This window comes from Streptomyces lucensis JCM 4490 (genome assembly GCF_014650035.1).
Taxonomy (GTDB): domain Bacteria; phylum Actinomycetota; class Actinomycetes; order Streptomycetales; family Streptomycetaceae; genus Streptomyces; species Streptomyces lucensis.
The window spans coordinates 342048-455071 of sequence record NZ_BMUE01000003.1 but is presented as its reverse complement, the minus strand read 5'-3'; the positions used below and the strand labels follow the sequence as shown (position 1 = coordinate 455071).

The window sequence follows — 113024 nt, the reverse complement described above, 5'->3', positions numbered from 1 at the left end:
GGGAACTGCCCGCGCTGGAAGCCGCCGCGTCCCGCTCGGCGACCGCGCGCACCCGCGAGGGCGCCGTGGAGGCGCTGCTCCGCCGCGCGGTGGAGCGGCTCGACGCGGGCACGCTGCGCACGGCCGCCGAGTACACGCTGGGCCTGGCCCAGGGCACCCGGGACTGGCCGGCGTCCTCCCGCCGGGCCCGTGCGGCCGAGGTGTACCGGGTGAGCGAGGAGCGCTTCCGCAAGCACCACGAGGTGATGGTGCTCGGGCAGGTGGCCGAGCACATCGTGGAACTGGCGGAGGGCGGCGGCGCGGAGCCGGGCGAGAGCGACGGGGAGGGCGGCACCCACCGGACCGTGGACGTCCTGGCGGGCGACCGGGCCGTACGCGTCACCGTGCACCTCCACCCCATCGACCTGCTGCGGGACGTGGACGTCGTGGTCTCCCCGGCGAACACGTACTTCGCGCTGCCGGAGCCGTACAAGTCGTCCGTCTCCGCCTCGCTGCGGCGCGCCGCATCGTCGCGCGGGGTGACCGGCGACCTGCTGGACGACCCGGTCCACGACGAGTTGCACAAGTGGACGGCCCGGCACGGCACTTCGGGGCGCCCGGTGGTACCGGGCACGGTCGTGGCGACCGGATCGGGAGCGCTGGCCGCCGGCGGCGTGCGGCGGATCTACCACGCGGCGGTGGCCGTGCCCCGGGCCGGCACCAACGACTACGACGTGCTGCCCGCCGACGTCACCCGCGCCACGTCGCGCGTGCTGGCGCTGCTGGCCGAGGAGCACCACCTGCACAACCCGCCGCTGCGCTCGGTCTGCTTCCCGCTGCTCGGTTCCGGGCGCGGCGGGCTCTCGTACCGGGCGAGCGCGGCAGCCGTGTGGTGCGCCGTCGAGGCGGAGCTGGCGCGCGGGGCGCGCTGGGACGTGCACTTCGTGGTGCGGGCCCCGGAGGCGGCCCGCACGGTGGAGCGGATCGCGGCCAGGACCCGCCCGGCGCGCGACCGGTCGGCGCCCGGCCGGTCCGGTTGACTTGAGGGGCGGGCCGCCCGGACGGGGTGCGCCGCGGGGGAGCCTTCCCCCCGGGCGGCTCGCACCCACCCGGAGTCACTGAACCGACGGGGTGTCAATTTACGCAAGGAGCGGGCGTGTTGGCGTCGATTTCACATACCGTGGCCGTATGACCAGGGGGATGGCTGAGTGGGCGCACGGCTGTGCGGGTCGCACAGTGACCTGGCCCGCCCCGGATACGTACGTACTCGTCGACGGTGTCCTGCTGCGCATGGTCCCCGAGCCGCCCGGCCTGCCGCCGGGAACGGCCGTCACCGTGCGCCACGACCCCGGACGGCAGCGGCTCGTGGCCCACGCCGACGATCCCCCGGCGGCCGCCGGATGAGCGTGCGGGGAATCGAGTTCGGAGCCGGGTACGAGGAACGGCAGCCCGTCGTCCTCCTCCTCGACACCTCCGCGTCCATGGGCCGCCCCGCGGAACACCCGCGCATCGACGAGCTGAACGGGGCCCTGACCCGCTGGTTCGACGGGGTCCGCGCGCAGGAGCGGCTGCGCACCCGGGTGGAGGTCTGCCTCATCACCTTCGCCTCGGCGGTACGCGTCTACGACCCCGGTCCGGGCCGCCTGGTCCACGCCGAACAGGCCGACCCCGACCGGCTCTTCGTGCCGGTGGACAGCATGCACCCGCCCACGCTGCGCGCCGAAGGCCTCACCCGGCTCACGGAAGCCGTGGACACGGCCCTCGAACTGGCCCGCACCCGCTACCGCACCCTGCAGCGCAGGCGGGTACCGGTCCGGCGCCCCTTCCTGTGGGTCCTGACGGACGGCGCACCGAGCGACGCACAGGGCCGCCCCCTGGACGCGACGGCCCTGGCGGGCACGGCGGGGCGGGTGCGCGAGGGCGAGAAGAAGGGGGAGTGGGTCTTCCAGGTGATCGGGGTGCGCGGCGCCGACCTGCCGATGCTCCGGGTGCTGGCCCCGAAGGCCACGTCCCCGCTGGAGAACCTCGACTTCGGCCGGATCCTCGACCTGCTCTTCCAGAGCACGGACGACAGCAGCCCGGACCAGGACGCGGATCTCATCCACCAGCAGGTCAACGACCGTGCCGCCCGGCTCGCGCGCATGGACAGACTGGAGAGGGACCTCCGATGATCATCGCGGGCGCCTCCGTCCAGGGCACCGCTCATCTGGCCACCGGGCAGGACTGCCAGGACGCGTTCAAGGCGGTCGACCTGGGCGACACGGCGGTACTCGCGGTGTCCGACGGCGCGGGCAGCCGCGACCGCAGCGCACTGGGCGCCCACATAGCGGTCGACGCGGCCTGCCGGCTGCTGGCGCACGACATACCGGACACCGGCGATGCCCCGGAGACGTGGACCCGGTGGACCGCCGGGCGGGGGAAGCGCGTGGTCGAGGAGTACCTGAGGGCGGCGGCAGGGGTCTTGGGGGCACCGGGTTCGCCGGATCCCGGCCCCCTGGCGGCCACCGTCGCCGCGGCGGTCGTACGCCCACCGTGGGTGGCCCTCGTCTCGCTGGGCGACTGCTTCGGCACGCTGCTGACCCGCGACGACCGCTGCCACCTGGTCCTTCCACCGCCCGCCACCACCTCCCCGGTCTTCCTGTCCTCGCCCGGCGCGGCGTTACGCGTCCGCACCTTCGTCGTCTGGGAACCGGAGTGCAGCGCAGTGGTCCTGGCCACCGACGGCTGCGCCGCCCTCACACTCGACCACCCCTCCGTCCGCCACCTTCCGCCGGAGGCGGGTCCCTTACCGGCGGAGCGCTTCTTCCTCGGCCTGGCCGCCACGCTCCGCGGGAACCAGGGGGACGCCGAGCCCCTCCGACGCCGGCTCGCCGGGCCGGAGGCCGCCCGTACCGGTGACGATCTGACCGTCCTGTGCGCTCTCGTCGAAGGGGGGTGACCGTGGGACTGACGGTGGTGTCCCGCAGCGGACACACATGGCGGCTCACCGAGCAGATCGGCAGTGGCTCGGAAGGGTTCGTGTACGGCGTCGACGACGCCCGCCCCCTGGTCGCGAAACTCGTCCCTGACCCACCCGACCCCGAGACCTACCGGCGCCGCGTGGCCCGCCTGGTGCGCCAGCGTCGCGAACCCCGCACCGTCGGTCTCCTCTCCGGCACACCCGTCCGGCTTGCCTGGCCGCTGGTGCCGGTACGCACGGCCGGCGGAACCGACGCGGACCGCGTCGACGGTTACGTGATGACCGACATGCGGCACGCCTACCAGCCGTTCGCCCACCTCCTCACCACCTCCGCCCGCCACGCCTTCCTGCCCCGGGCGACCTGGGCGACGGCCCTGCGCGCCGCCCTGGCCCTCGCCCGGCTGCTGGGCGACCTGCACGCCGAGGGCTATGTGGTCGGCGACCTCACGCCCGACAACCTCTGGGCCGACGAGACCGGCCGGGTCGGCATGGCGGACGTCGACTCCTGGCAGTTCACGGACGGCCGCGAGACCTTCCCGGGCCGGATGCGCACCCCGGGCTACACGGCACCCGAGCGGATCGGCGCCCCCGCCGGCACGCCACCGGACACCGCGTCCGACGACTTCGCCCTGGCCGTCCTGGTCCACCAGCTCCTCATGGCCGGCCTGCACCCCTTCGCCGGCCACCCGGCGGACGGCGGCGACTACCTGTCGTACGACGACAACGTGCTGCACGGCCGCTGCCGGCTCGCCGACCCCGCGTCGGTGCTGCTGCCCCGCTCCGTGCCCCCCGCCGACCTGCTGCCCAGGCGGCTCACGGAGCTGTTCCGCAGGGCGCTGGCGAACGCGCGCCGGCGTCCGACGGCGGCCGAGTGGGCGCAGGCGCTCGCGGCCGAACTGGCTCCCGGCCGGCTGAAGGTGTGCGCGACCGGCCCCCGCCACGTCCACACCGTGGAACGGCCGTGGTGCCCGTGGTGCGACCTGGCCGAGCAGGGAACGGACAGCTACCCCGGCCATCCGCAGGAGGAGCAGTGACGACCCACGTCTCCGTCGCCCGGACACTGGACCGCTGCACGGTCCTCGGCCCCGGCACCCGCGCGGTCATATGGGTACAGGGCTGCCCGCTGCGCTGCCAGGACTGCGTGGCCGCCGAGACCCTGCCCTTCGAGGGCGGCACCAGCCGGACGGTCGCCGGACTCGCCGACTGGCTGTGCCGGCTGGACGGCATCGAGGGCGTCACGTTCTCCGGCGGCGAGCCGTTCAGCCAGGCCGGGGCACTGGCCGAGCTGCTCGACGCGGTACGGGAGCGGCGCCCGGACTTCGGCGCGATGGCGTACTCCGGCTTCCGCCACGAGGCGCTGCGGCGCGGCACCCCGGACCGGCTCGCCCTGCTCGAGCGGCTCGACCTGCTGGTCGACGGGCCGTACCTCGCGGCCCGGCACGCCGTCCTGCGCTGGCGCGGTTCGGACAACCAGCGGCTGATCCCGCTCACCGACCGCTACCTGCGGGCCCTTGCCGAGCCGGACACGACCGCCGGGATCGAACTGTCGCTGGACTCCGACGGATCCCTCTCCTGGGCCGGCGTGCCACCGACCGCCGGATTCCGGAGAACGCTTGAGGACCGGCTCGCGGCGCGGGGGTTCGTGCTGCACACCGAGGCACGGAGGGAACGATGAGCGGATCACCGAAGTACAGCAGCGTCCGCGTCGGCGCGTTGTACGCCCAGCGGGAGGCGGCGGAGCGCCGGCGCCGGGAGGAGGAGCGCCGGGCCAGGGAACGCAGGCGGGCCGCCGAACGGGCCCGGCTGGCGCGGCAAGCGGCCGAGCGACGGGAGCGCGCCCGGGCCGAGGCGGAGCGGCGCCGGGCCCAAGTGGCTCGCAGGGAGGCCGAGTTGCAGGCCGGGCGGGCGGCCGAGCGCGACGCCCGGACGGTGAGTGCCCGGGCGGAGCAGGCCCGGGCCGACGAGCGCGGTCTGGACGAGGTGCGGGAGCTGATCGCCGAGGCCCAGCGGTCCGGGGCCGGGGCCGGCATCGGGTCACTGGAACGGCGGCTGGGCGAACTGCGGGAGCGCGCCGCCCGCGGTGAACGGCTCGGCGACGCGGTGGAGGAGCTGCGCGGCCGGGTGGTGGGCCTGCACCGGGAGGGGACCGGGAACCGTACGGAGGACTCCGCCACCGTTCTGGCCGGCCTGGAGCGCCGGTTCTCCGCCACCGGCCCGGACGGCGCCGCCCTCGACGCGGACGGCCACCGGCGCTGCTCCGACCTGCTCGACCAGCTGCGCGCGGCGGCCGGCCCGGGCGGTGAGGTCCGTTTCGAAGCCCTGCTCGGCACGGTCGAACACACACTCGTCCGGCATGCGGCGACGGTCGCCGGGGAGAGGGAGGCCGCCGAGCGGCGGGTCCTCGCTGAACAGGAGCGGCAGGCGGCGGAGGCGGCCGAGCTGGAGGCGGCCGAGGCGGCGGAGCTGGAGGCGGCCGAGGCGGCTCGGGCAGCCCTGGAACAGGACCTCGCCGAGGCCGCCGAGCGGCTCGACGTGGTCCGCCCGGCGGCCGAGGGGGTGAGGGACACCGCCGCCGATCTCGGCGATCCCGTCCTCGCCGACGAGATCGGGGACGCCCTGCGCGCCGTCACGGAGGCGCTGGCAGCGCGGACGGCGACCGAGGCCCTGCGGACGGTGGCCGAGCTGGAGGACCGGCTCCCCGACGCCGAACGACGGCTGGACGAACTGGAGCTGGCCTACCAGCGGCGCCGCGATCTGGTGGAGGCGCTTCAGGACGCCATGACCGGCGAGGGGTTCGCCTTCGAGGGCGGTGAGGACCAGGGCGGCAGTTTCCGGCTGCACTTCACACGGCCGGCCGGGGCGACGTACGAGACCACGGTGGGCACCGGGGACGACGGCGCACCCGTCCTCGTCTACCACGTGCAGGGCGAGCCGGACGTGATCCTGTCCGACCCCCGGGACGAGGCGGTGTGCGACACCACCGAGGCGCTGCTGGAGCGGGTGCACGAGGCGCTGGGCGGCGACGACGGCTTCGTACCGGGGGAGCTCACCTGGGACGGCAAGCCGCCGGGCCGGCGTGCCGAACCGCTGCCCCGCGAGACCTCCTGGAGGTGGACGGCTCCGTGAGCACCGCCGGCTTCACCAAGGGCGAGGACGGTGCGGGGCCCGTCACCGCCGACGGAATGATGCCCCTGTGGGCGGTGTCGCTCGGCTGGGAGCTGCGCCGCGGCCGTCAGGTGATCGTCAACGGGCAGATCCGGGACCGCTGGTGGTTCGAGGACCGGCCCGCCTCCTTCCGGGAGCTGGTCGCCGGGGTGCTGGAAGTGCGCGGCGCCGACGTGGTGGGCTGGTGGGACCCGGTGGCCGGGCTCACCTTCCCGTTGCCGGGCCACGCGGAGCGCTTCGCCCGGCTGGAGGCGAACCGGCCCCGTCCGGCCGACGGCGGCGCCGGCCGGGGCGCACCGGGCGACGACCGAGGGCAGGACGCCCCGCAGCAGGACGCCCGGCAGCAGGACGGCCGCGGGCAGGACGGCCGGCAGCAGGACGGCCGCGGGCAGGACGGCCGGCAGCAGGACACCTCGCGTGTCCGGCGCAGCACGGAGCGAGAGCGGGACCGGTCGCGCCTGCTCTCCCCGCGTGCCGCCGGCCCCCCGCGTGCCTTCGCCGACGTCGTCGCCACCGTGCACCGGCTCGTCGCCTCCCCCGACGCGGCCACTGCTTTCGTCTTCGAGGACGTCGACCACCAACTCCCGCCCGGCCAACCTGAGTCGAATGCGGGCTGGTTACGGCTGCGGGCCGCGATGACGGACGCCGTGACTCCCCGGCCGACCCTGGCGGGCCCTCGCCCGCACGCCCGCAACGCCGTTCTGTGCGCGGTGGGCGACATCGGCCGGCTGCCCGGCTGGTTCCATCTGGAGGACCCCCGGATCGCAACCCTGCACATCGGCCCGCCCGACCCGAGCGAGCGCCGTCTGTGGCTGACCTGGCTCCGTCGTGACTTCAACGGAGCCCCGGACGCCGCACGCCACGACATCGAGGCCCTGGTCGGTGCGACCGACGGCATGTCCGGCTGGGACATCGAAGCCCTCGCCCGGACATCGTGGCTGCGCGACGCGCCCCTGCGGAAACCGGACAAGCTGCTGGAACTGCACCGGCTCAACGTGAGTGTCGACCCGTGGACCCAGCTGGACCGGGAGACCGTCGCCCGCGCGGCCGGCGTCCTGGGCGCCCGGGTGGTCGGCCAGTCCAAGGCCGTCGACGCCGTGGCCGCCGCCCTCCAGGCGGCCTTCGTCGGCGTCGACTTCGGCGGCTCCGGCACCGCCCGCCCCCGGGGCGCGTTCTTCTTCGTCGGCCCCACAGGTGTCGGCAAGACGGAACTCGCCAAGGCCGTCGCCGAGTTGATGTTCGGCGATCAGAGCGCGTACGCGCGCTTCGACATGAGCGAGTACCAGCAGGAACACGCGGCCGAGCGGCTGGCGGGCGCGCCTCCCGGCTACATCGGCCATGAGCAGGGAGGCGAGCTGACCCGCCGGGTCCAGGAACGGCCTTTCAGCGTCCTGCTGTTCGACGAGATCGAGAAGGCGCACCCCCGGGTCCTGGACAAGTTCCTGCAGATCCTCGAGGACGGCCGCCTCACCGACGGCCGCGGCCAGACCGCGTACTTCTCCCAGTGCCTGATCATCTTCACCTCCAACACGGGCGCGGAGGCGGTCCAGGACCTCCTTGCCGCAAGCGGCGAGGAAGTGCCGCCCTCCGTCCTCGAAGCGCACTTCACCCGGGCCGTGGAGGAGAAGTTCCGCGCGATCGGGCGGCCGGAGATCTACGGCCGGCTCAAGCCGGGCGTCGTCGTCTTCGACATGCTGCGCCGCGAACACATCGTGAAGATCGCCGATCGGCTGCTGAGCCAGCTGACCGAGTCCGTCCGCGAACGCCACCAGGTCGAGCTGGTCCCCGACACGGACACCCTGCATCCCTGGATCACCGGACGGATGAGCGACCCGGAGCACCAGGCGTACGGGGGCCGGCAGATCCGCAACGAGCTGGAGCTGCCGCGGGCGGCCGTGGTCGCCCACTTCCTGGCCCACCGCCCCACCCCGGGCAGCCGGTTGCGGCTCGGTATCGACGCCGGCGGCACGCCCTGGGTCAGAACCGAGGAAGGGAACGGCTGAGCACATGCTCGGTATCGCCATCGGTGAACGTATCGCCCGCGTCGGCCGCTTCGGCCCGGAGGGCCGCCCGACCATGACGGTGACGAACCTGACCGGAGCGGACACGGCCGCCGACCCCGCGGCCGCGCTGACCGCGCTCCTCGCCGGAGCCGCGGGTGAGGAGGCGGTGCTCGGCCTGCCCGCGTCCACCGGCCGTGAGGCCGAGGCCGGTCTGCGCCGCGCCGCCGAGGACGCCGGCCTGCGCGTCGTCCGGGTCGTCCCGGAACCGGTCGCGGTGGCCCTGCACTACGGCGCGATCGCCGAGGGGGTGCACCGCACGGTCCTGGTGGTCGACCAGGCCGCGACCACCGTGGACCTGACCGTTCTCGCCATCACCCCGGACCTGACGGTGCGCGTGGTGACCACGCGCACCGAAGAACTGGCCGGCGACCACGCCCTCGCGGCGATGGCCCGGGTACTGACGGAGGCGGCCCCGGACGCCGTGCTTCTCTCCGGGGACCTGTACACCACGCCCGCCCGCCGCGCGGACGTCGAGAACCTGCCCGGGGCCCGGAGCCTGACGGTCCGCTGCACGGCACCGGAGCTGGCCGTCGTGCACGGCCTCCTGCTCCTGGAGGACTTCGGTCTCCTGCGCGTCGCCACGGGCCCCGCGGCGGCGACGCGGTTCCCGCTTCCCCTGGAGGACCCGGAACCGCGTACCTGGCCCACTCCTGTGGCGGATCCCGAACCGGGGTACTCGGCAGACGGCGACGGTCCGGAGGGGAGCGGGGCCGCGACGGACGAGGTCGGGTCGCGGGGGCATGAACACCCCCCGCCGTCCCGCGTCGGACCACCCACCGCGACCACCCGTCCCCTCCGCGCAACCACACCGGACCATGAAGCGGCACCGCGGCCGGATCACGATTTGCCACCGGCACCGGACCACGGACCGGCACCGCGGCCGGACCACGAACCGCCACCCGCACCGGACCACGGACCGGCACCACGGACCGATCACGGGCCGGCACCGCAGCGGGGCCGCGGACCGGCACCGCGGCCGGACCGCGCATCAGACCGCCGGCCGGCGCCCGAACCGGGCCACGATCCGGCCCCGCCCCCGGCTCCCCCGTCCGCCCCCGCCCTCCGCTCCGTCCCCGTGACGCAGCTCCAGGCCATCCGCCGGGACGACCACCTGCTCGTGCTCTGGGCCTGGCCCGACTCGGCCCTCACCGCGCGCGTCCGCTGGCGCCGCGAGGGCACCACCGCCGGCGGCGACGGCCCTCGCGACGGCGACATCCGCTGTCAGCGCCGGGTCTACGAACACGACGGCGGTCTCGACCTCCCGGTCGGCCGGTGCGCGGTCACACTCACCGTCGAGGCCCTGGTCCCCGACGCCGCCCTCGACACCGAGGGCGCCGCCTCCCTGCGCATCCCGGCCGAGCCGCCCATCGTCGAGTACGAACCGTCCCTGCGCCGCCGGCTCACCGGTGCCCGGACAGCGACCGTCACCTTCACCGCCCGGACCGGCTGCGACCTCCCCGCCCTCCGGATCGTCCACGGCCTCGGCCGCTACCGCCCCACCAGCACGGCCGACGGCACCGTGCTCCACGAGGTCCCCGCCCAGCGCCTCACCGCCGGGACCCCCCTCACCGTGACGTTCCCCCTGCCCGGCACCAGGGGCCCGTCCTGGCTCGTCTGCTTCCCCGTGGACGGCCCCGACCCCGAGCAGAACCCAGACATCGACATCCGCCCCACGGCGCTGCACCGGCTGCGAGTGACCTGAATGGCCAGACGACTCACCTGCCCCTACTGCTACGAGACCTTCGCCCCGCGAGAGATCCGCTTCCGCTGCAACAGCCGGCTCAGCCGCACCCGCAAACAGTGCGAGCGCCGCCGCGACCCGGTCCTCGACGAACGCTTCGGCCGGCGCCCCAGCCACGACGTGGGCCCGGACTTCGAGGCCGACGGGCGAAGGTCGACAGCGGTGTGCCCGGACTGCGACGGCGAGACCACCTACCGCATCTGCCCGGTCTGTCACGTCGAACTGCCGGTGCAGTTCGGGATGGTGGAGAACCGGCTGATCGCGATGGTGGGCGCGAGATCCTCCGGCAAGACGATCTACATGACCGTGCTGCTGCACGAGATGCGCAACCGGGTCGGCGAGGCCTACGGCGCCTCGCTGATGGGCCTGGACGACACCACCATGCGCCGCTACAGCTCGGAGTACGAAGACCGGCTCTACCGTGACCGGCAGATGTTCCCGCCCACGCAGACCGCGACGACCAACGCCAACCGGGTGGAACCGCTGGTGTTCCGGTTCGGTCTGCGCCGCAAGGGGCTGTTCGGGGAGCGGCCGCAGCACAGCGTGCTGTCGTTCTTCGACACGGCGGGGGAGGACTTCAACAGCCGGGAGAGCGTGGAGCTCAACACCCGCTACCTGACCAACGCGGACGGCATCATTCTGCTGCTCGACCCGCTGCAGATGCCGGGCGCCCGGGACAGCGCGGCACCCGGTACGGCGCTGCCCGGCACGGACGGCATCGACCCGCCGATCAACGTCCTGAGCCGGGTGAGCGGCATGCTGCTGGCCGCGAAGGGCGGCAAGGCGGCGAAGGCCGACACCCCGATAGCGGTCGTCTTCTCCAAGATGGACGCTTTCTGGCATCTGATGGACAAGGGCAGTCCACTGCGGTCGCACGCACCCGCGCGCGGCCGGTTCGACGTCGGCGACAGCCTCAGCGTCCACGAGGAGGTGCGCCAGCTGCTCAAGGAGTGGGACGGCGTGCCCATCGACCAGTCCCTGGAGAACACCTTCACCCGGTACCGCTACTTCGGTGTCTCCGCGCTGGGCCGCAGCGCCACACCCGAGGCCCGGGTCGCCGACACCGGCATCCAGCCCTACCGGGTCGCGGAACCGCTGCTGTGGCTGCTGAGCGAGTTCGGTGCGGTGCCGAAGGCGGGGCGCGGATGAGCGGCTTCCAGCAGCTCTACTACACCTCCTGCGAGCACGGCCTCAGCGGTTCCTCCGGCTTCCAGTTCAACGCCGTGAGCGAGCGGGTCTCGGCCGGGATCCGGCACCAGGTGGAGGGCCTGGCCGGGTACGAACCACCGCGCTCCCTGGTCGAGTCGGACACCCCCGAGCTGCTGGCCCGCTGCCCGGTGAACCTCTGCCACGCCCCGGGCGGGCGAAGCGGCGCCACCACGCTGTGCGTACGGTACGTGGGCCGGGACTCGGCACGCCGCTTCGGCAACTACTTCGCCCACGCGCTCCACACCGAGGGCGAGTTCACGCCGGACAGCGGCGGCCTGCTCGCGATCGAGCTGTGGGACTCCCCGCTGTGGACCGCGCGAGTCGCCGACACGACCGGCATCCCGGAGCTGCCCGCACCCCTGCCGCGCGGCCCGCTGTCCCCGCGCTCGGCACGCGCCTTCCTGCGCGCGCACCCGCACGCCGAGCAGCTGCCCGCCCTGCTCGCGGCGGTGTTCACGGCGCTCGCTCAGGACGGGTCGGTCGTGGTGATCGACGACACGACCGAGCGGATCGCCCACTGGTTCGCGACCGTCTGCTACCTCCTGCCACCCCCGCTGGCCCGCACCCTCTCCTTCGCCACCTACCTCTTCCGCCCCACCCGCAGCCGGCTGCACCTCATCGGCACGGTCCCCGAGGCGCACCCGGAGTTCGGCCCCGACGACGAGGAGTCGTACACCGTCTTCGACTTCTCCGCGGGCCGCTTCCCCGAGGTGGTGCCCACCCACCATCTGGTACGGCTGCTGACCCGGATCGGGGTCGGGTCGATCCGCTCGGTGTGGTCCTGGACGGCCGAGTACGCCCACGGCCAGGAGCGGACGCCGGGCGACTGGCACGCCCCGGTGGCGGCGGCCGCGGCGGCGGGCGGCACGGAGCTGACCGACGCCGACGTCCGCGCGGTGCTCGACTGGCTGTCCGGCGCCGAACACCTCGGAGCGCGCCGGGCGGCGGTGGCGGCGGACATCCACCACAAGCACCGGGACCTGGACGACGACCAGCTCTCGGTGCTGAGCGCGGCCGCCCGGGCGGGCGGCGACGCGGCGCTGCACCAGGAACTGGAGGGAGAACTCCACCAGTCACGGATCCGCGCCTACGTGACCGGCGTCGCGAACGCCCCGGGCCCCGTGCCGATCACCCGCCCCGCCGAGCGGGAGCGGGCCACCGCGCTGTGGCGGCGGCTGCTCGGCGAGGCCGCCGACAGCCGTCAGCGGGTACGTCTGCTGCTGTGGATGGCGGGCGCGCGGCTCACCCCGCCGCCGGAGCTGCTCGCGGCCCAGTGCCTGGACCTGGCCCGCACCCTCCTGGGCGCCTCCGGCGCGGGCCAGGGCCTGCGCGAGGAGGTCGCCCGCCTCGTCCACGGCCTCCCGGAGTTCAGAGCCGGGCTGGCCACGGCGGTACAGGAGGTGCTGAACGAGCGCGGCGGTCAGGAACAGCTGTTCGCCCAGTTCCCGGCCGAGTTGCTGGGCGAGCGGGACCTCGGTGGGCGGCCCCGGCTCCTCGAGTACTACTGGCGGGCGCAGGCCGAGCGGCAGCCCGGCCGCACGGTCGAGCTGCTGTTCAGGATCCTGGAGGTCCGCGGCCAGGACTCACCGGACGCGGAGCTGCTGCGGGGGCTGTGGCGGCAGCCGTCACCCGCCTGGACGTACCAGGACGCGACCGAGATCGCCCGCCGGCTGCCGCCCGGCCGGCCGGTCGACGAGGCGGTCGCCGAGTGGTTCGACCGCGCGGTCAAACAGGAGGTCAGGGACGAGCAGGGCCTACGGGACTGCCTGGTGCTGTGCGACGCGCTCACCGCGCCCGGCCGCTCCGCCTGGCTGAGGGCGGTCACCCGGGAGTGCGTGGAGACCGTTCTGCGGCTTGACGCGGCCCTGCGCGAGGCCACCGAGGCCACCGCGCTCGCCCGCGCGTTCCGCATCCCGCAGATCGGCGCCTGGTCGGCGCCCCGCGCACTGAAACGCTACCGGCTGCTCCCCGCCATGCTCCGGCTGCCCGCCGACCCGGCCCGGCTGCGCACCGAGATCGCGGAGTTCGGCTTCTCGCTGGCCGACGGCTACCTGCGTGCCGTGCAACGGGCCGCGGTGACCTCGGCCCGCGTCGACGAGGTGCTGCTGAGCCATGTCACCGGGGTGATCGCGGTCAACGCCGAACGGGTCGCACTGCCGCAGTCGCACCTGGAGATCGTCGGGACGCTGCGCCTGCACACCTCCCAGCACTGGCGGTCCGAGGATCTGGACCGCCTGGCCCGCGCGCTCCGCCCCTACGACGCACGGCTCGCCGACACCTATCAGGAGTGTGCCGAGAACCGCCTGGGCCGCGTGCAGAAGTGGAGCCGCAAGATCGGCCGGCGGCGGTCCCCGAACGACCCACGGCCGGAAGAGGCGTGAGCCCGCGATGGCCGACATCCTGATCTTCGTCCTCGTCCCCGCGGTCTACCTGGCCCTGCTCCTGCTCTACCTGGTCATCGCCCCGGCGATCGCGGCCCTGCGCGGGCTCGCCCTGGTCAGTGAACTGCTATGGCGTTACTTCCAGTTGCTCAACGGCGTGCTGCGCCTGCGCACCCCCGAGTTCGTCACCGTCCCGCCGTACCGCCCTGCCGACGAACTCGCACACCGCAACTACTTCTTCGGCCCAGCCACCCGGGATCTCCGCCAACTCCAGTCCCAGGGAAGGCGGTTGTACATCCGCACGGTCACCGACGCCTTCCGGCGGGTGACCGCACGCCAGTTCACCGCGCCCACCGTGCACCGCTCCGTGTCGGTCCCGTACGGCCTGACCCTCCACCTGGGCCTCGGCCTCGGCGCCGCCGCCGCGGTACCGGTACTCGGCCTGCTCCTCGGCGTGCAGGCCCTGGGCGTGGGGCTGCTGACGGCCGGCGCCCGGCTCACGGCGCTCGCGCTGCGGGCCACCGACCGCGCGGTGATGATCCTGCGCGGACTGCCCCGCGGCATGCTGTGCCCGAGCTGCTTCGAACGCGTCCCCTATCCCGCGTACGACTGCCCCCGCGCGACCTGCCGGCGACGGCACGCCGACATCCGCCCGGGCACGTTCGGCCTGTTCCGGCGCCGGTGCGCCTGCGGCGAGCGGATACCGACCCTGCTGATGCTGATGAGCCGCGACGCCCGACTGAGCGGCTACTGCGTGCACGAACACTGCGGCAGGCCGATGAACCCGGACGCCGGTCACATGCCCGAGCTGATCCTGCCGCTGATCGGCGGCCGGGCCGCGGGCAAGACACAGCTGATGGCCGCGATGGTGAAGATGCTGGAGGACTCGGCGGAGAACGGCGGGCCGCCGATCCGGCTCGCGGACCCCGAGTCGACCGCCAACCAGCGGGTGCTGAACGAGGTCCTGGAGATCCAGGGCCACACCCGACCCACCCAGAAGACGCTGCCCCGGGCCCATTCGTTCGTGCTCGGCAGTGGCCGCGCCGAGCGGCTGGTGCACGTCTTCGACACGGCCGGCGAGCGGTTCGTCAACCGGGAGGAGACCGACGCGCTGCGCTACGCACGGGAGGCCCGCACCTTCGTCTTCGTCCTGGACCCCATGGCCGTCGACGCGTTCTGGACCCGCCTGGACCCGCGGGGCCCGCAGGTCGACCGCACGCTGGGCTCGACGGTCGACCCGGAGGACGTCTTCTCGCGCTCCGTCCAGACCGTACGCACCATGGGCACCCGCCTCGCCAGGGCCCGGCTCGCCGTCGCCGTCACCAAGAGGGACCTGCTGGCGGGGCAGCCGGCACTGCTGCCCGACCGCCCGGAGGACGGTGACGCTGTCCGGGAGTGGCTGTGCGAGCGGCTGGGACTGCGCAACCTGGTGAAGACGATGGACCTGGAGTTCGGTGAGGTCCGGTTCTTCTGCACGTCGGCCGTCGCGGACCAGGAGGGGCGGGTGGACCCGAGCATCGGGGTGTTCGTCGAGTGGTGTCTGCGCGAGTGAGGTTCGCGGACACGTCCTACGCCGGCTCGCCGCCCGTTTCGCCGCCCGCCTGGCCGGGCGGCGCCACCAGGCCCAGCTGCTGGGCCCGCAGCACCGTGCCGACACGGTCGCGGGTGCCCAGCTTGCGGTAGATGTTCTCGACGTGCTTGTGCACGGTGCGCGCCGAGATGCCGAGACGGCGGCCGACGGCGTCGGCGGTGAGCGCCTCCGCGAGCAGCAGCAGGACGGTCGTCTCGCGCGGCGTCAGCGTGCTCTGGGCCGCCCGCTGGTCCGCCGCCGGGTCCGGGCCGAGCGTGCGCCGCCACTCCTCGAGCAGCCGCCGCTGCCGCTCCACCGCGGTCAGCAGCGGCTGGGTGCGCTCGGCCATGGCGAGCTGGTCGTCGGTGAAGTCGGTACCGGAGCGGTACACGAGGCACCCGGTGATGACAGGGGTCGTGCCGTCCGGCAGCGGTACCCCCAGCACGTGGTCGACGTCCAGGGCCTCGCCGAGGAGCCGCGCCGTCCGGCTGCCGGGCCATGCGCGACCCGCCGCCCGGCGGGCGGTGACCGGGGAGCGGCCGGACCTCGCCGTGTAGTGGCCGGCGAAGGGGAATCCCGCGCGCAGCAGCCGCAGATCCGCGTCCGTCAGCCGGTCCAGTGCCAGGGCGGCGGCGTCGGGCGCCGCGCCGATGCTTCCCCGGTGCTCGCTCCAGTCGTCCAGCTTGTGGATGACCGCGTCGCCCCCGCACAGCTCGGCCAGGGCGCCGGCGAGCATCGGCCACAGGCGCCCGGGCTCCCGTTCGTGCAGCGCCGCCACGGCGACGGCCGCCATGCGCTCGTAGGCCTTCTCCAGCCCCACGTCCCTCCCCGGTGCCTCGCGTCCCCGGTCCTCCCGGCCGGCGGCGTACGTACTTCTGCGCATACCCCCGGCGCCCCCGGCTGTCGCACACTTCAACCCGGCGATACCGGCCTGCCCGGACGATCGTCCGGTGGGCCGCCGGCACGGGGGAGCGGCGGCCCGCCTCCCTGTCCTGAAGGGTCCGGCACGACGACGCCCCCACGGCCTCGTGAGTCGGCGGCGGGGGCGTCGCGGTGCGGGGGCGCGAGGGGCGCCCGGTGTCAGGAACCGGCGCGGTCGGTGCGCTCGGCGTTCCTCTTCTTGATCCGCACCGCTTCCTTGCGGACCTCGGCCTGGGTGGCGCGCTCCTTCTCCAGCCACTCCGGCCGTTCCTGCTTGAGCGCCTCGATCTGCTCGGTGGTCAGCGGCTCGGTGACCCCGCCGCGCGCGAGACCGGCGATGGACACGCCGAGCTTCGCGGCGACCACCGGGCGCGGGTGGGGACCGTTCTGCCGCAGCTCGCGCAGCCACTCGGGCGGATCGGCCTGCAGCTCGTTCAGCTCGGCGCGCGAGACCACACCCTCCTGGAAGGAGGCGGGAGTGGCGGGGAGGTACACGCCCAGCTTCTTCGCCGCCGTCGCGGGCTTCATCGTCTGGGCGCTCTGCTGCGAACTCATGACGTCAAGGGTATCGGCCGCCTGCGGGCCGGCCGACCACGGCCGGTAACCTGGCCTGGTGACAGGCTCGGAGGAATCACCGTCGTTCCGGCTCGCGTACGTTCCCGGAGTGACGCCCGCCAAATGGGTGAAGGTCTGGAAGGAGCGCCTGCCCGGCGTCCCGCTCACCCTCGTCCAGGCACCCACCGCCGAGGCGGCCGGGCTGCTGCGCGCCGGGGAGGCCGACGCGGGCCTGGTACGGCTGCCCGTGGACCGCTCGTTCTTCAGCGCGATCCCCCTCTACACGGAGACCACGGTGGTGGTGGTCCCCAAGGACCACGTGATCACTGCGGCGGACGAGATCACCGTCGCCGACCTCGCCGACGAGGTGCTCCTCCACCCCCTCGACGACGTCTTCGACTGGGACAGCCCGCCCGGTGAGCCGGCCTTCGAGCGGCCCGCGACGACAGCCGACGCGATCGAACTCGTGGCGGCGAGCATCGGCCTCCTGGTCGTCCCGCAGTCCCTGGCCCGCCTGCACCACCGCCGGGACCTCACCTACCGCCCGGTCGTCGACGCCCCGCAGTCGGGAGTCGCCCTGTCCTGGCCGGAGGAGGCCACCACCGACCTGGTGGAGGAGTTCATCGGCATCGTCCGGGGCCGCACGGTCAACAGCACGCGGGGCCGTGCGCGGGCGACTGCCGGGGCCGAGCAGCAGGGCAAGCGGGCCGAGCAGGGTGGTGACCGGCCGAAGAAGCAGTCCGGGGCGAAGTCGGCGGGCTCGAAGTCGGCAGGACGGCCCGCGCGCGGCCGCTCGGGCTCGGGAGGCGCCAAGCCGGCCAAGCGGGGGAAACCGCGCAGGAGGTCGTGAGGCGCACGGCCCCGCTCAGGCGCCCGGCCGGACCTTGTCCCCGGCGCCGTCCTCCCCGGAGCTTCGCCGTACCGCGTCCACGGCCCTCTCCGGTTCCGGATGCGAGTGGCGTTCCCGCAGGTCGGCGACCGCCAGCAGCAGCGCGACCAGAATGATGCCCACAGCGGTGAGCAGCCCCAGCTGGATCGCCGTACCGGCGCGGCCGTGGTTGGCCAGGTGCGCGAAGTACACCGCGCCGACCACCGCGATACCGGCCGCCGAGCCGACGCGCTGACCCGTCTGCAGGACGCCGCCCGCCGCACCGGCACGGTGCACGGGGACCCGGGTGAGGGTCAGGGTCGTGTTCGGGGAGACCGTCAGACCGGAGCCGATGCCCCCGATGAGGAGTGGGAGCGCCGACGCCCACCCCACGCTCCGCCCGGGTGCCAGCTGGACCGCCGCGACCACCCCGAGCAGCCCCAGTGCCACCCCGCTCAGTCCGATGACGACCAGCTTGCGGCCGAAGCGCACCACCAGCCGGCCTCCCGCCGCCGCTCCGACCGCCGAGGCCGCCGCGAAGGGCAGGACCGTGAGGCCCGCCGCGAGCGCGCTGTATCCCACGCTGTTCTGCAGGTAGAGGGTGTATACGAAGAAGACCGTGGTGAAACCCGCGAAGTAGCTCAGGCTGATCAGGGCACCGAGGGTGAAGGAGCGCAGGGAGAACAGCGCCAGATCGACCAGCGGAGCGCCCCCGACCCGTCCCTGCCGTCTCTCCCAGGCCCAGAACGCGCCCAGCAGCAGCGCGGCCACCGGGAACAGCGCCCACTTCTCGCGCCCCGGCCACTGCTGCTCCTGCACCAGGGGAAGCATGAGCGCGAGCACCCCCGAGCCGAGGAGCAGCACCCCGAACAGGTCGAACTCCTCGCGCCTTCCCGCCGGTGCCGGGACGCGGGGCAGCAGCCGGAGCCCCGCCGCGAAGGCGGCCACGCCGATCGGCAGGTTGACGAAGAACACCCAGCGCCAGCCCTCGTCGGTCCCGACGGCGTCGATCAGCAGACCGCCCGCCAGCGGGCCCACCGCCGTCGACACGCCGATGACGCTGCCGAGCAGACCGAAGGCCTTGGCCCGCTCGGCACCCTGGAACATCTGCTGGATCAGGCCCGAGGTCTGCGGCGCGACCATGCCCGCCGCCGTGCCCTGGACCAGCCGGAACACCACCAGCCAGGAGGCACTGGGCGCCAGCCCGCACGCCGCCGAGGCCACCGTGAAGACGGCCAGCCCGAACAGGAAGGCCTGGCGCCGTCCCCGAATGTCGCCCAGCCGGCCCGCCGGGACAAGCGCGAGCCCGAAGGTGAGGGCGTACCCGGAGACCGCCCAGGACTGGGCCGCCTCCGAAGCCCCCAGCCCGCGCTCCATCGAGGGCAGCGCCACGTTCACGATCGAGGTGTCGAGCAGTGAGATGAAGCCCGCCGCCAGACAGACCCCGAGCGCCTTCCACCGCCGGTCGCCGGAGGCGGGCCGGGCTCGTTCTGTGGTCATGGGGTCACGCTAAGCAGCGGGGGCCGTAGGCGCACGGCGAAAACACCGCCCAGGTCACCCGGCGCCCACGCCACTCACGGTGTCCGCCGGGCCCGGGGTCAGGCGCGGGCCGCCCGGCCGACCGACTCCACCAGCGGCAGCAGCCGGAAGGGGACGCGTTCGCGCAGCGCCACCTCGGTACGGGTGCGCACCACGCCCGGGAGGCTGATCAGCTTCTGGATCACGTCCTCCAGATGGGCGTTGTCCCGGCCCACCACCCGGGCCAGCAGGTCACCGCCGCCCGTGATCGAGAAGGCCTCGACGATCTCCGGCACGGCGGCCAGCGCGTCCCCCACGTCGTCGAGGTGTCCCTGGGTGACCTCGATGTGCACGAACGCCAGCACGGGATGGCCCAGGGCGGAGGGGGAGAGGGACGGGCCCGTGCCGGTGATCACGCCCTCCCGCTCCAAGCGGTCCAGGCGGGCCTGGAGGGTGCCGCGCGCGACACCGAGGATGCGGGCGTACTCGCGCACGCTGGTGCGCGGCTGCTCCAGGAGCAGCCGCAGGATGCGGGTGTCGAGTTCGTCCACGGTCATGACGTACGACTGTACCAATGGCTCAGCGGTCCATCGGAGGGCTCACCCGCCCGACCTGGTCCGTTGGTATTCCGCCGGGCGGCGGCGGATGATCGCGACTGAGCCAATGGCACTGTGATGCGAGCGACGCTTGAGCCAGTGACCCCGGTGATGCTCTCATGGACGAGTCGATGGCGCTGCGGTCCTCCGCGGCGCCTTTTCCATGCCGGTCGTCCTTCGCGCGCCGGTCGTCCCAGGGGAGGACAAGCAGTGCTGAAGAGGGTGTTCGCGGCTCCGGACCCGGGACGGGCGCGGTTGCGCTTCGCCGCGCGGGCCGTCCTCGGCATCGGGCTGGCGGTCGCCGCCTGCCTTCTCGCCGGACACTCCCTCGTCGGCGCGGTCACCGGCGGCCTCGCCGCGCTGCTCGCGCTGTTCACCGTCACCGACCCCACCGTGCGCGGCCAGGCGGTCACCACCGCGCTGCTGCCCGCCGTGGGCATGCCGGTGCTGGCGGTCGCCGCCGAACTGCACGGCAGGCCGGTGGCGCGTGATCTCGTCTTCCTCGCCGTGGTCGGCGCCGGCGTGTACGCGCGCCGCTGGGGCCCGCGCGGACACAGCCTCGGCGTCTTCGCGTTCATGACCTTCTTCGTCGCCCAGTTCCTGCACGCCACGCCGGACCGGCTGCCCGAGCTGTACGCCGCCGTCCTGCTGTCCGTGCTCAGCGCCGCCGCGGTCCGCTTCGGCGCGTGGTGCTACGAACGCCGGCTGCCCCCGGCCGCCGCACCCGCCCCGCCCGCGGGGACCGGGCTCGCCCGGGTCACCACCCGGCAGGCGCTCCAGGCGACCGCGGGCGCCGGCTTCGCGCTGGTCGCCGGCCAGCTGGTGTCCGGGCAGCGCTGGTACTGGGCCGTCGGCGCCACCTGGTGGATCTTCGTCAACACCGCCTCGCGCGGCGAGACGCTGGTGCGCGGCTTCCGCCGGGTCCTCGGCACGGTGATCGGCATCGGCCTGGGCCTCGTCGTCGCCGTGCCCGTGCACGGCGCGCCCGTCCCGACGGCCGTCCTCGTCGCGGTCGCCGTCTTCGGGATCTTCTACACGGCGGCCGTCTCCTACACCTGGATGATGCTCTGGGTCACCCTGCTCGCCGAGCTGCTCTACGGCCTCCTCGGCGTCCTCAGCCCCGGCCTGCTCGCCCTGCGCCTGGCCGAGACCGGCGTGGGCGCGCTCGGCGCCGCGCTGGCCGTGCTCTTCGTGCTGCCGGTCACCACGCACGCCGTCACCGACGCCTGGATCCAGCGTGCCCTGCGCTGCGTCCACATCTGCACCGCCGAGGCCGCGGCGCGGCTCGCCGGGTCCGCCACGGCCGACCCCGCGCCGCGGGTGGCCGAACTGGAGCAGCTGCTCGGCCGGGTCCGGCTGTCGGTGGCACCGCTGGTGCACCCGCTGAACCCGATGCCGGCCCGCAAGCGCCGCGCCCGCCGGGTCCTCGCCCTCCTCGACGACTGCGCCCGCGAGGTCCGGGGCCTGGTGACGGTCGCGGCCGACCCGGAGGCCTCGCACGACGCCCGCCTGGCCGCCGCGTGCTGGCGTGTCGAGAACGCCGTGGAGGCCCTGACCGCCGGCGGCGGCGAGCCTTTCCACCGCCCCGCAGCGCCACCCGCCGAACCCGCCCTCGCCCATCTGCACGGACTGGAGCACGCCCTCGCCGAGCTGGCCGAACCGCTGCGCACGCCCTCCGGCTCGCGACTGGTGGGGGCGTGACGGCGGGGCGGGGCGACGGTGCGCGAAGAAGTACCCGCACACCCTCCGTTCTGGTCTAGACCGAGGCCGCCCGGCTGCTACCGTCGGCCCCGGACCGGCTCGACCGGCTCGACCGTCGAGCGGGCGGGCACGAGGGACGAGAGGGGACAGTGGTGGCACTGGACGGCAGGGCGGGCGGCCGCCGCGCGTTCATCGGCTCGTTCACGGCGGCGGGCGGCCCCGGCCTGGTGACCGCGGCGGTCTCCCGGGCCGGCGGGGCGCTGACCCTGGTGGCCGCCGTGAAGGACGTACCCGACCCCTCCTACCTGGCCGTGGCGCCGTCCGGCAGCACCCTCTACGCGGTCAGCGAGACGGCGGAGGGCGCCGTCGCCGCCTACCGCGTCGACGGTGACCTGCCCGAACTCGCCGGGCCGCCCGTGCCGGTGAACGGCAGCGGACCCACCCACCTCAGCCTGCACGACGGGCACGTACTGACCGCCAACTACGGCTCCGGCAGCGTCACCGCCGTACCCGTGCGCCCGGACGGCACGCTCGCCGCCAAGCCGTCCGGCCTCCTGCGGCACACCGGTTCCGGCCCGCACGACAGGCGCCAGCGCGGCCCCCACGCCCACCAGGTGCAGCCGGACCCCAGTGGCCGGTGGGCGGTCAGCGTCGACCTCGGCACCGACTCGGTACGCGTGTGCGCCCTCGACCAGGGAGTCCCCGTCCTGCACCGCGAGTTCGCCCTGCGCCCCGGCTCCGGCCCCCGCCACCTGGCCTTCCACCCCGACGGCGAGCACGCCTACGTGGTCAACGAACTCACCCCGACGGTGACGGTGTGCCGCTGGGAGGCGGCGGGCGGCTCCCTGAAGCCCCTGGCCGAGGTTCCCGTGCTGCCGGGCGCCCCGGCCGGCGACGCCCACCCGTCGGGCATCGCGGTCTCGCCCGACGGCCGCTTCGTGTGGACCGCGACCCGGGGCGAGGACGTCCTGTCCGTCCTCGCCGTCGAGGGGGACGGACTGCGCCTGACCGCCGCGGTGCCCTGCGGCGGGCACTGGCCGCGCGCGCTGGCCGAACACGACGGCTTCCTCTACGCCGCCAACGAGCGCTCGGGAGACGTCAGCTGGTTCGCCGTCGACGGCCCCACGGGCCTGCCCCGCTACGACGGCTCGGTGCGGGTCGCCGCGGCCTCCTGCGTCGTCTTCGGCTGAGCGGGCCCGGCCGGGCACGGCGACAGGGCCCGCTCCGAAAGACCGGAGCGGGCCCTGTTGCCGTACAGCCGGGCGGCGTCAGCGGACCTGCGCGCCCTGCGGCTGCTGCGGCGCGATGCCCAGCGCCGTCGTGTACTTGGCGAGCGCGAGCTTGCCGATCGCCGGGTAGGCGCCGAGCGCCTCGGCCGTGGAGCAGCCGGCCTCCTCGGCGGCCGCCGCCGTCAGCGCCGGGTCGATCTCCGGACCGATCAGGTAAGGCGCCAGGGCCAGCTGCTGCGAGCCGGAGGAGCGCAGCTGCTCGGCGACGGCGGAGATGGAGCCCTCCTGGTCCAGGGCCGCCGCCATCACCGGCACGGCCAGCCGCGCGGCGAGCAGCATGCCGGTGATACCGGCCGCCTGCACGGCCTCCTCGCCGCCCACGGAGGCCAGGACGATGCCGTCCGCGGCCGTGGCCACGGTGAACAGCCGGGCGCGGTCGGCGCGGGCCAGGCCGGCCTCGGACAGCCGCACGTGCAGGGCTTCGGCGAGCAGCGGGTGCGGGCCGAGGACGTCGGTCAGCTCGGCGGCGACCCGGCTGTCCATCACGGACTGACGGATGTGGCGCAGCAGGGCGCTGTCCGGGCCGGCCAGCAGCGGGACGACGACGGCGACCGGGCCGTCCGGCTCCCTGACCTCGACACCCGCGGCGACGGCCTGCTCGTAGCGGGCGGTGCGCTCCTCGGCGGCGTGCGCCAGCACGGACCGCAGGGTGGGGAACTCGGCGTCGTCCCCGTCCACGAAACCGATCCGGGCATCCAGACCGGGCAGCTCGGAGCGGGCGATGCTCACGACCTCCTCGGCGAGGCCCCGTGTGGCGGTGCTGGGCGCACCGGGCACCGCGAGGACGAGCGCGGGCGCGCCCTCGGGAGCCACCAGGGGTTCCGGACGGCGGTGCCGTCCGGGCTGGCGGGGTCGCGGCATTCGTACTGGCAGGCCGGACGCGGGTCCAGTGGGGGAGCTCATGGCGCCGCATGTTACTGGCTTCCCGGGCTCCCCTGTTCGGGGAGGGTGCAGGTGAGCGGTATCCGTCCCCTTTTGTCTGATGAGTTACCCGCCCAAGGCGCATCTTGTGGGCACGTGCGGTGCAGAGGGGGTGAAACGTGGCCGATCAGGTGCGCGGGCCTCGGCCCTCCCGCGCGCGGACCACGTGGAGCATCGCCGGTTCACCGGGCAGCGTGAGCCGCCCCGCGGTCAGGTCGGTGGCGATCAGGACGGCCCCGTGCAGCGGGTCGCCCCCGGCCGGGACCGGCCGGGCGTGCGGCAGCCTGTCGGCCAGCTCCTCGCGCAGCGGTACGAGGAGGGGGTCGCCCAGCTTGAGCAGGCCGCCGGTGAGGGCGACTTCGGGGGCTCCTTCCGCCGGGCACACGGCCGCGACGGACTCGGCCATGTGCCGGGCGGCCGTGCGCAGGATGCCGGCGGCGACCGCGTCGTGCTCGGCGCATCCGGCCACCCGGGGCGCGAAGGAGGCCAGCACGGAGGGCCGGTCGGAGCGGGGGTAGAGCTTGCCGGGCAGCCCGCGCACCGGGCCGAACTGCTCCTGCGCCCGAGCCAGCAGCGCGGCGGACCCGCCGTCCCGGCCGTCGTACGCGCGCAGTGCCGCCTCCAGGCCGGCCCGGCCGATCCAGGCGCCGCTGCCGCAGTCGCCCAGCAGATGCCCCCAGCCGTCGGCCCGCCGCCAGCCCCGCAGGTCGGTGCCGACCGCGATCAGCCCGGTGCCCGCGGCCAGCACGGCGCCCGCGCGCGGCCCGAGAGCGCCGACGTAGGCGGTGACGGCGTCGGCGGCGAGCGCCACGTCGCGCACGCCCAGCTCGCGGGCGAGCGCGCCGGGCAGTTCGGCGCGCAGCGCGTCGCCCAGGGTGGCGAACCCGGCGGCGCCGACGACGGCGCAGCCCAGCTCACCGACCCCGGCCTGGGTGGCCAGAGCGCGTGCCAGCGGCACGAGTTGGTCCATCAGGTGGGCGGGGTCGATGCCCCGCGCGCCCGTGCGCACCGGCTCCCGGGTCACCCGCGGGGCCGAGGGCTCGCCCCCCGGGCGGCCGACGACGACCCGGAGGCCGGAACCGCCCGAGTCCACGGCGAGATAGCCGGAGGTGGTCACGGCAGACGCCAGTCCACCGGCTGTCCTCCCTGCTCCATCAGCAGGTCGTTGGCCCGGCTGAACGGACGCGAGCCGAAGAAGCCGCGGTCGGCGGACATCGGTGAGGGATGCGCGGACTCCACCGCCGGCAGCCGCCCCAGCAGGGGGCGCAGGTTGCGGGCGTCACGGCCCCACAGGATGGACACCAGGGGCTTGCCACGCGCGGCCAGGGCCCGGATCGCCTGCTCGGTGACCTCTTCCCAGCCCTTGCCGCGGTGCGCGGCCGGGCTGCGCGGTGCGGTGGTGAGCGCCCTGTTCAGCAGGAGCACGCCCTGCTGCGTCCAGGGCGTGAGGTCGCCGTTGGAGGGCTGGGGCAGGCCCAGGTCGCCGGTCAGCTCGCGGAAGATGTTGATCAGGCTCGGCGGCAGCGGGCGCACGTCCGGCGCGACCGAGAAGGACAGGCCCACCGCGTGTCCCGGGGTGGGATACGGGTCCTGACCGACGATCAGGACGCGTACCTCGTCGAAGGGCTGCTGGAAGGCCCGCAGGACGTTGGGGCCGGCGGGGAGGTAGGTGCGCCCCGCGGCGATCTCCGCGCGCAGGAAGTCGCCCATCCCGGCGATCCGTCCGGCAACGGGTTCGAGGGCCTTCGCCCAGCCCGGTTCGACGATCTCATGCAAGGGTCGTGGTGCCACGGGCGTCACCCTACTGCCGGACGCGGGCCGGCGATCCACCAACGCCGAAGCCCGGCCGGGCGGCCCGCGGCGTCTGATCGCCCGGTGGGCGCCGGTGTCCGCCCCCGCCGTCCGCCGTTCGCCGCGCGGCCGCGCCCACCTGGCGTCCCCACCGCCCCGTCAGGAGACCACCGCCGCCCGTACGCACAGCACGTCCGGCAGGTGCGCCGCCAGTTGCCGCCAGCTGTCGCCGTCGTCGGCCGAGGCGAACACCTCGCCGTTGCGGTTGCCGAAGTAGACGCCCGCGGGGTCGGCGTCGTCGGTGCACAGGGCGTCCCGCAGGACCGTGCCGTAGTGCTCCTCCCGCGGCAGCCCGTCGGACAGCGGCTCCCACGTGCCGCCCGCGTCCGCGGTACGGAAGACCCGGCAGCGGCGCCCGGCGGGCACCCGGTCGGCGTCGGCGTTGATCGGGAAGACGTACGCGGTGCCGCCCCGGCGCGGATGGGCGGCCACCGCGAACCCGAACGTGGACGGCAGGCCCTCGCCGATGTCCGTCCAGTGCGCGCCCGCGTCGTCGCTGCGGTACACACCCCAGTGGTTCTGCAGGTACAGCCGGTCCGGATCGCCCGCGTCCCTGGCGACCTTGTGCACGCACTGCCCGAACTCGGGATCCGGGTCGGGCAGGAACACCGCGGACACACCGGAGTTGGACGGCGACCAGCTCGCGCCTCCGTCGGTGGTGCGGAACACGCCGGCCGTCGAGACGGCCACGGTGACCGCCCGGGGATCACGTCCGTCGGTGAGCACGGTGTGCAGGCCCTCGCCGCCGCCGCCCGGCACCCACCGGGAGCGGGTCGGGTGCTCCCAGAGCGGCCGGACGAGCTCGAAGCTCTCGCCGCGGTCCTCCGAACGGTACAGCGCGGCGGGTTCCGTGCCCGCGTACACCACGTCGGGCTCGGCGGCGGCCGGGTGCAGCTGCCAGACCCGCTCCAGGGAGGCGCCGGTGTCCTTGGGGAACCGGACAGCGGGACGCGGCGGTTCGGTCCAGGTGCGGCCGAGGTCGTCGGAGTGGAACACCGACGGACCCCAGTGCGAGCTGTCGCCGCCCGCCAGCAGCCGCGGCCGGGCCCCCCGGGTGTCGATCGCCACCGAGTAGACCGCCTGTGCGTTGAAATACGGGCTTTCGTCGAACTCCCAGGCCCCGCCGCCCCGCCGCCGCCCGATGAACAGGCCTTTTCGGGTGCCCACCGCCAGCAGTACCTCGGTCATGCCGATCACCTCCGGAACGTCTTCGTCCAGGCCGCCGTCAGTTATCGGCCAGTCTGCACCCGACCACTGACACTCTTCCGGGGAGCACGCGTTCGCGCAGGTCACAGCTGTGTCGTCGGTCCGTGGCGGAGATCGGCCGGATCCGTTGCCCGATGCGCCTGCGCGAGGGGCGCGTCCCGTGCGACCGTCGGGGTGACGGCTCGTCGTGAGCAACGGAGCGGTCCCTCCCGTATGGGAGGGCGGTCCGGCCGGTCGGTGCGCTCGTGAGGAGGATGCCTTTGAAGGCGTTCCGTGGTCCGAAGGTGTGGCTGTGGCGCTGGCGGCGCAACCCGCTCAAGCGCCGGGCCGACGTGGCGGAGGCCTGGGTGGTGCTCGGGGCCTGGCTGCTGACCGTGCTGGCAGGGGTGTCGGTGGGGCTCGCGGCGGCCCGTTCCGTGGAGCACGGGCTCGCCCGCGAGCGTGCCGCCTCGCGCCCCGTCACGGCGCGCGTCGAGGACACGGTCCCGGGGTCGACGCCCATGGACAGCCATGTCTCCTCCGGCGAACGGGTCTGGGCCGAGGTGCGCTGGACGGCGGCCGACGGCACCGCCCGCACCGGCCGGGTCCGCGTGGAACCCGGAAGCGGGGCCGGTACCCCGGTCACCGTCTGGACCGACGCCCAGGGCCGTCTCGTGGACCGGCCCACCTCCGCCTCCGAGAGCGCGTTGCGCGCCGCCCTCCTGGGCGTCCTGGCCGGAGTGAGCGCGGCTGCCGTGCCGTTCACCGGCGGCCTGGCCCTTCGCCGGCGTCTCGAGTCCCGCCGCATGGACGCCTGGGACACGGAGTGGGCCCGACTGGGACCGCAGTGGGGGCGCATGGTCTGACCGCCGGCCCGCCCGCGGGCCCCGTGCCGGCCGGCGGTCCGAGGAGCCGGCGGGCCGGGCGCCCGGTCAGGTCCCGCGGCCGTCGCGCCCTCACCGGCGCCGCCGTGGGACGACCCGAACGCGCGGACGCGTCCGACGCGACGCCGAGTCGCCCTGCACGGCCCACCGCCCTGCACCCGCCGCTGCCACGGGCCACCGCCTGCACGGGCCGCTGCCCTGGAGGGTCCACCGCTACGGGCCACCGCCCTGCACGGGTCGCCCTGCCCGGGTCGTTGCCCTGCCCGGGCCAATGCCCTGCACGGGTCGCCCTGCCCGGGTCGTTGCCCTGCCCGGCCCAATGCCCTGCACGGCCCATCGCCCTGTACGGGCCGGGGCCTTGCGCGGGGCGCCAGGCCGCGATGGCCGAAGCCCTCCGGTGGATGCCCCGCAGCACGTCGTGGGAGGCCGTGCCGGATCCTTACGGCCCCGCGGGCAGTGCTCTGCACAGGCGCAGCAGCGCCTCGTCCTCCGGGATGGCGCCGACGGCGGGGAAGGCGCCCTCGGGGGCCCTGTGCCGTCGGACGGCGGCCAGTTCCGACGCCGGCAGGTCCCGTAACGGCGCGGCGTCCGGACCCATCGCCGTCAGGCAGCGGGCGATCGGGACGCGGGTGCGCGGGTCCTCCGACCAGGCGGCGCGGAGCACCGGCAGGACGGGCCCGGGGTCCCGGCCGACGTGCCAGAGCGCGCACGCGGCCGTCGCCCGGTCCCGGGCCGGCCCCGACCGGACGGCCCGGCGCAGCTCGGGCAGGGCGGCACGCGCGTCCGGCCCCATCCTGGCCAGCTGCCCGGCTGCGCGGCGGCGGCGCGGCGCGTCACCCTCTCGCATCTCCCGCAGCAGGACGGGCAGTACGGCGCGGAAGTCCCCGTCCGCCGACCACAGCGCGCCCGCCGCGGCGGCCGCGTGCCGGGTGCGCAGCAGGGTGCGCAGGACCGGTAACGCCCGCGCGGTGGCGCCGAGCGACTCCAGTGTGCCGATGGCGTGGCCGGCGACCGCCTCGCGTGCCCCCGGGACGTCGGGGGCGCCGGACAGCAGCCGCAGCACCTCGGGCACCGCGTCCTCGTCCCCCACGGCCCCGACCGCCGACAGCAGCGGGGCGGCGAGCCGGGCGGCTGAGGACGAGCCGGGCGCGATCAGGCCGAGCCGGTGCCGCAGGGCGGGGGCGAGCGGGGCCGCGGCCCGGCCCAGATGCACGATCTCGTAGCCCAGGTCGGCGGGTGCCGCCGGGCCGGCCAGCAGCTGGGCGAGGACCGGGACCGCGCGCGGGTCACCGGCCCTGGCCAGAGCCTTGAGAGCGGGGCCCAGTGTCGGGGGACAGCGCTCCCAGCGGTGCGTCCACTGATCGGGCCGCGCACTGACGAGCTCGTGCAGGTCGTCCGCGGCGGGCACGGCCAGGGCGAACAGCTCCGCCAGGACCGAGGCCGCCGCCTCGCGTAATCGGTCGTGGTCGGTGTGGAGCTGGACGCCGAGCAGCCCGACGGGGCCGGTGTGGTCGCCGCGCCAGCCGCGGAAGAGCCCCGCCGACATCCACACCCCGTTGCACCGGTCCACCGGGTCCGGACTGGTCAACTGCCCCACGAGCAGGGCCGTCCGCTCCGCCACCCGGTCGCCGAGGGCGGTGTGGAGGGTGCGCAGCAGGCGGGAGCCCTCCTCGTCGGAGGGCCGCAGTCGCCGCAGCCGGCCCACGAGGGTGTCCGCACCAGGGGGCCGGGGGTCATGGCCGCGGCGCGCGGACCGCTCGCGCAGCAGCCGGACCGCCGTCGGCACCAGGTCGGCGGGGAGCCGGCCGGGCGCACCGAGCGCCAGCTGCCCGAGGGCGGCGAGCCGGAGCCCAGGGGCGTACGGTGGCGCGCTCCGCTCGCCCAGCAGGTCCGCCGCGGCGCCGGCGTGCGCGGGGTGCCGGCGGACGAACAGGCCGAGCGCCTCGGTGAGGGCGACCTGGACCCGCTCGTCGTGCTCGGCCCGGCCGCGGTGCCGCAGCAGGGCCAGGGCGCGGGCGGGCTCGTCCAGGAAGCGGACGAGGGCGCCGGCCGCCGCCGCGCGCACCGCCGGGTCCGGGTCCCCGGCGAGGGGCACGAAGTCCTCGGCGCCCGCGCAGACCGCCTGCCGGGCGCGCGCCTCCCGGTCCGTGCTCTGCGCGCCGATGCTGACGAGCAGTTCCACGATGCCGCCGCGGTCCGGCACCTCCTCGCGGGCCGCGAGCGCGAAGAGGAACGGCACGCACGCCAGCGTCGAGTCGTACACCTTGCCCTGGTGGTGCACCGCGCCGTACATCCCGTCGAGCGCGGTCGCACGCTCGGCGGTGTCGGCGGACGCCAGCGCCCGCAACCAGCCGGGCACGTCCTCGGCGCTGCCGTACGCGTGCCGCAGCGAGGCCCAGTCGACCTCGTCGATCCCCGTGAACACGTTGTCCTCCCCAGGTGAGTGCCACCTGATCGCGAGTGTGCACCACGGCACCGACAACGGTCCGGAGCCGCACGCTGACTGTGTGCGATCCGTCGGCTGTCATCGGCCAGCGTTGCGGCCGGGTGCCGCTCACCGGCGGGGTGCCCGGGAGGGGGCCCTGGGGACCGGCGGGGACGATCAGTTCCGGTCGGGCAGGGCGCGCTCCAGGATCGCGTCCAGGTCGGTGCCGGCGGGCAGGGTGCCGAACGCGAGCCCCCAGTCGCCGCCCAGCCGGGTCGCGCAGAAGGCGTCCGCGACCGGGTGCGGGGCGTGCCGGACCAGCAGTGAGGCCTGGAGGGCGAGGGCCATCCGCTCGACCAGCCGGCGGGCGCCCACCTGATCGGTCTCGGCCAACTGGTCCTTCAGACCGGCCACGGCCGTGTCCAGCCGGGCGTCGGCCCCGCGCGCGAGGGCGAGTTCGCCGAACAGGGCGTCGGCACTGTCCGGTTCCCGTCCAAGCGCCCGCAGCACGTCGAGCGCGTTGACGTTCCCGGAGCCCTCCCAGATCGACAGCAGCGGGGCCTCCCGGTAGTGCCGGGGCATGCCGGAGTCCTCGACGTACCCGTTGCCGCCCAGGCACTCCAGCGCCTCCGCGGTGAACGCCGGACCCCGCTTGGTGACCCAGTACTTGCCCACCGCGGTGGCGAGGCGCCTGAAGTCCCGCTCGCCGGCGTCCCCGCGCACGGCCCGGTCGGCCGCCCCGGCCAGGCGCAGCGTCAGAGTCGTGGCCGCCTCCGACTCCAGAGCCAGGTCGGCCAGCACGTTGCGCATCAGCGGCTGGTCGGCGAGCCGGGCGCCGAACGCGCTGCGGTGCCGGGCGTGGTGGCCCGCCTCGACGAGCGTCTTGCGCATCAGCGTCGCCGTGGACATCACGCAGTCGAGCCGCGTGCAGTTGACCATCTCGATGATGGTCTTCACGCCCCGCCCCTCCGGGCCCACCAGCCAGGCCACGGTGCGGTCGAACTCCGGCTCGGAGGAGGCGTTGGACCGGTTGCCGAGCTTGTCCTTCAGCCGCTGGATGCGGAAGCTGTTGCGGCTGCCGTCCGGCAGGACGCGCGGCACGAGGAAGCACGACAGTCCGCCCGGCGCCTGCGCGAGCACCAGGAAGACGTCGCACATCGGCGCCGACGTGAACCACTTGTGGCCGCGCAGCGTGTACACGCCGGGCTCCCCGGTGGGCGTGGCCGTGGTGGTGTTGGTGCGCACGTCGGAGCCGCCCTGCTTCTCGGTCATGCCCATCCCGGCGAGCAGCCCGGGCTTCTCGGCCGGGACGCGCAGCGCGGGGTCGTACTCGCGGCTGGTGAGCAGCGGCTCGTAGAGCTTGGCCAGTTCCGGCTGTGCGCGCAGTGCGGGCACGGCGGCGTACGTCATCGACGTCGGGCAGCCGTGTCCCGCCTCGGTGTGCCCCCACACCAGCCCGCCCGCCGTGCGCGCCACGTGCGCGCCGGGCCGCTCGTCCGCCCACGGGGCGCCGGCCAGACCCTCGGCGACCGCCGTGCGCATCAGGTGGTGCCAGCTGGGGTGGAACTCCACCTCGTCGACACGGTGGCCGTAGCGGTCGTGGGTGCGCAGGACGGGCTCGTACCGGTTCGCCTGCTCGCCCCACTCCTGCGCCTGCGCGCTGCCGGCGCGGATCCCGAGCCGCCGGACGTCGTCCTCGGCCCACCCGGCGCCCTCCCGGCGCAACCCCTCGAGCAGGGCCCGGTCGTCGGAGGCGTCGTACGGGGCGAGCGGCGGGGCCTGGTTGGTGACGTCGTGCGTGGCGGACTGCGGCTGGGGCGGCGACTGCGGCGCGGGTATCGAGACCATGGCAAGCATGTTGCACTCCCGCTGCGGCTGTAGCAATGATGCAACAGGGAATCGCCCGTAGAGTACGTGCCCATGCGCGTGAACGTGTCGGCCGAGCCGGACGCGGCGGGCCTGCGGCCGCTGTCGGCGCGGTCGGTCGTGCTGAGCCTGCTGCTCGGCGTCCATCCGCCGGAGCTGCCCGTGAAGGACCTGCTCCGGCTCGTCGAGCCCTTCGGGGTCGGCGGCTCCGCCCTGCGTGCCGCGCTGAGCCGGATGGTGGCCGCAGGCGACCTGCGGCGCTCCGACGCCGTCTACCGGCTCAGCGACCGCCTTCTGGCCCGCCAGCGCCGGCAGGACGACGCCGTGCACCCCAGCACGCGCGCGTGGAGCGGCGACTGGGAGATGGTGGTGATCACGGCGACGGGCCGGGAGCCCGCCGACCGCGCCGGCCTGCGCACCCGGCTGACCGCCCTGCGCCTGGCCGAACTCCGCGAGGGCGTCTGGCTGCGCCCCGCCAACCTGGGCCGGCCCCTGCCCGGCGACCTCGCGCGCGTGGCCCTCACGTACTCCGCCCGCCCCGAGGCCTCCCCGCACGACCTGGCCGCCCGGCTGTGGCCGCTGGACGCCTGGGCCGCCACCGCGCGCACCCTGCTCGCCCGCGCGGCCGACGCCCGCGACCCGGCCGCGCGGCTCACCGTCTTCGCCGCGGCCGTGCGTCATCTGCTCACCGACCCCGTCCTCCCGCCCGCACTCCTGCCGTCCGGCTGGCCGGGGGAGGCCCTCCGCGACGCCTACGCGGGCTACCAGGAGGAACTGGCCGCGACGACGGGGCTGCGGCGGAGCGGGGGATGACGGCCCGGGCGCGCCGGAGGGCCGCCGCCCCGGCGGGACGGCGGCCCCGTAAGCCCGGCCGGTCCTACTCGTAGGTGATGTCCGAGGACGCGTACTTGCAGTAGGTCCCGTCCGGACCCGAGCCGTTCGTGCCCGGTTCCCTGCCGGTGTTGTTGCCCGGGTACTTCTGGCAGGGGATGACCTTCTTGCTGCTGTCGCCGACGATCGCACAGAGCCCGTCACGCCCGGGGCGGTCGCCGCCGCGAGCACCTGCGGGGGCCCGCGTCACCTCGCGTCCACCCGGGCGGGTGGCGGCCTGGCGGCCGACGGCGTTCCCTGTAAGGAGCGGGCGTTCCCCGTGCGGAGGAGGGGGTGACCCGTGCGCGCGTGGGCACTCGGCGGGGGCGGGGCAAGGATCTCACCCGAGGAGAGTCATGGCTGATCAGAAGTCGTCGTCGGCCCTCATGGCGCCCGTGCGCGGCGCGGCCTCGGCTCTGCGCAAGGTGCCCGGCGCCGGACTGGTGGGCAGGGCCGCGGAGGGAACCCTGGACAAGGTCGGCGCGGTCTCCCCGCGCGGCCGGCGCATGGCCGTGTACGCCGGGGCCGGGCTGCTCGGCGCGGCGGGCGTGGTGGAGTGGCCCGTCGCCGTGACCGGTGCCGCGGTGGCCTGGCTCACCCAGCCGCGGCCCGCGCATCCGGTGCAGGGCGAGTCCACGCACCGTCCCGAACCCGCGCAGGACATCGGCACCGCGGCGCTCAGGTCGGGCCACGCCGGCGAGGGCCGGGACACCGCCACGGCCGGGGGGTCCGGCCCGGCGCACGCGCCGGCAGGCGCGAGGTCGCCCGGCCGCCCCGACGCGGCGCATGCCGGCACGCCGCCGGGCACCAGGGCGTCCGAGCCGAAGCCGTCCACCGGCCCGCTCGGCCCGACGGCGCGGCCCGATCGCACCACGATCTGAGGACAGTCATGGCGCTCGGTCTGCTGACGGCACCCGCTGCCGCCGTACGCCTGCTGCCCGCGGCACCACGGCTCCTGGCGCGAGCGGCGGCGCCGGCCGCCGGGCTGGCCGCGGGAGCCGCCGCTAGTGCGGCACGCGCCGGGGTGCGCGGTGCCGACGCCGCTGTGCGGGTGGCACGCGTCGCCCGCAACGCCCGGCCCGGCGCCGGCGACCACTGGCGGGCCGGTGCCCGCGCCCACCTGTCCCTGCGGCCCCTGGAGCACGAGGCGGTACGGCGCGCGGGCGGCACGGCACACCTCGCCCGACGGGTGGCCGAGAGCCTCGCCGAACGACCCGACGTCCTCCTCGCCTACTGGGACGAGGGACTGGCCCGCCTGGTCGTGACCGCGACCGAGGCGGAGGCCGCCGACCACGTCCTCGACCACGCCGCGGAGCTGGCCGAGCGGCACGGACTGGCCCTGGCCGCGGACGACGTGGAGGAGACCACGCACCCCGCCGACCCGGCCGGAGTGCGCGCCGCCGTGGCAGCCCTCGCCGCCGACGGCGCCGGCATCGGCGCCGGACTCGCCGCGTACGCGCTGCGGCTGCCGCCCTCGCCCCGCATGGTGACCGCCGCGGTGACGCTGCTCCGGGAGAACCCGCGCTTCCGCGCCCGGCTGCGGGGCCGGCTGGGCCCCGACCGCATGGACCTCGTACTCGCCTGGGCGAACGCCGCCGCTCACGGCGCCGGTCAGACCCCCACCTCCCTGGTGCTCGACGGCGCCCTGCGGGCCTGCCAGCTGACCGAGACGGTGGCCCGCGCCGCCGCCTTCGACACGCTGCACGACGAGCTGTGCGCACCGGGGCGTTCCAGCCTCCCCCCGGCGGGCACGCCGCGTCCACCGCTGCGCGAGTCCCCGGCCCAGGAGTACGCCTCCCACGCCTCCGCCGGCAGCGTGCTCGGCGCGGCGGCCACCCTGCTGGTCAAGCACGACGCCGCGGAGGCGGCCGAGGCGGTGCTCGCCGGGTCGCCGAAGGCGGCCCGCTACGGCCCCGCCGCCTTCCACGCCGTCCTCAGCGCCGCGCTCGCCCGCTCCGGCGTGCTGGTCCGTGACCCGGACCGGCTGCGCCAGCTGGAGATGGCCGGCACGGTCGTCCTGCACTCCGGTGCGCTGCGCGCCGAGGACGGTGAGCCGGATCCGTGGACCGAGGCGGTGCTGGACGCGGCTCGGCGGGCCGGTCTGCGGGTCGTCGTCGTGGACCACCCCGCCCTGGAGGACTTCACCGGGCTCGCCGACCAGGTGGTCGACGCCCGCCGGCCGCTGGACGACGTCGTCCACGAGGCGCGGGGCGAGGCGGGCGCCGTGCTCACGGTCGCCCGCGTGCGCGAGGCGGGGGAACGCGACGTGCTGGCCGGTCTGCACGCCGGTGACGTGGCCGTCGCCCTCACCGATCGCGGCGGCGCGGTCGTGTGGGGCGCGGACGTCCTGGCCCTGCACGGGCTGCCCGACGTGTGGCGGATGCTGACCGCCGTTCCCGCGGCCCGGAAGGTCGGCCGCAGGTCCCAGACCCTGGCCCGCTCCGGCGCCGCCCTGTCCGGGCTGCTCGTCGCCGTAGGCGAGTCCGGGGGCGGCCGCGGCCGCCTCGCCGTGCTGCCGGGGTTCCGGCACGCGCCCGTCGATGCCGGCGCCGCGGCCGCCCTGCTGTCCGGGGCGCGGGCCGCGCTCGGCGTGGCGGCGGCCCGCGCCCCGCACCCGCGGCCGCGCGTGCACTGGCACGAACTGGACCCGGACGAGGCCCGAGAGCGGCTGGAGCACCAGCCCGAGGCCGAGAGCACGCCCTGGGAGGACCTGACCACCCGCGTGCAGGAGAAGAGCGCCGGCGTCTTCCGGCATCCGGCCGCCGCGCCCGCGCGCTGGTCCTACCGGCTGGGCAGGGCGGTCAGCGGTGAACTCCACGACCCGCTCACCCCCGTCCTCGCGGTCGGCTCCGCGGCGTCGGCGATCCTCGGCTCGGTCGTGGACGCCCTGCTCGTCGTCGGCGCCCTCGACCTGAACGCCCTCGTCGGCGGCATCCAGCGGCTGCGCGCCGAGCGAGCGCTGTCCGGACTGGTCGCGGAGCAGAAACGGAAGGCGCGTCTCGTGCCCTCCGAGGACGAGGCGCCGGCCGGCGGAACCCGCACCGTGGAGGCGGGCGGGCTGCGGCCCGGGGACGTGGTCCAGCTCCAGGCGGACGACGTGGTGCCCGCCGACGGGCGCCTGCTGTGGCAGGAGGGCCTGGAGGTCGACGAATCCGCGCTGACCGGTGAGTCCCTGCCGGTGGAGAAGCACACGGACCCGACGCCGCACGCCCTGGTCGCCGACCGGCGCTGCATGGTCTTCGAGGGGACGACCGTGGTGGCGGGTCAGGCCCGCGCCGTCGTGGTCGACACCGGCGACCGCACCGAGGCCGCCCGCGCCGTCCACCTCGCCGCCCGCACACCCCCGGCGGGCGGCGTGCAGGCCCGGCTGCAGGAACTCACCCGCAGGGCGCTGCCGCTGACGCTGGCCGGAGGCGCCGCGGTCACCGGTCTGGCGCTGGCGCGCGGCACTCCCATCCGGGAAGCGGTCAGCGGCGGTGTGGCGGTGGCCGTGGCGGCCGTCCCGGAGGGGCTGCCGCTGGTGGCCACGGTCGCGCAGCTGGCCGCGGCCCGGCGGCTGAGCCGCGGCGGCGTCCTCGTGCGCACCCCACGCACGCTGGAGGCGCTGGGCCGCATGGACACCGTCTGCTTCGACAAGACCGGCACCCTCACCGAGAACCGGCTGCGGCTGGTGCGCACCTCCGGCGCGGACGGAACGGTGCGCGCGGCCGGCGAACCCGGGTCGGCGGACACGATCCGCGCCGCCGCGCGGGCCTGCCCTCAGCTCAACGGCGGCTCCGACCGGCCGGTGCACGCCACCGACGAGGCCGTCCTGGCCGCGGCCGGCCCCGACCCGGACTGGATCCAGCAGGCGGGCCTGCCGTTCGAGGCCGCGCGCGGATACGCAGCCGCCGTCGGCCGCGCCGGAGACGGACCGCCCCTGCTCGTTGTCAAGGGCGCTCCGGAGACCGTGCTGCCCGCCTGCTCCGGTCTGCCGGAACACGCGTCCGAGTCGGCGCACGCGCTCGCCGGGCACGGCCTGAGGGTGCTCGCGGTGGCCGAACGCCGCCTCGGCGAGCGCGAGGAGGAAGCCGGCGTGCTGGACGAACCGCTGCGGGAACTGGAGTTCACGGGGCTGCTGGCCCTGTCGGACGTGCCGCGCGAGACTTCCAACGCCCTGGTGCGCGGCCTGGGCAGGGCAGGGGTACGACCGGTCATGCTCACCGGTGACCACCCGCAGACCGCGCGGGCCATCGCCGCCGAACTCGGCTGGCCCGAGGACACCGTGGTGGTGACCGGGGACGAGCTGGCGGCGGTCGACCGGGCGGCCAGGGCGCGCACGCTGCGCGACGCGGGCGTGGTGGCCAGGGTGGCGCCCGAGCAGAAGCTGCAGGTGGTGGAGGCGCTGCGGGACGCGGGCCGGGTGGTCGGCATGGTCGGCGACGGCGCCAACGACGCCGCGGCCATCCGCGCCGCCGACATCGGCGTCGGCATCAACGCCAGGGGCTCGGCCGCCGCCCGCAACGCCGCCGACATCGTCCTCACCGACGACGACCTGACGGTCCTGATCGACGCGGTCGGCGAGGGGCGCGCCCTGTGGCACAGCGTGGCCGACGCCATCGCCATCCTGATCGGCGGCAACGCGGGCGAGGTCGGTTTCGGCATGCTCGGCACCCTGCTGTCCGGACGGGCGCCGCTGTCCACCCGGCAGATGCTGATGGTGAACCTCTTCACCGACCTGTTCCCGTCGATGGCCGTGGCGGTGACGGAGAAGGGCGGGGACCAGGGCGGTGTGCGAGCGCGCAGCGGGTCCCCGGAGGACGCCTCCGCCGTGCTGGGCGAACCGCTGCTCCGGCAGATCCGGCACCGGGCCCTCACCACCTGCCTGGGTGCGGTCACGGCCTGGCTGATCGGCCGCTTCACCCCGGGCACCGCCCGCCGCTCCAGCACCATGGCACTGTGCGGGGTGGTCGGCACCCAGCTGGCGCAGACCCTCCTGGACCGGCGCGACAGCCGCCTGGTGCGGGTCACCTCGCTCGGCTCCGCCGTCGCCCTGGTCGCCGTGGTCCAGACCCCGGGCGTCAGCCGCGCCGTCGGCTGCACCCCGCTCGGCCCCGTCGCCTGGGCGGGAGTCGTGGCGGCGATCGCCCTGGCCCTGGCGGGGCAGCGGACCCTGCCCCGCCTGGAGGAGACCGTCGGGCGCCTGCTGCCGACGTGACGACGCGCGCGCCGACGGCTCATCGCCCGGGCCGGAAGCCGTTCTGCCGGGGACCGCGCGGAGAGGCGCGCACCCGCGTCAGGTGCGGGAGCCCCGGGGAGCGCCGCGCGCGAGGTGCGGCGCCGGGGCCGTGCCGTGCGTGCGCGGGGGAGTCAGGCCGGAAGCGGATGATCCCGGGTGCGGGTGCGAGAGGCGCGCCGGGTCCGGCCCGTCGGGCTGGACGGCCGGCCTCTTCGCGGGCTGTCCGGCAGCCGTCGCACCGTCGCAGGCCGGCGGTCCCCGACGGCACGCCGGCCGTGGGTGGGGAGGGCCGGGTACGGCCGTCACGCCGACCGCGCCGCCCCGAGCAGCGCGCTCCAGTCGGCCAGTTTGACCACGCCGCGCCCCAGCCGCGCCCCCAGCGCCGCCTCGGCCCGTTCGATCGACAGCCACCCGTGCCAGGGGACGGGTTCGATGCCCGCGGCCCGCAGCGCCGCCAGGGGATCCACCGGTACGTCCGCGAGGGCGAGCGCGGGGGCGTCGGCGAGCAGGCAGAGCGCCGTCTCCTTCGCGCAGGGCCGGTTGGTGCCGATGACACCCGTCGGGCCGCGCTTGATCCATCCGGCGACGTACTCGCCGGCGGAGGGCGCACCGTCGCGCACCACACGCCCCGCGACGTGCGGCACCGTGCCGGTCGCCGGGTCGAAGGGCAGCCCCTCCAGGGGCACCCCGCGGTAGCCGACCGACCGGAGCACCAACTGGGCGGGGACGTCCTCGTACCGGCCCGTTCCCGTCACACCGCCGCGCCCGTCCGGCGCCGTCCGTTCGAAGCGCACCGCGCCCACCCGGCCCCCGTCCGCGAGCAGTTCGACGGGCCGCAGGAAGAACCGCAGCCGGATGTGCCGGCCGCCGGCCGCCGGGGGCCGCGCCGCCCAGCCGCGCAGCACCTCCACGTTGCGGCGCGTCACGGCCGGGAGGGCGGCGTCGTCGACCGGGTCCAGGGCCAGGTCGCCCGGATCCACGACCACCGCGGCGCCGGGCAGGGCGCCCAGCTCGCGCAGCTCCTTGGTGGTGAAGCGGGCCTGCGCGGGGCCGCGGCGGCCCACCATCTGCACCTCGCCGATCCCACTCGCCGTCAGGGTGTCCAGCGCCGCCTGCGGGATGTCCGTGGGACGCAGCTCCGCGGCACCGCGGACCAGCATCCGCGTGACGTCCACCGCGACGTTGCCGACCCCGACGACCACCGCGGAACGCACTCCGCGCAGGAATCCGGCGTCTGCCGCGTCCGGGTGGGCGCTGTACCAGGACACGAACTCGGTCGCCGACCAGCTGCCCGGCAGCTCCTCGCCCGGGATGCCCAGCCTGCGGTCGGCGGCGGCGCCCACGCAGTACACCACCGCGTGGTACAGCTCCCGCAGCCGTTCCACCGGCAGTCCGCCCGGTCCGCCCACCCGGACCCCGCCGAGGAACCGCACCCGCTCGTGCTCGAGCACGCCGCGCAGGCTGCCCTGCAGCGACTTGATCTTCTCGTGGTCCGGGGCGACGCCGTAGCGGACCAGGCCGAACGGGCACGGCAACCGGTCCAGGACGTCGACGTGCACCTCGGAGTCCAGCTGGACCAGGCTCTGGGCGGTGTAGCACCCGCTCGGCCCGGAACCGACGACGGCGACACGCAGCACGGCGGAACTCCCTGCCCGAAGGAGATGGTGTGCGGACGGCTCCAGCATGGCACCGCAGGGCCCGCCGGGGCAGGGGCCGGTGGGGTGATCCGGGCGCGCATCGGGGAGCGGGCCCGTCAGGAGCGGCTCGGCCGTTCCTCCGTCGCGAAGAACCGGGACAGATCCCGGTGCCGGGCCTCCGCCTCCCGGTCCCCGGCCGTGCCGGCGTCCGGCGGTACGCCCAGCTCCCAGTCGAGCCCGTACCGCTCGAACAGTTCCGCCCGCAGCGCCGGGACGGGCATCGGCACGCCCGGCACCAGGGCCGCGAAGACCGCTCCCATCAGCAGGGCCCGCAGCATCGGATAGTCGGCCGGGACGTCCTGGGAGCCGTACCGGGCGACGGTGTCGCTGAGCAGCTCCGACAGCCGCCGCTGCTCCGGGCACTGCACGAAGCCCTCCGCCTGGAGCAGCCCCGCCATGTGCTGGCGCATGAGCACAGGCCGGTCCCGGGCGAGGCCCAGGATCGCGTCGATGGCCCGCGCCAGCCGCTCGCGCCCGTCGTCGGTGCGCGGCTCCCGCTCCAGCCCCTCCTCCAGGGTGCGGTGCATCAGCCGGTGCACCGCGGACTGCAGCAACTGCCGCTTGCCCGGGAAGTAGTAGGAGACCAGTCCGCGCGCCGAACCGGCCCGGTCCGCGATGGCGCCGAGCGTCGTGGCGTCGTAGCCGTGCTCGTCGACCAGTTCCACGGCGGCCTGCAGCAGCCGCTCTCTGGAACGCCGTCGCAACTCTTCGTTGACGGAGGCGCTGCGCGGGGACATTCTGGAACTCCTGCGTTGACTGGCTGCCAGCCAACTATACTCACCGCAGGAGGCGCCGCCACGAGCGGGGCCTGTCGAGAGCTGCCGTTCGTCTGGGGCGACGCGGGGGATCGTCTCAGGCGGACGGCGCGGCCGGGGCCGTCCGCACCCGGGACCCGACCTGCGGGACCGGTTCGTTCAGACCACCAGGTCCAGCACCGGCCGCAGCGCGTCGGGCCGTCGCGCCACCGGAAGGTGGTCCACGAAGTGCACACGGCAGCCGAGTGCCGCCGCGCCACCGTCCGCCGCCCTGCTGTCGCCGACCATCAGCACCTGCCGCGGATCGACGTCCAGCGCCTCGCAGGCGACCGAGAACAGCCGCGGATCCGGCTTCTGCACCCCGTGCTCGTACGACAGCGCGTACGCGTCGACCCAGGCGTCGAGTCCGTACTCCCGGAAGACCGGGCGCAGGTCCCAGCCGATGTTGCTGACCACGCCCACGCCGATCCCGCGCTCGCGCAACGAGCGCAGCACCTCGGCGGCGTCCGGGTACGGGGACCAGGCGGCGGGGGACATGTGCCGCTCGTACAGGGCGTCGTGCAGCGCGGGGTCGGGCAGCCGCACCCGCCGGGACAGGCCGGTGTAGGCGGCCCGGTGCAGCTCCGCGCTCTCGTCGCGCACCGCCCAGACACCGGCGAGATCCGTCGGCAGCTCCACCGGCGCCGCACCGCCCGGCAGCGCACCGGCCGCCTCCAGCGCACGCGCGGCCTGTACGAGTTCGTGCTCGGGCAGGGCGACTCCCGTCTCGCGCAGCACCGCCCGCAGCCAGGACTCGGTGGACTCGACGCGAAACAGCGTCCCGGAGAAGTCGAACAGCACGGCCGTCACGCACCGGACTCTACCCAGGCCGGTGCCGCGGCGACCCGTCCCGCCCGTCCCGCGGCCACTCGTACACCAGCACGGCCAGCGCCACCAGCAGCGCTCCGAGCAGCCAGCCGCCGAGCACGTCCGACGGCCAGTGCACACCCAGCCACACCCGCGTCACCCCCGCCCCCGCCACCGAGAGCAGCGCCGTCGCCACGGCCGCACGCCACACCACGCGGCCCGCGCCGAAGCGGCGCAGCAGCCACAGCAGCAGGCCGCAGACCACGGTGGCGGTCATGGCGTGACCGGACGGGAAGGCCGCGAAGCGGGCGGAGTCGACGGGATCCGTCCACACCGGGCGGGGCCGTCCGACGGCGGCCTTCACGGCCTGCTGCACGAGTGCCGCCAGCGCACAGGTGGCCGCGAGCCACACCGCCGTCCACCAGGCGGCCCACCGCACCACCAGCCACACCGCGGCGGCCGCGCAGAGCAGGCGCATGGTCAGCGGGTCCCAGACCCAGTCCGTCAGCACCCGGAAGACGTGCGTGACCCCGCGGTCGTGCACCGCCCAGCGGTGTGTCGTGCGGGAGACGCCGCCGTCCAGGGTGAGCAGCGGGCGCCACCGGGCGGCGACGAGGACCGGCAGCAGGGCGGAACACACGCCGAGGACGGCGGCCAGGAGGGCCGCGGCGCGCGGCGCGCGCGGTCGCGGCGGCGGTGCGGCGGGCCGATGGTGCATGCCGCGATCCTCGCCGACCGGGCGCCCACGGGGCCAGCGCGGCGGACGGCGGCCGGGTGCCGCGCCCTCGCGGCGGGGCGCCCGGCCGCCGCGGCCTCCGGTGGCCGCTCGCCGGCCGGAGCCGGGCGTCGGCTCCCGGGACGGGTTCCACCGGCGCGCGCAGCGGCCGGCACCGGCGCGGCGGCGGCCGCCGGACGCGGCCGGAGAGGGAGACGGCCCGCAGGGCCCGGCAGCCGGTGCACCCGCCACCGGATGTGCGCCCGTGCGGCGGCGCCCGGTGAGCGCGGCGGCGCCCACGGGACGGTCGTCGGCGCGGGTCGCCGCAGGCGGCGCCCGCGTGTGACGCTGCCGGGGTCCGGGGCTCACATCGCCAGGAGCATCGCCACCATGCCGATCCCCATGGACAGCCGGCACGCCCGGGCGAGCTCCGGGCGGTCGCCCCAGCGTGCGCGCGCGCCACCGCTGCCCGTCCCGGCCGCGGGGACGGCGGCGGGCACCAGCCGGGCGCCCGAGAGCAGCACGTAGCCCATGAAGTAGACGAGGAGGGCGCCGGTCACCGGCGGCACCCCCGGGGCGCCGTGCGCGTGGTGCGCGGTGGGCGCGGCGGCCATGGCCACGGACATGTACACCATGGCCGCCGCGCCCACCGCGTGGTGCAGATGGTGCGCGCCGGCGCGTGCGGACCACAGCGCGCGCAGCGCCGCCGCGCCGAACACCGCGGCGTACACCGGCCAGGCCCACCGCGGCGGCGCGTACACCGCCGCCGGCACGGCCATCACGGCCATGCCGAAGCCCATCAGCGCCTCGCCCCCCGCGGCCCGTCGCTGTTCCTCGACGCCGCTGCGCATGCGCAGCAGGCAGTAGGCGCCGGTCGCCGCACACAGGGCGACCAGCGACCAGGCGGTCGACACCGGTCCGTGCACGCGCACCTCCCAGCTGGACGTCGGTCCAGGGGTCGATGCCCACGGCACGCGGAGCGCACGCGAGCGCAAGGCGGCACACGGGGAGCACTCGGCGGAGCACAGCCGGTGAGCGGAGGGCGCGAGCAAATGTTTCACGAGTAAAACACATGCTAAATTAGTTGGTATGAGCAGTGCGACCCCCCGCCGTCTTCCCCTCGCCGGAGTACTTCGCCTCGGGCGGCCCTCCGACATCTGGTTCAAGCCCGCGCTGAGCGTGGTCGCCTCCATAGCCCCGCCGAACCTGGCCCTGCTGGCACTCGGCCGCCTCGACCTCGCCATGTACACGATGGCCGGGTCCCTGTGCGCCCTCTACGCCCACAACCGGCCCTACGCCGCCCGCGCCCGCGTCCTGGTGTGGGTGGTGCTCGGCATGGTCGGCGGCCTCGCCCTGTCCCTCCTCGCGGCGTCGCTCACCTCCGACGCCGTCGTCCTCGTCACGGTCGGCGCGCTGGTGGCCGCGGCCCAGAAGGCCGTGTGCGACGCGACCCGCCTCGGACCGCCCGGGAACGTGGTGCTGACCTTCATCAGCTCCGCCTCGCTGTTCGCACCGCAGACCCTCGGCCAGGTGCCGGGACACGTCGCGCTGGCCCTCGCCGCCGGTGCCTGGGCCTGGCTGGTCGGCATGGCGCCCGGCCTGCTCCGCCCGCACGGGCCCGAGCGCCGCGCCACCGCGTCCGCCCTCGCCGCCGCCGCCGCGTACGCCGACACACGCGGCACCGCCGACGGCCACGCCCGGGCCCGCGCCGCGAGCGCCGCCGCCATCCACGCCGCCTGGCAGTCGCTGCTCGCCGCGGGCGCCCGCCCCGACCGCACCCGGCGCGACCTGGAACGGCTCCTCGTCCGCGCCGAGATCGCCCTCGCCGCACCCGCCGACACCGACCCCGCGCGGCTGCGCGCGTGGGCTCGCGACCTGCGCGGCACCGGCCGCGTCCCACGCGTCGCGCCCCCGCGCGAATCCGCTGGCGAACTGCTCGGCGTCGCCGCCGAACTCGCCCTCCCCGAGCGGCCGCTGCGGCACCGCCTGGCCCCGCTGGCACCACTCGCCGCACGCACCGCGATCGGCTGCGCGCTGGCCGGCTACGCCTCCCTCGCGTTCGGCGTCGGCCGCCCCTACTGGGCGCTGGTCACCGCGGCCTCCCTCTACCAGGTCAACATCACCCTCACCTGGAGCCGGGGCGTCCAGCGCGTCGTCGGCAACCTCCTCGGCGTCCTCCTCTTCGCCGCCCTGGCCCCGCTCACCGATCTCCACCCGGCCGCCCTGGTCCTGTGCTGCATGGCGCTCAACTTCGGCGCGGAAGCGCTGATCGGCCGCAACTACTGGCTCGGCACCGTCTGCGTCACCCCGATGGCGCTGCTGATCACCGAGTTCGCCCGCAGCCAGGACACCGGACAGCTGATCACCGAGCGGGTCGCGGACACCCTCGTAGGCGCGCTGGTCGGCTTCGCCGCGGCCGTCGCCGTCACCAACCGCCGAGCGGGCGACCGCCTGGAGCGGGCCCTGACCACGGCGGAACGCGCCCGCGAGAACACCGCCCGCCTGCTCGCCGAGCCACATCCGGCGCCCCGCGCCCTGGAGTCCGCCCGCCGCGCCCTCGCCGCGGCCCTGGTCGACCTGCGCGCCACGGCCGACGCGGCCTCCGGCGAGTGGTGGCAGCGCGCCCTGCCGGAGGAGCGGGTCGTGCTCACCGAGCGGTCCGGACACCGTACGCTCGCCGCGACGGTACGACGGCAGGGCCTCGTTCCGCAGGACCACGACCCCGGCAGGACGACGGAGGACATACGGCCATGACGGCGACGAACGGCCGGTCGGCGCCCGCGGCCGACGCGACCGGTGCGCGACCGCCCCACGCGAGCCCCGCGGCCGGCGCCGCCCGCGGCGACACGGTCGCCGCCGTCGTCCGGCAGTGGCGCACCGTGCACCCGCGGCTGGACACCGGGCCCATGGAGGTCATCGGCCGGATCAACCGCTGCGCCGCCCTCCTCCAGCAGGCCGAGGACGCCCCGTTGCGCCGGGCCGGTCTCAGCCGCGCCGAGTTCGACCTGCTCGGCGCGCTGCGCCGCACCGGCCACGAACTGACACCGGGAGAACTGGCCCGGGAGACCTTCTCCTCCGGGGCGGCCGTCACCAAGCGGCTCAAGCAGCTGACCGAACGCGGGCTGGTCGAGCGTCGCGGCGACACCCGGGACCGCCGCGTGGCCCACGTCCGCCTCACCGACGCCGGCCGTGACCTGGTGGACGGCATCCTCCCCGAGCAACTCGCCTACGAGACGGCCGTACTGTCCGTCCTCGCCCCCGACGGGCAGGGCGAACTCGCCGGTCTGCTCGCCGAGCTGCTGAGCCGTCTGGAGGGCCGGGCGGCGGCGCTGCGCGCCTAGGTGTGCTGTCCGGACAGCACACCTGGGGGCCTGTGCCTGGCATCTCCGGTCGTCCGCGCCGTGGGCGTCTTTAGAAAACGCCCAGGCCCGCCTGTCATATTCATGACGTGCGGGACGAGTCCCGGCATCGGTCAGGCGTCCCCACCTGCCCCTTTCCGCCCCGCCACGCCCAGCACACGAGACCGCGGGCCGGAGCGCGACGGACGGAGACAGACCGCATGACCACGCACCAGACCACGTCACTCCTCGTCGGCCTCGCCGCCATGGTGCTCCTCGCGCGACTGCTCGGCGCCCTGGCCCGGCGGCTGGGCCAGCCCGCGGTGATCGGCGAGGTCCTCGCCGGCATCGCGCTGGGACCGACCCTCTTCCACGGGGCGGTCTCCGACGCCCTCTTACCCGAGGACACACGGCCCCTGCTCGGCGCCCTGGCAGCGGTCGGTGTCGCCGTCTTCATGTTTGTCGTCGGACTGGAGTGGGACGTCGCGCTGATCCGCGGCAGCGGGGCCATCGCCCCCTTCGTCTCCCTGAGTTCCATCCTGCTGCCCTTCGGCCTCGGCACCGCCCTCGGGCTCTACCTGGCGCACGACCACGGCACGGACGACAAGACGGCCTTCATGCTCTTCATGGGCATCTCCATGTCGATCACCGCGTTCCCGGTGCTGGCCAGGATCCTCACCGACCGGGGCATGGTCCGCACCCCCCTGGGCGTGGTGGCGCTGGCCTGCGCCTCCATCGACGACGTCCTCGCCTGGTCCCTGCTCGCGGCCGTGGTCGCGATCAGCGGTTCGGCGGGCCCCGACCAGTGGCGGATCCTGCTCGCCGTCCCCTACCTGCTCGGCATGCTTCTCGTGCTGCGCCCGGCACTGCGCAGGCTGGCGGAACGCCGGGCCCTGCAGCGGCTCACCCCGACCGTCCTCGCCTGCGTCCTGGCCGGGCTGCTGCTGTCCGCCGCCGCCACCGAGTGGCTGGGCCTGCACTACATCTTCGGCGCGTTCCTCTTCGGCGTCGTCCTCCCGCGCACCGGCACCGAACGGCTGCGCCGTGAGGTGCACGAGCGCCTCGGCGAGATGAGCGGCACCCTGCTCCTGCCGGTGTTCTTCCTGGTCGCCGGCCTCAAGGTCGACCTCTCCGGGATCGACGCGAGCGGGCTCGGGGACCTCGGGCTGATCCTGCTGGTGGCCGTGGGCGGGAAGTTCGCCGGAGCGTTCGCCGCCGCCCGCCTGAACCGGATGCCGGTGAGGCAGTCGGCCGCGCTCGCCACGCTGATGAACACCCGCGGCCTGACCGAACTCATCGTCCTGAACGTCGGTCTGCAACTGGGCTTCCTCCGTCAGGAGCTGTACTCGCTGATGGTCGTCATGGCCGTGGTGACGACGGCGATGGCCGGCCCGCTGCTGACCTGGCTGCTCGGGCGGCCCACCGGCCACGACGCCACCGGGGCGGGACCGGACGCACCCGCCGGGTCCCTCGGACTCACCGACTCGCCCCAGCGAGCGAGCGGCCCCGCGAGCCCGGCGTGACCGACGGGGCCTCGGGCCCCCGTCGTGACGTCCGTCCGATCCCCGGACGCCGCGCCCGCGGATCGCGCCGCACCGCCGGGCGCGGGCCGTCCGGCACGAACTCGGGCCCCCGGCCATGGGTCCCCGGCCATGGAAACCGCCTGCCCGTGGTCGCGGCCGTGGCGCTCCGGTGACCGGTGTCCCAGCCTGAACCGGCCCGGGGAGCCGGCGACTTCGGACCCGCGAGGCGGTTCCGCACCCTGGCTGACCTCATGGCGGCTTCCACCCGGACGGGGCCCCGGCGCGTCGTGAGCGACCGTCTCCGGCGCCGCCGGCCGCGGCTGCCGGCGGCGGCTCGCGCGGCGGAACCCGTGGCCCGGGTTCCGCCCTGACGTGCGGCCCGGGTTCCGCCCGGACGTGCGGCCGCCCTCGTCAACGGCGCGTGGACCTCACAGCCCCGGCCGGTACCGCAGGGGATGGTCCGCCGGCACCTCGACCAGGACGATCCGGGTGCCGTCCGGATCGGCGATCCACATCTCGACCAGACCCCACGGCTCCCTCACCGGCGGCCGGACGATCCCGACGCCCTTCGCCCGCAGTTCCTCGTGCGCCGCCGTCGCGTCCTCGACCTGCAACCACAGCGCCATCGCGGGGGCGGCCGGCGTCTCGGAGCGGCCGGACACCTCCAGGAAGCCACCGCCGAGGAAGTAGACCGTGCCGCGTTCGGGGCCCGTGCCGAACTCCCGGTAGACGGGCAGCCCCAGCTGCTCGCCGTAGAAGGCGCGGGAACGTTCGGGATCGACGGGCCGCAGAAGTGTCCGGCTGCTGAGTACGTGCACCATGCACCCGGAGCCTAGTGGCAGCATTACGCTCAACCCTGGCTCAGCCACGCCCGAGATCGGAGACAGCCCCATGGAGACCGCCGCCACCGGACTCACCTTCCGTGACGCCACCGACGCAGACGTCGACGCACTCGTCGCGCTCGTCGAGTCGGCGTACCGCGGGGACGACAGCCGGGCCGGCTGGACCACGGAGGCGGACATCCTGGAAGGGCAGCGGACCGACCCCGAAGGCGTGCTGGAGGTCATCAAGTCGCCCGACAGCAGGCTGCTGACCGTGGAGCAGGACGGCCGGATCGTCGCCTGCTGCCAGCTGGAGCACCGCGGCGCCCACGCCTACTTCGGCATGTTCGCGGTCAGTCCCGTCCTGCAGGGCGCGGGTCTGGGCAAGACCGTCATCGCGGAGGCGGAACGCCTGGCCCGCGAGACCTGGGGCGCCACGGAGATGCACATGACGGTGATCTCGGTGCGCCACGACCTGATCGCCTGGTACGAGCGCCGCGGGTACCGCCGTACGGGAAAGACGTCCCCCTTCCCGTACGGCGACGAACGCTTCGGCATCCCGCAGCGTGCCGACCTGGAGTTCGAGCTGCTGGTCAAGCCGCTGGCCTGACCTGCGCGCCGCAGAGCGGGCGCCGGGTCACGCGGTGAAGCGGCCCGTGCGCTTGATCTCCGGATAGTCGGTCGTGGCCGCGTCCAGCTCCAGGGCGCGCACCAGCCGCAGGTGCTCCTGGGTGTTGACCACCCAGCCGATGATCCGCAGCCCGGACGCGCGCGCGTGCTCGACGATCTCCAGGGTGAGCCGGCGGATGTTCAGACAGACGGTCGGGGCCCCGGCGGCGACGGCGCGGTCCACGACGTCGGTGCCGTAGCGGCTGGCGACCAGTGCGGTGCGCACGCCCGGCACCAGCCGGGCGATCTCGGCGACCGCCTCGTCGTGGAACGAGGACACCTCCACGCGCCCGACGAGGTCCCGCCGGTGCATCACCTCGGCCAGGGCCCGGGCCGCGGCGACGTCCTTGATCTCGGCCTGCAGGGGCGTGCTCACCGCGTCCAGCACCTCCTCGAACACCGGCACCCGCTCCCCGCGTCCCGCGTCCAGGGCGCGCAGCTCGGCGAGTGTCTTCTCGGCGATCGGCCCGGTGCCGTCGGTCGTCCGGTCCACCTCCGCGTCGTGCATGACGACGAGCGCGCCGTCCTTGCTCAGGTGCAGATCGAGTTCGATCAGGTCCAGGCCGGCGTGCTGCGCGGCGACGAAGGAACGAAGGGTGTTCTCGGGCTCGACACCCATGACCCCGCGGTGACCGATGGTAAGGAAGTTCAAGGTTCGACTCGCTTCCGTCGACGGCGGATCGGCACGCGCGTGACGGGCGGACGCCGTCGTCCGCGCGGGCAGGATCGCAGCCTAATGGCCGGGACCCGCGATGACTCCGCATGTGCGCGCGGGATCGGGGCACGCGCCGGGCGCCGCCTGGCCGGTATCCGCCCCGGCCGTCACCCTGAGGTGGGCGCGTCCCCACTTCCCTTGACTGTCCGGTTCGACCGGATGACGACCGTTTCGCCCCATGCTTAGCCGCAATGAAAGTGAGCGCCGTCACGGTTTGAGGCAGGAAAAATGTCGGTGACCAAGGGTCGCAGCAGCAAAATTTCCCGGGCCAGCTCTTGCTGAGAGAAACGGGGTATGCATACGGTGTCCATACGCGAGGTTCTCCCGTGGAGGATGGGACATGACGGAAATTCTTGTGCAGGCCGGTGCGGAGGAGCAGGTTCCTTCGCTGACCAGGGTGGTTGAGCACCCGGCCTGGGCCGTGCTCAAGGATGCCGTGGAGCGGATCCGGCCATGGCAGTCGAGGGACGGATCGATCGACTTCGAGGCCGAGGGCGCGCCGCGGAGGGCCGACGCCGTCGCCGCCGTCGAGCGTGTCGTGGACGCGGTCGGGCAGCTCTCCCCGCTGCTGCCGCACGACGCGGCCTACCACGAGGCCCTCGTGAAGGACCTGGGCCGCTGGGCCGAGGGCGGCTTCCAGGTGCCCGACTTCCTGGACTCCCTGCTGGCCTTCAACCCCGCCGCGAACCGTGCGGACGGCCTGCAGCACCTGGTCGTCTTCCCGATGTACACGCAGAACGGCAACCCGGACCGCAACCTGGAGGCGGTCGTGCTGCGGATGGTCTGGCCCGAGTGGCTGGCCGAGCTGGAGCGCACCCGCTACGACAACCCGCTGTTCTGCGGCATCACGTTCGAGGACTTCACCGCGGGCTACGACACCAACTCCGCCGTGCTGTTCCCGGAGACCATCGCCGTGCGCGAGGCGCCGGAACGTTTCTCCTGGGGTGGCATCTTCTGCGACCGCGAGGCCGCCCGCTTCCGCCGGGTCACCGACGCGGCCGTGGACCTGCTGGGTCTGGAGCTGCCCGAGGACATCGCCGCCATGGTCCACGACCAGAAGCGCTGCGAGGAGGCCTTCGTCCTGTGGGACATGGTCCACGACCGCACCCACAGCCACGGCGACCTGCCGTTCGACCCGTTCATGATCAAGCAGCGCCAGCCGTTCTGGATGTACGGCCTGGAGGAGCTGCGCTGCGACCTCACCGCCTTCAAGGAGGCCGTGCGGCTCCAGGCGGACGGTGTGCCGCAGGCCCGTGACGTGCAGTACGCGGTGCTCTTCGACCGCATGTTCCGCTTCCCGGTCACCGGTGACCGCAACCGCAACTACGACGGCCTCGGCGGCCAGCTGCTCTTCGCGTACCTGCACAAGCACGACGTCGTCCGCTGGACCGACAACAAGCTCTCGATCGACTGGGAGCGCGCCCCGCAGGTCACCAACCAGCTGTGCGCCGAGATCGAGAAGCTCTACCGGGACGGCATCGACCGCCCGAAGCTGGTGCACTGGTTCGCCGGCTACGAGCTGGTCTCGACCTACCTCGCCCCGCACCCCGGCTCCAAGTGGGCCAAGGGCCCGGAGGCCCTGGACCTCGCCCAGCCGCCGCGCAAGCTCGTGGACGACGTGCTTCCGGACGAGTTTCCGCTGAGCATGTTCTATGAGGCCCTGTCCAAGAAGCTGAAGAACGTGATCGCCTCCACCAAGGGCATCACCGCGGACGGCGCCGAGCGGCTCGCCGCGTGAGCGACGGCCTCAGGAACACTGCTCAAGAGGGGAAGAACATGGTGGGGAACGGGTCTCTCAGTGGTGCGGTGATCGCGGTGGCCGGTGCGGGTGGTCCCGCCGGACACGCGACGCTGGTGCGTCTCGCCGAGGCGGGCGCGGTCGTCGTCGGTGCCGACAACAATCCGGAGCGTCTGGCGGAGGCCGTGGACGCGGCGCGCTACGCCCGCGGCGGCGCCACGGTCACCGGCGAGACGGTCGACCTGCTCGACCTGCAGTCGGCCCGTGACTGGGCCGCGCGCATCGAGAAGGACCACGGCCGCGTCGACGGCCTGGTCCATCTCGTCGGCGGCTGGCGCGGCAGCGCCAACTTCGCCGAGACCGACCTCGCGGACTGGGACCTGCTGGAGAAGCTGCTGGTCCGCACCGTCCAGCACACCTCCCTGGCCTTCTTCGACGTCCTGCAGCGCAGTGACCGTGGACGCTACGTCCTCACCAGCGCGGCAGGCGCCTCGAAGCCGACGGCGGGCAACGCCGCGTACTCGGCGGCCAAGGCCGCCGCCGAGGCGTGGACGCTCGCCATGGCCGACGGCTTCCGCAAGGCGGGGGGTGAGGAGGGTCCGCACTCGGCGGCTACGATCCTGGTGGTGAAGGCGCTGGTGCACGACGCGATGCGCGCCGAACGCCCCAACGCGAAGTTCGCGGGCTTCACGGACGTCAAGGACCTGGCCGAGGCCATCGAGGGCGTCTGGAGCAAGTCCGCCGCCGAAGTGAACGGAAACCGTCTGTGGCTGACCGAGAAGCCGTGAACCCTCCCAGGACCGACGCGCGTCGTCACCACGACCCGGAGGTCCGCGGTTTCGCCAGTGACAACTACGCCGGAGCCCACCCGGAGATCCTGGTCGCCATCGCCCTGGCGAACGGCGGTCACCAGGTGGCCTACGGCGAGGACGACTACACCGAGAACCTCCAGCGGATCATCCGCAGCCACTTCGGTGCCACCGCGGAGGCCTTCCCGGTCTTCAACGGCACCGGCGCGAACGTGGTCGCGCTCCAGGCGGTCACCGACCGCTGGGGCGCCGTGATCTGCGCGGAGAGCGCGCACATCAACGTCGACGAGGGCGGCGCGCCCGAGCGCATGGGCGGCCTGAAGCTGCTCACCGTCCCCACGCCCGACGGCAAGCTCACCCCCGAGCTGATCGACCGGCAGGCCTGGGGCTGGGAGGACGAGCACCGCGCGATGCCGCAGGTGGTGTCGATCACCCAGAGCACGGAGCTGGGCACGCTCTACACGCCCGAGGAGATCCGGGCGATCTGCGAGCACGCCCACGCGCACGGCATGAAGGTGCACCTGGACGGCTCCCGGATAGCCAACGCGGCCGCGTCCCTGAACGTGCCCATGCGCACGTTCACCAACGCGGTCGGCGTGGACATCCTCTCCCTGGGCGGGACGAAGAACGGCGCGCTGTTCGGCGAGGCGGTCGTCGTCATCAACCAGGACGCGGTGCGGCGGATGAAGCACCTGCGCAAGCTGTCCATGCAGCTCGCCTCGAAGATGCGCTTCGTCTCGGTGCAGCTGGAGGCGCTGCTCGCCAAGGACCTGTGGCTGCGCAACGCCCGGCACGCCAACGAGATGGCCCAGCGGCTCGCCGAGGGCGTGCGCGCGGTGCACGGTGTGGAGATCCTCTACCCGGTGCAGGCCAACGGCGTCTTCGCCAAGCTTCCGCATGACGTGAGCGAGCGGCTGCAGAAGCGGTTCCGGTTCTACTTCTGGGACGAGAACGCCGGGGTGGTGCGCTGGATGTGCTCCTTCGACACCACCGAGGACGATGTCGACACCTTTGTGGCGGCACTGAAGGAGGAGATGGCGCGTTAGCCGCGCTGGACCCAAGATTGCATAGGTATGCGGTCACCTGAAAAGTCATTGACTATCGGGTGATCGCGTTCCTATGCTCTGCGGGCATGGAGCTGATCCAGGAAACCGCCGACCTGTCCGCGTATCTGGCCGCCGGTGAGGCCATCGACCACGAGCATCCGCTCGTCCGGGACACCGCGGCCCGCCTGGCCGACGGTGTCGCGGACTCGTATGCCTATGCGCGAGCGGCGTACGATTTCGTGCGCGACACCATCCCGCACTCCGCCGACAGCGGCGACTTGCGCGTCACCTGGCGCGCCTCCGACGTGCTGGCCCGGCGCACCGGCATCTGCCACGCCAAGGCGCACGCGCTCGCCGCCCTCCTGCGCGCCGAGGACATCCCCACGGCCCTGTGCTATCAGCGCCTCCTGCACGACGACGGCAGCGGCCATGCCGTGCACGGGCTGGTCGCCGTCCGCTTCAACGGCGCCTGGCACCGCCAGGACCCCCGCGGGAACAAGCCCGGCGTGGATGCCCGGTTCTCCCTGGACGGCGAGCGGCTGGCGTGGATCCCGGACTCCGCGTCCAATGAGATGGACTATCCGGTCCTGTACGCTGAACCTCATCCGGCCGTCCTGGAAGCGCTGCGCGACGCCCGGGACCGGCCGCACCTGTGGAAGACGCTTCCCGACGCACTCTGAGGCGAGTCAGATGACGTTCACGCTCACCGTGTCCGACGAGGTCCGGGCCCTCGCGCCCGGCTTCACCCATGTGGCGATCGAAGCCTACGATCTCGTCAACTGGCCCAGCACCGAGGAGAGTTCGGCGCTGCTCGACACGGCCGCCCGCCGTCTCGCCGCCCGCCTGGACGGACGCGCGCCCCACGAGGACCCGCACATCGCCGCCTGGCGTGAGACCTACGCCGCTTTCGGCTCCAAGCCCTCACGCACCCGTAACTCGGCCGAGGCCCTGGCCAAGCGCGCCCTCTCGGACGCCGGCCTGCCCCGGATCAACCTGCTGGTGGACCTTTACAACGCCGTCAGCGTCGCCCACCTGATCCCGGTCGGCGGCGAGGACCTCGACCGCGTCCGGGGCGGCATGCGGCTGGTGCGCGCCCGGGGGGACGAGGACTTCGTCATGGTGGCCGGAGGCGAGGAGACCGTCGAGCACCCGGACGCCGGCGAGGTGGTGTGGTGCGACGACACCGGCGTGACCTGCCGCCGCTGGAACTGGCGCCAGGGTCCACGCACCCGGCTCACCGAGGAGACGACGTCCGGCATCTTCCTGCTGGAGACCCTCGCGCCGCTGCCGGTCGCCGAGGCGGTGGCGGCCGGTGCCGAACTCGCCGCCCTCCTGGAGAAGTTCAGCCCGGGGGCACGCGTCCAGGTGCACGACCCGATGTCCGCCGCCGCCTGACCGCCGCCCCTGACCGCCTGCCGGCCCCACCGGCCGGAGGGCGGTGGCGGCGGCCCGTGGCCGCGGACCCGGGCGCGGGAGGCAGGCGCGTCAGTGGGCCTCGGCCGCGCGCAGCTGCTCCACCGTCGGCGCCGTACCGCCGAGGTGGGCCGGCAGCCACCAGGAGTCCTCCGCGCCCTTGGGACGCGTGGGGTAGGCACGCTGGGCGGCCTCGAGCAGCTCCTGGACGCGCTCGCGCAGACGACGTGTTATGGCGCCGGCGTACTGGTCGCGCGGGGCCTCGACCGCCTCGCCGACCCGGATCGTGACCGGCGTGTGGCTGCGCTTGAAGTTGCGCGGGTGCCCCTTGGTCCACAGCCGCTGCGTGCCCCACACCGCCATCGGGACCAGCGGGACGCCCGCCTCCTGGGCGAGCCGTGCCGCACCGGACTTGAAGCTCTTCAGCGTGAAGGACTGCGAGATCGTGGCCTCCGGGAAGACGCCGATGATCTCGCCGGAACGCAGCGAGTCCAGCGCGTGGGCGTAGGCCGCCTCGCCCTGCTTGCGGTCCACCGGGATGTGCTTCATCGCGCGCATCAGCGGGCCCGAGACCTTGTGGCGGAAGACGGACTCCTTCGCCATGAAGCGCACCAGGCGCTTCTGCGGCAGCGCCGCGAGGCCGTTGAAGATGAAGTCCAGGTAGCTGATGTGGTTGCTCACCAGCACGGCGCCGCCCGAGCGCGGGATGTTCTCCGACCCCTGGCAGTCGATCTTCAGGTCCCAGACCTTGAACATCGTCTTGGCGAAACCGATGACGGGACGGTAGACCAGCTCTGCCATGGGTGGGGCGGACCCTTTCTGCTCTGCTCGGGAAAGGGGCTCCCGGCGGGAAAGCTACGCAGCCGTAGGTTTACGGCGTCTCGCAGATCGTGCCCGAAGAACGGACGGGTAGCCAGTCCTGGTGCCCCGCGGCGGCGAGATCCTCGTCACGTCCGCCCGGGTGCCGGAACGCGGCCCCTCGCGAACGGGGGCGCGCGGGGGAATCACCGGCCCCGCGTGGGTGCTGGTGACCACGGAGGACGAGCGGAGGAACGGGAGAGTGCGAGTGCGCGGGCGGGACGACGGCAGGCGGCTGGAGGCGGCCTCACTGGGCGGAGAACTCGGCGAGCGCGCCACCCTGGTGCAGTTCTCCAGCGCCTTCTGCGCGCCCTGCCGGGCCACCCGGCGCGTCCTCGGCGAGGTCGCCGCCATGGTGCCCGGGGTGACCCACGTCGAGATCGACGCCGAGGCCCGGCTGGACCTCGTGCGCGAACTGGAGGTCCTCAAGACGCCCACCGTCCTGGTGCTGGACGCCGAGGGCCGGGTGGTGCGGCGCGCCACCGGACAGCCCCGCAAGGCCGACGTCATCGCGGCGCTGGGCGAGGCGGTGTGAGGGAGTCTCAGGGCGCCCCGGGGCCGCTCCCGGATCGCGGACCGTGCTTGACTGTGCGCGCCACCTATCGTCAGTCTGACTGTATGCCGACCGAACTCCTTCTCCACGGGCGGGTCCACGTCGACCTCGTCCGCACCGCGAGCGCGCGCTGTCCGGGCTGAGTGAGCACCGACCGCCCCCTCGTGATCCCCAGCAGAAGGACAGCCACATGACGGCCACGCCCGACCTCGGCGCCCCCCGGCTCGCCTCCCCGGACCTGTTGCGCTCCACCTTCCGCCGGCACGCCGCCGGTGTGGCGGTGATCACCGCGCGCGGCGCCGGCGGCCCGGTCGGCTTCACCGCCACCTCCCTCACCTCCGTCTCCGCCGAGCCCCCGCTGGTCTCCTTCGGCATCGGCACGGGCGGCTCCAGCTGGCCCGCGATAGCCGAGGCGGACCACGTGGGCGTCCACATCCTCGGCGAGCACCAGGGCGAGCTGGCCGCGACCTTCGCCCGCAGCGGCGCCGACCGCTTCGGCGCGCGGACCGCCTGGCGCGAGGGTCCCGAAGGCGTGCCGCTGCTTGACGGCGTGCTGGCCTGGCTGGTGTGCCGGATCGTCGGGAGGGTCCCGGCCGGCGACCACCGGATCGTGCTCGCCGAGGTCGCGCTGGGCGACCCCACGGGCACCGGGCGGCCCCTCCTCTACCACCAGGGCCGCTTCACCGCCCTGCGGGATTGATCACGCCCCGCCCGGCCTGCGCGGGCGTCGAGTTCCGGTTACGCTGCGTTGCGAAGGTCACAGTTCAAAGCGCTTGCTTAGCGGGCAGGAACTGGGTGTACTGACGAGTAATATTTCGGTCGGAGCGCGCGGACGTCCCCGACCGGGATCGGCCGCTTGAGGCGCCTATGCTGCCTCCAAGAGGCAGCCAGGAACTGACGATGCAGTAGGAGAGCCGGCGTGAGCTTGAGGATCGTTGTCACTGTGAAGTACGTGCCCGACGCCACTGGCGACCGGCACTTCGCCGATGACCTGACCGTCGACCGCGACGACGTGGACGGTCTGCTCTCCGAGCTGGACGAGTACGCGGTCGAGCAGGCGCTGCAGATCGCGGAGGACGCGGACGACGCGGAGGTCACCGTCCTCACGGTCGGTCCGGAGGATGCCAAGGACGCGCTGCGCAAGGCTCTGTCCATGGGCGCCGACAAGGCGATCCACGTGGAGGACGACGACCTGCACGGCACCGACGCCATCGGCACCTCGCTGGTGCTGGCCAGGGCCATCGAGAAGGCCGGCTACGACGTGGTGATCTCCGGCATGGCGTCCACCGACGGCACCATGGGCGTCGTCCCGGCGCTGGTCGCCGAGCGTCTGGGCGTCCCGCAGGTCACCCTGCTGTCCGAGGTCTGCGTCGAGGACGGTGTCGTGAAGGGCCGCCGCGACGGTGACGCCGCCAGCGAGCGGCTCGAGGCGTCCCTCCCGGCCGTCGTGTCCGTCACCGACCAGTCGGGCGAGGCGCGTTACCCGTCCTTCAAGGGCATCATGGCGGCCAAGAAGAAGCCGGTGGAGTCCTGGGACCTGTCCGACCTCGACATCGAGGCCGAGGAGGTCGGTCTGGACGGCGCGTTCACCAAGGTCGAGGCCGTGGCCGAGCGTCCGGCCCGCACGGCCGGCACCATCGTCAAGGACGAGGGCGAGGGCGGCAAGCAGCTCGCTGAGTTCCTCGCGGGCCAGAAGTTCATCTAGGGCCTCTCGTTTGGATCATGCCGGGCTCGCCGATCCGGTCTGATCCAAAAGAAAGACCTAAAGGCCCCGCAGTCGCTGACCGCCCCTCAACTTCGTTTCGCAGGAGAGCAATCCCATGGCTGAAGTCCTCGTCTACGTCGACCACGTGGACGGTGCCGTCCGCAAGCCCACCCTGGAGCTGCTGACCCTGGCCCGCCGTATCGGCGAGCCCGTCGCCGTCGCCCTGGGCAACGGCGCCGCCGACACCGCCGCCACGCTCGCCGAGCACGGCGCGGTGAAGGTCCTCACCCACGACGCGTCCGAGTACGCCGACTACCTGGTCGTGCCGAAGGTGGACGCCCTGCAGGCCGCCCACGAGGCGGTCTCCCCGGCCGCCGTGCTGGTCCCGTCCTCCGCCGAGGGCAAGGAGATCGCCGCCCGTCTGGCGCTGCGCATCGGCTCCGGCATCATCACCGACGCCGTCGACCTGGAGGCCGGCGACGAGGGCCCGGTGGCCACCCAGTCGGTGTTCGCCGCGTCCTTCACGACCAAGTCCCGCGTCGTCAAGGGCACCCCGGTCATCACGGTCAAGCCGAACTCGGCCGCCGTGGAGGCCGCGCCGGCCGCCGGTGCGGTCGAGGCCCTGTCCGTGTCCTTCTCCGAGCAGGCCACCGGCACCAAGGTCACCGGCCGCACGCCGCGCGAGTCGACCGGCCGCCCGGAGCTGACCGAGGCCGCGATCGTGGTCTCCGGCGGCCGTGGCGTCAACGGCGCCGAGAACTTCTCGATCATCGAGGCGCTCGCCGACTCCCTCGGCGCGGCCGTCGGCGCCTCGCGCGCCGCGGTGGACGCGGGCTGGTACCCGCACACCAACCAGGTCGGCCAGACCGGCAAGTCGGTCTCGCCGCAGCTCTACATCGCCAACGGCATCTCCGGCGCGATCCAGCACCGCGCCGGCATGCAGACCTCCAAGACGATCGTGGCCGTCAACAAGGACGCCGAGGCCCCGATCTTCGAGCTCGTCGACTTCGGCGTGGTGGGCGACCTCTTCGACGTCGTCCCGCAGCTGACCGAGGAGATCAAGACCCGCAAGGGCTGAACCCCTCCCACCACGAGGCCCCCGTGACCGCACCGGTCACGGGGGCCTCGTGCATGCTGGATGGCGGCCCCGGCGGGTGTTGACCATCGGGATCACCCCGGATAGCTTCATTCAACGAATTGTTGATTCCGTAAGGCGGAAACCCGGGAGGGTGTGGGATGGGGCAGCACGAGAAGGTGGCGACGAGCCTCGCGGGCGCCGTAGGCGAGGAGATCGAAGCCCGTCTCGCGCCGGTCGACGCGGAGCTGGAGCGCCGCTACCCCGGGGACCCCGGCACCCGGCAGCCCGTCCACACCGTCTACGTCCCCGCCGACGCGTTCACCGCCGGCACCGTCCGCTCCTGGGGCGACCGGGCCCTCGCCCTGCTCGACGAACACGCCCCCGACCCGGCCTCCTTCGCCGCCGTCCTCGGCCTCCCCGACGACCTCGCCGAGCCGGTGTACTCCCGGGTCCGCGACAAGCTGGAGCGGGAACCGGTGGAGGACCTGCGCGTGGACTTCGAGGACGGCTACGGTCCCCGCCCGGAGGCCGAGGAGGACGAGGCGGCTGCCCGCGCGGCCCGCCTCGTCGCCGAGGCGTACCGGGACGGCACCGCGGCGCCGTACATGGGCATCCGCGTGAAGTGCATGGAGGCCGCGGTGCGCGCCCGGGGCATCCGCACCCTCGACGTCTTCCTCACCGGCCTGGTCGAGGCCGGGGGGCTGCCCGGCGGCCTGGTCCTCACGCTGCCGAAGGTGACGTACCCCGAGCAGGTGAGCGCCTTCGCCCGGCTCCTGGAGGCCTTCGAGGAGGCGCACGGCCTGGGCGCCGGCCGCCTCGGCTTCGAGATCCAGATCGAGACCAGCCAGTCCATCCTGGCCGCCGACGGTACCGCCGCGGTCGCCCGGATGATCCAGGCGGCGGACGGCCGCGCCACCGGCCTGCACTACGGCACCTTCGACTACAGCGCCTGTCTCGGAGTCTCCGCCGCCTACCAGGCCAGTGACCATCCGGCCGCCGACCATGCGAAGGCGGTCATGCAGGTGGCCGCCGCCGGCACCGGCGTCCGGGTCTCGGACGGCTCGACGAACGTCCTCCCCGTGGGTCCCGCCGCCAAGGTCCACGACGCCTGGCGCCTGCACTACGGCCTCACCCGCCGTGCCCTCGCCCGTGCGTACTACCAGGGCTGGGACATGCACCCCGGCCACATCCCCACCCGCTACGCGGCCGTCTTCGCCTTCTACCGCGAGGGCTTCGAGCAGGCGGCGGCCCGCCTCGCCCGCTACGCGGGGCGCGTCGGCGGCGACGTCATGGACGAGCCCGCCACCGCCAAGGCCCTCGGCGGCTACCTGCTGCGCGGCCTGGACTGCGGCGCCCTCGACGTCGCCGAGGTCGCCCGGCTGACCGGCCTGACCCGTGCGGACCTGGAGGCCTTCGCCGCACCCAGGCGCGGCGACCTGACGGCCTCCCCGAAGTAGCCGGCGCTCCGCCCCGGCGTCCTCCGCCCCGGCGTCCTCCGTCCACCGGCCCTGCCCGGCACGGTGGGCGCGGCGGCCCGGCTCAGTCGTCCGGCGGGAGTTCGCCCGAGCCGCGTGTGATCAGCTTCGTGGGCAGCTCGATGCGCTCCGGCGCGACCGGGGTGCCGTCCAGCTGGCGGAAGAGGCGCTCGGCGGCGGTGCGGCCCAGGGCGGCCGAGTCCTGTGCGACGACCGTGAGGCCGGGCTGGAGCAGGTCGGCCAGCTCGATGTCGTCGAAGCCGACCAGGGCGACCCGGCGGGAATGACCGGCGAGGACCCGGATCACGGTGACGGTCACCCGGTTGTTGCCGGTGAAGATCGCGGTGACGGGATCGGGACCGGTGAGCATCTCCCGCGCCGCCCGGCGCACCCGCTCCGGACTCGTCACGCCGAGGGACATCCAGCGCTCCTCGACCGGTATCCCCGCGTCCTCCATGGCCGCCCGGTATCCGCGCAGCCGCTCGGCCGCCGTGTGGATGCGGGGCATGTCACCGATGAAACCGATCCGCCGGTGCCCGTGTGCGATCAGATGGGCCACACCGTCGCGGGCGCCGCCGTGGTTGTCGGACAGGACGACGTCGGCGTCGATCTTCCCGGCCGGCCGGTCCACGAACACCGTCGCCACGCCCGCCCTGATCTCCGGCTCCAGGTAGCGGTGGTCGTCCCCGGCCGGAATCACCACCAGGCCGTCCACGCGCCGCGCGCACAGGGCCAGCGCCAGTTCCTGCTCGCGCTCCGGGTCCTCCGCGCTGGAGCCGTTGATCAGCAGGGCGCCGTGGGCGCGGGCCACCTCTTCGACGGCGCGGCTGAGCGGGCCGTAGAACGGGTCCGCGAGGTCCTCCAGGATCAGGCCGATGCTCGCCGTACGGCCCTTGCGCAGCACGCGCGCGCTGTCGTTGCGGCGGAAGCCGAGGGCGTCGATGGCCTCCTGCACCCGGCGCTCGGTGTCCGGGGTCACGCCGGGCTCCCCGTTGACCACGCGGGACACCGTCTTGAGGCCCACCCCGGCGCGCGCGGCCACGTCCTTCATCGTGGGACGGTTGCCGTATCGGCTCCCGGAGGGGCGTTCTGCGCGGCGGGTGGTCTCGGGCACGATGCGCTGTCCTGTCCTTGGTCCGTGTTCTCCCACGGAGTGGTACGGCGATCCATGGGCTTGTATGAGGATGTGGCGTCGAGCATAGAGCCTGGACAACGTTGTCAGACTCGGGGGAGACTGTCCACTGCTGTTCCCGGCCCTGCGCCCCCACCGCTCGACCGGCCTGCCCCTCTTTCTGGTTCCCAAGCTTCAACGGGGAGATCTGACCTTGATGCACACCGATCTCGTGGCGGCCCTGGACATCGGCGGTACGAAGATCGCCGGCGCACTGGTGGACGGCGACGGACGGATACTGGTGCGGGCTCAGGCCCCGACGCCGGCCCAGCAGGACGGCGAAACGGTCATGCGTGCCGTCGAGCAGGTGCTGGGCAGCCTCGCCGGCTCGCCCCTGTGGGGCCGCGCCGGATCGATCGGCATCGGCAGCGCCGGCCCGGTGGACGCCTCGGCGGGGACCGTCAGCCCGGTGAACGTGCCGGGCTGGCGTGGCTTCCCGGTGGTCGAGCGGGTGCGCGGCCTCACCGGGGGGCTTCCCGTGGAACTGATCGGCGACGGCGTCGCCATCACGGCGGCCGAGCACTGGCAGGGCGCCGCCCGCGGTCACGACAACGCGCTGTGCATGGTGGTGTCCACGGGCGTCGGCGGAGGTCTCGTACTGAACGGGCGGCTGCACCCCGGTCCGACCGGCAACGCCGGCCACATCGGCCACATCAGCGTCGACCTCGACGGCGATCCCTGCCCGTGCGGTTCGCGGGGGTGCGTGGAGCGCATCGCCAGCGGGCCCAACATCGCGCGCCGCGCCCTGGAGCAAGGCTGGAGCCCGGGGCCCGGCGAGGACATGTCGGCCGCCGCGGTGGCCGAGGCGGCGCGCGAGGGGGACCCGGTCGCCGTGGCCTCCTTCGAGCGGGCCGCGCAGGCGCTGGCCGCCGGCATCGCGGCCACCGCGACCCTGGTCGAGATCGACATCGCGGTGATCGGCGGCGGCGTCGGCAAGGCCGGCGACATCCTCCTCACGCCCCTGCGCAAGGCGCTCACCGACTACGCCACGCTGTCGTTCGTGCAGCGGCTGACGGTCGTGCCCGCCCAGATGGGCACCGACGCGGGCCTGGTCGGCGCGGCCGCGGCCGCGCTGGCCCGCAGACCGGACACGGCGAGCGTCTGAGCGCGAGGCCCGGCGGCCCGCCCCGCACCGGGCGGCGGTCCCCGTGTCCCGCGCGGGCCGGCGGGGAGCGGGTGAGGTCCGCGGCGCGGCGCCCGCTCGGCGGACCACCCGGGACGGTACTCGGGCGGGTGCCGCCGGCCGGCCCGTGCCGGGACCAGGCGGTTCCACGCCGGGTCGGGACGCGTGCCGCCGAAGTGAAGCGGTCGAGGCTCTCGCGCAGCCGGGCGACTGCCGCACCGGCCGCGATCGGCCGGTCGGGCCGAACCTGACCGATCCGCGTGACTCCCGGGCGCCCCGGTAGTTGATCAGGGCATGAAGAAGCGCAGCATGCTCGCCATCGCCTCCCTCGCCACGGGATTCGTCGTGGCCGCCGTCACCCCGTCCCACTCCTCGGGTGAGGCGCGCGTGGGCGACCTCACCGTCTCGGACTCCCTCGACACCGCAGGTCACCTCGTCGGCCACGAGAGCGCCCCCGCCGCCGACGACGCCGGGCAGGAGTAGACCCCGGCGCCCTGCGCGTGCGTGCCGGTGCCCCCGCCGCGGGGGCACCGGCACGCACGCGCAGGGCGCCCTAACCGGGGCGGGGTTTCCGTGGCAGGGTGAAGCGGGCAAGCCACAGGGGGCCTACAGAGGAGGGGGAGTCCGTGACCGTCGTCTGGATCAACGGCGCGTTCGGTGCGGGGAAGACCACCACCGCACGGGAACTGATCGAACTGATCCCGAACAGCGCGCTCTTCGACCCCGAGGTCGTCGGCGCGGCGCTCACGCATCTGCTGCCGGCCAAACGCCTCGCCGAGGTCGGCGACTTCCAGGACCTGCCGATCTGGCGCAGGCTCGTGGTCGAGACCGCGGCCGGGATGCTCACCGAGCTGGGCGGGACCCTCGTGGTGCCCATGACCCTGCTCCGTCAGGAGTACCGCGACGAGATCTTCGGCGGCCTCGCCGCCCGCGGGATCCCGGTACGCCATCTGCTGCTCGCCCCGGCCGAAACGATCCTGCGCGAGCGCATCGCCGGCCGGGAGGTCCCGCCGGACCTGCCCGACGGCGAGCTGCGGGTACGGCAGTGGTCGTACGACCACGTCGAGCCCTACCGTGCCGCGCTCGCCTCCTGGCTCACCGCCGACGCCCACCTCGTGGACACCAGCGCCCTGACCCCGTACGAGACCGCCGTGCGCATCGCCGAGGCCGTCGACAGCGGTGCCGCGCCCGTCTGTGACATCGTGCAGACCCCCGAGCCGACCGCCGAGACCCTCGCCGCCGGGGTCCTGCTCTTCGACGACGACGACCGGGTGCTGCTCGTGGACCCCACCTACAAGCCCGGCTGGGAGTTCCCCGGCGGTGTGGTCGAGCGCGGCGAGGCCCCGGCCCGCGCCGGGATGCGCGAGGTCGCCGAGGAGACGGGGATACGGCTGCGCGAGGTGCCCCGGCTGCTCGTGGTCGACTGGGAGCGTCCCGCGCCGCCCGGTTTCGGCGGGCTGCGGCTGCTGTTCGACGGCGGCCGGCTGGCGTCCGGCGAGGCGTCCCGGGTGCTGCTGCCGGGGCCGGAGCTGCGGGCATGGCGCTTCGCCACCGAGCAGGAGGCCGCCGAGATGCTCCCGCCGGTCCGCTACGAGCGGCTGCGCTGGGCCCTGCGCGCCCGCGAGCGGGGCACCGCGCTCTACCTGGAGGCCGGAGTGCCGGTCGGCTGACGGCTCGTCAGCTTGACTGCCCTCGGCCGGGTTCAGGGTGCCGCCGTCGCCGCGGCCGTACGCAGCGCGGCGGCGGCGCCGCCCACCACCGGGTCCCCATGGCCGAAGCAGGCCACCTCCGCGCCGAGGGCCGCCAACCGTTCCAGGGACGTGCGGAGCCGGTACCGGTCGAGGTTGAACACCCCGGGCATCACCGTCCCGTCGGCCGGTGAGGCCGCCACGGTGTCCCCGGTGAACAGCACGCCCTCGCCGGGCAGGAACAACGCGACGCTGCCGTCCGTGTGCCCGGGGACGTGCAGCACCCGGGCACCGCCGCCGAAGTCCAGCACGTCGCCGTCCGACAGTTCGGTGACGGCGGCGGGCGGGACCGGCGTGCCCACGGGCAGAAGCTCGGCCACCGCAGCCTGAATGGGTACTTCCCAGTCCGCCAACCGCGGTGGCGGACCGTCGAGTTCACCTCGCACGAACGGCGCGTCCAGGTGGTGCGCCAGCACCTCGGCGCCGCTCAGCGCGGCGAACTCGCCCGCCCCGCCCGCGTGATCGGTGTGGAAATGGGTCAGCACGATCCGCCGCACGTCCGAAGGGGCGCGCCCCAGCGCCGTGACGGCCCCGGCGATCGCCCGGCCGGAGCCGAGGGGTCCGGCGTCCACCAGCGTCAGCTCGTCGTCGTCGTCGGCCCAGAGGTAGGCCTGGCCGACCGGGAAGCGCAGGAGGTGCAGGCGGGGAAGGAGTTCGATGACGTCCATGCGCCGACCGTAGGCAGGGCCCCCGCACGAGGCGAGGGCCCTCTGCCACGAGCAGAAGGGTTCAGCCCGCCGCGTAGTTGCGCAGGAAGAGCGCCTCGGCGACCGACAGCCGCTCCAGCTCCTCGGGGGACACGCTCTCGTTGACCGCGTGGATCTGTGCCTCGGGCTCGCTCAGGCCGATGAGCAGGATCTCCGCCCGCGGATAGAGGCCGGCGAGGGTGTTGCAGAGGGGGATGGAGCCGCCCTGGCCGGCGTATTGCATCGTCTCGCCCGGGTAGGCGACGGCCATCGCGTCGGCCATCGCCTGGTAGGCGGGGCTGGAGGTGTCGGCGCGGAACGCCTGGCCCTGGCCGATCTGCTCGACGGCGACCCGGGCGCCCCACGGGGTGTGCGCCTCGATGTGCGCCTGGAGCAGCTTGGTCGCCTCGGCCGCGTCGACGCCCGGCGGCACCCGCAGGCTGATCAGCGCGCGGGCGCCGGCCTGCACCGACGGTGTGGCGCCGACGACCGGCGGGCAGTCGATGCCGAGGACGGTGACCGCCGGGCGGGCCCAGATGCGGTCGGCGACCGAACCGCCGCCGATCAGCTCGACACCGTCCCGCACCCTGGCGTCCGCGCGGAACTGGTCCTCGGTGTACTCCAGGCCGTCCCACTCGGCCGTGGAGTCCAGCCCGTCGACCGTCGTCGAGCCGTCCTCGGCGCGCAGCGAGTCCAGGACGCGGATCAGCGCGGCCAGCGCGTCCGGGGCGGCGCCGCCGAACTGGCCGGAGTGCAGGTTGCCGGCGAGGGTGTCGACCTGGACGCGGACCATCGTCATGCCGCGCAGGGTGGTGGTCACCGTGGGCAGGCCGACGCGGAAGTTGCCCGCGTCCCCGATGACGATCGTGTCCGCCTCCAGGAGTCCGGGGTGTTCCTCGGCGTACCGCTCCAGGCCGCCCGTGCCCTGCTCCTCGGAACCCTCCACGATCACCTTCACGTGCACCGGGACGCCGCCGTTCGCCTTCAGGGCGCGCAGCGCGAGCAGGTGCATGATCAGGCCGCCCTTGCAGTCGGCCGTGCCGCGTCCGTACCAGCGGCCGTCGCGCTCGGTCAGCTCGAACGGAGGCGTGGCCCAGCCGGCCTCGTCCAGCGGCGGCTGCACGTCGTAGTGCGCGTAGAGGAGGACCGTTTTCGCACCCTCCGGGCCCGGCAGGTAGCCGTACACGGACTGGGTGCCGTCAGGGGTGTCCAGCAGCGCGACGTCCACGAAGCCCTCGGTGCGCAGCGCGTCGGCGATCCAGCCCGCGGCGGCCTCGCTCTCGCTCTTCGGGAACTGCGAGAAGTCCGCGACCGACTTGAAGGCCACCAGCTCGGTCAGCTCCTCCTTCGCCCGGGGCAGCAGCGAGGCGACGGTCTCGGCGACCGGGTTCGACGACATGGGCACGCTCCTCGTGGGTGCGACGTTGAACTGGGTGAGTACCTCCGATACTCCCACAGTGGCCTGCGACGACGGCCGCCGTAGGATGCGAGGGACACTAGGGCAGCGGCTTGATCGGAGCGGTAGACCATCGTGAGCGGCGAGAACTCTTCGGCGGACGACGTGCAGCGGGTGTGGGACGTCGTCGTGGTGGGCGCGGGACCCGCGGGGGCCTCGGCCGCCTACGCGGCGGCGGTCGCGGGGCGGCGCGTGCTGCTGCTGGAGAAGGCCGAACTGCCCAGGTACAAGACCTGCGGCGGCGGCGTCATCGGCCCCTCGCGCGATGCCCTGCCGCCCGGTTTCGAGCTGCCGTTCAGGGACCGGGTGCACGCGGTCACCTTCTCGAACAACGGCCGCTTCACCCGCACGCGCCGCTCCAGGCAGATGCTGTTCGGGCTGATCAACCGGCCCGAGTTCGACCAGCAGCTGGTCGAGCACGCGCAGAAGGCGGGCGCCGAGCTGCGTACGGGCGTCGCCGTGCAGCGGGTCGAGCAGCACGGCTCGGCGGTCCCGGACCGGCGCACGGTCGCCGTGGTCCTGCAGGGCGGGGAGACGGTGCTGGCCCGCGCGGTGGTCGGCGCCGACGGAAGCGCCAGCCGGATAGGAGCCCATGTCGGGGTGAAGCTGGACCAGGTGGACCTGGGTCTGGAGGCGGAGATCCCGGTGCCCGAGCCGGTGGCCGAGGACTGGAAGGGGCGGGTCCTCATCGACTGGGGCCCGATGCCCGGCAGCTACGGCTGGGTCTTCCCCAAAGGCGACACGCTGACGGTCGGCGTGATCTCCGCCCGGGGTGAAGGCGCCGCCACCAAGCGGTACTTGGACGACTTCATCGCCCGCCTCGGCCTGTCCGGCTTCGAACCGAGCATCTCCTCGGGCCACTTGACCCGCTGCCGTGCCGACGACTCACCGCTCTCCCGGGGCCGGGTGCTGGTCTGCGGTGACGCGGCGGGCCTGCTGGAACCGTGGACCCGCGAGGGCATCTCCTTCGCGCTGCGCTCGGGCCGGCTGGCGGGGGAGTGGGCGGTCCGCATCGCCGAGGCGCACGACGCCGTCGACACCCGGCGCCAGGCCCTGAACTACGCGTTCGCGGTCAAGGCGGGGCTCGGCGTCGAGATGAGCGTCGGCAAGCGCATGCTGGCCGTGTTCGAGAAGCGCCCCGGGCTCTTCCACGCAGCTCTCACCGGCTTCCGTCCGGCGTGGAAGGCGTTCAAGGACATCACGCAGGGCTCGACCTCGCTGGGTGAGCTGGTCCGTGCCCACCCGCTCGCCCAGCGCGCCCTGACCGCGTTCGACCGGAAGCAGGCCGGGCAGCACAAGGAGACCGGGGAGACCGGGGAGACCGGGCAGGGCGGACAGGCAGGCCCGGCGGAGGAACCCGTCAGTTCCTGACGGTGATCCGGAAGACGGGGTGGTCGGCCGCGCAGGCGGCGATCTCCTCGTCGGAGGACTCCGTGCTCACGCCGCCGAAGTACTGGTTGACCTGCCAGCCCCACTTCTCCAGGTAGGTGCGCAGGACGGGGAGCTTCTCGGAGTCGGGGAGCTCCACCGCCGTGAAGGCGCGCACCTTGCGGCCGACGCGCAGTTCGCCGCCGCCGGCCGCGCGCATGTTCCGCACCCACTGCGAGTGGCCGCGCGCCGAGACCAGGTACTGCCCGCCGTCGAAGGTGTGCGGGTTCACCGGGATGCGCTGCATCCGGCCGCTCTTGCGGCCGGGCACGGAGAGTTCGGCGCTGCCCGCGAGACTGAGCCCGTGCCGGGCGAGCCAGCCGATCACGCTGTTCATACGGACGGTGAACGCGCTGCCCTTGAGGTAGTACGGCGCAGACGACGACATGGTGACCCCCACGGTTCGGGAGAGCGGTGCTCTCGCTCGCCTCCAGTCTGGGGCAGGCGGGCGCCCAGAGCAAGAGCGGTGCTCTCTTTTTTGTCCGCCGCTCTCATTTGTGTGCGCCGCTCACATTCGTGGCAGACTGCCGGCATGAGCACCGCACAGGGCGCCCGCGCGCGGGCCAGGGCCGAAGTCACCGCGGCCATCAAGGAGGCGGCGCGCAGGCAGCTCGCCGAGGAGGGTGCGGCGCGACTGTCCCTGCGTGCCGTAGCCCGCGAACTGGGCATGGTCTCCTCGGCCCTCTACCGCTACTTCCCGAGCCGCGACGAGCTGCTGACCGCTCTGATCATCGACGCCTACGACTCCCTCGGCGTGGCGGCGGAGCGGGCGCGGGACGCGGCGCCGGACGCCGCGCCGGTGGACCGCTGGACGGCCGTGTGCGAGGCGGTGCGCGGCTGGGCGCTCGCCCACCCGCACGAGTACGCGCTGATCTACGGCTCGCCCGTGCCCGGCTACTCCGCCCCCGAGACCACCGTCCCCGCCGCGGCCCGCGTCGGCCTGGTCCTCATCGGCATCGTCCGCGACGCCCACCAGGGCCCCGGCCTGTCCCTGCCGCCGCTCCCGGCGGACCTGCGTCCCGAGGCCGCCCGGATCGCCGCCGACCTCGCTCCCGAACTGCCCGCCGAGGCGGCCGCGGCACTGGTCGCCGCCTGGGCGCAGCTGTTCGGGCTGGTCGGGTTCGAGCTGTTCGGGCAGTTCAACCGGGTCGTGGAGGACCGCGAGGCGTTCTTCCGGCACGCGGCCGGCGGGCTGGCGCGGCAAGTGGGTCTGGCGGACGGCTGACCCGGCCCCGGACGGGGGAGCGCCTCGGCGGTCGCCGTCGGGGCGGGGCGGAGGCCGCCGCGTGCGACCGCCGCGACCGCGTGGGGATCACGGCTGTCGCCAGTGCGCCGCGCATGCGCGGGCCGGGTTCCCGGAGAACGACTTCCGCTTCGACTGTGTCACCAACCTGTCCGGACAGCACACCCAGGGCTGCTCGTTCAGCGTGGAGCCCGCGGAGCGGCTCGGCTCGCCGACTGGCTGGAGCGGTGCGAGCTGTCACCCCGGCTCGGCCACCGAACCGGGGTGACGTGGAGAAGGCGCGGCGACTGCGGGAGGCCCTGCGCGTGCCGGCGCGGGCCACGCCCGCGAGCCGGAGCGGGGTCGGCGCGTTGCGCGTTCGTCGCAGTGCCCTTCCCGGCGCTGGCGGCTACTCCAGGAGCGACCCGGGAGCTTGATGCGCCGCTCACCGCACGTCACCCGCCCGGCTTCAGCCTGGTCGGCAACCCACCGCAGTGGCACCACCGCCGAGCCCGAGGCCCGTCTGCCCCGCCCGCGAGTCGGGACTAGGCGCGGCCTGGCCGGGCCGTACGCCGGGAGCCCCTGTGGGTGGCCGGTCGCGCGGGCGCGCGCCCGGGGAGCGGGCGCCTCCCCCCGGGGCGCGGTCGCCGGCGGATCAGTCGCGCACCGCCACGCGCTCGGTCTCGGCCCTCGCCGCGGCGGACGTGGCGACCACGATCGGCGGCTGGGCGCGCCGGCTGCGCAGACCGGTGAGGGTGAGCAGCAGGCCGGCCGCGGCTATACCCGTGACGACCACGAAGCCCGGCCGGTAGCTGTTCAGGACCGCCTGCGGGGTGGCGTGCGCGGGAGCGCCCGCGGTGACCACGGCGGTGACGACCGCGAGGAAGACCGCCCCGCCGACCTGCACCGAGGTGTTGAGCAGCCCGGAGACCATGCCCTGCTCGTGGTCCTCGACGCCGTTGGTGGCCTGGATGTTGAGCGAGGGGAAGACCAGCGCGCAGGCCGCGCCGATCAGCAGCATGGACGGCAGGATGACGGCCGCGTACACCGGGTCGAGGTCGACGCGCAGGAACAGCGCGTACCCGAGGACCATCAGGGCGAAGCCGGTCGCGATCAGCCGCGGGGTGCCGAACCGGTCGACGATCGCGCCGACCTTCGTGGAGGACACCGCCACCAGCGCTCCCGCCGGCAGGAAGGCGAGCGCCGTGTGCAGGGCCGACCAGCCGAGCAGGGACTGCATGTACAGCGTGGTCAGGAACTGGAAGCCGACGTACGACCCGAAGAACGCCACGGCGCCGAGCTGGGCGCGGACCTGGCTGCCCGAGCGCAGCACGCCCAGCCGGATCAGCGGGCTCGGTGAACGCCGCTCGACGAGCACGAAGGCGGTCAGCAGCACCGCCACGGCCAGGAAGGACAGCAGTGTGCGGGCCGAGGCCCAGCCGGCCTCGGGCGCCTGGACGACGGTGAAGACCAGCAGCAGCATCGACGCCGTGCCGAGGACGGCGCCGGGGACGTCATAGCCGTGGTGGTTCTCCTCGCGGGCGCTGCGCGGCAGCAGTCGCAGGCCGGCCGCGAGGGCGGCCAGGGCGATCGGCGCCGGCAGCAGCATGGTGAAGCGCCAGTCGGCCTCGGTCAGCAGGCCGGACAGCACCAGGCCCATGGAGAAGCCGGTGGCGGCGCAGGTGGTGTAGATGGACAGGGCGCGGTTGCGCAGCGGGCCCTCCGGGAACGTCGTCGTGATGATCGACAGCCCGGCGGGCGCCGTGAACGCCGCGCTCAGTCCCTTGACGAAGCGGCTGGCGATCAGCAGCGGACCGGAGTCCACGAGCCCGCCGAGCAGTGAGGCCAGCGCGAAGACGGCGAGCGCCACCAGGAACACCCGGCGCCGGCCGAGCAGGTCGGCGGTGCGTCCGCCGAGGAGGAGCAGCCCGCCGTAGCCCAGGATGTAGCCGCTGACGATCCATTGCAGGGTCGAGGTGGACAGGTGGAGGTCGGACCCGATGGACGGCAGGGCGACGCCGACCATCGACACGTCCAGCGCGTCCAGGAACATCGCGGCGCACAGCACCAGCAGGGTGCCCCACAGCCGGGGGGTCCAGCGAAGCGCCGGGGACGGGGCCGCGGGGTGGGGGAGCGGAGAGGTCATGCCGAGGACACTACATGCACGCGCATTGAATGCAAACGCATTTGATTACGACGCAACAAATGTCGTTCTCTGCTACGGTGCGCTCATGGCGGCGAAGAAGGCCGAGCGCGCGCTCGTCGAGGAGTGGCGGGACATCCTGGCCCTGCACGCCCGCACCCAGTGCGAGCTGGACCGGGCACTGCACCGACACGGCCTGTGCGCCAGCGACTTCGAGGTCCTCGACCTGCTGGCCGAGGGGGCTGCGGCGGACGGCGGCTGCGCCTACCGCGTGCAGGAGATCTCCGACCGGGTCCACCTCAGCCAGAGCGCGCTCTCCCGGCTCGTCGGCCGTCTGGAGCGGGACGGCCTCGTCGAGCGGGCCATGTGTCCCGAGGACCGGCGCGGCGTACGTGTGGCACTCACCGGGAAGGGACGCGCGCTGCACGGCGAAGTGCGGCCGGTGCAGCGCGCGGTGCTGGCCCGGATGCTGGACCGGGCCGGCTGACCGGGCGTCAGCCGATTCCGGACCGCTCCCGCCACAGCGCGGCGAGCGAGTCGTCACCGCTCACGGCGGGCACCGGCGCCCGGTTCCACAGTGCCAGGTACAACGCGTCAGCGGGTCCGGACAGTTCGGCCTCGGCCTCCCCGGCGGCCCCCCGTACGGTCACCGGCGGCCCGGCCGTGAGCCGTACCGTCCACGCCGCGTCCGGCCCGGCGTCGACCGCCCGGATCCGCAGCGTGCGCGGTTCCTCGGTGCGGACCCGGCTCTTGGGCCGGGCGTGGAAGCCGCGCAGCAGCTCGTCGATGCCGTCCACCGCGAACTCACGGGCGACGGGGGACGCGGGTCCGCCTCGGGCCGCCTCGGCGTCATAGCGGTGCACGGTCGTCTCGTGCGCCTGCCGCCGGGTCCAAAAGGCCAGTGCCGAAGGGCCGGCGGCCGGGAGGAAGGTCCAGCACTCCACGTCGGCGGGCGCGGCGGCCAGTGTGCCGACGAGCAGACGGTGGCTGTCCCGGTACCAGGTCACCAGCTCGGCGCCGTCCAGGTCCGGCGAGTCGCCGATGGGCCTCGGAGTGGTGTGCCGGTCGGCCACGAAGGCGGCGGCCCAGCGGTGCACCGCCCCGGTGTGCCGCAGCAGATCACGTACTTGCCACCCCGGGCAGGTCGGCACCTTCGCGCCGGTCCCGGCGTCGGCGGCGGCCGCGGCCAGCAACTGGCCCTCTCTGTCCAGGGTCTCGAGGAACTCCGCAGTCTCCATGGAGGCGAGTGTGCCGGACAGGCGCACTGCGAGAGCGGCCGGGGTCGTGCGGGCGGCCACGGCTCCGCATGACGGGACCGGGGCCGAACCGGTCACGTCCCGGTGCGGTGCGCTCGCCTCGGCTGGGCCGGAGGGCCGAGGGGCTGGTGGCACCGCGGTGACGGCGACCGGTGTCAGCCGGTCTTGTGCGTCCACCGGGGACCGACGAGATCCCACTCCCTGCCCCAGGCGTCGACGCGTCGCCGGGTCAGCCAGTACCGTGCGCCGCCCCCCGCCGCGAGCGCGGCACCGGCGAGCGCGAGGGCCGCCGCGCCACCGAAGAGGACCGCCTCGGTCCTCGCCTCCGTGCCGGTGCGCGGCTCCGGCCGCAGATCACCGCGCGGGTCCGTCCACACCGTGACCCGGGCTCCGGCGGCCTGCCCGGACCGCACCATGGCACGACCGGTGTGCACGGAGCCGTCGGACGTCGTCCAGCGGACCTCGGCCATGACCCGGTCGCCGCCGAGGCCCGAGCCCTGTCCCGCCGTCCCGGTCACGTCCTGGAGCAGCGCGGCGGCGACCGGCCGGCGCTCGGCGCGCTCGCGTGCGAACGCGCCGTCGGCGGCCCGGCCGGTCAGGACGCCCACAGCGGCGCCGCCCACCGCGACGATCAGCCACACGGCCAGCACGATGCAGGCCTCCACCACGTCGTCACGCCGGCGCAAGGGGTTGCTCCGCCAGCGCCACAGCAGGCGCCGTCCGGTACCCGGCCCGCCCGGCCCTTTCTCCGGGTGCCCGTCATCCGCCATGGATCCCCACCTCCTCCACCAAGGTCGCCGCTGTGGAGGGGGGGCCGTCTTGGGCCGGCCAGGCAGCACGGCAGGGCCGTTGGACCCCCGTGTGAACCGCTCGGAGGGCTGATGCACCGTCGCCGGCAGGGCCTGTCTCCGGCCGGGCGGGGACCCGTGGCCCTCGTACGGCGCCGGCATGCCGCCGAGGATGGAGCGATACCGCTGTACGAGGCGAAAGACGGACTGGCCATGTATGACAACGACGGTTTCCGCGAACTCGACCGGGACGAGTGCCTCCGGCTGCTGACGAAGGTGCCGGTCGGCCGCATCGTGCACACACGCCATGCCCTGCCCGCGGTGCTTCCGGTCAACTTCTGCCTCGACGGTGACGGCTCGGTGCTGCTGCGCACCTCGGCCTCCTCGGAGCTGGCCCGCGCGGTCGACCGGTCGGTGGTGGCCTTCGAGGTGGACGAGGTCGACACGGCAAGGAACTCCGGCTGGAGCGTCGTCGTCACCGGCCGGGCGACGGTGGTCACCGATCCCTTCGAGCGGGAGCGGCTGGCCCGGATCGCCCCGCGCTCCTGGGTGCCGTCCCCCGAGGAGGTGTTCGTGCGCATCCGTCCCGAGCTGGTCACGGGACGTGAGCTGGTCGGCGGACGAACGCTCTACGGGGTGGACCTCGCGCCGTGAGAGCGGCGCCCCGCCCCGTGCGAGCCGGACCGCCCGCTGCCGTAGGGCCGGTCGGCCCCGGGCGGGGACTTGCGGGCCCTGCCCGCCGTCCTCGTCGGCCGGGAAGCTGAGGGTGATCCCGACGAGCAGGAGGAGGACACCATGTCCCGCACCATCACCGTGGGCCTCGACGGCTCCCCCGAGAGCCGGAGCGCAGCCGAGTGGGCGGCCCGCGAGGCGCTGATGCGAGGGCTGACGCTGCGCCTGGTGCACGTGTGGGAGCCGGTTCCGGCCCCGATGGCGCAGGGCCCGCTGCTGGGCGCGGAGACGCACCAGCACTGGACCGAGCGCATCCCCCGGGAGGCGGCCGAAGGCCTGCGGCTGCGCCATCCCGGAGTCGAGGTCGTCACCGAGCAGCGCTCGGGCAGCCCCGGCGAGACGCTGACCGCCGCGGGTGACGAGGGGGAGCTGGTGGTGCTGGGCTCCAGGGGTCTGAGCGGCGTCGGCGGCTTCCTCGTCGGCTCCGTGGGCCTGGCGGTCGTCGCACACGCCGAGCGGCCCGTGGTGCTCGTACGGGCCGGGGAACAGGCCGCCGACGAGCACGAGTTGGATCCCGCCGGCGTCCCGTCCGCGGCGGCCCCCTACCGGCCCGTCGTGCTCGGCGCGGACGTCGCGGCCCCGGACGACGCGGTGATCGCCTTCGCCTTCGACGCGGCCGCCCGGCGCGGGACGGCCGTACGTGCCGTGCACGCCTGGACCATGCCGCCGTACTACGTCTACGGGCTGGCCGCCGACCCCGCCTTCGGCCAGGACGTCGCGAAGCAGGAGCAGTCCGCCCTGACCGAGCTGCTGAGGCCGTGGCGGCAGAAGTACCCCTCCGTCGAGGTCGTCGAGGTAACCGGCGCCGCGAGCGCCTCGGCACTCCTCATCGACGCCTCGCGCGACGCGTCCCTCGTCGTCGTCGGACGCCGCAGGCGCCGGGGCCGGATCGGGGCGCACGTCGGCCCCGTCACCCACGCCGTCCTGCACCACGCCACGGCACCCGTGGCCGTCGTCCCGCACGACTGACCGCAGGCCCGTACCGCCGCACATCCGGTGGCCCGGCACGCCCGCCGGGCCACCGCCCGGCAACCCACGAGGAGAGCACACCATGAAGGCAGCGGTCGTCCGAGCGTTCGGCGAGCCCCTGGTCATCGAGGACCGCCCCGACCCGGACCCGGGTCCCGGCCAGGTCCGCGTCCGCCTGGAGGCGTCCGGGCTCTGCCACACCGACATCCACGCCGCGCACGGCGACTGGCCCGTCAGGCCCACCCTGCCGTTCGTGCCGGGTCACGAGGGGGTGGGCCTGGTCGAGGAACTCGGCGAAGGCGTCACCCACCTCGCGGTCGGGCAGCGCGTCGCCGTCCCCTGGCTGGGCACGGCGTGCGGACGGTGCGAGCACTGCCTGTCCGGCTGGGAGACGCTCTGCGAGCAGCAGGTCAACACGGGATACGGCTGCGACGGCGGCTACGCCGAGAAGATGCTGGCCCGCGCCGACTTCGCCCAGCCCGTGCCCGACGGCGTCAGCGCCTTCGACGCCGCCCCGCTGACCTGCGCGGGCGTCACCACCTACAAGGCGCTCAAGGTCGCCGGCGTCCGGCCCGCGCAGCTCGTGGCCGTCTCCGGGGTCGGCGGACTCGGGCACCTCGCCGTCCAGTACGCGAAGATCGCCGGTGCCACGGTCGCCGCCGTCGACGTCACCGACGACAAACTGGAACTGGCCCGGGAACTCGGTGCCGACATCGTCGTCGACGCCCGCAGGCAGGACGTCGGGGCGGAGCTGAAGAAGCACGGCGGCGCACACGCGGCGATCGCCCTCGCGGTGAACCCCGCCGCCTTCGAAGCGGTCAACTCCGGGCTCCGCCGGGGCGGCAAGCTCGTCATGGTCGCCCTGCCGGCACACGGATCGATCCAGGTACCGATCTTCGACACCGTGCTCAACGGCACCTCGGTGATCGGCTCCATCGTCGGAACGCGGCAGGACCTCGCGGAGGTCTTCCGGCTGCACGCGGACGGCCGCACGAAGGTCATCTACGAGACCCGCCCCCTCGCGGCCGTCAACGACTGCGTCGACGAGGTCCTGCGCGGTCAGGTCAAGGCCCGCATCGTCTTCGACCTCGGCGCACAGGCATAGTGGATCACATGGGTGAGCCCCTTACGGCCGGCCGGAAGGGGCTCACCCATGTGGCCGGCGGGCTCCGTGAGCCGCGCCGGCCCCCCTCACGGGTCACAGGCGGCGCAGCCAGTCGTCGGCCACCCCGTGCAGCGACTGCTCGGCCGGCCGCAGGCGCCGGTCGTCGAGCCGGTACGACAGCCTGTCCACGACGTCGACGACACCGTCGAGGCGGCCGGTCATCCCGAGCGCGACGGGTATCTCGCTGCGCCGTTCCAGCCGGCCGGTGAGCGTCACGATCCCGCGGGTGACGCTGACGTCGACGGCGTGGGGCTCCAGCCACAGCGTCTCGCCGAGGACCTGCTCCTGCACGGCGCGGCGGATCTCCTCGTCGCCGCGCAAGAAGACACGCAGCAGGTCGTGCCTGGTGACGATGCCGGCCAGGCGGTCCTGCCGGTCCAGCACGGGCAGCCGCTCGACACGGTGCGCGGCCATGAGACGGGCGGCTTCGGCGACCGTCGCGTCCGCGCGGACGGTGACCGCGGGCGCCGTCATCAGACCGCCGGCGGTGCGCGCGTGCCGCTTGGCCGTGGCCTGCCGGGCGTCGTGGCGCAGCCGGCGCAGACCGGTGATCCACGACTGCCCCGAGGGCTGCGTGGCCTGGTGGAGCATCAGGTCCGTCTCGGAGACCACCCCGAGGACCCTGCCGTCCTCGTCCACGACCGGCAGCCCGCTGACGCGGTGCTCGCCGAGGAGCCGGACGACGTCCTTGAACGGGGTGCCGTACTGAGCCGTCACGACGTCGTGGACCATCACGGCGCCGACCCTGGTCGGTTGCATGGCTTGCTCCTCCTCGGAAACGATGCCGACGACCGGCGAAGACGCCGCGGGTGCGGGTCGTTCGCCCGGCGGGGCACTGGCGGGCCGCCTCCTGCCGGGGCGGTGCACCCAGACTCCGCCGTACCGCCGCGCGGGCCCATGGGCTGAGCGGGCACCGGGCGGGGCCGAGTGGCCCCACCGGCCGTCGGCCGGATCCCGGCCGGCCCCCCGGGTACGTCCGCGGACCGCGAGACGGCTGCGATCAGTGCCGGCTTCGGGCCCGAGGGCCCTGCGGACAGGGCGGAACGGCCCATTTGTGCCGGTCCACGGTGCGTGTCACGGTGGCATCGAAGTCCCGTGCTGCCCGCCCGGCAGCCCGGCGGAAGGCGGTGTGCCCGATGACGGAACTCCCCCTGGTCGTGGGCGTGGACGGATCGGAGTCCAGCCTGACGGCGGTCGACTGGGCGGTGGCCGAGGCGGCCCGCCGTGGTCTGACGCTGCGGCTGGTGTACGCCTCCCTGTGGGAGCGCTACGAAGGCGCCCTGCCGTCGGGCAGCCGCGAACGCCCCTCCGAACAGGTGATGGCCGAACACATCGTCGCCTCGGCGGCGGAGCGGGCCCGGCACCGCGCCCCCGACGTCAGGACGACCACCGCCATCCTCCCTCGGGAGGCGGCGGACGCCCTGCTGCAGGAGGGCGACGAAGCCTTCGCGGTGGTCACCGGAGCCCGCGGCCGGGGCCCGATCAAAGGACTGCTTCTGGGCTCGGTCGGCCTTTCCGTGGCAGCCCGGGCCCAGTGCCCGGTCGTCGTCGTCCGCGGGGACCGGGCCGGCCTGGCCGGCACCCACGGGCGAGTCCTGCTCGGCGCCGGGGACCCGGACACCGGCGGCGAGGCCGTGCGCTTCGCCCTCCAGGAGGCCGAGGCCCGCGGCTGTGTCCTCGACGTCGTACGGGCCTGGCGCTGCCCCGCCCCGGAGAGCGCCGACCGTCCCCGCCACGAGCAGCAGGCCGAAGAGGTCCTGGACGCCCTGCTGAGGGGCGTGACCGCCGGCCCTCCGGGTGTCCGGGTACAGCGCACCACGCTGGAGGGCACGGCCCGCAAGGTGCTCCTGGACCGTTCGGCCGCCGCCGACCTCGTCGTCATCGGAGCCCGCCGCCGGCCGAGCCGCTTCGGACTCCAGCTCGGCCGGGTGGCGCACACCCTGCTGCACCACGCCCAGTGCCCGGTTGCGGTCGTACCCCACCGGGTGTGACCTGCCCTGAGAACCGGGGGCGGTCCGCAGTCCGAGGAGTGAGGAAGCATGGCCGAACGACAAGCACCGCAGCAGACGCCGTCCGAGGCCGACCCGCCCCCGCAGGGCGACCTCGGACGCCGCATCGAACGGCGGCGGACGGAACTGGGCCTCACCGTGGAGGACCTGGCCTTCCGGGCGGCCATGGCCCCGAGCTACCTCGAACACCTGGAGAAGCACAGCACCGCGGCACCGGAAGCCGGCACGCTGCTCCGGCTGGCCGGGGCGCTGCGGACCAGCACCACGGAGCTCGGCGGCGGCAACGCCGGCCTGCCGCCGGGCACCGGGCGCGCCGCCGCCGCGTCCCGCCTGACCGAGCTGAGCGAACAGGACTGCCACCGGCTGCTGTCCACGCACGGCGTGGGCCGGATCGCGGTGTCCACCGACGCGGCCCCCGTCGTCGTTCCCGTCAACTACGGCGTCGTCGACGACGCCGTCGTCTTCAGGACCCAGCGGGGAACGGTCTCCCTCCAGGGGCTCGGCCGGGAGGTGGCCTTCGAGGTCGACCGCGTGGACGACGCGCTCAGCCAGGGCTGGAGCGTCGTGGTACGGGGGCCCGCCGAGCAGGTGACCGACCCCGACGCCGTACGCCGCCTCGCCGAGCGCGCCTTCAGCGAGCCGTGGGCGGGAGGGGAACGGGACGTCTGGGTGCGCATCACGATCACCGCGCTGACCGGCCGCCGTATCGACACCTGGTGAGCCCGTCCGGGCCACCCGCAAGGGACCAGTGGCCCTCCTGTTCCGGCTCCCCGATCGCGAGAGTGGAGCCACGAACAAGGAAGCCCCTGACATGTCCCCTGCACCCCGTGCACTGCCCGTCGCCATCGGCCTGGACGGCAGCCGTGAGAGCCTCGAGGCCGCCGACTGGGCGGCCCGGGAAGCCCTCCTGCGCCGTGTTCCGCTCCGCCTCGTGCACGCCTGGGAAGGGCCGGCCCTCGCCCGCGCGCCCCTCGCGCCGGGCAGCGTGCCGGCGCCGGACCCGGCCTGGACGGCGCGACTCCTCACCTCGGTCCGCGACACTCTGACACTCCGTCACCCCGGGCTCACCGTCACCGCCGACAGCCTCCCCGGGCTGCCGGCCACGGCACTGCTGGGCGCCGCCGAGGAGGCGGAGCTGCTGGTGCTCGGGTCACGGGGCGTGGGCAGAACCGCCGGCGCCCTCCTCGGCTCCGTGAGCCGGACGGTGCTGGCCCGGACCGGGCGCCCGGTGGTGCTGGTCCGTCCGGGCCCCGCCCCGGACGAGGACACCGGCGCTGCGAGTCCGGTACCGGCGGACGCGACGTGGTCGTCGGGTTCGACCTCGACGGAACCGACGAGGCCGTCCTGCGGTTCGCCTTCGACGCCGCGTCCCGGCGCGCCGCCGCACTGCGGGTCGTCCACGGACGGCGGCCCGGGGGCGCGGCCGCCTCCCCGGCGGACACCGGCCTCGACACCGGCGCGGCACAGCACGCCGGGGAGCCGCTCACCGATGTGCTGCGCCCCTGGCAGGAGAAGTTCCCCGACGTGACGGTGACCGAGCAGGCCGTTATCGGCCGGGCGGCCTCCCACCTGGTCGACGTCTCCAGGGACGCCTGTCTGGTCGTCGTCGGGCGCACCGCGCGTCACGCCGCGCTCGGCGCACACATCGGCCCGGTGACCGACGCCCTGGTCCGGCGGGCCGTCGCCCCGGTCGCGGTGGTCCCCCACGAGTGACGGGTGCGGGCGGCAGGCCCACGTGCGCAAGCGGCGCCGGGGAACACCGGCGCCGCTTGCGCACGCCCGGCCGCCGTGGAGGCGCCGCGGGCCCCGGTGGAGTACGTCCCCGGCCCCCCGCTCCGGTCGGGGCCCGACGGCCGGAAGGCGACCCTCGGGTGCGCACTCGTCGGCGCGGCGGGCCGGCACGAGAGGTCCCGGCCGATGGCGGCGGGCCTCCGTGCGGAAGCGGCGCCGGGGAGGCGCCACCGCTCGCGGGTGTGCGGTCGCCGTCGACGTGCCTCGGGGCCCGCGGGCGGAGCTCGCCCGCGGGCCCCGACGGGCCTCGCCCCCGCACCGGCCCCTCCTGCTCAGGGGCTGACCACCCGGGACGCCGCCGCCGGTGGTGCGCAGTCGTCGACGCGGTAGGCCAGGTGGTTGACCACCCCTACGACGCCGTCCAGCCGCCAGGCGGCGTGGACCGCCACCGGAACGTCGCTGCGCCGCTCCAGGAGCCCCCGGAACGTGACCACACCGTCCCGCACCGAGACGGAGACCGCCTCCGCCGGCAGCCCCAGTTCACCGCCCACGACGTCCTCGGTCACCTGGCGGCGGATGTCGTCGTCCGTGCGCAGGAACACCCGAAGCAGATCGCGACGCGTGACGATGCCGATGAGACGGTCCTCCTCGTCCACCACGGGCAGCCGCTCGATGCCGCGACGCTCCATCACCCGGGCGGCATCGGGTACCGGCTGCTCCGGATGCACCGTGATCGCGGGGGACGTCATCAGGTCCGCCGCCGTGCACGCGGCTTCCGGCGCACGCCCGTCCTCGGCGGTGAGCGCCCGCAGATCGCTGCCCGAGATCACGCCCAGCACCTTGTCGTCGGAGTCGACGACCGGGAGCCCGCTGATGCCGTGCCGGCTCAGCAACCGGGCCACCTCGATGCCGGGCTCCGTCCGGCGGACGTGCACGACCTCACGGGTCATCACCTCGCCGACCGAGAGACTTCTCACGGGAGTCCTCCTTCCACCGCGACAGGGGCCGGGACCGGGGCCGCCCGGAGCCCGGTCAGCGCTCCGGTCCGCCGCGCCACGGCGGCGGCGTGGCCGACCTGCGGGCCGCGTCGGCGCGGTGCGCGGCCCGTTCCGTCCGACTGCGGAGCCGGTCGTGCAGGCGGTCGGCGAGCTCACGGGCGCTGGCCTCCTGGGCCTGGACGACGATGACGTCGCCGCCCAGCCGGATCTCGGCACCCGCCGACCAGGGCTGCTCGGCATGGTGGGCGACCGCCCTGGTGATCCGCACGTCGCCGCTGACGGGCGCGAGCCCGGGACGGGCGAGAGCGGCTCCGACCTTCTCGCGGACGTAGGCGAGTTCCTCCTCACCCACCTCGCCCTCCACCCGCACCTGCACGGCGGTGGCGGTGTCGGCGTCATGCGCAGGGGTGTCCCTGACAGTCATCTGCTGCACTCCTTGTGATCATTGTGTGGCGCTTCCAGCCTGCTCGGTGTGCCCGTTCGGTCCGAGGGCCGGCCGACCCCGGGGCCGGGGCCGGTGGCCCTCGGACCGAAGCGGCCGCGGTCAGCCGTAGTACGCCGTACGCATGAGCCCCTGCATGTCGTCCAGCATCGGCATGCGCGGGTTGGCGGGCGCGCACTGGTCCTCATAGGCGTTGAGCGCCTGCTGGGGGAGGGCGTCGAGGAAGTCGCGTTCGTCGACGCCCAGGGCCTGGAAGGACGGCTCGATGCCGACGGCGTCGCGCAGCCGCTCCACGGCGCGGGCGAGGGACTCCACGCCCTCCGCGGGAGTGGCGGCGGCCAGACCGAGCGCGCGGGCGATGTCCTGGAAGCGTTCCGGGGCCCGGTAGTCCTCGTACTTGGGCCACCCGGTGAGCTTGGCCGGCACGGTGCCGTTGTAGCGGATGACGTGCGGCAGCAGGACCGCGTTGGTGCGTCCGTGCGCGATGTGGAACGTGGCGCCGAGCGTGTGCGACATGGCGTGCACGATGCCGAGGAAGGCGTTGCCGAAGGCCATCCCGGCGATGGTGCCCGCGTTGTGCATCTTCTCCCGGGCCCCGGGCGCGTCCGCACGGTCGTTCACGGCCGCTTCCAGGTGGCCGAAGACCAGCCTGACGGCGTGCAGGGCGAGACCGTCGGTGAAGTCGTTGGCGTACACGGACACGTACGCCTCGATGGCGTGCGTGAGCGCGTCGAAGCCGCTGTCGGCGGCCAGGGCCCTGGGCAGCGCGGAGGTGAGCAGCGGGTCGACGATCGCCACGCTGGGGGTGAGCGCGTAGTCGGCCAGCGGGTACTTCTTGCCGGTGGCCGGGTCCGAGATGACCGCGAACGGTGTCACCTCCGCGCCGGTTCCCGAGGTGGTGGGCACGCACACCAGGCGGGCGAGCCGGCCCAGGACCGGGAAGCGGAAGGCGCGCTTGCGGATGTCGGAGAACTTCTGCCGCATGTCCGCGAAGTCGACTTCCACGCCCGCCTCGTGCTGCTCGTACAGCAGCCACATCACCTTCGCCGCGTCCATCGGCGAGCCGCCGCCGAGGGCGATGATCGTGTCCGGGCGGAAGTCGCCCATGAGGCGGGCCCCGCGCCGGACGGAGTCGATGCTCGGCTCCGGCTCGACGTTGTCGATGATCTGCACGGTCACCGGCTCGGCGCGGCGCCGCAGCACCCGGGTGACCCGGTCGACGAAACCGAGACGGGTCATGGTCGCGTCCGTGACGATCGTGACCCGGTGAACGTCCGGCATGTCGGTGAGGTAGCGGATGGCCTGCGGCTCGAAGTAGATCTTCGGCGGCACCTTGAACCACTGCAGGTTGTTGCGGCGGGTGGAGACCCGCTTGATGTTCAGCAGTTGGGCGGCGGAGACGTTGTTGGACACGGAGGTGCTGCCCCACGATCCGCAGCCGAGGGTCAGCGAGGGCAGCAGGCCGTTGTAGATGCCGCCGATCGCACCCTGCGAGGAGGGCGAGTTGACGATGACCCGGACCGTCTTCATGTGCTGCCCGTACGCCTCGGCGAGCGCCGCGTCCTCGGTGTGGATGACGGCGCTGTGACCCTGGCCGTGGAAGGCGACCATGTCCGCGGCCAGGTCGAAGCCCTGCCGCTCGTCCCGTGCGCGCAGCACGGCGAGCACCGGGCACAGCTTTTCGCGGGTCAACGGCTCCTCGGGGCCGACCCGTTCGGCCTCGACCAGGATGATCGAGGTGTCCTCGGCCACCTCGAACCCGGCCTGCGCGGCGATCCACGCCGGGCTCTGCCCGACCGCCGTCGCGTTGACCCGGGGCTCGCAGCCGCCGCCCGACGCGCCGGTGGCGGGGAAGAGGAACGCCTCCAGCTTGGCCTTCTCCTCGGCGGTGGCCACGTGGGCGTGCAGGGCACGGAACTCGGTCAGCGCCGCGTCGTAGACGGCGTCGTCGAGGATGACGGCCTGCTCCGAGGCGCAGATCATGCCGTTGTCGAACGACTTGGACAGCACCAGGTCGTTGACGGCCCGGCGCAGCCGGGCGGTCCGGTGGACGTACGCGGGGACGTTGCCGGCGCCGACGCCGAGCGCGGGCTTGCCCGCGGAGTAGGCGGCCTTCACCATGGCGTTGCCTCCGGTGGCGAGGATCAGCGAGACACCGGTGTGGTGCATCAGGGCGTGCGTGGCGTCGACGGACGGCGACTCGATCCACTGCACGCAGTGTTCGGGCGCCCCCGCGGCGACGGCCGCGTCCCGCACCACGCGGGCCGCCTCCGCGCTGCACCGCTGGGCCGAGGGGTGGAAGGCGAACACGATCGGGTTGCGCGTCTTCAGCGCCAGCAGCGCCTTGAAGACGGTGGTGGACGTCGGATTGGTGACCGGCGTGATCGCGCATACCACCCCGACCGGCTCGGCGATCTCCACCATGTTCTCGATGTCGTCGCGGGCCACGACCCCGACCGTCTTCATCGGGCCCATGCTGTGCGTGACGTGCTCGCACGCGAACATGTTCTTGGCTGCCTTGTCCTCGAAGACCCCGCGGCCGGTCTCCTCGACCGCCAGGCGGGCCAGCCGGGTGTGCTGGTCCAGAGCGGCGACGGAGGCCTTCTTGACGATGTGGTCGATCTGTTCCTGGGCCAGGTCCTCGTAGTCGGCCAGCGCCTTCAGCCCGTCGGTGACCAGGCGGTCGACGGCGATCGCTGTGTCGGACGGTGCCTGGGCGGTGCCCGCGGCTCCGGTTCCGTCGTCCTGTCGGGTCATGAGGGTCTGCCTCCACTGTCGGGGCCGCCGAACGGACGGCGGCCTACGGGCGGGAGCGGTGCCACGGATGACGCGCTCGCTCCCGGTCTTCACTGTCCAGCGGCCCGGCCTCCGGTCCCAGGCGCCGAAGGTCCCGCGGTGGGCCCGTCCGGCCCGCATCGGCGGGGCCGCCGGGCCCTGCGGCCCCGTTCGGGCCGGCCGCTCACCTGCTGTCGCTCGCCTCGGTCCGCTCCAGGGCGGCCCGCCCGGCCTCCAGCCGTGCCACCGGGACCCGGAACGGCGAGCAGGAGACGTAGTCCAGGCCGGCGGCGTGGAAGAAGTGCACCGAGGCGGGATCCCCGCCGTGCTCGCCGCAGACGCCGATGCCGAGACCGGGACGGGCCGCACGGCCCTCGGCGACGGCGATCGAGATCAGCCGCCCCACGCCGTCCCGGTCGACGGTCTCGAACGGGGAGACGGGGAAGACGCCCTTGTCGAGGTAGGCGGAGAAGAACTCCGCCTCGACGTCGTCGCGGGAGAAGCCCCAGGTGGTCTGGGTGAGGTCGTTGGTGCCGAAGGAGAAGAACTCGGCCTCCCCGGCGATCCGCCCGGCCGTCAGCGCCGCCCGCGGCAGCTCGATCATCGTGCCGACCGGGCAGTCGACCGGGACGCCGGACGCGGCGGAGACCTCGGCCAGGACCCGGCGCACCTCCTCCCGCACGATGCCCAGTTCCCGCACGTCACCGACGAGCGGCACCATGATCTCCGCCCGGGGGCTGCCGCCGGCCCGGACGCGCTCCACCACGGCCTCGGCGATGGCGCGTACCTGCATCGCCACCAGACCCGGGACCACCAGGCCCAGCCGCACACCGCGCAGCCCGAGCATCGGGTTCTCCTCGTGCATGCGGTTCACGGCCGCGAGCAACTCGGTGTCGTGCGCGGCGGGGAGGTCACCGCGCGCCTCCGCCGCGGCGACGCGCACGGCGAGCGCGGTCCGGTCGGGCAGGAACTCGTGCAGTGGCGGGTCGAGCAGGCGGATGGTGACGGGAAGGCCGTCCATCGCCTCCAGGATGCCGCCGAAGTCCCGGCGCTGCAGCGGCAGCAGCGCGGCCAGGGCGCGGTCCCGTTCGGCGTCGCCGCGGGCCAGCACCATCTCCTCCACCAGCCTGCGGCGCTCGCCCAGGAACATGTGCTCGGTGCGGCACAGCCCGATGCCGCGCGCCCCGAACCGGCGGGCCCGGGCGGCGTCCTCGGGTGTGTCCGCGTTGGCCCTGACCTCCAGGCGCCGAACCCCGTCGGCCCGCTCCAGGGCCCGGGCCACCGCACCGACCAGCTCCGCCGACGCCTCGTCGACCTCACCGGTCTCCAGGTAGCGCATGACCGCCGAGTCCACGAGCGGCACCTGGCCCGGATACACCGCGCCCGCCGAACCGTCCACGGAGAGCACGGTGCCCTCCTCGACGACCTGGCCGTCACGGGTGGTCAGCCGCCGGCCCTCGGTGTCGACGGTGAGTTCCTCGGCCCCGCAGACGCACACCTTGCCCATGCCGCGGGCGACGACGGCCGCGTGGCTGGTCTTGCCGCCCCGGCTGGTCAGCACCGCCTGGGCGGCGACCATGCCGGGCATGTCGTCGGGCGTGGTCTCCTGCCGCACGAGGACCACCTTCTCGCCGGCCGCGGCGCGCCGTACCGCCTCGGCGGAGTCGAAGACCGCCGCGCCGACCGCGGCACCGGGCGACGCCGGGATGCCGCGGGCCAGCGGACTGCCCGTCGCCGAGACGTCGAAGCGCGGGAACATCAGCCGCGCGAGCCCGTCCCCGCCCACCCGGGCCAGTCCCTCGTCGGCCGGGATGAGCCCCTCGTCGATCAGCTCCGCCGCGATGGCGAAGGCGGCCTCGGCGGTGCGCTTGCCCACCCGGGTCTGCAGCATCCACAGTTTGCCGCGCTCGATGGTGAACTCGATGTCGCACAGGTCCCGGTAGTGCCGCTCCAGCGTCCGCATGTGCGCGCACAACTCCTCGTACGACCGGGCGTCGAGGCGCTCGAGCTCGGCCAGCGGCACCGTGTTGCGGATGCCGGCGACCACGTCCTCGCCCTGCGCGTCGGGCAGGTAGTCGCCGTACAGGCCGGGCCGTCCGGTGGCCGGGTCACGGGTGAAGGCCACACCGCTGCCGGAGTCGGGACCCAGGTTGCCGAACACCATGCGCTGTACGTTGACGGCGGTCCCGAGGTCGTCGGGGATGTGCTCGCGCCGCCGGTACAGTCGGGCCCGATCGCCGTTCCACGACTCGAAGACGGCCAGGACCGACCGGTAGAGCTGGTCGGCCGGCAGCTGCGGGAAGTACTCCCCGGTCCGCTCGTGGATCAGGCTCTTGTACGTCTCGACCAGCTGCGCGAGATCGGCGGCGTCCAGGTGCACGTCGTCCGGGACGCCCCGCACCTCCTTCAGCCGCGCGAGGGCCTGCTCGAACAACGCGGCGTCGACCCCCATGACCGTACTGCCGAACATCTGGACGAGGCGGCGGTAGGAGTCCCAGGCGAAGCGCTCACTGCCCGAAACCTTGGCCAGGCCCAGCACCGACGCGTCGTTGAGGCCGATGTCGAGGACGGTCTCCATCATCCCGGGCATCGAGAACCGCGCCCCGGAGCGGACGGACAGCAGCAGCGGGTCGTCCGGCTGTCCCAGCCGCCGGCCGGCCGCCGCCTCCAGGGCCAGCAGGTGCTCGGAGACCTCACGCGCCAGGCCCTCCGGCTCGGCCCCGGTGCCCAGGAAGACCCGGCAGGCCTCGGTGGTGATGGTGAACCCCGGCGGAACGGGCAGACCGAGCCGGGTCATCTCGGCCAGGTTCGCACCCTTGCCGCCGAGCAGGCCGGCCCGGTCACGGCCGCCCTCCGCGAACTCGTACACGTAACGGACCATGACGCAGCGCTCCTCACACCTTCGTGGCTCCGGCTTCCACCGTCCGACGCCGCACGGCTCACGGGCAGGTGCCGGGCGTCCCCGTCGCGGGGGCCGGACGGCCCCTGGGCGCGGCACCCGCGGCGCAGCAGTCTCGAAGACACCACAGGGGCCACCGGCCCGGACCCAGGAGGGACACGTCATGATCCGGAACATCGCGGCGGGAATCGACGGATCGCCCGAAGGCCTCGCGGCCGCGCACTGGGCGGCCCACGAGGCCGCGCGCCGGGGAGTCGCCCTGAACCTGGTGCACGCCTGGCACCCGCACGCGCGGCCGATGCCGGACGTGCCGATGGACAGCACCGAACGCGGCTGGGCCGAGCACCTCCTGCAGGAAGCGGCCGGCAGCGTGCGCGCGCGCACCCCTCGCTCACGGTTGCCGCCCGGCTGACCTGCAACTCCACGGTCGCCGCCCTGACGGCCGCGGCCGACGAGGCCGAGCTGCTGGTGCTCGGATCGCTGGGACTCGGCAGGACGGCGGGCTTCGTCACCGGTTCGGTGTCCCAGCGGGTGGTGGGGCGCGCACCGTGCCCCGTGGTGCTGGTGCGGGCGGGCACGAGCGCCGCCGACGAGCACCTGCCCGCGACGGACGGCGTCGCGCCGGAGGAGATCCCCGGCATCCCCTACCGGGACGTCGTCCTCGGCCTGGACGTCGGCCATCCCTGCGACGACCTGCTCGCCTTCGCCTTCGACGCCGCCCACCGCCGCCGCACGGGACTGCGCGTGGTCCACGTCTTCCGGACACCACCCGCCGACCCGGCCGCGCCCGCCGTCCCCGCCGCCGAGCGGCTCGCCGCCGTGGAACGCGCCGTCGTGGCCGCCCTGCGGCCCTGGTGCGAGAAGTACCCCGAGGTCCGGGTGACCGAGACCGTCGTGGAGGGACGGCCCGGCGCGGAACTGGTGCGGGCGACCGCCGGCGCGGGACTCGTCGTCGTGGGCCGGCGCATCGCCGGAAGCAGGCTCGGTGCCCACACCGGTCCCGTCACGCACGCCGTCCTGCACCACGTCCGCGGCGCGGTGGCCGTCGTCCCGCACGCCTGAGCCGGCCCCGGCCCGGCCCCCGCGTCGGCCGCCCGGGGCCGAAGGTCCCGGGGCGCCGGGGCCCACAGGGCACCGCCGATGCCCTGTCGGCCACTCCCGGCGGTCACCGGCCGCGACGAGCATCGACCGTGACGAAACCGATCAGGAGAGGACCCGCGATGACCGCGACGGTGACAACCGGCAGCCGGACGACCGAGGTATGGCGGCACTTCGCCGGAACGAGGTGGCGGTCGCGCATCGACGTGCGGGACTTCATCCAGGCGAACTACACCCCCTACACGGGCGACGCGTCCTTCCTGGCCGGCCCCACGGACCGCACCCGGGCCGTCTGGGCGAAGGTCAGCGCGCTGTTCCCCGAGGAGCGCCGCAAGGGCATCCTCGACGTCGACGCCGCCACTCCCTCCACGATCACCTCGCACGCCCCCGGGTGGATCGACCGGGACCGTGAGCTGATCGTCGGCCTCCAGACCGACGCCCCGCTCAAGCGGGCGATCATGCCCAACGGCGGCCTGCGCATGGTCGAGAACGGCCTGAAGGCGTACGGCTACACACCCGACCCGTTCGTCACCAGGGTCTTCGGCACCTATCGCAAGACCCACAACGACGGTGTCTTCGACGCCTACACCCCCGAGATGCGGGCCGCCCGCAAGGCGGGCATCATCACCGGTCTGCCCGACGCCTACGGCCGCGGCCGGATCATCGGCGACTACCGCCGCGTGGCCCTGTACGGCACCGGCCGGCTGATCGAGGCCAAGCACGCCGAGCGCGCCCTGCTCGACGCCCGGCCCTCCACCGAGCACGTCATCCGCGACCGGGAGGAACTCGCCGAGCAGATCCGGGCGCTGGGCGAACTGACCCGCATGGCGGCGTCGTACGGCTGCGACGTGTCCCGCCCGGCCACCACCGCCCACGAGGCCGTGCAGTGGCTGTACCTCGGCTACCTCGCCGCGGTGAAGGAGCAGAACGGCGCCGCTATGTCGCTGGGCCGCACCTCGACCTTCCTGGACGTCTACCTCCAGCGGGACCTGCTGGAGGGCGTCGTCGACGAGAGCCGCGCCCAGGAGCTGATCGACGACTTCGTCATCAAGCTGCGGATCGTGCGCTTCCTGCGCACCCCCGAGTACGACGCGCTGTTCTCCGGCGACCCGACCTGGGTGACGGAGTCCATCGGCGGCATCGGCCGCGACGGCCGCACGCTCGTGACCCGCACCTCCTTCCGCTTCCTGCAGACCCTCTACAACCTGGGCCCGGCACCCGAGCCGAACCTGACCGTGCTGTGGTCGCCCCGGCTGCCCGCGGGTTTCAAGGAGTTCTGCGCCCAGGTCTCCATCGACACCAGTGCCGTCCAGTACGAGTCCGACGACCTGACGCGCCCGCGCACGGGCGACGACACCGCGATCGCCTGCTGCGTCTCCGCCATGGCGGTCGGCCGGCAGATGCAGTTCTTCGGCGCCCGCGTCAACCTCGCCAAGGCCCTGCTGTACGCGGTGAACGGCGGCCGCGACGAGATCAGCGGCGAGCAGGTCGCCCCGGACACACCCCCGCTCACCGGGGAGTACCTCGACTACGAGGAGCTGTCGGCGGCGTACGACCGGATGCTGGACTGGCTGGCCGCGACCTATGTGAACGCGCTCAACGTCATCCACTGCATGCACGACAAGTACGCCTACGAGCGGGTGGAGATGGCCCTGCACGACCACCCGGTGCACCGCTTCATGGCGTGCGGCATCGCGGGCCTGTCGGTGGCCGCGGACAGCCTGTCCGCCGTACGGCACGCGCGCGTGAAGGTGATCCGCGACGACACCGGACTGGCCGTCGACTACGATGTCGAGGGCGACTTCCCGGCCTACGGCAACAACGACGACCGCGCCGACGGCATCGCCGCCGCGCTGGTGGAGTCGTTCATGGAGAAGGTTCGCCGGCACCCCACCTACCGGGACGCCGAGCACACCCAGTCGGTGCTCACCATCACCTCGAACGTGGTGTACGGCAAGCACACCGGGAACACCCCCGACGGCCGGCGGGCCGGGGCCCCGTTCGCCCCCGGCGCCAACCCGATGAACGGCCGCGACCGGCACGGGGTGGCCGCCTCGGCGCTCTCGGTGGCGAAGCTGCCGTACGAGCAGGCGCGGGACGGGATCTCCCTGACCACGACCATCACGCCCGAGGGGCTGGGGCACGTGCCCGCGGAGCGGGCCGGCGCGCTGGTCGGCATCCTCGACGGATACATGGGAGCCGGCGGCTTCCACATGAACGTCAACGTACTGAACCGGGCGACCCTGGAGGACGCCATGGAACACCCGGAGAAGTACCCGGAGCTGACGATCCGTGTCTCCGGATACGCGGTCAACTTCGTCCGCCTGACGCGTGAGCAGCAGCTCGACGTGATCAGCCGCACCTTCCACGGTGCGCTGTGAGGACGGCGGGGACGGCGACCGCGATGACGACGGCCAGGGCGACGGAGAAGGCCGTCACCGGCCGGATCCACTCCTGGGACCTGTCCACCGGAGTGGACGGCCCGGGGACCCGGTTCGTCCTCTTCGTCAGCGGCTGCCCGCTGCGCTGCCTGTACTGCGCCAACCCCGACACCTGGCACATGCGGGACGGACGCGAGGTCACCGTCGACGAGGTGATGGCGGAGATCGGCAAGTACCGGGCGTTCCTCACCGCGGCGGGCGGAGGCGTGACGATCACCGGCGGGGAACCGCTGCTCCAGCCGGCCTTCACCGGCGAGGTGCTGCGCCGCTGCAAGGAGACAGGACTGCACACCGCCCTGGACACCTCCGGGTTCCTCGGCACCCGCGCCACGGACGAACTCCTCACCCGCACCGACCTGGTGCTGCTGGACATCAAGTCCTTCGACGTCTCCGCCTACCGCAGGCTGACCGGCGGCGAACTCACGCCGACCCTGAACTTCGCGACCCGGCTGGACCGGCTAGGCGCCCGGACGTGGATCCGGTACGTCCTGGTGCCCGGCTGGACCGACGACCCGGACGCGATCGACGGACTGGCCCGCTTCGTCGCCGGCCTGGAAAGCGTCGAGCGGGTCGACATCCTGCCCTTCCACAAGCTCGGCGCACCGAAGTACGAGGCCCTCGGCATCCCGTTCCCCCTGCGGGACGCCCCGACTCCCGGCCGGGAACTCGTCGAGCGGGTGCGGCGACAGTTCCGGGCGCACGGCGTCACCGCCCACTGACGGAGACGGCGGGATGACGGAGACGGCGGGATGACGGAGACGGCGGGATGACGGAGACGGCGAGATGACGGAGACGGCGAGATGACGGACATGCCGGGATGACGGACATGGCGGGATCCTGGCGGTCGCGGACGTCGCGGAACCTGTTCGAGGTGTGAACTCCCGTGCCGGTGGGTGAACGTGAGCCGGATACAGGTCGGTTAATGCTCGCTCACGAGCTGGTTGCGGGCGGGTGAGCGCGTCATGATGGTCCCATGACGTTGGCGTCGCGCGCCCTTGCGCAACTGGCGACCTGGCCGGACCTGACACGGGCCGTCCCGAGCTGCGGACTCGGGCGGGCGGTGAGTTCGGCCCAGGGCGAGATCGCCCACTTCCACTCGGACCGGGACGTCGACCTGCGGCTGACCGACCGGGCCATCCGCCGGTTCGCCAAGGACCTGAAGCACTCGGGGGCGATCAGAATCGTGCCCGGCTCGCAGTGGGTGACCCTGCGGCTCGACGCCGCGAGCGACGTCGACCTGCTGCTGACCCTGGTGAGCGTGGCCCTCCAGGCCCAGCAGTCCTGGCCCGACCCAGCCGACCGGCCGCCGGTGGCCGGCTGCAACGACCAGCGGGGCAAAGGGTTCGTGAAGGCCGACCTGGGAGCGTTCTGAGACCTGCGGCGCCCACACCGCCGGGGCCGGCGGCCGGCCCCGGCGGTGTCACACCGTCAGCACACGCACGCCCGCGTCCTCGAAGCGCCGCACCGTCTCCTGCTCCACCGCCGTGTCCGTCACGAGCGTGTCCACCGGCTCCGCCCCGCAGATCCGCGCGAACGCCCGCCGGCCCAGCTTGCTGGAGTCGGCGGCGACCACCACCCGCTCCGCGCGCTCGCACAGCAGCCGGTTGACGGCCGCCTCCGCCTCGTCGTGCGCCGCCGCGCCGTGCACGGCGTCGAAGGCCACCACGCCCAGCACCGCCACGTCCAGGGTGATCTGGTCCAGCACCCCGTCCGCGAGCGGGCCGACGAGCTCGTACGACTGCGGGCGAGCCACCCCACCCGTCACCACTATCTTGAACTGGGGCCGTACGGCCAGCTCGTTGGCGATGTTCAGCGCGTTGGTGACGACGGTCAGCGCCGGTGTGCCCGTGCTCAGGTCCCCGCGAACGGCGAGGGCACGGGCGACCTCCGTGGTGGTCGTGCCGCCGGTCAGCCCGACCGCCTCGCCCGGCGCCACGAGACCGGCCACCGCCTTCGCGATGCGCTGCTTCTCGGAGGCGTGACGGGCCGTCTTGTAGCGCAGGGGGAGTTCGTACGACACCCCGTGCACCACCGCTCCGCCGCGGGTGCGCACCAGCATCTGCTGTTCGGCCAGCTGGTCGAAGTCCCGGCGGATCGTGGCCGCCGACACCCCCAGCTCGGCGGCCGCCTCCTCGACGTCGAGCCGTCCGCGCTCGACGAGCAGCTCCAGCAGCGTCTTCCAGCGGGCGTCCCGGGACATCCGCGGCCTCCGTTCCCCGGCAGTTGTCCGATCGTTCGGCCCCCTGGCGACCCTAGCGCACCCGCCGCGCGGCCAGATGCTTGATTGTGCTCGAAACTCAGCTATATCTTGCAGGAACAATCAGCCAGGGAGGGTGTGGGCATGACCCATGTCGAGGACGAGCTGAACAGTCAGCCGCAGTGCTGGGCCCGGGCGGCCGAAGAGGCGGGACGGCACCGTGCGGCACTGCCGGAGCCGGGGGAGCGGGTCGCCGTCGTCGGATGCGGGACCTCCTACTTCATGGCGCAGGCCGTGGCCGCCCTGCGGGAGGGCGCCGGACAGGGCGAGACCGACGCGTTCGCCGCCTCCGAGTTCCCGCACCGGCGGTCGTACGACCGGGTGATCGCCCTCACCCGCTCCGGCACCACCACCGAGGTGCTGCGGCTGCTCGGCGAGCTGGGACGGCACGTCCGCACCACAGCCGTCACCGCCGATCCGGCAAGCCCCGTCACCAAGGCCGCCGAGGGCCTCGTCGTCCTGGACTTCGCCGACGAGCGCTCCGTCGTCCAGACCCGGTTCGCGACCACCGCCCTCACCCTGCTGCGCGCCCATCTCGGCCTGCACACCGACGCCGTCGTCGCCGACGCGCGCACCGCCCTGTCCGTCGCCCTGCCCGAAGGGCTGGTCGCATGCTCCCAGTTCACCTTCCTGGGGCGCGGCTGGACCGTCGGGCTCGCGAACGAGGCCGCACTTAAGATGCGCGAAGCCTCCCTGTCCTGGACCGAGGCCTACCCGGCGATGGAGTACCGGCACGGCCCGATCAGCGTCAGCACCGCGGGGACGGCCACCTGGATGCTCGGCGAGGCACCCGACGGGCTCGCCGAACAGGTCCGCGCCACGGGGGCGTCGTGGATCGCGGGCGGGCTGGACCCGCTCGCCGAACTCGTCCGCGTGCAGCGGCTCGCCGTCGCCGTCGCCGCCGCCCGCGATCTCGACCCGGACCGGCCCCGCCACCTCACCCGCTCGGTGATCCTCGCCTCCTGAGCCTCCTGAGCCTCCTGAGCCTCCTGAGCCTCCTGAGCCTCCTGAGCCCTCTGAGCCTCCTGAGCCCCACCGAGGCCCACTGAATTTCACGAGCGCACTGAACCTCACGAGCGCCGTGAGCCCGCTGAGCCCGCCGCCCCGCACCCCCGGAAGGACACCCCCGTGCCCCTCGCGTCCACCGGTGAGCTGGTGAACCCGGCCGCCGCGACCGGTTCGGCCGTCGCCGCGTTCAACGTCATCACCCTGGAACACATCGAGGCCGTCATCGCCGGCGCCGAGTCGGCCGGCAGCGCCGTCGTCCTCCAGGTCAGCGAGAACGCGGTCAGGTTCCGCTACGGACGGCTGCTGCCGCTGGCCCGCGCCGCGGTGGCCGCCGCCGAACGCGCCACCGTGCCCGTCGCTCTGCACCTGGACCACGTGCAGAGCGACGACCTGCTGCGCCAGGCGCCCGGCGCGGGCTTCAGCTCGGTGATGTACGACGCGGCCCGCCTGCCGTACGCCGACAACCTCACCGCGACCCGGGCCGCGGTCGACTGGGCGCATGCCCAGGGGCTCTGGATCGAGGCGGAGCTGGGACAGGTCGGCGGCAAGGCCGGGCAGGACGGCCCAGGGCACAGCGGCGGCCGCGTGCCGGACGCGCACGCGCCCGGCGCCCGCACCGACCCCGACCAGGCGCGGGACTTCGTCGCCGGGACCGGCGTCGACGCCCTGGCCGTGGCCATCGGCAGCGTCCACGCCATGACCACCCGCACCGCCGCCCTGGACCACGGCCTGCTCAAGCGGCTGTCCGCCGCCCTGTCCGTCCCGCTCGTCCTGCACGGCTCCTCCGGCGTGCCGGACGACGGGCTGGTCGAGGCGGTCGCGGGCGGCATCGCCAAGGTCAACGTCGGCACCGCCCTCAACGCGGCCATGACCGGGGCGATCCGCGAGTTCCTCGCCGCCCGCCCGGAGGCCGTCGACTCCCGCAAGTACCTGAGCGTGGGGAGAGAGGCGATGGCTCACGAGGTGACCCGCATCATCGGCGTCCTCGGGCGGGCGCCGATGATGCGGGAACCGTCGGACGGGCCTAGTCCTTCCTGACGGCCTTCAGCACCACGAACTTGGGGTCGGAGGCGACCAGTTCGCTGTTGCCGAACAGCCGCTTGAGCTTGACGTGGTAGCCGAGGTGCCGGTTGCCGATCACCCACAGCTCGCCACCCGGCCGCAGGGCGCGCTTCGCGCCGGTGAACATCCGCCAGGCCGTCGCGTCCGTCGTCGCCTGGTGGGAGTGGAACGGGGGATTGTTCAGCACCAGGTCCACGCTGCCGGGCGCCACCCCGGCCAGCCCGTCGCCGACCCGGAACTCGGCGTGTCCGGGCACCCCGTTCGCCTTGTACGTCGCCTCGGCGGACGCCACCGCCTGGAACGACTCGTCCACGAACAGCACTTCGGCCGCCGGGTCGGCCAGCGCCATCGCCGTGCCGACCACGCCGTTGCCGCACCCGAGGTCCACCACCCGGCCGGCACCCGGGCCGGGCAGGTGCCGGAGGAAGAAACGGGTCCCGATGTCGAGCCGGTCGGCGCAGAAGACGCCGGCGTGATTGACGACCGTGCGCCCCGACACCGGACCGACGCCGGCGGGGAGCGTGTAGCTGTACGGCCACGGCCCGGCGGGACGCTCCAGCTCCGGGTCCGGGGTGCAGTGGATCAGCCGGGCCTTCTGCCGCGCCAGGGAGGTCCGGGTCGGACCGAGGATCCGCTCGAACAGCCGGAGCGTGGAGGTGTGGACCTCCTTCACCATCCCGGTGCCGACGACCACCGTGCCCGCGTGCACGGCGGGCGCCAGCCGCAGCAGCTGGTCCTCCAGCAGCGCCAGGCTCTTGGGTACCCGCACCAGCAGCACGTCCACGCGCTCCGGCGGCGGGTCCTGCGTGGTCAGCAGCCGCACGGCACCGGGCCCGACACCGGCCCTCGTCAGGTTCGCCCGGGTCGCCTCCTGGCTCAGGAAGGAGTCGGTGATCTGCACGGGGCCGTGCCCGGCCAGGGCCGTGACCAGAGCGCCCCAGCGGTCCCCGACCACCACGACCGTTCCGGTGAGCGGCACCCGCTCCTCGGCGAGGTGGCGCAGCAGATACGCGTCGGAGGCGTCCCAGGCACGCAGCCGGTCGCGCGGATCCTCGGGGAAGCGGGTCAGCTCGACCTCGCCCCACGGTGTCGTCATACGCTCGCTCATCGTGCGTCCAGGCTAGCGGAGCCGCAGATCAGGGGCCGTGGAGCGGGTCTGCGGCAAGATGGAGCGCGTGGACGCGGAGCTGTTTCCCAGGGAGCGCGCGCAGGTCGCGCCGGGCGCCGTGCACGTCCCGGACTGGCTGGACGCCGAGCGGCAGCGCGACCTCCTCGCCGCCTGCCGTGAGTGGGCGCGGCCCCCGGCCGGCCTGCGCACGGTCCGCACACCCGGCGGCGGCACGATGACCGCGCGCCAGGTCTGCCTGGGCTGGCACTGGCACCCGTACGCCTACGCCCGCACCGCCGTCGACGGCGACGGAGCACCCGTGAAGCCGTTCCCGGCCTGGCTCGGCGAACTGGGCCGCCGCGCGGTGGCCGAGGCGCTCGGACCCCGGGCGGCGCCCACCGGGCCGTACGACATCGCGCTGATCAACTTCTACGACGGCGACGCCCGCATGGGCATGCACCGCGACAGCGACGAGCGGGCCGACGCGCCCGTGGTGTCGCTGAGCCTCGGCGACCGCTGCGTCTTCCGCTTCGGCAACACCCGGACGCGCACCGCGCCGTACACCGACGTGGAGCTGCGCAGCGGAGACCTGTTCGTCTTCGGCGGCCCCTCCCGGCTCGCCTACCACGGCGTGCCGCGCGTGCACCCCGGTACGGCACCGCCCTGGCTGGGCCTGGCCGGACGGCTGAACATCACACTGCGGGTGAGCGGCCTTTAGGCCCTGTCGTCGAACTCCCGCCTGCCCCGCGACGCCATGCACGCACTCTCGCCGTACCGGGCCCAGGCCCACGTACATCCAGTACGAGGGCCAGGACCCGGCACGCCGAGAGTACGCACCGGACGCCGGGGGCCCGCCCTGCGGGGGAACGACACGACCTCGCGGACACGGCCTGGAGCCTCTCGTCCGGATCAGGCCGGCGTGATCCGGACGAGAGGACCCCCCCGGCTGCCGCGTGGACCGCCACGACTTGCGGATCATGGGAGACTCACCGTCATGGGCGGCAAGGCGGATCCCCGGGCAGCGGGGGAGAAGACCACCTCGAGGGCGCGGCTGGACCGGGGGCGCGGTGCCCTCGGACCCGCGCTGGAGCTGGTGCACACCGGGCGGGCCCCGACCCGCGCCGTGCTCACCGCCGAACTCGGCGTCACCCGTGCGACGGCCGGTGCGGTGGCCGCCGAGCTGGAGGCGCTGGGCCTGATCCGGGTGGATGCCCGGCCGGGCGCGGCGGCCGGCTCACAGGGCCGCCCCTCGCACCGGCTGGAGGTCGCCGAGGACGGGCCGGTGGCCCTGGCGGCGCAGGTCCACGCCGACGGTTTCCGGGCCGCGCTGGTGGGGCTCGGCGGACGCATCGTGGCGACCGCGCCCGGCTGCGAGACCGTGGAGCCCGACCCGGCGAAGGTGCTGGGCTCGGTCGTCGAGGCGGGCGCCGAACTACTGCGCACCACCGGCCGCCGCTGCGTCGGCGCCGGACTCGCCGTGCCGTCCGCCGTCGCCGAACCCGACGGCCTGGCCCTCAACCCCCTGCACCTGGCCTGGCCCGTGGGCGCCGCCGTCCGGCGGATCTTCGCGGAGTGCGTGCGGGCCGCCGGCATCACCGGCCCCGCGTTCGCGGCCAACGACGTCAACCTCGCCGCGCTCGCCGAGCACCGGCACGGCGCAGGCCGGGGCGCCCGGGACCTGCTGTGCGTGGCCACCGGACACCGGGGGGTCGGCGGCGCCCTGGTTATGGACGGCCGCCTGCACACCGGCAGTTCGGGACTCGCCCTGGAGGTCGGCCACCTCACCGTGAACCCGGAGGGCCGCCCCTGCCACTGCGGCAGCCGGGGCTGTCTGGACGTCGAGGCCGACCCGCTGGCCCTGCTGATGGAGGCGGGCCGTGCGCCGGGCCCCGAGGTCTCCCTGCTCCAGCAGGCCGATGACCTGCTGCGCGACCACTACACCGATCCGACCGTCCGCACCGCCGCCGAGGCCCTGATCGACCGGCTCGGACTCGGCCTCGCGGGCCTGGTCAACATCCTCAACCCCGACCGCATCATCCTCGGCGGTCTGCACCGCACCCTCCTGGACGCCGACCCCGGCCGGCTGCGTGCGGTCGTGGCGGACCGGAGCCTGTGGGGACAGAGCGGCGGCGTCCCGATCCTGCCGTGCACCCTGGACCACAACAGCCTGGTCGGCGCGGCCGAACTGGCCTGGCAGCCGGTCCTGGACGACCCGTTGGGCGCGCTGCGGTAACGGACACGCGGCCGCCGGGAAGCCAGTGGCGGCGGGCGGCGGTCAGCGGTCAGCCGGCAACGGTCGATCGGGCGGGGGACGGAGCCCTCGCCGGGGCGGGCGCCTGCGCGGCAGCGGGCGCGGAGCCCCCGGTGGGTGGTTGCGCCGCGCCGGGCGACGAGGCTCCGGCGGACGCGTGCGCCACGGCGGGAGCGGCCCCGGCCGGAGCGGCAGTCGCCGCGGCGACGGGAGCTTCGGCCCCGACAACGGCTCCGGCCCCGACCGGAGTCGCGGTCCCGACGGCGGTCCCGACCTCGACCGGAGTCCCGACCTCGACCCGGGTCCCGGCCCCGACGGGCGCCGGCGCCGGTGCCGGGCGTACCCCGGCCGGCCGGACCGGCACGGGCCGCTGCTCCGCCGCGCGCCCGGGCGCGCCGGCCGGGTGAGTGCGCGCCGCCGCAGCGGCTGCGGCCAGCGTGAACCACACGACCTTGCCGTTGTCGCCGTCCGGCCGCGCGCCCCAGCTGTCGCTCATCGCGGCGACCATCGCCAGCCCCCGGCCGCAGGTGGCCAGCGGAGTGACGTCCGGCGCGGCCGGCTCGCCGGCCGGCACCGGAAGGCGCGGATCGTGGTCGTGGACCGACACCGTGAGCCGGTCCGGCAGCAGCTCCAGCTCCACGGTGCAGGACTTGTCGGGCCTGGCGTGCCGGTGGACGTTGCTCAGCAACTCCGTCACACCGAGCGCGGCCCGGTCGATCAACGGGTCCAGATGCCAGTAGCGCAACTGCGCAGATACGATTCTGCGGACCTGGCCGATCCGCGACGGCAGGGCTTGGAGCTCCACCGTGCAGTGCCTGCTTGGGTGACTGATCACGGCTGCGACTCCCCGATGTGAGGTCCGGAGGAACCGGAATCCGGAAGGGACCGGAGGAACACGGAGAACAACGGATCCAGCAGGGTGCTTGCGTCCAAACGTCCGCCTGCTGTCGTGGCCGGCGGGCTGGTTCGCAGCGTTATCGCCGGTAAACCCAGAGTGACGTGAGAACAGAGTGACGCAGCGCATGCGCTCCCGCAACTCGCCACGACCGGCCACCGCGTACGGCCGGCGGCGGCACGCGCCTCAGCCTTCGCGTCCGGCCGCCCGGCGCACCGCCTCGATGAACCGTCGCGCCGCGGGCGGCCCCGGCTCGCCCGGCGCCGGATCCTGCTCGCCCAGCGTCAGCAGGTACCGCTTGCCGTTGATGTCCGCCAGCGCCCGGTCGTCCGGCGCGAACCACGGCTTGGACGCGCGCACCGCCTGCACCGGCGCGCTGTCGATCTCGCTGCCGTAACTGGTGAGCAACTCCAGCCTGCCGTCGCTGATCCGGACCTGGCCGGCGCGGGTGAGCGAACGCAGTCGTTTGCCGATCCGCACGCCCGTGGCCGTGAACTCCGGCTCCGCCATCCTTGGCCGCCCCCTTGCGCGTGTTCCCTGGTCCTGCCTGCGCCCCCGTCCGGGGCATCGCCCCGACGCGTGCAGTCTGCCCCGATGCGGGCGGGAGCACCAGTGCCCCCGTGACGCCTGCGGCGAGTGCCCGGAGCACTCCCGCCAATGCGCCCCCGACATGCCTCGCACGCTGTGCCCCAGGGTGGCTTTGAGTGGCTCAAAGATGCGTTTATGCAGGTGGGAAGGGGTGCCGAAGATGCCTATCCTCGAAGTGTCGGCCGCTTGAAGGGCCGCCGGCGCCCAGCGTAAGGAGCACCGCCGTGAGTACCATCTCCCAGGCCCGGACCGGCGCCACCCTCGACGTCGACCGCAGTGACGCCGGCTACCGCGACTGGCTGAAAGAAGCCGTCCGCAAGGTCCAGGCCGACGCCAACCGGTCGGCAGATACGCACCTGCTGCGCTTCCCGCTGCCCGAGCGGTGGGGCATCGACCTCTACCTCAAGGACGAGTCGACGCACCCGACCGGCAGCCTCAAACACCGGCTCGCCCGCTCCCTGTTCCTGTACGGCCTCTGCAATGGCTGGATCCGGCCGGACCGCCCGGTGATCGAGGCGTCCAGCGGCTCGACCGCCGTCTCCGAGGCCTACTTCGCGAAGCTGATCGGCGTGCCCTTCATCGCGGTCATGCCGCGCACGACGAGCGCCGAGAAGTGCCGACTGATCGAGTTCCACGGCGGCCGATGTCACTTCGTGGACGACCCCCGGAAGATGTACGAGGAGTCCGCCCGCCTCGCGGTGGAGACCGGCGGCCACTACATGGACCAGTTCACCTACGCCGAACGGGCCACCGACTGGCGCGGCAACAACAACATCGCCGAATCGATCTTCCGCCAGCTGGAGTTGGAGCGGTTCCCGGAGCCCACGTGGATCGTCGCCACGGCCGGCACCGGCGGCACCTCGGCGACCCTCGCGCGCTACGTCCACTACATGCAGTACGACACCCGCATCTGTGTGGCCGACCCGGAGAACTCCTGCTTCTTCGAGGGCTGGACCACCGGTGATCCGGACGTCACCTGCGACTGCGGCTCCCGGATCGAGGGCATCGGCCGGCCGCGCATGGAGCCGAGCTTCGTGCCCGGCGCGATCGACCGCATGATGAAGGTCCCGGACGCGGCCAGCGTGGCCGCCGTACGCGCTCTGGAGCGGGCCATCGGCCGCAAGGCCGGCGGCTCGACGGGCACGGGGCTGTGGAGCGCTCTTAAGGTCGTCTCCGAGATGGTGGCCGAGGGGCGCCGGGGCAGCGTGGTCACCCTGCTGTGCGATCCGGGGGACCGGTACCTCGACAAGTACTACTCGGACGCGTGGCTCGCGGAGCAGGGCCTGGACATCACGCCGTACACGGCGGCGATCGACACCCTGCTCGCCACGGGCGTGTGGCCCGACTGAGGCGTCCCTGCAGCTCGGAGGACGGCCGACGTGTCCGGGCGGGTCGCGTCGCCCGGTGGACGTACCGCTCGGCCGCCTGGCCGGCGGGACGCGGACGCCGGACCCTGGCGGGCCACTCCTCGTGGCGGCCCGTGCGAAAGCGGGGCTTCGGCGCCGGGGTGTGCGCCGTGCCGTCAGCCGTCCCCGGTGCCGTCGTCCTCGCCCGGCTCGTCCGGTTCGCCCGCCACGATCAGCCGCGGCAGCTGCTCCGAGATCTCCGCGCGAGCGTCGGCGGGCAGGCCCGCGTCCGTCACCAGCGTGTCCACCTGCTCCAGGGTCGCGAAGGAACTCAGGCCCACCGTGCCCCACTTGGTGTGGTCGGCGACCACCACGACGCGGCGCGCCGAGTGCACCAGCCGCCGGTTGGTCTCCGCCTCCGCCAGGTTCGGCGTGGACAGTCCGGCCTGCACCGATATGCCGTGCACCCCGAGGAAGAGCAGGTCGAAGTGGAGCGCGGCGATCGCCTGGTCGGCCACCGGACCCACCAGCGAGTCCGACGGCGTGCGCACCCCACCGGTCAGCACGACCGTGGCCGCGCCCTGCCGCTGCCCCGAGATCCGCTGCGCGGCGTGGAAGACGTCGGCGACCCGTACCGAGTTCGTCACCACGGTCAGCTCGGGCACCTCCAGCAGGTGCTGCGCGAGCGCGTACGTCGTCGTTCCGCCGGACAGGGCGATCGCCGAGCCCGGAACGACCAGCCGGGCCGCGGCGCGCGCGATGTCCTCCTTGGCCGTCAGCTCCAGACCCGACTTCGCCTCGAACCCCGGCTCGTGGGTGCTGGCCTCGACCACCGGCACCGCGCCGCCGTGCACCTTCTCCAGCACGCCCTGGCGGGCGAGCGCGTCCAGGTCGCGGCGCACGGTCATGTCCGACACGCCGAGCTTGCGGGTCAGCTCGTTGACCCGCACACCGCCCCGGCGCCGGACCTCGTCCAGGATCAGGGCGCGGCGCTGCTCGGCGAGGAGGTTCTGATTCTCGCTCACGTACGCTCGGGTCCTTTCGCCGCCAACCGTCAGACACGCCCGGTGCGCGTGCTCCGAACAGGGCCTTCCCTCTGGCCGGAGATGCGGGGGCGTCCCATCCTTTCACGGGTGGGTACCGGCCGCGCCACTGCCCGGAATGATGAGGGCATGCCATTTCCGGGACGGCCGCTCGGGGCGCGGCCGTCCCGCCCGCCGTCACCCGGATCGGGGAGATTCCGTGACGAGGGATGTGCGCCCCGGCCGGAACCGCGATCCTGAAGCGCGCACGGCACAGGACCTCCGGGCGTCACGGGGAAGGTGCGGCAACAGTGGAACGCGCGACGAAGCGCCCCGCCGGGCGGCCGGCGGCCGACCTGGAACTCCTGGTGCACGGGGTCGGCGGCACCACGCCCGAGAGGATGCTGGGCGATCCGCGCACGGTCCGGGTCACCGGCGACGGCACGGCCGCCGTCTTCCGGCGCGCGGGGGACGCCCAGGCGGGCCGGCGCCCCGGGCGCGAACCCGTACGGGAGGCGTACGTGTGGTGCAATCTCACGTCCGGTGACGGCAGCCGCGCGCTGTGGCTCTTACTGCTGCCGTTCATGGTGGTGAACCTCGCCCACTGGATGCGCCCCGCCGCCCCCGGGCGGCAGCGCACCGTCCGGCTCTACGGCCTCCTCGTGCGCCTGGCCGCCCTCACCCTGACCGTGCTGCTGGTGGCCGCCGCCTGCGAGGTGGCACTGGACCTGGTCGCCTGGCAGTGCGCCGGCGTCCCCGCCTGCGCCCGCCGCCACTCCTGGCTGGGCTTCCTGGCGCCCGGCCCGTCCGCCGGCGGCTGGTGGAGCACCCCCGGCCGCCGCCTCGCCCTCGCCGCCCTGCTCCCGGCCGCCCTGACCGGCCTGCTCTGGTACCTCTCGCACCGCACGTGGAACGCCTACGAGTCCCACCGGCCGACGCCCCACTACCCGGCACCGGACACCGACGACAGCGCGCGGGGCCGTTTCCCGGCGTCCTCGTCGTCCGGGCCGGATGCCGGTTGCGGCGTGCAGGGACCTGCACCGGCGTCGTCGTCCGGGCCGGACACCGGTGGCGGCGAGCCGGGTCCCGCCCTGGCCTCCCGGGCGTCCGGGCCGGACACCGGCGGCGGCGCGCCCGGTCCCTCGCCGGCGTTCCCGGCCCCTGAACCGCACACGGCGGGCACCGCGCCGGATTCCTCCCCGGCGTCCCCCGCCCCCGGACCCGGTACCGGCGGCAGCGCGCTGGCCCAGCCCGGGTTCTGGTACGGGCGGCGGCTCGTGGCGCGGCTGCGCGGCGCCCATACCGCGGCGGGGCTGCTGACGGTGGCCTCCGCCGTCGCCGTCCCGGCGGTCCGCTTCGACCACCGGCCCGGTGGCCCCGCCGCCCTGGACGGCCTGAGCTGGCTGCTGACCGCGGCCCTCGCGGCCTGGGCGGGCGCGGTGGCGTGGGTGGTCTGCTGCCGGGGCCGCAGTGAGAACCGCCTCGACCGGCGTCTCGACCGGCAACTCGTGCGCTGCCTCCCGCTCGGCGCGCTGGCGCTGCTGCTCCTGACCCTGCTGTACGCGGGCTGGTCACGGCCGGGCTGGCGGTCGGCGGGACGGCTGCCCGGCGACCCGGCCTTCGGTGCTCTGACGCTGGCCCAGGGGCTGCTCGTGCTCGCGCTCGCCGTCGTGGCCGCGGATCTCCACCGCCGCCGGCCCGACCCGCGCACCGTCATGCGCGGCCTCGGCGGCCCCGCCGTCGCGCTGCTCGCCTGCGCGCTGGGCGGGGTGATCTCGGGCGGGGTCGCGCAGCGCGTCGCCGACTGGCTGGACGGCACGCGTGCCCTGCTGCCCGGCCCGCCCGTGCTGCTCACCTGGCAGGCGTCCGCCATCCCCGCGCTCCTCGCGGTGCTGCTGCTCCTGGCCGTCCGGCTCGGCGCCGGCACCGTTCGCCTCGCCCGCGGCGAACGCGACCTCGTGCGCCGGGAGCACCCCGGCGAACCCGAGGAGCCCGCCCGGACCCGTGCCATCGCCCACACCAGGGCCATGGCCACGCTCACCGACCGGGCGCCGCTCGTGCTGGCCGTGCTCACCGGCTCCACCCTGCTGCTGGGCGCCGGCGCCCTGGCCGGCGCGCTCGCCACCGGGAAGACACCCGACGGTGCGTCCCAGCGCGCCCCGGACGCCGTACAGGCCATGGCCGAGACGTCACAGGCGCTGGGTTCCTGGCTGGTCGGCCTGGGCTTCCTGCTGTTCGTGACCTGGGGCAGACGCGCCTACAAGGACGCCGCGGCCCGGCGCACCATCGGCATCCTCTGGGACGTGGGCACGTTCTGGCCGCGCGCCGCCCACCCCTTCGCACCCCCGTGCTACGCCGAGCGCGCGGTGCCCGACCTGACCTGGCGGATGGCGACCTGGACCCTTCGCACCGAAGGACGCGTGGTCCTCTCCGGCCACTCGCAGGGCAGCGTCCTCGCCGCCGCGGCGGCCTGGCAGCTCACACCGGCGGTGCGCGCACGAGTCGCCCTGCTGACCTACGGATCGCCGCTGGAACGCCTGTACGGCCGATGGTTCCCCGCCCACTTCGGTCCGCCCGCGCTCGCCGCCCTGCACCGCGACGTCGCCTGCTGGCGCAACCTGCACCGCCGCACCGACCCCATCGGCGGCCCGGTGCGCGTCCCCGGCGACGGCACCCCGGACGTGGACTGCGAGCCCCTGAAGGACCCGCTCGCCTACGGCCGCACCCCCGACCACCCGCTCCCGGCCCCGATCCTCGGTCACTCCGACTACCAGGCGGACCCCGCGTTCACCCGCGAACGGTCCCGGCTCCTGAACCGTCTCGGCCCCGCACTGCCGGGCCAGCGCCCGGAACCGGACGTGCCGCACCGAAGCGGCCGGCCCCTGGATCGCCCGTGACCGCCGCCCGGCTCAGGGCAGCTCCGGAAGGTCCTCCGCGTACAGCAGGGTCAGCTCGTCGGTGGTCGGGTCGGGGAGCTGGGCGACACGGCTCGCGTGCCGTTCCACCATCGCCTCGAACGTCTGCCGGGCGGTCCGGCCGTTGCCGAACGCCGGACCCTTCGGAAGATGCGTGAAGTAGCTCCGCAGGGCCTCGCAGGCATCCGGCGTCAGCCGGTACTCGTGCTCGTCGGCCTGCTGCTCCACGATCCGCAGCAGCTCACCCGGGCCGTAGTCGCCGAAGGTGATGGTGCGTGAGAAACGCGAGGCGACCCCGGGGTTGACGGAGAGGAAGCGCTCCATCTCGGCGGTGTAACCGGCGACGATCACCACCACCGCGTCCCGGTGGTCCTCCATCAGCTTCACCAGCGTGTCGATGGCCTCCTTGCCGAAGTCGCGCCCGGCGTCCTCCGGCGACAGCGCGTACGCCTCGTCGATGAACAGCACACCGCCGCGCGCCCGTTCGAAGGCCTCCTGGGTGCGGATCGCCGTGGAGCCGATGTGCTCACCGACCAGGTCGACCCGGGAGACCTCGACCAGGTGGCCCTTCTCCAGCACGTCGAGGGAGGCCAGGATCTCACCGTAGAGACGGGCGACCGTCGTCTTGCCCGTGCCGGGGGAGCCGGTGAAGACCAGGTGCCGCTTGACGGAGGCCGCCTTCAGACCGGCCCGCTGCCGGCGCCGGCCCACCTCGATCATGTCGGTCAGCGCCCGCACCTCGCGCTTGACGCTCTCCAGGCCCACCAGCGCGTCGAGCTCACCGAGCACGTCCTTCGGCGTGCGCGCCGCGACGACGGGCTCGGCGGCGACCAGCGGTGCCTGTTCGGCCGTACGCTGCCCGGGGATGGAGCCGAGCAGGCCGGCGGGCTGCGCCGTCGTCTGCACCGCCGTCTCACGGGCCGCGGGCGGCCGCAGGCTGCCGCTCTCGTCGCTGGTGCAGTCCTCCACGAGCGGGCCCGTTCCGTTCCCGGCGTCCGGCCCGGCGTCGGCGAACTCGTAGCCGCCGCGCGCGCACCGCTCCGTACGGCACTTGCGCAGTGTCGTGCGACAGCCGTCGATCACATGGAAGCCGTAGCCGCCGCTGCCGCTGACCCGGCAGTTCAGGAAGCTGCCGCGGCCACCCGCGGACACGTAGAAGCCGGCCTCGGCGGGGGAGTCGACGGTGCAGCGCTCGATGGTCGGGTCGGCGCCCTTGGTGACGATCACACCGGTCTGCGTGCCGTCCAGGGTGCAGTTGCTGAGCGTGCCGCCGCTGCCGTGGTCACGGAACCACGCGCCGGTGGCCGCCTCCCTGATCCGGCAGTCGTCGAGCTGTGCGGTCGCCCCGTCGCTCACCGACACGGCCGTGTTGCGCACCTGGGACAGATCGCTGTCCACGACGTCGGCGCGGGAACCCCGGTCCAGCACGAACAGCGCGTCCGGCACGTCGTGGACGCGGCAGGAGTCGAGGACGGCCGTGGCGCCGTCGCTCACCCACACCGCCGGGTAGTCACCGGTGCTGTCGAAGATCTCGCACTGGTTGGCGTCCACCCGGGTGCCCGGGTCCCACACCGACAGGCCGTTGCGGCCGAACTGGCGGACCGTCGTCCGGGTCAGCGTGAGCACCGAGCGGGAGCGCAGGTCGACGGCGTTCTCCGGGATGTCGTGGATGCGGCAGTCGGCGAGGGTGAGCACCGCGTCCGTGTCCAGGGTGACGCCGTCGGCGGTGGTGCGGTGCACCGCGCACTCGGTCAGGTGCGCGGTGGCCCGCTGGGTGACCTGCACCCCCGAGCCGCGCACCTCGTAGATCTCGCAACCGACCGCCTCCACGGCGGAGTTCTCGCCGGTCGCGGACAGGCCCGTGCCCGAGACGTGGTGCACCCGGCAACCCTGCAGGCGCGGACGGCCCCCGCCGCGGACCGCCACGCCCGCCTGCCCGGCCGCGACGACCTCGCACTCCTCGAACACCCCGCCCCCGCCGTCGAGTACGGCGATGCCGATGCCGGCCGGGTTGTCGACGGTGCATCGGCGCACCGTCGGGCGGGCGCCGCCGCGGACCTCGATGCCGGTGGCGGACCGGGTGACGACCCGCACGTCCATCAGTTCGGGCGTGCCATCCTCCACCAGCAGGGCGGGCGCGGCCGCGTCCTGTCCCTCCACGTGCAGGCCCTGCACCACGGCCGAGGCCCGCACCGTCAGCGGCACTCCGTCCGGCGGCGCGATCCGCACCGAACCGGGGGAACCCTCGGGCCCGCGCAGAGTCACCGTCCGCTGGACGACGAGGTTCTCCCGGTAGGTACCGGGGGCGATGGTGAGGACGTCGCCGTCGGCGGCGGCCTCCAGGGCGGCGGCGAGCGACGCGTACTCACCCGTGCGGCGCCGCCACCGCGAAGTGCCGGTGTGCGTCACCTGGACCGTGCCCTGTGCCATGGCGTTGCCGTGCCCCCACCTCGTCGTACTGATGACTCGTTCCCGTCGGGCGTGGCCACCGCTGTGCACGCCCCTGGGGCTCGCTCACCCGCGGGTCGTCGCCGAAAGCGCTTCGGCCGGTCCACCGTAGCGTGTGCGTGCACGCTGGGCGGACCAGAGGCGGAAGGGCGTCAACTGCCGGTGCCTGCCTTGCCCCAGTCCGGACCTGCCCGCTCCCAGGCCCGGTCCCAGCCCGCGTACCGGCGGCGGACCATGCGCCACACGGCCAGGCGCCGGCCGCTCTCGATCAGGGCGGCGGTCGCGAGGGCCGTGCCGATCCCCGCGAGCACCGCGTGCGTCGTCGCCGTGGGCGCGTCCAGCGGACGGGCCGTTATTCGCCCGTGCGGGTCCGCCCAGACCCTGAAGTGGTCGCCGGTGTGCGGTGACTCGAGGTCGGCGAGGACCGGGCCGCGCCGCCGGGTGCCGTCCGGCGCGGTCCAGTCGGCGAGGACCCGGCTGCGGGTCTCGCGCGCGGTGGTGTCGGGGTCGGTGTCGGTCATGGGCTTGCCCAGGTCGCGCACCACGGTCGCGGTGACGAGATGCCGCGTGTGCCGCTGTTCCCGCACGGACCGCTGCAGCGAGTCCTGGGCGGCGGCTCCCGCCAGGGCGCCGGTCACGGGTGCGGCCACGGCGATCAGCGCCAGCGCCACGAGGGCCACCCATGCCTCGGCCAGGTCGGTCGCACGGCACAGCGGATTGTGCCGCCAGCGCCACAGCCCCGTCAGTGCGAGCATCTCCCCACCCCCCTGTCGCACCGTCACCCCCCCCGAAGCGGAGCCGTCTCCCTGGTCCCGTCGACGCGTCGTCCCCGGTCCCGCCCTGGAGCGAGTGACACCCCGTGCGTCACGATCCGTGACGAACGAGGTCTCTCACGAATTTCTCATGTTCCCCAACGACCGGACCCCGTCCCCGGTTCCCCGGTCAGGCGACCAAGTCGCCGTCGCCCGAGGCGCGTCGGCCGAGCACGCTCACCGGGTCCCCGATCCTGATCGTGCCGGCGGACAGGGGGACGAGGTTCTGGCCGAAGAGCAGCCTGCCGTCGACCCTGCGGTGGCGTGCCAGGGTGCGCAGGGGCTCCCGGCCGCGCTGGCCGGTGTCCTGGTCGGTGGTCGTCACCACGCACCGGCCGCTCGGCTTCGGGGCCCGGAAGACCACCTCGCCGATCCTGATGCGGGACCAGTGGTCCTCGGCCCAGGCCTCGGTGCCGGTCACCACGACGTTGGGCCGGAAGCGGTTCATGGGCAGCGGGCCCTCGTGGGCGTGGTCCCCCTCGGATATCAGGGAGTTCAGGGCGTCGAGGGAGGCCGCGGTCGTGACCAGCAGGGGGAAGCCGTCGGCGAAGCTCACCGTCTCGCCGGGCAGGGCGTACCCGGGATCGACCGGGCGGCGGCGGGCCGGGTCGTCCATGTGGACCAGGCGGACCTCGGCCCGCAGATACGCGCTGCACCAGGCGTGCGCGGCGGCGGCCGCCGGGACCGCCTCGACCTTCGTGCCGAAGACGCTCACGGGCACGGTCGCGCCCGGCTCGGGCACCGCGACCGTCAGCGGCGCCCGGCCGGGCGCCGACAGACGAACGCCGCCGCCGGCCAGTGGCTCGGCGGCGGCCAGCGCGAGACGCGGCTCCTCGCGCTGTGTGACGACCTTTCCCCCGTCGTCGATCAGTGTCCAGCGCCTGTCACCGGCCAGGCCCCACGGCTCCACCACGGCCTCCCGGGGCGACAGGCCCCGGAACGCCTTGACCGGGTGGACGTGGATCGACTGCACTTCGGCGTTTCCCATGACGCCATCGTGCCAGGCGGCACCGACGGCGCGGGGCGCCGGTCAGTAGCCGCGGTACTGCTGGTTGTTGTACGGATCCTGGTAGCCGGCCTGCGGGGGACGCGGCGCGGCCGGGCGCATGGCCTCGTACCCCGTGCCCGCCGCCATCGGACGCTGCTGCGGGGCCTGCGGACCGGGGTACCCGCGCGGGGCGCTCGCCTGCTGCGGGATGTAGGCCGCGGGCGCGTGCTGCAGCGGTGCGGGCTGCTGCATGTGCGGGTAACCGTAGGCGGAGGCCTGCGGGGAGGGGGCCGCCGGGAGGGCGGGCAGGGCCGACGGGAGCGCGGGCAGGCTGCTGCCCGTGTCGTACGCGGCGGGGACCCGGATCGGGGCGATCTGCGGGGTGCCCCGCTCGGCCACGAGCGAGTCGTAGATCGGGGTGTCCGGGAAGGAGGCGGAGTAGTAGCCGCCACCATAAGTGGAGCGGGGGGAGGTCATGGCACATAAGTTAAGCCCACGATGTGCTGGTTGGGGAGACCGATAAGAGGGTTGTTTTCCGTGTCGGCCGTGGCTGGGGACCCCCAATCCGAGCGAACTCGGCAAAAATGGACGCCGATCAACGTTTGAATCGTGTAAAGGCCGAGTTCCTGGTGGGTTACCGGCGGTTGACCGGCGATCTTTCCGTGCCGTTCGCGGGCGTTCTCCCGGGTCCGGCAATACGTTGTGCGGGTGGGGAAGACCCGGAGCACCGGGGATGCCCCGAGCCGAGACGTGATGGGGGCGGACATGTCAATGCCGAAGGGATCGAATACGCCGGTGCCGACCGCGGCGCTGCGCGTGGAATTGGGCTGGCGCCCCGGACCGGGCGTGCCCGACGCCGACGCCTCGGCGCTGTTGCTCGCCGCCGGGAAGGTCCGCTCCGACCAGGACTTCGTCTTCTACAACCAGCCCGCCCATCCGTCCGGCGCGGTCCGTCACGAGGGCAAGCGTGCGTCCGGCGGACGCGTCACCGACACCCTGCTCGCCGACCTCGCGCGCGTCGAGGGCGCCGTCGAGCGCATCGTCCTCGCGGCCTCGGCGGACGGCGGGACCTTCGGACAGGTACCGGACCTCTACGTCGAGGTGACCGACCCCGCGACCGGCCAGGTGGTCGCCCGCTTCGACAGCCCCGGCGCGACCGTGGAGACGGCCTTCGTGCTCGGCGAGTTCTACCGCCGTCAGGGAGGCTGGAAGTTCCGCGCCGTCGGTCAGGGATACAGCAGCGGACTCGAGGGCCTGGCGGCCGACTTCGGCATCAGCGTGGACGAACCCCGGCACGCCGCGCCGCCCGCCCCGGCGACAGAGCCACCGCCTCCGGCGACCGCCCCGCCGTCCCCTGCCGCCCCGCCGCCCCCGGCCGCACCCCCGGTGCCGCCGCCCGTGACCGTGCCGCCTCCCGCGGCGGCCCCGCCCCCGCCGGCGGCCCAGCCGGTCCGCCTCTCCAAGGTCACCCTGACCAAGGCCGCCCCGTCGGTCTCGCTGACCAAGCAGGGCGGCACCTCGGGAACCATGCGGGTCAACCTCAACTGGCAGACGCGCCGGCAGCCGGCGGGCCCCGGCCGCCGATGGGGCGGACGGCAGGGCGACCTCGACCTGGACCTGGGCGCCCTGTACGAACTCGCCGACGGCCGCAAGGGAGTCGTACAGGCACTCGGCAACGCCTTCGGCGCGCTGCACCGGCCGCCGTACATCCACCTCGACGGCGACGACCGCACCGGCGCCGTGGCCGCCGGCGAGAACCTCACCGTCAACCTCGACCACCGGCACGACTTCCGGCGCATCCTCGTCTTCGTCACCATCTACGAAGGCGCCGCCTCCTTCGCCGACCTGCACGCCACCGTCACCCTCCGGCCGCAGCACGGCGCCCCCGTCGACTTCTCGCTCGACGAATGCACCGTGCCCTCCACGGTGTGCGCGCTCGCGCTCATCACCCACACGGGCGGCGACGTCGTCGTCCGGCGCGAGGCCCGCTACCTGGTGCCCGAGCGGGGAGTGAGCCCGCAGCGGACCGTGGACCGTGCCTACGGCTGGGGCATGAACTGGACACCCGGCCGCAAGTGACCGGGCTCGGCCCTGGGGTCACGGCGCAGGGTCTTCCGTCTGGATCAGGCCGGATCAGGGCGCGGTGCCAGGGCCCGCGAGCCCGGCATGATCCGAACGAGAGGTCCTAGTCCGGCACCGTGCCCGGGCGGGCGTAGGTGCGGCCCTTCCAGGCCGCACCGCGCCCCCGGTAGTGCTGCACGGCCGAGTCGACCGTCATCAGCAGGTACAGGAACGCGGTGAACGGCAGCGCCGGGGCGAGCCACAGCGGCTGCCGGTAGTACCGCAGCATCGGCACGTACGTCCCCGCCATCACCGCCCACGCCAGCGCGCCGAGGACCGGGACCGCCACGCTGCCGGTGGCGGCACCGGCGGCCACCGCGGCGGGCGGCGCCAGGTACACCAGCGCGAGTCCGGCGACCGTACCGGCGAGCAGCAGCGGGTTGTGCCGCAGCTGGGCGTAGGCACTGCGCGAGACCATCCGCCACAGGTCGCGCAGGTGCGGATAGGGGCGCACGCTGTCCACCCGGTCGGCGAGCCCCAGCCACACCCGGCCGCCGGCACCCTTGACCGCGCGCGCGAGGGCCACGTCGTCGATGACGGCGTGCCGGATGGAGTCGGGCAGCCGTGCCCGCCGCGCCGTGGCCGCGCGCAGCAGGACGCAGCCGCCGGCCGCCGCGGCCGTACGCGACCCCGCCCGGCCGATCCGGCGGAAGGGGTACAGCTGCGCGAAGAAGTACACGAACGCCGGGACCACGAGCCGCTCCCACCGGCTCGCCACCCGCAGCCGAGCCATCTGCGACACCACGTCGAAGCCCCCGGAGCGCGCCGCAGCCACCAGCTCGCGCAGGCTGTCCGGCGCGTGCGCGATGTCCGCGTCCGTCAGCAGCAGGTACTCGGGACCCCGCGCCCGTGCCAGGCCCATGCCGCACCGCAGCGCCCACAGCTTCCCGGTCCAGTCCTCCGGCGGCTCGCCGGGCGAGACCACCGTGAGCGGCAGCCCGCCGTTCCGCCGGGCCAGCTCACGGGCCAGTTCCCCGGTTCCGTCCGTGCTCCCGTCGTCCACCAGGAACACCTCCGCCCGCCCCGGGTAGTCCTGCGCCAGCAGCGACGGCAGGCTCGCGGACAGCACGGCGGCCTCGTCCCGGGCCGGCACGACCACACACACGTCCGGCCACTCGTCCGGTTCGCGGCGCGGCGGCAGCCGGACGTCCGTACGCCAGAAGAAGCCCTGGCACAGCAACAGCCAGCACCAGGCGGCAAGCGAGACGGCGGTGATCCACAGGACGGCGCTCACGGCCGCAGTCTGCCCCACGGGACCGGTCCGCGAGGGCCCATCGTCTATCGTGGCCGGGTGAAGATCGCGCTCATGGACTCCGGAATCGGCCTGCTTCCCACCGCTGCCGCGATACGCCGGCTGCGCCCCGACGCCGACCTCGTGCTGTCGTGGGACCCGGACGGAATGCCCTGGGGACCGCGCACCGCGGAGGACATCACGCAGCGGGCCATCGCCGTGGCCGAGGCCGCCTGTGCCCACGAGCCGGACGTGCTGATCGTCGCCTGCAACACCGCCTCCGTGCACTCCCTCCCGGCGCTGCGCGCCCGCTTCGAGCCCGATGTGCCGATCATCGGCACCGTCCCGGCGATCAAGCCGGCCGCCGCGGGCGGCGGGCCTGTCGCGATCTGGGCGACCCCGGCCACCACGGGCAGCGCCTACCAGCGCGGGCTGATCGAGCGGTTCGCCGAGGGCGTGGCCGTCACCGAGGTCGCGTGCCCCGGCCTCGCGGACGCCGTGCACCACGCGGACGAGGACGCCGTCGACGCCGCGATCGCCTCGGCCGCCGCCCGCACCCCGGACGACGTGACCACCCTCGTCCTCGGCTGCACCAACTACGAACTGGTCGCCGAGCGCATCCGGGCGGCCGTGCAGCGCCCCGGCCGCCCGCCGCTCATGCTGCACGGCTCCGCCGGGGCGGTCGCGGCCCAGGGCCTGCGCCGGATCGGGGTGGAGCCCGCCCCGGACGCCGTCGCGGACACCACCCTCACCGTGCTGCTCAGCGGCCGTGAGGCGAACCTCCCGGACACGGCCCTGGCCTACGAAGAGGGGCGCTTCCTGCAGGTCGTCAGTCCCGTCCGCTGACCTGCGGCCGTACGGTCCGCCGTGCGCCACCGGGGCGGTCACCCTGCGCTACGAGCCGCCCGCGCAGCGAAATCTGAGTAACCTCATAGACATGAGGGACGACCCCCGGGCCGACGACGCGCAGCACCCCGAGGTCTGGACGGGGCGCGCCACCAACCGGGTCCAGTGGCTGCTGGCGCTGGTCGGCGCGGCCTGCATGGCACTCGGCATCGAACTGGCCGTGGACTCGGCCTGGACCTCCGGCATCGCCCCGCTGGCCATGTCGGTGGTGGGCTGCATCGCGGCCGGTCTGCTCGTCCTCTTCGGCACGCTCGCCTTCGTGCACGTCGACCTCAGACTCGACAAGGAGTGCGTCGA

Annotated in this window: 97 protein-coding genes and 4 pseudogenes (2 of these 101 cut by a window edge); 60 read left to right on the top strand and 41 right to left on the bottom strand. The window is 74.3% G+C overall.

Features of this window, described 5'->3' with window-relative positions:
- From IE177_RS09955 to IE177_RS09900, 12 genes are all read left to right on the top strand, one after another.
- Positions 1-1019: the 3' portion of a macro domain-containing protein gene (locus tag IE177_RS09955; protein ID WP_190014833.1), read on the top strand. Its footprint begins 85 nt before the window's first position; only the last 1019 of its 1104 coding nucleotides appear in the window; the start codon falls outside the window, past its left edge; its stop codon occupies positions 1017-1019.
- A gap of 148 nt (positions 1020-1167) precedes the next feature.
- On the top strand, positions 1168-1383 hold the full coding sequence (locus tag IE177_RS09950; protein WP_229815973.1) for a hypothetical protein: 216 nt from the start codon (positions 1168-1170) through the stop codon (positions 1381-1383).
- On the top strand, positions 1380-2150 hold the full coding sequence (locus tag IE177_RS09945) for a vWA domain-containing protein (RefSeq protein ID WP_190014832.1): 771 nt from the start codon (positions 1380-1382) through the stop codon (positions 2148-2150). Before IE177_RS09950 ends, IE177_RS09945 begins: the two co-directional genes overlap by 4 nt.
- On the top strand, positions 2147-2917 hold the full coding sequence (locus tag IE177_RS09940) for a protein phosphatase 2C domain-containing protein (protein ID WP_190014831.1): 771 nt from the start codon (positions 2147-2149) through the stop codon (positions 2915-2917). Before IE177_RS09945 ends, IE177_RS09940 begins: the two co-directional genes overlap by 4 nt.
- A gap of 2 nt (positions 2918-2919) precedes the next feature.
- Complete coding sequence (locus IE177_RS09935) at positions 2920-3972, top strand: protein kinase domain-containing protein (RefSeq protein WP_229815972.1); 1053 nt, start codon at positions 2920-2922, stop codon at positions 3970-3972.
- A complete protein-coding gene (locus IE177_RS09930) occupies positions 3969-4613 on the top strand; it encodes a 4Fe-4S single cluster domain-containing protein (protein WP_190014829.1) in 645 nt (214 codons plus the stop codon). Before IE177_RS09935 ends, IE177_RS09930 begins: the two co-directional genes overlap by 4 nt.
- Positions 4610-6064 (top strand): hypothetical protein, encoded by a 1455-nt coding sequence (locus IE177_RS09925; RefSeq protein ID WP_190014828.1) that lies wholly within the window; start codon positions 4610-4612, stop codon positions 6062-6064. The genes IE177_RS09930 and IE177_RS09925 overlap by 4 nt, the downstream gene beginning before the upstream one ends.
- Positions 6061-8106: an AAA family ATPase gene (locus tag IE177_RS09920; protein WP_373305057.1), complete on the top strand. Its 2046-nt coding sequence runs from the start codon at positions 6061-6063 to the stop codon at positions 8104-8106. The genes IE177_RS09925 and IE177_RS09920 overlap by 4 nt, the downstream gene beginning before the upstream one ends.
- Positions 8107-8110: 4 nt before the next feature.
- Positions 8111-9868 carry an Hsp70 family protein gene (locus IE177_RS09915; RefSeq protein WP_190014827.1) on the top strand — a complete coding sequence of 586 codons (1758 nt, stop codon included), beginning with the start codon at positions 8111-8113 and terminating at the stop codon, positions 9866-9868.
- Complete coding sequence (locus IE177_RS09910; RefSeq protein ID WP_190014826.1) at positions 9869-11056, top strand: TRAFAC clade GTPase domain-containing protein; 1188 nt, start codon at positions 9869-9871, stop codon at positions 11054-11056.
- The gene (locus IE177_RS09905) at positions 11053-13497 is read left to right on the top strand and encodes a GTPase-associated protein 1-related protein (RefSeq protein ID WP_190014825.1); all 2445 of its coding nucleotides are present in this window, start codon (positions 11053-11055) and stop codon (positions 13495-13497) included. Before IE177_RS09910 ends, IE177_RS09905 begins: the two co-directional genes overlap by 4 nt.
- A 7-nt stretch (positions 13498-13504) precedes the next feature.
- On the top strand, positions 13505-15049 hold the full coding sequence (locus IE177_RS09900) for a TRAFAC clade GTPase domain-containing protein (protein WP_190014824.1): 1545 nt from the start codon (positions 13505-13507) through the stop codon (positions 15047-15049).
- A 16-nt stretch (positions 15050-15065) separates the two neighbouring features.
- Here the strand turns inward: IE177_RS09900 and IE177_RS09895 are convergent, their stop codons facing one another.
- Positions 15066-15860, bottom strand: coding sequence for a helix-turn-helix transcriptional regulator (locus tag IE177_RS09895; protein WP_190015103.1), 795 nt, complete (start codon positions 15858-15860; stop codon positions 15066-15068).
- A 287-nt stretch (positions 15861-16147) separates the two neighbouring features.
- A complete protein-coding gene (locus IE177_RS09890) occupies positions 16148-16543 on the bottom strand; it encodes a DUF5997 family protein (RefSeq protein ID WP_190014823.1) in 396 nt (131 codons plus the stop codon).
- Between the two features lie 58 nt (positions 16544-16601).
- Here IE177_RS09890 and IE177_RS09885 point away from each other — a divergent pair, with 58 nt between their 5' ends.
- On the top strand, positions 16602-17393 hold the full coding sequence (locus IE177_RS09885; RefSeq protein WP_190014822.1) for a LysR family substrate-binding domain-containing protein: 792 nt from the start codon (positions 16602-16604) through the stop codon (positions 17391-17393).
- Between the two features lie 15 nt (positions 17394-17408).
- Here IE177_RS09885 and IE177_RS09880 read toward each other — a convergent pair whose 3' ends face one another.
- Positions 17409-18911 (bottom strand): MFS transporter, encoded by a 1503-nt coding sequence (locus tag IE177_RS09880; RefSeq protein WP_190014821.1) that lies wholly within the window; start codon positions 18909-18911, stop codon positions 17409-17411.
- A gap of 98 nt (positions 18912-19009) precedes the next feature.
- Positions 19010-19486 (bottom strand): Lrp/AsnC family transcriptional regulator, encoded by a 477-nt coding sequence (locus IE177_RS09875; protein ID WP_190014820.1) that lies wholly within the window; start codon positions 19484-19486, stop codon positions 19010-19012.
- 249 nt (positions 19487-19735) lie between these two features.
- On the opposite strand from IE177_RS09875, the gene IE177_RS09870 reads away from it, so the two are divergent.
- Positions 19736-21226, top strand: coding sequence for an FUSC family protein (locus IE177_RS09870; RefSeq protein ID WP_190014819.1), 1491 nt, complete (start codon positions 19736-19738; stop codon positions 21224-21226).
- Positions 21227-21378: 152 nt separating this feature from the next.
- Positions 21379-22416: a lactonase family protein gene (locus tag IE177_RS09865; RefSeq protein ID WP_190014818.1), complete on the top strand. Its 1038-nt coding sequence runs from the start codon at positions 21379-21381 to the stop codon at positions 22414-22416.
- 78 nt (positions 22417-22494) lie between these two features.
- On the opposite strand, the gene IE177_RS09860 is transcribed toward IE177_RS09865, so the two are convergent.
- The 4 genes from IE177_RS09860 to IE177_RS09845 form a co-directional block, all read right to left on the bottom strand.
- The gene (locus IE177_RS09860; protein WP_190014817.1) at positions 22495-23418 is read right to left on the bottom strand and encodes a sirohydrochlorin chelatase; all 924 of its coding nucleotides are present in this window, start codon (positions 23416-23418) and stop codon (positions 22495-22497) included.
- Positions 23419-23563: 145 nt separating this feature from the next.
- On the bottom strand, positions 23564-24553 hold the full coding sequence (locus tag IE177_RS09855) for an N-acetylglucosamine kinase (RefSeq protein WP_190014816.1): 990 nt from the start codon (positions 24551-24553) through the stop codon (positions 23564-23566).
- Positions 24550-25227: a uracil-DNA glycosylase gene (locus IE177_RS09850; RefSeq protein ID WP_190014815.1), complete on the bottom strand. Its 678-nt coding sequence runs from the start codon at positions 25225-25227 to the stop codon at positions 24550-24552. Before IE177_RS09850 ends, IE177_RS09855 begins: the two co-directional genes overlap by 4 nt.
- A gap of 159 nt (positions 25228-25386) precedes the next feature.
- The gene (locus IE177_RS09845; RefSeq protein WP_229815971.1) at positions 25387-26475 is read right to left on the bottom strand and encodes a WD40/YVTN/BNR-like repeat-containing protein; all 1089 of its coding nucleotides are present in this window, start codon (positions 26473-26475) and stop codon (positions 25387-25389) included.
- A 272-nt stretch (positions 26476-26747) separates the two neighbouring features.
- On the opposite strand from IE177_RS09845, the gene IE177_RS09840 reads away from it, so the two are divergent.
- Positions 26748-27338 carry an Rv1733c family protein gene (locus IE177_RS09840; RefSeq protein ID WP_190014813.1) on the top strand — a complete coding sequence of 197 codons (591 nt, stop codon included), beginning with the start codon at positions 26748-26750 and terminating at the stop codon, positions 27336-27338.
- 457 nt (positions 27339-27795) lie between these two features.
- On the opposite strand, the gene IE177_RS09835 is transcribed toward IE177_RS09840, so the two are convergent.
- On the bottom strand, positions 27796-29781 hold the full coding sequence (locus tag IE177_RS09835) for a HEAT repeat domain-containing protein (RefSeq protein WP_190014812.1): 1986 nt from the start codon (positions 29779-29781) through the stop codon (positions 27796-27798).
- A 177-nt stretch (positions 29782-29958) separates the two neighbouring features.
- Positions 29959-31638: an acyl-CoA dehydrogenase family protein gene (locus tag IE177_RS09830; protein WP_190014811.1), complete on the bottom strand. Its 1680-nt coding sequence runs from the start codon at positions 31636-31638 to the stop codon at positions 29959-29961.
- Positions 31639-31701: 63 nt separating this feature from the next.
- Between IE177_RS09830 and IE177_RS09825 the strand changes: the two genes are divergently transcribed.
- The gene (locus IE177_RS09825; RefSeq protein ID WP_190014810.1) at positions 31702-32460 is read left to right on the top strand and encodes a PaaX family transcriptional regulator C-terminal domain-containing protein; all 759 of its coding nucleotides are present in this window, start codon (positions 31702-31704) and stop codon (positions 32458-32460) included.
- A gap of 64 nt (positions 32461-32524) precedes the next feature.
- On the opposite strand, the pseudogene IE177_RS09820 reads toward IE177_RS09825, so the two are convergent.
- A pseudogene (locus IE177_RS09820) lies at positions 32525-32665 on the bottom strand (pectate lyase); the annotation flags it as partial.
- A 208-nt stretch (positions 32666-32873) separates the two neighbouring features.
- Here IE177_RS09820 and IE177_RS09815 point away from each other — a divergent pair.
- A complete protein-coding gene (locus IE177_RS09815; RefSeq protein ID WP_190014809.1) occupies positions 32874-33398 on the top strand; it encodes a hypothetical protein in 525 nt (174 codons plus the stop codon).
- 8 nt (positions 33399-33406) lie between these two features.
- Positions 33407-37714 carry a cation-translocating P-type ATPase gene (locus IE177_RS09810; protein ID WP_190014808.1) on the top strand — a complete coding sequence of 1436 codons (4308 nt, stop codon included), beginning with the start codon at positions 33407-33409 and terminating at the stop codon, positions 37712-37714.
- A gap of 323 nt (positions 37715-38037) precedes the next feature.
- Here the strand turns inward: IE177_RS09810 and IE177_RS09805 are convergent, their stop codons facing one another.
- From IE177_RS09805 to IE177_RS09785, 5 genes are all read right to left on the bottom strand, one after another.
- Entirely contained in the window at positions 38038-39372 is a 1335-nt protein-coding gene (locus IE177_RS09805) for an FAD-dependent oxidoreductase (protein WP_190014807.1), read from the bottom strand.
- 116 nt (positions 39373-39488) lie between these two features.
- Complete coding sequence (locus IE177_RS09800; RefSeq protein ID WP_190014806.1) at positions 39489-40169, bottom strand: TetR/AcrR family transcriptional regulator; 681 nt, start codon at positions 40167-40169, stop codon at positions 39489-39491.
- A 177-nt stretch (positions 40170-40346) separates the two neighbouring features.
- Positions 40347-41036 (bottom strand): HAD-IA family hydrolase, encoded by a 690-nt coding sequence (locus IE177_RS09795; protein ID WP_190014805.1) that lies wholly within the window; start codon positions 41034-41036, stop codon positions 40347-40349.
- A gap of 10 nt (positions 41037-41046) precedes the next feature.
- On the bottom strand, positions 41047-41751 hold the full coding sequence (locus IE177_RS09790; protein WP_190014804.1) for a phosphatase PAP2 family protein: 705 nt from the start codon (positions 41749-41751) through the stop codon (positions 41047-41049).
- Between the two features lie 362 nt (positions 41752-42113).
- The gene (locus IE177_RS09785; RefSeq protein WP_190014803.1) at positions 42114-42674 is read right to left on the bottom strand and encodes a DUF5134 domain-containing protein; all 561 of its coding nucleotides are present in this window, start codon (positions 42672-42674) and stop codon (positions 42114-42116) included.
- A 163-nt stretch (positions 42675-42837) separates the two neighbouring features.
- Here IE177_RS09785 and IE177_RS09780 point away from each other — a divergent pair, with 163 nt between their 5' ends.
- The 3 genes from IE177_RS09780 (at position 42838) to IE177_RS09770 (ending at position 46609) form a co-directional block, all read left to right on the top strand.
- Entirely contained in the window at positions 42838-44502 is a 1665-nt protein-coding gene (locus IE177_RS09780) for an FUSC family protein (protein ID WP_190014802.1), read from the top strand.
- Positions 44499-45089: a MarR family winged helix-turn-helix transcriptional regulator gene (locus IE177_RS09775; RefSeq protein WP_190014801.1), complete on the top strand. Its 591-nt coding sequence runs from the start codon at positions 44499-44501 to the stop codon at positions 45087-45089. The genes IE177_RS09780 and IE177_RS09775 overlap by 4 nt, the downstream gene beginning before the upstream one ends.
- A 218-nt stretch (positions 45090-45307) precedes the next feature.
- Entirely contained in the window at positions 45308-46609 is a 1302-nt protein-coding gene (locus IE177_RS09770; RefSeq protein ID WP_190014800.1) for a cation:proton antiporter domain-containing protein, read from the top strand.
- A 428-nt stretch (positions 46610-47037) separates the two neighbouring features.
- Here the strand turns inward: IE177_RS09770 and IE177_RS09765 are convergent, their stop codons facing one another.
- Positions 47038-47430 carry a VOC family protein gene (locus IE177_RS09765; protein WP_190014799.1) on the bottom strand — a complete coding sequence of 131 codons (393 nt, stop codon included), beginning with the start codon at positions 47428-47430 and terminating at the stop codon, positions 47038-47040.
- 70 nt (positions 47431-47500) lie between these two features.
- On the opposite strand from IE177_RS09765, the gene IE177_RS09760 reads away from it, so the two are divergent.
- Positions 47501-48040, top strand: coding sequence for a GNAT family N-acetyltransferase (locus IE177_RS09760; RefSeq protein WP_190014798.1), 540 nt, complete (start codon positions 47501-47503; stop codon positions 48038-48040).
- A 27-nt stretch (positions 48041-48067) separates the two neighbouring features.
- On the opposite strand, the gene IE177_RS09755 is transcribed toward IE177_RS09760, so the two are convergent.
- Complete coding sequence (locus IE177_RS09755; protein WP_190014797.1) at positions 48068-48751, bottom strand: glycerophosphodiester phosphodiesterase; 684 nt, start codon at positions 48749-48751, stop codon at positions 48068-48070.
- Between the two features lie 403 nt (positions 48752-49154).
- On the opposite strand from IE177_RS09755, the gene IE177_RS09750 reads away from it, so the two are divergent.
- From IE177_RS09750 to IE177_RS09730, 5 genes are all read left to right on the top strand, one after another.
- Positions 49155-50552 (top strand): DUF6421 family protein, encoded by a 1398-nt coding sequence (locus tag IE177_RS09750; protein ID WP_190014796.1) that lies wholly within the window; start codon positions 49155-49157, stop codon positions 50550-50552.
- Between the two features lie 38 nt (positions 50553-50590).
- A complete protein-coding gene (locus IE177_RS09745; RefSeq protein ID WP_190014795.1) occupies positions 50591-51340 on the top strand; it encodes an SDR family NAD(P)-dependent oxidoreductase in 750 nt (249 codons plus the stop codon).
- Positions 51337-52407, top strand: coding sequence for a threonine aldolase family protein (locus IE177_RS09740; RefSeq protein WP_190014794.1), 1071 nt, complete (start codon positions 51337-51339; stop codon positions 52405-52407). Before IE177_RS09745 ends, IE177_RS09740 begins: the two co-directional genes overlap by 4 nt.
- Positions 52408-52493: 86 nt before the next feature.
- Positions 52494-53087, top strand: a complete 594-nt coding sequence (locus tag IE177_RS09735; RefSeq protein ID WP_190014793.1) for a transglutaminase domain-containing protein — start codon at positions 52494-52496, stop codon at positions 53085-53087.
- Between the two features lie 10 nt (positions 53088-53097).
- Positions 53098-53802: a B3/B4 domain-containing protein gene (locus IE177_RS09730; RefSeq protein ID WP_190014792.1), complete on the top strand. Its 705-nt coding sequence runs from the start codon at positions 53098-53100 to the stop codon at positions 53800-53802.
- Positions 53803-53892: 90 nt separating this feature from the next.
- On the opposite strand, the gene IE177_RS09725 is transcribed toward IE177_RS09730, so the two are convergent.
- The gene (locus tag IE177_RS09725; protein ID WP_190014791.1) at positions 53893-54621 is read right to left on the bottom strand and encodes a lysophospholipid acyltransferase family protein; all 729 of its coding nucleotides are present in this window, start codon (positions 54619-54621) and stop codon (positions 53893-53895) included.
- Between the two features lie 202 nt (positions 54622-54823).
- Here IE177_RS09725 and IE177_RS09720 point away from each other — a divergent pair, with 202 nt between their 5' ends.
- The 5 genes from IE177_RS09720 (at position 54824) to IE177_RS09700 (ending at position 59471) form a co-directional block, all read left to right on the top strand.
- Positions 54824-55213: a TlpA family protein disulfide reductase gene (locus tag IE177_RS09720; protein ID WP_229816003.1), complete on the top strand. Its 390-nt coding sequence runs from the start codon at positions 54824-54826 to the stop codon at positions 55211-55213.
- Positions 55214-55421: 208 nt separating this feature from the next.
- Positions 55422-55931 carry a flavin reductase family protein gene (locus tag IE177_RS09715; RefSeq protein ID WP_190014789.1) on the top strand — a complete coding sequence of 170 codons (510 nt, stop codon included), beginning with the start codon at positions 55422-55424 and terminating at the stop codon, positions 55929-55931.
- 219 nt (positions 55932-56150) lie between these two features.
- The gene (locus IE177_RS09710) at positions 56151-56936 is read left to right on the top strand and encodes an electron transfer flavoprotein subunit beta/FixA family protein (RefSeq protein ID WP_190014787.1); all 786 of its coding nucleotides are present in this window, start codon (positions 56151-56153) and stop codon (positions 56934-56936) included.
- A gap of 115 nt (positions 56937-57051) precedes the next feature.
- The gene (locus tag IE177_RS09705) at positions 57052-58014 is read left to right on the top strand and encodes an electron transfer flavoprotein subunit alpha/FixB family protein (RefSeq protein WP_190014785.1); all 963 of its coding nucleotides are present in this window, start codon (positions 57052-57054) and stop codon (positions 58012-58014) included.
- Between the two features lie 158 nt (positions 58015-58172).
- Positions 58173-59471 (top strand): DUF6986 family protein, encoded by a 1299-nt coding sequence (locus tag IE177_RS09700; protein ID WP_190014783.1) that lies wholly within the window; start codon positions 58173-58175, stop codon positions 59469-59471.
- An 82-nt stretch (positions 59472-59553) separates the two neighbouring features.
- Here the strand turns inward: IE177_RS09700 and IE177_RS09695 are convergent, their stop codons facing one another.
- Entirely contained in the window at positions 59554-60603 is a 1050-nt protein-coding gene (locus IE177_RS09695) for a LacI family DNA-binding transcriptional regulator (protein ID WP_190014782.1), read from the bottom strand.
- A gap of 214 nt (positions 60604-60817) precedes the next feature.
- Here IE177_RS09695 and IE177_RS09690 point away from each other — a divergent pair, with 214 nt between their 5' ends.
- The 3 genes from IE177_RS09690 to IE177_RS09680 all read left to right on the top strand — a co-directional run bounded on the left by IE177_RS09690 (position 60818) and on the right by IE177_RS09680 (position 63453).
- Entirely contained in the window at positions 60818-61765 is a 948-nt protein-coding gene (locus IE177_RS09690) for an ROK family protein (RefSeq protein ID WP_190014780.1), read from the top strand.
- A gap of 312 nt (positions 61766-62077) precedes the next feature.
- Positions 62078-62266: a hypothetical protein gene (locus IE177_RS09685; RefSeq protein ID WP_190014778.1), complete on the top strand. Its 189-nt coding sequence runs from the start codon at positions 62078-62080 to the stop codon at positions 62264-62266.
- A 143-nt stretch (positions 62267-62409) separates the two neighbouring features.
- On the top strand, positions 62410-63453 hold the full coding sequence (locus IE177_RS09680) for an NUDIX hydrolase (protein ID WP_190014776.1): 1044 nt from the start codon (positions 62410-62412) through the stop codon (positions 63451-63453).
- A gap of 32 nt (positions 63454-63485) precedes the next feature.
- Here IE177_RS09680 and IE177_RS09675 read toward each other — a convergent pair whose 3' ends face one another.
- Both IE177_RS09675 and IE177_RS09670 read right to left on the bottom strand, forming a co-directional pair.
- Positions 63486-64199, bottom strand: coding sequence for an MBL fold metallo-hydrolase (locus IE177_RS09675; RefSeq protein WP_190014774.1), 714 nt, complete (start codon positions 64197-64199; stop codon positions 63486-63488).
- A 61-nt stretch (positions 64200-64260) separates the two neighbouring features.
- The gene (locus IE177_RS09670) at positions 64261-65616 is read right to left on the bottom strand and encodes a dipeptidase (RefSeq protein WP_190014773.1); all 1356 of its coding nucleotides are present in this window, start codon (positions 65614-65616) and stop codon (positions 64261-64263) included.
- Between the two features lie 132 nt (positions 65617-65748).
- Here IE177_RS09670 and IE177_RS09665 point away from each other — a divergent pair, with 132 nt between their 5' ends.
- On the top strand, positions 65749-67044 hold the full coding sequence (locus IE177_RS09665; protein WP_190014771.1) for a geranylgeranyl reductase family protein: 1296 nt from the start codon (positions 65749-65751) through the stop codon (positions 67042-67044).
- Here the strand turns inward: IE177_RS09665 and IE177_RS09660 are convergent.
- Positions 67034-67489: a nitroreductase family deazaflavin-dependent oxidoreductase gene (locus tag IE177_RS09660; RefSeq protein WP_190014769.1), complete on the bottom strand. Its 456-nt coding sequence runs from the start codon at positions 67487-67489 to the stop codon at positions 67034-67036. The genes IE177_RS09665 and IE177_RS09660 overlap by 11 nt on opposite strands.
- Before the next feature lie 144 nt (positions 67490-67633).
- Between IE177_RS09660 and IE177_RS09655 the strand changes: the two genes are divergently transcribed.
- Positions 67634-68326, top strand: a complete 693-nt coding sequence (locus tag IE177_RS09655; protein ID WP_190014767.1) for a TetR/AcrR family transcriptional regulator — start codon at positions 67634-67636, stop codon at positions 68324-68326.
- Positions 68327-68978: 652 nt separating this feature from the next.
- Here the strand turns inward: IE177_RS09655 and IE177_RS09650 are convergent.
- Positions 68979-70469, bottom strand: coding sequence for an MFS transporter (locus IE177_RS09650; RefSeq protein ID WP_190014765.1), 1491 nt, complete (start codon positions 70467-70469; stop codon positions 68979-68981).
- Positions 70470-70554: 85 nt separating this feature from the next.
- Here IE177_RS09650 and IE177_RS09645 point away from each other — a divergent pair, with 85 nt between their 5' ends.
- On the top strand, positions 70555-70953 hold the full coding sequence (locus IE177_RS09645; protein WP_190014763.1) for a MarR family winged helix-turn-helix transcriptional regulator: 399 nt from the start codon (positions 70555-70557) through the stop codon (positions 70951-70953).
- A 7-nt stretch (positions 70954-70960) separates the two neighbouring features.
- On the opposite strand, the gene IE177_RS09640 is transcribed toward IE177_RS09645, so the two are convergent.
- Together IE177_RS09640 and IE177_RS09635 are read right to left on the bottom strand one after the other, a co-directional pair.
- Entirely contained in the window at positions 70961-71704 is a 744-nt protein-coding gene (locus tag IE177_RS09640) for a maleylpyruvate isomerase family mycothiol-dependent enzyme (protein ID WP_190014761.1), read from the bottom strand.
- A 173-nt stretch (positions 71705-71877) separates the two neighbouring features.
- Positions 71878-72492, bottom strand: a complete 615-nt coding sequence (locus IE177_RS09635; RefSeq protein WP_190014760.1) for an Rv1733c family protein — start codon at positions 72490-72492, stop codon at positions 71878-71880.
- Positions 72493-72723: 231 nt separating this feature from the next.
- On the opposite strand from IE177_RS09635, the gene IE177_RS09630 reads away from it, so the two are divergent.
- From IE177_RS09630 to IE177_RS09620, 3 genes are all read left to right on the top strand, one after another.
- Positions 72724-73164, top strand: coding sequence for a pyridoxamine 5'-phosphate oxidase family protein (locus tag IE177_RS09630; RefSeq protein ID WP_190014757.1), 441 nt, complete (start codon positions 72724-72726; stop codon positions 73162-73164).
- Between the two features lie 141 nt (positions 73165-73305).
- Positions 73306-74211, top strand: a complete 906-nt coding sequence (locus IE177_RS09625; protein WP_190014755.1) for a universal stress protein — start codon at positions 73306-73308, stop codon at positions 74209-74211.
- 82 nt (positions 74212-74293) lie between these two features.
- On the top strand, positions 74294-75316 hold the full coding sequence (locus tag IE177_RS09620) for a zinc-dependent alcohol dehydrogenase (RefSeq protein WP_190014753.1): 1023 nt from the start codon (positions 74294-74296) through the stop codon (positions 75314-75316).
- A gap of 93 nt (positions 75317-75409) precedes the next feature.
- Here IE177_RS09620 and IE177_RS09615 read toward each other — a convergent pair whose 3' ends face one another.
- A complete protein-coding gene (locus IE177_RS09615; protein ID WP_190014751.1) occupies positions 75410-76135 on the bottom strand; it encodes a CBS domain-containing protein in 726 nt (241 codons plus the stop codon).
- 377 nt (positions 76136-76512) lie between these two features.
- Between IE177_RS09615 and IE177_RS09610 the strand changes: the two genes are divergently transcribed.
- The 4 genes and pseudogenes from IE177_RS09610 (at position 76513) to IE177_RS35560 (ending at position 79098) form a co-directional block, all read left to right on the top strand.
- Positions 76513-77367 (top strand): universal stress protein, encoded by an 855-nt coding sequence (locus tag IE177_RS09610; protein WP_190014742.1) that lies wholly within the window; start codon positions 76513-76515, stop codon positions 77365-77367.
- Positions 77368-77415: 48 nt separating this feature from the next.
- Positions 77416-78105 (top strand): helix-turn-helix domain-containing protein, encoded by a 690-nt coding sequence (locus IE177_RS09605; RefSeq protein WP_190014741.1) that lies wholly within the window; start codon positions 77416-77418, stop codon positions 78103-78105.
- Between the two features lie 91 nt (positions 78106-78196).
- Positions 78197-78568: pseudogene (locus tag IE177_RS35565) on the top strand (universal stress protein); the annotation flags it as partial.
- A 119-nt stretch (positions 78569-78687) separates the two neighbouring features.
- Positions 78688-79098, top strand: a complete 411-nt coding sequence (locus tag IE177_RS35560) for a universal stress protein (protein WP_308431547.1) — start codon at positions 78688-78690, stop codon at positions 79096-79098.
- Positions 79099-79448: 350 nt separating this feature from the next.
- On the opposite strand, the gene IE177_RS09595 is transcribed toward IE177_RS35560, so the two are convergent.
- The 4 genes from IE177_RS09595 to ppdK all read right to left on the bottom strand — a co-directional run bounded on the left by IE177_RS09595 (position 79449) and on the right by ppdK (position 86212).
- Positions 79449-80093 (bottom strand): CBS domain-containing protein, encoded by a 645-nt coding sequence (locus tag IE177_RS09595; protein WP_229815970.1) that lies wholly within the window; start codon positions 80091-80093, stop codon positions 79449-79451.
- A gap of 55 nt (positions 80094-80148) precedes the next feature.
- Positions 80149-80538: a hypothetical protein gene (locus tag IE177_RS09590; RefSeq protein WP_190014739.1), complete on the bottom strand. Its 390-nt coding sequence runs from the start codon at positions 80536-80538 to the stop codon at positions 80149-80151.
- A 120-nt stretch (positions 80539-80658) separates the two neighbouring features.
- Complete coding sequence (gene adhE / locus IE177_RS09585) at positions 80659-83313, bottom strand: bifunctional acetaldehyde-CoA/alcohol dehydrogenase (protein ID WP_190014737.1); 2655 nt, start codon at positions 83311-83313, stop codon at positions 80659-80661.
- A gap of 202 nt (positions 83314-83515) precedes the next feature.
- Positions 83516-86212 (bottom strand): pyruvate, phosphate dikinase, encoded by a 2697-nt coding sequence (gene ppdK / locus IE177_RS09580; protein ID WP_190014735.1) that lies wholly within the window; start codon positions 86210-86212, stop codon positions 83516-83518.
- Here ppdK and IE177_RS35715 point away from each other — a divergent pair.
- The 5 genes and pseudogenes from IE177_RS35715 to IE177_RS09560 form a co-directional block, all read left to right on the top strand.
- Positions 86211-86740: pseudogene (locus IE177_RS35715) on the top strand (universal stress protein); the annotation flags it as partial. The gene ppdK and the pseudogene IE177_RS35715 overlap by 2 nt on opposite strands.
- Before the next feature lie 9 nt (positions 86741-86749).
- Positions 86750-87292, top strand: a complete 543-nt coding sequence (locus IE177_RS09575; protein ID WP_373305065.1) for a universal stress protein — start codon at positions 86750-86752, stop codon at positions 87290-87292.
- A gap of 158 nt (positions 87293-87450) precedes the next feature.
- Entirely contained in the window at positions 87451-89709 is a 2259-nt protein-coding gene (gene pflB, locus IE177_RS09570; RefSeq protein ID WP_190014733.1) for a formate C-acetyltransferase, read from the top strand.
- A 23-nt stretch (positions 89710-89732) separates the two neighbouring features.
- Complete coding sequence (pflA, locus tag IE177_RS09565; protein WP_190014731.1) at positions 89733-90488, top strand: pyruvate formate-lyase-activating protein; 756 nt, start codon at positions 89733-89735, stop codon at positions 90486-90488.
- 254 nt (positions 90489-90742) lie between these two features.
- A complete protein-coding gene (locus IE177_RS09560) occupies positions 90743-91141 on the top strand; it encodes a luciferase domain-containing protein (RefSeq protein ID WP_190014729.1) in 399 nt (132 codons plus the stop codon).
- Positions 91142-91189: 48 nt separating this feature from the next.
- Here IE177_RS09560 and IE177_RS09555 read toward each other — a convergent pair whose 3' ends face one another.
- Positions 91190-91969, bottom strand: coding sequence for a DeoR/GlpR family DNA-binding transcription regulator (locus tag IE177_RS09555; RefSeq protein WP_190014727.1), 780 nt, complete (start codon positions 91967-91969; stop codon positions 91190-91192).
- Between the two features lie 141 nt (positions 91970-92110).
- On the opposite strand from IE177_RS09555, the gene IE177_RS09550 reads away from it, so the two are divergent.
- Together IE177_RS09550 and IE177_RS09545 are read left to right on the top strand one after the other, a co-directional pair.
- Positions 92111-92992, top strand: a complete 882-nt coding sequence (locus tag IE177_RS09550; protein ID WP_190014725.1) for an SIS domain-containing protein — start codon at positions 92111-92113, stop codon at positions 92990-92992.
- Between the two features lie 162 nt (positions 92993-93154).
- Positions 93155-94072, top strand: a complete 918-nt coding sequence (locus tag IE177_RS09545) for a class II fructose-bisphosphate aldolase (protein ID WP_190014723.1) — start codon at positions 93155-93157, stop codon at positions 94070-94072.
- Here the strand turns inward: IE177_RS09545 and IE177_RS09540 are convergent.
- Positions 94059-95192 carry a methyltransferase gene (locus IE177_RS09540; RefSeq protein ID WP_190015100.1) on the bottom strand — a complete coding sequence of 378 codons (1134 nt, stop codon included), beginning with the start codon at positions 95190-95192 and terminating at the stop codon, positions 94059-94061. The two genes, IE177_RS09545 and IE177_RS09540, sit on opposite strands and share 14 nt — an antisense overlap.
- 79 nt (positions 95193-95271) lie before the next feature.
- Between IE177_RS09540 and IE177_RS09535 the strand changes: the two genes are divergently transcribed.
- Together IE177_RS09535 and IE177_RS09530 are read left to right on the top strand one after the other, a co-directional pair.
- Entirely contained in the window at positions 95272-95922 is a 651-nt protein-coding gene (locus tag IE177_RS09535) for an alpha-ketoglutarate-dependent dioxygenase AlkB family protein (RefSeq protein ID WP_190014721.1), read from the top strand.
- A 276-nt stretch (positions 95923-96198) separates the two neighbouring features.
- On the top strand, positions 96199-97437 hold the full coding sequence (locus IE177_RS09530; protein WP_190014719.1) for an ROK family protein: 1239 nt from the start codon (positions 96199-96201) through the stop codon (positions 97435-97437).
- A 432-nt stretch (positions 97438-97869) separates the two neighbouring features.
- On the opposite strand, the pseudogene IE177_RS34760 reads toward IE177_RS09530, so the two are convergent.
- Together IE177_RS34760 and IE177_RS09520 are read right to left on the bottom strand one after the other, a co-directional pair.
- Positions 97870-98290 (bottom strand): annotated as a pseudogene (locus IE177_RS34760) (ATP-binding protein); the annotation flags it as partial.
- 246 nt (positions 98291-98536) lie between these two features.
- The gene (locus tag IE177_RS09520) at positions 98537-98860 is read right to left on the bottom strand and encodes a hypothetical protein (RefSeq protein ID WP_190014717.1); all 324 of its coding nucleotides are present in this window, start codon (positions 98858-98860) and stop codon (positions 98537-98539) included.
- A 302-nt stretch (positions 98861-99162) separates the two neighbouring features.
- On the opposite strand from IE177_RS09520, the gene cds1 reads away from it, so the two are divergent.
- Positions 99163-100287, top strand: a complete 1125-nt coding sequence (cds1, locus tag IE177_RS09515; RefSeq protein WP_190014715.1) for an L-cysteine desulfhydrase Cds1 — start codon at positions 99163-99165, stop codon at positions 100285-100287.
- A 173-nt stretch (positions 100288-100460) separates the two neighbouring features.
- On the opposite strand, the gene IE177_RS09510 is transcribed toward cds1, so the two are convergent.
- Entirely contained in the window at positions 100461-101309 is an 849-nt protein-coding gene (locus tag IE177_RS09510) for a DeoR/GlpR family DNA-binding transcription regulator (RefSeq protein ID WP_190014713.1), read from the bottom strand.
- A 308-nt stretch (positions 101310-101617) separates the two neighbouring features.
- Here IE177_RS09510 and IE177_RS09505 point away from each other — a divergent pair, with 308 nt between their 5' ends.
- Entirely contained in the window at positions 101618-104203 is a 2586-nt protein-coding gene (locus IE177_RS09505) for a hypothetical protein (RefSeq protein WP_190014711.1), read from the top strand.
- A 12-nt stretch (positions 104204-104215) separates the two neighbouring features.
- On the opposite strand, the gene IE177_RS09500 is transcribed toward IE177_RS09505, so the two are convergent.
- The 4 genes from IE177_RS09500 to IE177_RS09485 all read right to left on the bottom strand — a co-directional run bounded on the left by IE177_RS09500 (position 104216) and on the right by IE177_RS09485 (position 108946).
- Positions 104216-106651 (bottom strand): right-handed parallel beta-helix repeat-containing protein, encoded by a 2436-nt coding sequence (locus IE177_RS09500; protein ID WP_190014709.1) that lies wholly within the window; start codon positions 106649-106651, stop codon positions 104216-104218.
- A 170-nt stretch (positions 106652-106821) separates the two neighbouring features.
- Positions 106822-107424 (bottom strand): Rv1733c family protein, encoded by a 603-nt coding sequence (locus IE177_RS09495; RefSeq protein ID WP_190014707.1) that lies wholly within the window; start codon positions 107422-107424, stop codon positions 106822-106824.
- Positions 107425-107611: 187 nt separating this feature from the next.
- Positions 107612-108469: an MOSC domain-containing protein gene (locus tag IE177_RS09490; RefSeq protein WP_190014706.1), complete on the bottom strand. Its 858-nt coding sequence runs from the start codon at positions 108467-108469 to the stop codon at positions 107612-107614.
- A 42-nt stretch (positions 108470-108511) separates the two neighbouring features.
- Positions 108512-108946: a DUF6643 family protein gene (locus tag IE177_RS09485; protein ID WP_190014705.1), complete on the bottom strand. Its 435-nt coding sequence runs from the start codon at positions 108944-108946 to the stop codon at positions 108512-108514.
- A 294-nt stretch (positions 108947-109240) separates the two neighbouring features.
- Here IE177_RS09485 and IE177_RS09480 point away from each other — a divergent pair, with 294 nt between their 5' ends.
- Positions 109241-110548, top strand: coding sequence for a TerD family protein (locus IE177_RS09480; RefSeq protein WP_190014704.1), 1308 nt, complete (start codon positions 109241-109243; stop codon positions 110546-110548).
- A 106-nt stretch (positions 110549-110654) separates the two neighbouring features.
- Here IE177_RS09480 and IE177_RS09475 read toward each other — a convergent pair whose 3' ends face one another.
- On the bottom strand, positions 110655-111842 hold the full coding sequence (locus tag IE177_RS09475) for a glycosyltransferase (protein ID WP_190014703.1): 1188 nt from the start codon (positions 111840-111842) through the stop codon (positions 110655-110657).
- A 39-nt stretch (positions 111843-111881) separates the two neighbouring features.
- Between IE177_RS09475 and IE177_RS09470 the strand changes: the two genes are divergently transcribed.
- Positions 111882-112667, top strand: coding sequence for a glutamate racemase (locus tag IE177_RS09470; RefSeq protein ID WP_190014702.1), 786 nt, complete (start codon positions 111882-111884; stop codon positions 112665-112667).
- A 91-nt stretch (positions 112668-112758) separates the two neighbouring features.
- Positions 112759-113024, top strand: the 5' portion of a protein-coding gene (locus IE177_RS09465; RefSeq protein WP_190014701.1) for a hypothetical protein. It continues 280 nt past the right edge of the window; only the first 266 of its 546 coding nucleotides appear in the window; the start codon lies at positions 112759-112761; its stop codon lies off the right edge, out of view.

What these genes read in the sequence shown, in the direction of transcription:
- IE177_RS09790 (WP_190014804.1), bottom strand. Translation starts at nt 41,751, where the DNA reads ATGCACCATCGGCCCGCCGCACCGCCGCCGCGACCGCGCGCGCCGCGC.
- IE177_RS09715 (WP_190014789.1), top strand. Translation starts at nt 55,422, where the DNA reads ATGACGGCCACGCCCGACCTCGGCGCCCCCCGGCTCGCCTCCCCGGAC.
- IE177_RS09880 (WP_190014821.1), bottom strand. Translation starts at nt 18,911, where the DNA reads ATGACCACAGAACGAGCCCGGCCCGCCTCCGGCGACCGGCGGTGGAAG.
- IE177_RS09490 (WP_190014706.1), bottom strand. Translation starts at nt 108,469, where the DNA reads ATGGGAAACGCCGAAGTGCAGTCGATCCACGTCCACCCGGTCAAGGCG.
- IE177_RS09485 (WP_190014705.1), bottom strand. Translation starts at nt 108,946, where the DNA reads ATGACCTCCCCCCGCTCCACTTATGGTGGCGGCTACTACTCCGCCTCC.
- IE177_RS09560 (WP_190014729.1), top strand. Translation starts at nt 90,743, where the DNA reads ATGACGTTGGCGTCGCGCGCCCTTGCGCAACTGGCGACCTGGCCGGAC.
- IE177_RS09765 (WP_190014799.1), bottom strand. Translation starts at nt 47,430, where the DNA reads ATGGTGCACGTACTCAGCAGCCGGACACTTCTGCGGCCCGTCGATCCC.
- IE177_RS09655 (WP_190014767.1), top strand. Translation starts at nt 67,634, where the DNA reads ATGAGCACCGCACAGGGCGCCCGCGCGCGGGCCAGGGCCGAAGTCACC.
- IE177_RS09770 (WP_190014800.1), top strand. Translation starts at nt 45,308, where the DNA reads ATGACCACGCACCAGACCACGTCACTCCTCGTCGGCCTCGCCGCCATG.
- IE177_RS09630 (WP_190014757.1), top strand. Translation starts at nt 72,724, where the DNA reads ATGTATGACAACGACGGTTTCCGCGAACTCGACCGGGACGAGTGCCTC.
- IE177_RS09825 (WP_190014810.1), top strand. Translation starts at nt 31,702, where the DNA reads ATGCGCGTGAACGTGTCGGCCGAGCCGGACGCGGCGGGCCTGCGGCCG.
- IE177_RS09890 (WP_190014823.1), bottom strand. Translation starts at nt 16,543, where the DNA reads ATGAGTTCGCAGCAGAGCGCCCAGACGATGAAGCCCGCGACGGCGGCG.
- IE177_RS09500 (WP_190014709.1), bottom strand. Translation starts at nt 106,651, where the DNA reads ATGGCACAGGGCACGGTCCAGGTGACGCACACCGGCACTTCGCGGTGG.
- pflB (WP_190014733.1), top strand. Translation starts at nt 87,451, where the DNA reads ATGACCGCGACGGTGACAACCGGCAGCCGGACGACCGAGGTATGGCGG.
- ppdK (WP_190014735.1), bottom strand. Translation starts at nt 86,212, where the DNA reads ATGGTCCGTTACGTGTACGAGTTCGCGGAGGGCGGCCGTGACCGGGCC.
- IE177_RS09700 (WP_190014783.1), top strand. Translation starts at nt 58,173, where the DNA reads ATGGGGCAGCACGAGAAGGTGGCGACGAGCCTCGCGGGCGCCGTAGGC.
- IE177_RS09640 (WP_190014761.1), bottom strand. Translation starts at nt 71,704, where the DNA reads ATGGAGACTGCGGAGTTCCTCGAGACCCTGGACAGAGAGGGCCAGTTG.
- IE177_RS09810 (WP_190014808.1), top strand. Translation starts at nt 33,407, where the DNA reads ATGGCGCTCGGTCTGCTGACGGCACCCGCTGCCGCCGTACGCCTGCTG.
- IE177_RS09725 (WP_190014791.1), bottom strand. Translation starts at nt 54,621, where the DNA reads ATGGCAGAGCTGGTCTACCGTCCCGTCATCGGTTTCGCCAAGACGATG.
- IE177_RS09625 (WP_190014755.1), top strand. Translation starts at nt 73,306, where the DNA reads ATGTCCCGCACCATCACCGTGGGCCTCGACGGCTCCCCCGAGAGCCGG.
- IE177_RS09690 (WP_190014780.1), top strand. Translation starts at nt 60,818, where the DNA reads ATGCACACCGATCTCGTGGCGGCCCTGGACATCGGCGGTACGAAGATC.
- IE177_RS09910 (WP_190014826.1), top strand. Translation starts at nt 9,869, where the DNA reads ATGGCCAGACGACTCACCTGCCCCTACTGCTACGAGACCTTCGCCCCG.
- IE177_RS09605 (WP_190014741.1), top strand. Translation starts at nt 77,416, where the DNA reads ATGGCCGAACGACAAGCACCGCAGCAGACGCCGTCCGAGGCCGACCCG.
- IE177_RS09945 (WP_190014832.1), top strand. Translation starts at nt 1,380, where the DNA reads ATGAGCGTGCGGGGAATCGAGTTCGGAGCCGGGTACGAGGAACGGCAG.
- IE177_RS09480 (WP_190014704.1), top strand. Translation starts at nt 109,241, where the DNA reads ATGCCGAAGGGATCGAATACGCCGGTGCCGACCGCGGCGCTGCGCGTG.
- IE177_RS09940 (WP_190014831.1), top strand. Translation starts at nt 2,147, where the DNA reads ATGATCATCGCGGGCGCCTCCGTCCAGGGCACCGCTCATCTGGCCACC.
- IE177_RS09645 (WP_190014763.1), top strand. Translation starts at nt 70,555, where the DNA reads ATGGCGGCGAAGAAGGCCGAGCGCGCGCTCGTCGAGGAGTGGCGGGAC.
- pflA (WP_190014731.1), top strand. Translation starts at nt 89,733, where the DNA reads ATGACGACGGCCAGGGCGACGGAGAAGGCCGTCACCGGCCGGATCCAC.
- IE177_RS09830 (WP_190014811.1), bottom strand. Translation starts at nt 31,638, where the DNA reads ATGCTTGCCATGGTCTCGATACCCGCGCCGCAGTCGCCGCCCCAGCCG.
- IE177_RS09610 (WP_190014742.1), top strand. Translation starts at nt 76,513, where the DNA reads ATGACGGAACTCCCCCTGGTCGTGGGCGTGGACGGATCGGAGTCCAGC.
- IE177_RS09495 (WP_190014707.1), bottom strand. Translation starts at nt 107,424, where the DNA reads ATGCTCGCACTGACGGGGCTGTGGCGCTGGCGGCACAATCCGCTGTGC.
- IE177_RS09670 (WP_190014773.1), bottom strand. Translation starts at nt 65,616, where the DNA reads ATGTCGTCGAACCCGGTCGCCGAGACCGTCGCCTCGCTGCTGCCCCGG.
- IE177_RS09815 (WP_190014809.1), top strand. Translation starts at nt 32,874, where the DNA reads ATGGCTGATCAGAAGTCGTCGTCGGCCCTCATGGCGCCCGTGCGCGGC.
- IE177_RS09895 (WP_190015103.1), bottom strand. Translation starts at nt 15,860, where the DNA reads ATGGCGGCCGTCGCCGTGGCGGCGCTGCACGAACGGGAGCCCGGGCGC.
- IE177_RS09555 (WP_190014727.1), bottom strand. Translation starts at nt 91,969, where the DNA reads ATGTCCCGGGACGCCCGCTGGAAGACGCTGCTGGAGCTGCTCGTCGAG.
- IE177_RS09780 (WP_190014802.1), top strand. Translation starts at nt 42,838, where the DNA reads ATGAGCAGTGCGACCCCCCGCCGTCTTCCCCTCGCCGGAGTACTTCGC.
- IE177_RS09590 (WP_190014739.1), bottom strand. Translation starts at nt 80,538, where the DNA reads ATGACTGTCAGGGACACCCCTGCGCATGACGCCGACACCGCCACCGCC.
- IE177_RS09550 (WP_190014725.1), top strand. Translation starts at nt 92,111, where the DNA reads ATGACCCATGTCGAGGACGAGCTGAACAGTCAGCCGCAGTGCTGGGCC.
- IE177_RS09705 (WP_190014785.1), top strand. Translation starts at nt 57,052, where the DNA reads ATGGCTGAAGTCCTCGTCTACGTCGACCACGTGGACGGTGCCGTCCGC.
- IE177_RS09775 (WP_190014801.1), top strand. Translation starts at nt 44,499, where the DNA reads ATGACGGCGACGAACGGCCGGTCGGCGCCCGCGGCCGACGCGACCGGT.
- IE177_RS09760 (WP_190014798.1), top strand. Translation starts at nt 47,501, where the DNA reads ATGGAGACCGCCGCCACCGGACTCACCTTCCGTGACGCCACCGACGCA.
- IE177_RS09950 (WP_229815973.1), top strand. Translation starts at nt 1,168, where the DNA reads ATGACCAGGGGGATGGCTGAGTGGGCGCACGGCTGTGCGGGTCGCACA.
- IE177_RS09900 (WP_190014824.1), top strand. Translation starts at nt 13,505, where the DNA reads ATGGCCGACATCCTGATCTTCGTCCTCGTCCCCGCGGTCTACCTGGCC.
- IE177_RS09800 (WP_190014806.1), bottom strand. Translation starts at nt 40,169, where the DNA reads ATGTCCCCGCGCAGCGCCTCCGTCAACGAAGAGTTGCGACGGCGTTCC.
- IE177_RS09925 (WP_190014828.1), top strand. Translation starts at nt 4,610, where the DNA reads ATGAGCGGATCACCGAAGTACAGCAGCGTCCGCGTCGGCGCGTTGTAC.
- IE177_RS09735 (WP_190014793.1), top strand. Translation starts at nt 52,494, where the DNA reads ATGGAGCTGATCCAGGAAACCGCCGACCTGTCCGCGTATCTGGCCGCC.
- IE177_RS09650 (WP_190014765.1), bottom strand. Translation starts at nt 70,469, where the DNA reads ATGACCTCTCCGCTCCCCCACCCCGCGGCCCCGTCCCCGGCGCTTCGC.
- IE177_RS09730 (WP_190014792.1), top strand. Translation starts at nt 53,098, where the DNA reads ATGACGTTCACGCTCACCGTGTCCGACGAGGTCCGGGCCCTCGCGCCC.
- IE177_RS09860 (WP_190014817.1), bottom strand. Translation starts at nt 23,418, where the DNA reads ATGAGCTCCCCCACTGGACCCGCGTCCGGCCTGCCAGTACGAATGCCG.
- IE177_RS09745 (WP_190014795.1), top strand. Translation starts at nt 50,591, where the DNA reads ATGGTGGGGAACGGGTCTCTCAGTGGTGCGGTGATCGCGGTGGCCGGT.
- IE177_RS09615 (WP_190014751.1), bottom strand. Translation starts at nt 76,135, where the DNA reads ATGCAACCGACCAGGGTCGGCGCCGTGATGGTCCACGACGTCGTGACG.
- IE177_RS09875 (WP_190014820.1), bottom strand. Translation starts at nt 19,486, where the DNA reads ATGACCGTGGACGAACTCGACACCCGCATCCTGCGGCTGCTCCTGGAG.
- IE177_RS09675 (WP_190014774.1), bottom strand. Translation starts at nt 64,199, where the DNA reads ATGGACGTCATCGAACTCCTTCCCCGCCTGCACCTCCTGCGCTTCCCG.
- IE177_RS09530 (WP_190014719.1), top strand. Translation starts at nt 96,199, where the DNA reads ATGGGCGGCAAGGCGGATCCCCGGGCAGCGGGGGAGAAGACCACCTCG.
- IE177_RS09750 (WP_190014796.1), top strand. Translation starts at nt 49,155, where the DNA reads ATGACGGAAATTCTTGTGCAGGCCGGTGCGGAGGAGCAGGTTCCTTCG.
- IE177_RS09905 (WP_190014825.1), top strand. Translation starts at nt 11,053, where the DNA reads ATGAGCGGCTTCCAGCAGCTCTACTACACCTCCTGCGAGCACGGCCTC.
- IE177_RS09520 (WP_190014717.1), bottom strand. Translation starts at nt 98,860, where the DNA reads ATGGCGGAGCCGGAGTTCACGGCCACGGGCGTGCGGATCGGCAAACGA.
- IE177_RS09635 (WP_190014760.1), bottom strand. Translation starts at nt 72,492, where the DNA reads ATGGCGGATGACGGGCACCCGGAGAAAGGGCCGGGCGGGCCGGGTACC.
- IE177_RS09540 (WP_190015100.1), bottom strand. Translation starts at nt 95,192, where the DNA reads ATGACGACACCGTGGGGCGAGGTCGAGCTGACCCGCTTCCCCGAGGAT.
- IE177_RS09840 (WP_190014813.1), top strand. Translation starts at nt 26,748, where the DNA reads ATGCCTTTGAAGGCGTTCCGTGGTCCGAAGGTGTGGCTGTGGCGCTGG.
- IE177_RS09620 (WP_190014753.1), top strand. Translation starts at nt 74,294, where the DNA reads ATGAAGGCAGCGGTCGTCCGAGCGTTCGGCGAGCCCCTGGTCATCGAG.
- IE177_RS09660 (WP_190014769.1), bottom strand. Translation starts at nt 67,489, where the DNA reads ATGTCGTCGTCTGCGCCGTACTACCTCAAGGGCAGCGCGTTCACCGTC.
- adhE (WP_190014737.1), bottom strand. Translation starts at nt 83,313, where the DNA reads ATGACCCGACAGGACGACGGAACCGGAGCCGCGGGCACCGCCCAGGCA.
- IE177_RS09915 (WP_190014827.1), top strand. Translation starts at nt 8,111, where the DNA reads ATGCTCGGTATCGCCATCGGTGAACGTATCGCCCGCGTCGGCCGCTTC.
- IE177_RS09845 (WP_229815971.1), bottom strand. Translation starts at nt 26,475, where the DNA reads ATGACCGAGGTACTGCTGGCGGTGGGCACCCGAAAAGGCCTGTTCATC.
- IE177_RS09685 (WP_190014778.1), top strand. Translation starts at nt 62,078, where the DNA reads ATGAAGAAGCGCAGCATGCTCGCCATCGCCTCCCTCGCCACGGGATTC.